Annotated in this window: 100 protein-coding genes and 1 tRNA gene (2 of these 101 running past the window's edge); 67 read left to right on the top strand and 34 right to left on the bottom strand. The window is 66.8% G+C overall.

Features of this window, described 5'->3' with window-relative positions; genetic code table 11:
- From ACEN8G_RS12075 to ACEN8G_RS12050, 6 genes are all read left to right on the top strand, one after another.
- A protein-coding gene (locus ACEN8G_RS12075; RefSeq protein WP_413415901.1) for a D-alanine--D-alanine ligase crosses the window boundary here: on the top strand, positions 1-605 show its 3' portion. It extends 322 nt beyond the left edge of the window; the window shows 605 of its 927 coding nt (coding positions 323-927); its start codon lies off the left edge, out of view; its stop codon occupies positions 603-605.
- Positions 602-1,495 (top strand): cell division protein FtsQ/DivIB, encoded by an 894-nt coding sequence (locus tag ACEN8G_RS12070; RefSeq protein WP_413415893.1) that lies wholly within the window; start codon positions 602-604, stop codon positions 1,493-1,495. Before ACEN8G_RS12075 ends, ACEN8G_RS12070 begins: the two co-directional genes overlap by 4 nt.
- Positions 1,496-1,577: 82 nt before the next feature.
- Positions 1,578-2,837: a cell division protein FtsA gene (gene ftsA, locus ACEN8G_RS12065; RefSeq protein ID WP_413415892.1), complete on the top strand. Its 1,260-nt coding sequence runs from the start codon at positions 1,578-1,580 to the stop codon at positions 2,835-2,837.
- Between the two features lie 114 nt (positions 2,838-2,951).
- Positions 2,952-4,484, top strand: a complete 1,533-nt coding sequence (gene ftsZ / locus ACEN8G_RS12060; protein WP_413415891.1) for a cell division protein FtsZ — start codon at positions 2,952-2,954, stop codon at positions 4,482-4,484.
- 90 nt (positions 4,485-4,574) lie between these two features.
- Positions 4,575-6,479, top strand: coding sequence for an SPOR domain-containing protein (locus ACEN8G_RS12055; RefSeq protein WP_413415890.1), 1,905 nt, complete (start codon positions 4,575-4,577; stop codon positions 6,477-6,479).
- 80 nt (positions 6,480-6,559) lie between these two features.
- Complete coding sequence (locus ACEN8G_RS12050) at positions 6,560-7,726, top strand: deoxyguanosinetriphosphate triphosphohydrolase (RefSeq protein ID WP_413415889.1); 1,167 nt, start codon at positions 6,560-6,562, stop codon at positions 7,724-7,726.
- Between the two features lie 64 nt (positions 7,727-7,790).
- Here the strand turns inward: ACEN8G_RS12050 and ACEN8G_RS12045 are convergent, their stop codons facing one another.
- A complete protein-coding gene (locus ACEN8G_RS12045) occupies positions 7,791-8,063 on the bottom strand; it encodes a hypothetical protein (protein WP_413415888.1) in 273 nt (90 codons plus the stop codon).
- 203 nt (positions 8,064-8,266) lie between these two features.
- On the opposite strand from ACEN8G_RS12045, the gene ACEN8G_RS12040 reads away from it, so the two are divergent.
- The 6 genes from ACEN8G_RS12040 (at position 8,267) to ACEN8G_RS12015 (ending at position 14,759) form a co-directional block, all read left to right on the top strand.
- Positions 8,267-9,793 (top strand): DUF1800 domain-containing protein, encoded by a 1,527-nt coding sequence (locus ACEN8G_RS12040; RefSeq protein WP_413415887.1) that lies wholly within the window; start codon positions 8,267-8,269, stop codon positions 9,791-9,793.
- A gap of 5 nt (positions 9,794-9,798) precedes the next feature.
- Entirely contained in the window at positions 9,799-10,956 is a 1,158-nt protein-coding gene (locus ACEN8G_RS12035) for a DUF1501 domain-containing protein (RefSeq protein WP_413415886.1), read from the top strand.
- Positions 10,957-11,070: 114 nt separating this feature from the next.
- Positions 11,071-11,802, top strand: a complete 732-nt coding sequence (locus ACEN8G_RS12030) for a GDSL-type esterase/lipase family protein (RefSeq protein WP_413415885.1) — start codon at positions 11,071-11,073, stop codon at positions 11,800-11,802.
- Between the two features lie 117 nt (positions 11,803-11,919).
- The gene (locus ACEN8G_RS12025) at positions 11,920-13,035 is read left to right on the top strand and encodes an acyltransferase family protein (protein ID WP_413415884.1); all 1,116 of its coding nucleotides are present in this window, start codon (positions 11,920-11,922) and stop codon (positions 13,033-13,035) included.
- A gap of 268 nt (positions 13,036-13,303) precedes the next feature.
- Positions 13,304-14,275 carry a hypothetical protein gene (locus ACEN8G_RS12020; protein ID WP_413415883.1) on the top strand — a complete coding sequence of 324 codons (972 nt, stop codon included), beginning with the start codon at positions 13,304-13,306 and terminating at the stop codon, positions 14,273-14,275.
- Between the two features lie 67 nt (positions 14,276-14,342).
- Entirely contained in the window at positions 14,343-14,759 is a 417-nt protein-coding gene (locus tag ACEN8G_RS12015; protein ID WP_413415882.1) for a hypothetical protein, read from the top strand.
- Positions 14,760-14,772: 13 nt separating this feature from the next.
- On the opposite strand, the gene ACEN8G_RS12010 is transcribed toward ACEN8G_RS12015, so the two are convergent.
- Complete coding sequence (locus ACEN8G_RS12010; protein WP_413415881.1) at positions 14,773-15,441, bottom strand: TetR/AcrR family transcriptional regulator; 669 nt, start codon at positions 15,439-15,441, stop codon at positions 14,773-14,775.
- Positions 15,442-15,603: 162 nt separating this feature from the next.
- On the opposite strand from ACEN8G_RS12010, the gene argS reads away from it, so the two are divergent.
- The 8 genes from argS (at position 15,604) to tatC (ending at position 22,288) form a co-directional block, all read left to right on the top strand.
- Positions 15,604-17,325: an arginine--tRNA ligase gene (gene argS / locus ACEN8G_RS12005; protein WP_413415880.1), complete on the top strand. Its 1,722-nt coding sequence runs from the start codon at positions 15,604-15,606 to the stop codon at positions 17,323-17,325.
- A gap of 9 nt (positions 17,326-17,334) precedes the next feature.
- Positions 17,335-18,054 (top strand): SPOR domain-containing protein, encoded by a 720-nt coding sequence (locus ACEN8G_RS12000; protein WP_307120600.1) that lies wholly within the window; start codon positions 17,335-17,337, stop codon positions 18,052-18,054.
- A 65-nt stretch (positions 18,055-18,119) separates the two neighbouring features.
- The gene (nagZ, locus tag ACEN8G_RS11995; protein WP_413415878.1) at positions 18,120-19,127 is read left to right on the top strand and encodes a beta-N-acetylhexosaminidase; all 1,008 of its coding nucleotides are present in this window, start codon (positions 18,120-18,122) and stop codon (positions 19,125-19,127) included.
- A 148-nt stretch (positions 19,128-19,275) separates the two neighbouring features.
- Positions 19,276-20,010: a segregation and condensation protein A gene (locus ACEN8G_RS11990; protein WP_413419224.1), complete on the top strand. Its 735-nt coding sequence runs from the start codon at positions 19,276-19,278 to the stop codon at positions 20,008-20,010.
- Complete coding sequence (gene scpB, locus ACEN8G_RS11985) at positions 20,007-20,612, top strand: SMC-Scp complex subunit ScpB (protein WP_413419226.1); 606 nt, start codon at positions 20,007-20,009, stop codon at positions 20,610-20,612. The genes ACEN8G_RS11990 and scpB overlap by 4 nt, the downstream gene beginning before the upstream one ends.
- 74 nt (positions 20,613-20,686) lie before the next feature.
- Positions 20,687-20,923, top strand: a complete 237-nt coding sequence (locus ACEN8G_RS11980; RefSeq protein WP_184000568.1) for a twin-arginine translocase TatA/TatE family subunit — start codon at positions 20,687-20,689, stop codon at positions 20,921-20,923.
- Positions 20,924-21,005: 82 nt separating this feature from the next.
- Positions 21,006-21,512, top strand: coding sequence for a Sec-independent protein translocase protein TatB (gene tatB / locus ACEN8G_RS11975; protein ID WP_413419228.1), 507 nt, complete (start codon positions 21,006-21,008; stop codon positions 21,510-21,512).
- Entirely contained in the window at positions 21,509-22,288 is a 780-nt protein-coding gene (tatC, locus tag ACEN8G_RS11970) for a twin-arginine translocase subunit TatC (protein ID WP_413419230.1), read from the top strand. The genes tatB and tatC overlap by 4 nt, the downstream gene beginning before the upstream one ends.
- A gap of 61 nt (positions 22,289-22,349) precedes the next feature.
- Here the strand turns inward: tatC and ACEN8G_RS11965 are convergent, their stop codons facing one another.
- From ACEN8G_RS11965 to ACEN8G_RS11955, 3 genes are all read right to left on the bottom strand, one after another.
- A complete protein-coding gene (locus ACEN8G_RS11965) occupies positions 22,350-22,484 on the bottom strand; it encodes an entericidin A/B family lipoprotein (RefSeq protein WP_184000565.1) in 135 nt (44 codons plus the stop codon).
- 287 nt (positions 22,485-22,771) lie between these two features.
- Positions 22,772-24,346, bottom strand: coding sequence for a sensor histidine kinase (locus ACEN8G_RS11960; protein ID WP_413415121.1), 1,575 nt, complete (start codon positions 24,344-24,346; stop codon positions 22,772-22,774).
- 10 nt (positions 24,347-24,356) lie between these two features.
- Entirely contained in the window at positions 24,357-24,503 is a 147-nt protein-coding gene (locus ACEN8G_RS11955; protein ID WP_307120608.1) for a NepR family anti-sigma factor, read from the bottom strand.
- Positions 24,504-24,806: 303 nt separating this feature from the next.
- Here ACEN8G_RS11955 and ACEN8G_RS11950 point away from each other — a divergent pair, with 303 nt between their 5' ends.
- The 3 genes from ACEN8G_RS11950 (at position 24,807) to ACEN8G_RS11940 (ending at position 26,569) form a co-directional block, all read left to right on the top strand.
- On the top strand, positions 24,807-25,604 hold the full coding sequence (locus tag ACEN8G_RS11950; RefSeq protein ID WP_413415120.1) for a response regulator: 798 nt from the start codon (positions 24,807-24,809) through the stop codon (positions 25,602-25,604).
- A gap of 72 nt (positions 25,605-25,676) precedes the next feature.
- Positions 25,677-25,814 (top strand): hypothetical protein, encoded by a 138-nt coding sequence (locus ACEN8G_RS11945; protein ID WP_307120610.1) that lies wholly within the window; start codon positions 25,677-25,679, stop codon positions 25,812-25,814.
- Positions 25,815-25,909: 95 nt separating this feature from the next.
- On the top strand, positions 25,910-26,569 hold the full coding sequence (locus ACEN8G_RS11940; protein ID WP_307120611.1) for a sigma-70 family RNA polymerase sigma factor: 660 nt from the start codon (positions 25,910-25,912) through the stop codon (positions 26,567-26,569).
- 75 nt (positions 26,570-26,644) lie between these two features.
- Here ACEN8G_RS11940 and ACEN8G_RS11935 read toward each other — a convergent pair whose 3' ends face one another.
- Positions 26,645-26,818: a hypothetical protein gene (locus ACEN8G_RS11935; RefSeq protein ID WP_413415119.1), complete on the bottom strand. Its 174-nt coding sequence runs from the start codon at positions 26,816-26,818 to the stop codon at positions 26,645-26,647.
- Positions 26,819-26,892: 74 nt separating this feature from the next.
- Here ACEN8G_RS11935 and ACEN8G_RS11930 point away from each other — a divergent pair, with 74 nt between their 5' ends.
- From ACEN8G_RS11930 to ACEN8G_RS11910, 5 genes are all read left to right on the top strand, one after another.
- The gene (locus ACEN8G_RS11930; RefSeq protein WP_413415117.1) at positions 26,893-29,580 is read left to right on the top strand and encodes a bifunctional [glutamine synthetase] adenylyltransferase/[glutamine synthetase]-adenylyl-L-tyrosine phosphorylase; all 2,688 of its coding nucleotides are present in this window, start codon (positions 26,893-26,895) and stop codon (positions 29,578-29,580) included.
- A gap of 10 nt (positions 29,581-29,590) precedes the next feature.
- A complete protein-coding gene (locus ACEN8G_RS11925) occupies positions 29,591-30,064 on the top strand; it encodes a peroxiredoxin (protein WP_413415116.1) in 474 nt (157 codons plus the stop codon).
- Positions 30,064-30,402: a hypothetical protein gene (locus tag ACEN8G_RS11920; RefSeq protein WP_413415115.1), complete on the top strand. Its 339-nt coding sequence runs from the start codon at positions 30,064-30,066 to the stop codon at positions 30,400-30,402. The genes ACEN8G_RS11925 and ACEN8G_RS11920 overlap by 1 nt, the downstream gene beginning before the upstream one ends.
- 1 nt (position 30,403) lies before the next feature.
- Positions 30,404-31,204: a ferritin-like domain-containing protein gene (locus ACEN8G_RS11915; RefSeq protein WP_413415114.1), complete on the top strand. Its 801-nt coding sequence runs from the start codon at positions 30,404-30,406 to the stop codon at positions 31,202-31,204.
- 123 nt (positions 31,205-31,327) lie between these two features.
- Positions 31,328-32,518: a M23 family metallopeptidase gene (locus ACEN8G_RS11910; protein ID WP_413415113.1), complete on the top strand. Its 1,191-nt coding sequence runs from the start codon at positions 31,328-31,330 to the stop codon at positions 32,516-32,518.
- Between the two features lie 78 nt (positions 32,519-32,596).
- Here ACEN8G_RS11910 and ACEN8G_RS11905 read toward each other — a convergent pair whose 3' ends face one another.
- Entirely contained in the window at positions 32,597-33,085 is a 489-nt protein-coding gene (locus ACEN8G_RS11905) for a hypothetical protein (RefSeq protein ID WP_413415112.1), read from the bottom strand.
- An 81-nt stretch (positions 33,086-33,166) separates the two neighbouring features.
- Here ACEN8G_RS11905 and ACEN8G_RS11900 point away from each other — a divergent pair, with 81 nt between their 5' ends.
- From ACEN8G_RS11900 to ACEN8G_RS11885, 4 genes are all read left to right on the top strand, one after another.
- Positions 33,167-34,456: an Hsp70 family protein gene (locus tag ACEN8G_RS11900; RefSeq protein ID WP_413415111.1), complete on the top strand. Its 1,290-nt coding sequence runs from the start codon at positions 33,167-33,169 to the stop codon at positions 34,454-34,456.
- Between the two features lie 194 nt (positions 34,457-34,650).
- On the top strand, positions 34,651-34,992 hold the full coding sequence (gene erpA, locus ACEN8G_RS11895; RefSeq protein WP_413415110.1) for an iron-sulfur cluster insertion protein ErpA: 342 nt from the start codon (positions 34,651-34,653) through the stop codon (positions 34,990-34,992).
- A 10-nt stretch (positions 34,993-35,002) separates the two neighbouring features.
- Positions 35,003-35,776 (top strand): exodeoxyribonuclease III, encoded by a 774-nt coding sequence (gene xth / locus ACEN8G_RS11890; RefSeq protein WP_413415109.1) that lies wholly within the window; start codon positions 35,003-35,005, stop codon positions 35,774-35,776.
- A gap of 344 nt (positions 35,777-36,120) precedes the next feature.
- Complete coding sequence (locus tag ACEN8G_RS11885; protein WP_413415108.1) at positions 36,121-36,393, top strand: hypothetical protein; 273 nt, start codon at positions 36,121-36,123, stop codon at positions 36,391-36,393.
- Between the two features lie 127 nt (positions 36,394-36,520).
- Here the strand turns inward: ACEN8G_RS11885 and ACEN8G_RS11880 are convergent, their stop codons facing one another.
- Positions 36,521-37,678, bottom strand: coding sequence for a GNAT family N-acetyltransferase (locus ACEN8G_RS11880; protein ID WP_413419311.1), 1,158 nt, complete (start codon positions 37,676-37,678; stop codon positions 36,521-36,523).
- Between the two features lie 154 nt (positions 37,679-37,832).
- On the opposite strand from ACEN8G_RS11880, the gene ACEN8G_RS11875 reads away from it, so the two are divergent.
- The gene (locus ACEN8G_RS11875; protein ID WP_307120624.1) at positions 37,833-38,936 is read left to right on the top strand and encodes a fatty acid desaturase family protein; all 1,104 of its coding nucleotides are present in this window, start codon (positions 37,833-37,835) and stop codon (positions 38,934-38,936) included.
- A gap of 204 nt (positions 38,937-39,140) precedes the next feature.
- On the opposite strand, the gene obgE is transcribed toward ACEN8G_RS11875, so the two are convergent.
- Positions 39,141-40,190 (bottom strand): GTPase ObgE, encoded by a 1,050-nt coding sequence (gene obgE, locus ACEN8G_RS11870; protein ID WP_413417738.1) that lies wholly within the window; start codon positions 40,188-40,190, stop codon positions 39,141-39,143.
- A gap of 104 nt (positions 40,191-40,294) precedes the next feature.
- Between obgE and ACEN8G_RS11865 the strand changes: the two genes are divergently transcribed.
- Positions 40,295-40,930, top strand: coding sequence for an SRPBCC family protein (locus tag ACEN8G_RS11865; RefSeq protein ID WP_413417736.1), 636 nt, complete (start codon positions 40,295-40,297; stop codon positions 40,928-40,930).
- A 26-nt stretch (positions 40,931-40,956) separates the two neighbouring features.
- Here the strand turns inward: ACEN8G_RS11865 and ACEN8G_RS11860 are convergent, their stop codons facing one another.
- The gene (locus tag ACEN8G_RS11860; protein ID WP_413417734.1) at positions 40,957-41,562 is read right to left on the bottom strand and encodes a hypothetical protein; all 606 of its coding nucleotides are present in this window, start codon (positions 41,560-41,562) and stop codon (positions 40,957-40,959) included.
- Positions 41,563-41,825: 263 nt separating this feature from the next.
- Here ACEN8G_RS11860 and lptF point away from each other — a divergent pair, with 263 nt between their 5' ends.
- From lptF to ACEN8G_RS11835, 5 genes are all read left to right on the top strand, one after another.
- Entirely contained in the window at positions 41,826-43,037 is a 1,212-nt protein-coding gene (gene lptF / locus ACEN8G_RS11855) for an LPS export ABC transporter permease LptF (protein ID WP_413417732.1), read from the top strand.
- Positions 43,034-44,128, top strand: a complete 1,095-nt coding sequence (lptG, locus tag ACEN8G_RS11850; RefSeq protein WP_307120628.1) for an LPS export ABC transporter permease LptG — start codon at positions 43,034-43,036, stop codon at positions 44,126-44,128. Before lptF ends, lptG begins: the two co-directional genes overlap by 4 nt.
- 68 nt (positions 44,129-44,196) lie before the next feature.
- Positions 44,197-45,303: a glutamate 5-kinase gene (proB, locus tag ACEN8G_RS11845; protein WP_413417729.1), complete on the top strand. Its 1,107-nt coding sequence runs from the start codon at positions 44,197-44,199 to the stop codon at positions 45,301-45,303.
- Entirely contained in the window at positions 45,300-46,205 is a 906-nt protein-coding gene (locus tag ACEN8G_RS11840) for an NAD-dependent epimerase/dehydratase family protein (protein ID WP_413417727.1), read from the top strand. Before proB ends, ACEN8G_RS11840 begins: the two co-directional genes overlap by 4 nt.
- Positions 46,206-46,238: 33 nt before the next feature.
- Positions 46,239-47,771, top strand: coding sequence for an HAD-IIIC family phosphatase (locus ACEN8G_RS11835; protein ID WP_413417725.1), 1,533 nt, complete (start codon positions 46,239-46,241; stop codon positions 47,769-47,771).
- A 110-nt stretch (positions 47,772-47,881) separates the two neighbouring features.
- On the opposite strand, the gene ACEN8G_RS11830 is transcribed toward ACEN8G_RS11835, so the two are convergent.
- Complete coding sequence (locus ACEN8G_RS11830; protein WP_413417723.1) at positions 47,882-48,370, bottom strand: Lrp/AsnC family transcriptional regulator; 489 nt, start codon at positions 48,368-48,370, stop codon at positions 47,882-47,884.
- A 93-nt stretch (positions 48,371-48,463) separates the two neighbouring features.
- Here ACEN8G_RS11830 and ACEN8G_RS11825 point away from each other — a divergent pair, with 93 nt between their 5' ends.
- Entirely contained in the window at positions 48,464-49,411 is a 948-nt protein-coding gene (locus tag ACEN8G_RS11825) for a DMT family transporter (protein WP_413417721.1), read from the top strand.
- On the opposite strand, the gene ACEN8G_RS11820 is transcribed toward ACEN8G_RS11825, so the two are convergent.
- The gene (locus ACEN8G_RS11820; protein ID WP_413417719.1) at positions 49,408-51,036 is read right to left on the bottom strand and encodes an NAD(P)/FAD-dependent oxidoreductase; all 1,629 of its coding nucleotides are present in this window, start codon (positions 51,034-51,036) and stop codon (positions 49,408-49,410) included. The genes ACEN8G_RS11825 and ACEN8G_RS11820 overlap by 4 nt on opposite strands.
- Positions 51,037-51,427: 391 nt before the next feature.
- Between ACEN8G_RS11820 and ACEN8G_RS11815 the strand changes: the two genes are divergently transcribed.
- From ACEN8G_RS11815 to ACEN8G_RS11805, 3 genes are all read left to right on the top strand, one after another.
- Positions 51,428-51,670: an acyl carrier protein gene (locus ACEN8G_RS11815; protein ID WP_116842527.1), complete on the top strand. Its 243-nt coding sequence runs from the start codon at positions 51,428-51,430 to the stop codon at positions 51,668-51,670.
- 78 nt (positions 51,671-51,748) lie between these two features.
- Positions 51,749-52,939, top strand: coding sequence for a serine palmitoyltransferase (gene spt / locus ACEN8G_RS11810; protein ID WP_413416233.1), 1,191 nt, complete (start codon positions 51,749-51,751; stop codon positions 52,937-52,939).
- 45 nt (positions 52,940-52,984) lie between these two features.
- On the top strand, positions 52,985-54,946 hold the full coding sequence (locus ACEN8G_RS11805; RefSeq protein ID WP_413416232.1) for an ATP-binding protein: 1,962 nt from the start codon (positions 52,985-52,987) through the stop codon (positions 54,944-54,946).
- Between the two features lie 351 nt (positions 54,947-55,297).
- Here the strand turns inward: ACEN8G_RS11805 and ACEN8G_RS11800 are convergent, their stop codons facing one another.
- From ACEN8G_RS11800 to ACEN8G_RS11790, 3 genes are all read right to left on the bottom strand, one after another.
- Positions 55,298-55,972, bottom strand: coding sequence for a hypothetical protein (locus ACEN8G_RS11800; protein ID WP_413416231.1), 675 nt, complete (start codon positions 55,970-55,972; stop codon positions 55,298-55,300).
- A gap of 288 nt (positions 55,973-56,260) precedes the next feature.
- A complete protein-coding gene (locus tag ACEN8G_RS11795) occupies positions 56,261-56,608 on the bottom strand; it encodes a hypothetical protein (protein WP_413416230.1) in 348 nt (115 codons plus the stop codon).
- Positions 56,609-56,613: 5 nt separating this feature from the next.
- The gene (locus ACEN8G_RS11790; RefSeq protein WP_307120637.1) at positions 56,614-57,228 is read right to left on the bottom strand and encodes a TetR/AcrR family transcriptional regulator; all 615 of its coding nucleotides are present in this window, start codon (positions 57,226-57,228) and stop codon (positions 56,614-56,616) included.
- Positions 57,229-57,338: 110 nt separating this feature from the next.
- On the opposite strand from ACEN8G_RS11790, the gene ACEN8G_RS11785 reads away from it, so the two are divergent.
- Positions 57,339-58,493 carry a hypothetical protein gene (locus ACEN8G_RS11785; protein WP_413416229.1) on the top strand — a complete coding sequence of 385 codons (1,155 nt, stop codon included), beginning with the start codon at positions 57,339-57,341 and terminating at the stop codon, positions 58,491-58,493.
- Between the two features lie 3 nt (positions 58,494-58,496).
- On the opposite strand, the gene ACEN8G_RS11780 is transcribed toward ACEN8G_RS11785, so the two are convergent.
- From ACEN8G_RS11780 to hspQ, 4 genes are all read right to left on the bottom strand, one after another.
- Positions 58,497-59,057, bottom strand: a complete 561-nt coding sequence (locus ACEN8G_RS11780; RefSeq protein WP_413416228.1) for a GNAT family N-acetyltransferase — start codon at positions 59,055-59,057, stop codon at positions 58,497-58,499.
- Between the two features lie 174 nt (positions 59,058-59,231).
- Positions 59,232-59,501: a 50S ribosomal protein L27 gene (gene rpmA, locus ACEN8G_RS11775; RefSeq protein WP_307120640.1), complete on the bottom strand. Its 270-nt coding sequence runs from the start codon at positions 59,499-59,501 to the stop codon at positions 59,232-59,234.
- A 24-nt stretch (positions 59,502-59,525) separates the two neighbouring features.
- Positions 59,526-59,906, bottom strand: coding sequence for a 50S ribosomal protein L21 (gene rplU / locus ACEN8G_RS11770; protein ID WP_413416227.1), 381 nt, complete (start codon positions 59,904-59,906; stop codon positions 59,526-59,528).
- A 119-nt stretch (positions 59,907-60,025) separates the two neighbouring features.
- Positions 60,026-60,409 carry a heat shock protein HspQ gene (hspQ, locus tag ACEN8G_RS11765; protein WP_413416226.1) on the bottom strand — a complete coding sequence of 128 codons (384 nt, stop codon included), beginning with the start codon at positions 60,407-60,409 and terminating at the stop codon, positions 60,026-60,028.
- Between the two features lie 122 nt (positions 60,410-60,531).
- Between hspQ and ACEN8G_RS11760 the strand changes: the two genes are divergently transcribed.
- Positions 60,532-60,621: transfer RNA gene (locus ACEN8G_RS11760), tRNA-Ser, on the top strand.
- Between the two features lie 339 nt (positions 60,622-60,960).
- Here ACEN8G_RS11760 and ACEN8G_RS11755 read toward each other — a convergent pair.
- Positions 60,961-61,701 (bottom strand): YdcF family protein, encoded by a 741-nt coding sequence (locus tag ACEN8G_RS11755; RefSeq protein ID WP_413416225.1) that lies wholly within the window; start codon positions 61,699-61,701, stop codon positions 60,961-60,963.
- Between the two features lie 299 nt (positions 61,702-62,000).
- On the opposite strand from ACEN8G_RS11755, the gene ACEN8G_RS11750 reads away from it, so the two are divergent.
- Both ACEN8G_RS11750 and ACEN8G_RS11745 read left to right on the top strand, forming a co-directional pair.
- Complete coding sequence (locus ACEN8G_RS11750; protein ID WP_413416224.1) at positions 62,001-64,469, top strand: serine/threonine protein kinase; 2,469 nt, start codon at positions 62,001-62,003, stop codon at positions 64,467-64,469.
- 49 nt (positions 64,470-64,518) lie between these two features.
- A complete protein-coding gene (locus ACEN8G_RS11745) occupies positions 64,519-66,408 on the top strand; it encodes a hypothetical protein (RefSeq protein WP_413416223.1) in 1,890 nt (629 codons plus the stop codon).
- Between the two features lie 159 nt (positions 66,409-66,567).
- Here ACEN8G_RS11745 and ACEN8G_RS11740 read toward each other — a convergent pair whose 3' ends face one another.
- Positions 66,568-67,113, bottom strand: a complete 546-nt coding sequence (locus tag ACEN8G_RS11740) for a hypothetical protein (protein ID WP_413416222.1) — start codon at positions 67,111-67,113, stop codon at positions 66,568-66,570.
- Between the two features lie 252 nt (positions 67,114-67,365).
- Here ACEN8G_RS11740 and ACEN8G_RS11735 point away from each other — a divergent pair, with 252 nt between their 5' ends.
- Positions 67,366-69,129, top strand: a complete 1,764-nt coding sequence (locus ACEN8G_RS11735; RefSeq protein ID WP_413416221.1) for a hypothetical protein — start codon at positions 67,366-67,368, stop codon at positions 69,127-69,129.
- A gap of 17 nt (positions 69,130-69,146) precedes the next feature.
- On the opposite strand, the gene ACEN8G_RS11730 is transcribed toward ACEN8G_RS11735, so the two are convergent.
- Both ACEN8G_RS11730 and ACEN8G_RS11725 read right to left on the bottom strand, forming a co-directional pair.
- A complete protein-coding gene (locus ACEN8G_RS11730; protein WP_413416220.1) occupies positions 69,147-70,517 on the bottom strand; it encodes a hypothetical protein in 1,371 nt (456 codons plus the stop codon).
- A gap of 7 nt (positions 70,518-70,524) precedes the next feature.
- Complete coding sequence (locus ACEN8G_RS11725; RefSeq protein WP_413416219.1) at positions 70,525-70,833, bottom strand: hypothetical protein; 309 nt, start codon at positions 70,831-70,833, stop codon at positions 70,525-70,527.
- A 482-nt stretch (positions 70,834-71,315) separates the two neighbouring features.
- On the opposite strand from ACEN8G_RS11725, the gene ACEN8G_RS11720 reads away from it, so the two are divergent.
- From ACEN8G_RS11720 to ACEN8G_RS11710, 3 genes are all read left to right on the top strand, one after another.
- Positions 71,316-73,382 carry a hypothetical protein gene (locus tag ACEN8G_RS11720; RefSeq protein ID WP_413416218.1) on the top strand — a complete coding sequence of 689 codons (2,067 nt, stop codon included), beginning with the start codon at positions 71,316-71,318 and terminating at the stop codon, positions 73,380-73,382.
- A gap of 353 nt (positions 73,383-73,735) precedes the next feature.
- Positions 73,736-74,221 carry an alpha/beta hydrolase gene (locus ACEN8G_RS11715; protein WP_413419440.1) on the top strand — a complete coding sequence of 162 codons (486 nt, stop codon included), beginning with the start codon at positions 73,736-73,738 and terminating at the stop codon, positions 74,219-74,221.
- A gap of 381 nt (positions 74,222-74,602) precedes the next feature.
- Entirely contained in the window at positions 74,603-76,840 is a 2,238-nt protein-coding gene (locus ACEN8G_RS11710) for a M20/M25/M40 family metallo-hydrolase (RefSeq protein WP_413418287.1), read from the top strand.
- Here the strand turns inward: ACEN8G_RS11710 and ACEN8G_RS11705 are convergent.
- The gene (locus tag ACEN8G_RS11705) at positions 76,803-77,027 is read right to left on the bottom strand and encodes a hypothetical protein (RefSeq protein ID WP_413740572.1); all 225 of its coding nucleotides are present in this window, start codon (positions 77,025-77,027) and stop codon (positions 76,803-76,805) included. The two genes, ACEN8G_RS11710 and ACEN8G_RS11705, sit on opposite strands and share 38 nt — an antisense overlap.
- Positions 77,028-77,203: 176 nt before the next feature.
- On the opposite strand from ACEN8G_RS11705, the gene ACEN8G_RS11700 reads away from it, so the two are divergent.
- Positions 77,204-77,758, top strand: coding sequence for a hypothetical protein (locus ACEN8G_RS11700; RefSeq protein WP_413418291.1), 555 nt, complete (start codon positions 77,204-77,206; stop codon positions 77,756-77,758).
- Positions 77,759-77,762: 4 nt separating this feature from the next.
- Here ACEN8G_RS11700 and ACEN8G_RS11695 read toward each other — a convergent pair whose 3' ends face one another.
- Positions 77,763-78,527, bottom strand: coding sequence for a LytR/AlgR family response regulator transcription factor (locus ACEN8G_RS11695; protein WP_413740571.1), 765 nt, complete (start codon positions 78,525-78,527; stop codon positions 77,763-77,765).
- Positions 78,524-79,630, bottom strand: a complete 1,107-nt coding sequence (locus ACEN8G_RS11690) for a sensor histidine kinase (RefSeq protein WP_413418295.1) — start codon at positions 79,628-79,630, stop codon at positions 78,524-78,526. Before ACEN8G_RS11690 ends, ACEN8G_RS11695 begins: the two co-directional genes overlap by 4 nt.
- Before the next feature lie 212 nt (positions 79,631-79,842).
- Between ACEN8G_RS11690 and ACEN8G_RS11685 the strand changes: the two genes are divergently transcribed.
- The 9 genes from ACEN8G_RS11685 to ACEN8G_RS11645 all read left to right on the top strand — a co-directional run bounded on the left by ACEN8G_RS11685 (position 79,843) and on the right by ACEN8G_RS11645 (position 94,404).
- A complete protein-coding gene (locus ACEN8G_RS11685; protein WP_413418297.1) occupies positions 79,843-82,101 on the top strand; it encodes an esterase/lipase family protein in 2,259 nt (752 codons plus the stop codon).
- Between the two features lie 261 nt (positions 82,102-82,362).
- Positions 82,363-85,404, top strand: coding sequence for a YdbH domain-containing protein (locus tag ACEN8G_RS11680; protein ID WP_413740793.1), 3,042 nt, complete (start codon positions 82,363-82,365; stop codon positions 85,402-85,404).
- Positions 85,405-85,429: 25 nt separating this feature from the next.
- Complete coding sequence (locus ACEN8G_RS11675) at positions 85,430-85,624, top strand: YnbE family lipoprotein (RefSeq protein WP_413416123.1); 195 nt, start codon at positions 85,430-85,432, stop codon at positions 85,622-85,624.
- Positions 85,624-86,001, top strand: coding sequence for a YdbL family protein (locus tag ACEN8G_RS11670; protein WP_413416124.1), 378 nt, complete (start codon positions 85,624-85,626; stop codon positions 85,999-86,001). Before ACEN8G_RS11675 ends, ACEN8G_RS11670 begins: the two co-directional genes overlap by 1 nt.
- A 166-nt stretch (positions 86,002-86,167) precedes the next feature.
- Positions 86,168-87,205 (top strand): N-acetyltransferase DgcN, encoded by a 1,038-nt coding sequence (dgcN, locus tag ACEN8G_RS11665; RefSeq protein WP_413416125.1) that lies wholly within the window; start codon positions 86,168-86,170, stop codon positions 87,203-87,205.
- Positions 87,163-88,152 (top strand): N-acetyl-D-Glu racemase DgcA, encoded by a 990-nt coding sequence (gene dgcA / locus ACEN8G_RS11660; protein ID WP_413416126.1) that lies wholly within the window; start codon positions 87,163-87,165, stop codon positions 88,150-88,152. Before dgcN ends, dgcA begins: the two co-directional genes overlap by 43 nt.
- Positions 88,153-88,185: 33 nt before the next feature.
- Complete coding sequence (locus ACEN8G_RS11655) at positions 88,186-89,826, top strand: N-acyl-D-amino-acid deacylase family protein (RefSeq protein ID WP_413416127.1); 1,641 nt, start codon at positions 88,186-88,188, stop codon at positions 89,824-89,826.
- A gap of 103 nt (positions 89,827-89,929) precedes the next feature.
- A complete protein-coding gene (locus ACEN8G_RS11650; protein WP_413416128.1) occupies positions 89,930-92,767 on the top strand; it encodes a TonB-dependent receptor plug domain-containing protein in 2,838 nt (945 codons plus the stop codon).
- A gap of 59 nt (positions 92,768-92,826) precedes the next feature.
- On the top strand, positions 92,827-94,404 hold the full coding sequence (locus ACEN8G_RS11645) for an N-acyl-D-amino-acid deacylase family protein (RefSeq protein ID WP_413416129.1): 1,578 nt from the start codon (positions 92,827-92,829) through the stop codon (positions 94,402-94,404).
- Positions 94,405-94,412: 8 nt separating this feature from the next.
- Here ACEN8G_RS11645 and ACEN8G_RS11640 read toward each other — a convergent pair whose 3' ends face one another.
- Together ACEN8G_RS11640 and ACEN8G_RS11635 are read right to left on the bottom strand one after the other, a co-directional pair.
- Positions 94,413-94,850: an Lrp/AsnC family transcriptional regulator gene (locus tag ACEN8G_RS11640; RefSeq protein ID WP_413416130.1), complete on the bottom strand. Its 438-nt coding sequence runs from the start codon at positions 94,848-94,850 to the stop codon at positions 94,413-94,415.
- Positions 94,847-95,839, bottom strand: a complete 993-nt coding sequence (locus tag ACEN8G_RS11635) for a cyanophycinase (RefSeq protein ID WP_413416131.1) — start codon at positions 95,837-95,839, stop codon at positions 94,847-94,849. The genes ACEN8G_RS11640 and ACEN8G_RS11635 overlap by 4 nt, the downstream gene beginning before the upstream one ends.
- Positions 95,840-95,951: 112 nt before the next feature.
- Here ACEN8G_RS11635 and ACEN8G_RS11630 point away from each other — a divergent pair, with 112 nt between their 5' ends.
- Both ACEN8G_RS11630 and ACEN8G_RS11625 read left to right on the top strand, forming a co-directional pair.
- Positions 95,952-98,759, top strand: a complete 2,808-nt coding sequence (locus ACEN8G_RS11630; protein WP_413416132.1) for a TonB-dependent receptor plug domain-containing protein — start codon at positions 95,952-95,954, stop codon at positions 98,757-98,759.
- Positions 98,759-100,069, top strand: a complete 1,311-nt coding sequence (locus tag ACEN8G_RS11625) for a M20/M25/M40 family metallo-hydrolase (RefSeq protein WP_413416133.1) — start codon at positions 98,759-98,761, stop codon at positions 100,067-100,069. Before ACEN8G_RS11630 ends, ACEN8G_RS11625 begins: the two co-directional genes overlap by 1 nt.
- A gap of 3 nt (positions 100,070-100,072) precedes the next feature.
- Here the strand turns inward: ACEN8G_RS11625 and ACEN8G_RS11620 are convergent, their stop codons facing one another.
- Positions 100,073-100,255: a hypothetical protein gene (locus ACEN8G_RS11620; RefSeq protein ID WP_413416134.1), complete on the bottom strand. Its 183-nt coding sequence runs from the start codon at positions 100,253-100,255 to the stop codon at positions 100,073-100,075.
- A 106-nt stretch (positions 100,256-100,361) separates the two neighbouring features.
- Entirely contained in the window at positions 100,362-101,588 is a 1,227-nt protein-coding gene (locus ACEN8G_RS11615) for an MFS transporter (RefSeq protein WP_413416135.1), read from the bottom strand.
- 75 nt (positions 101,589-101,663) lie between these two features.
- Between ACEN8G_RS11615 and ACEN8G_RS11610 the strand changes: the two genes are divergently transcribed.
- Positions 101,664-102,446 (top strand): AraC family transcriptional regulator, encoded by a 783-nt coding sequence (locus ACEN8G_RS11610; RefSeq protein ID WP_413416136.1) that lies wholly within the window; start codon positions 101,664-101,666, stop codon positions 102,444-102,446.
- A 61-nt stretch (positions 102,447-102,507) separates the two neighbouring features.
- Here the strand turns inward: ACEN8G_RS11610 and ACEN8G_RS11605 are convergent, their stop codons facing one another.
- Positions 102,508-105,495, bottom strand: a complete 2,988-nt coding sequence (locus tag ACEN8G_RS11605; RefSeq protein ID WP_413416137.1) for a TonB-dependent receptor plug domain-containing protein — start codon at positions 105,493-105,495, stop codon at positions 102,508-102,510.
- Positions 105,496-105,789: 294 nt separating this feature from the next.
- Positions 105,790-108,849, bottom strand: coding sequence for a glycosyl hydrolase family 28-related protein (locus tag ACEN8G_RS11600; protein ID WP_413740792.1), 3,060 nt, complete (start codon positions 108,847-108,849; stop codon positions 105,790-105,792).
- Between the two features lie 156 nt (positions 108,850-109,005).
- On the opposite strand from ACEN8G_RS11600, the gene ACEN8G_RS11595 reads away from it, so the two are divergent.
- Positions 109,006-109,533, top strand: coding sequence for a gluconokinase (locus ACEN8G_RS11595; RefSeq protein WP_413419399.1), 528 nt, complete (start codon positions 109,006-109,008; stop codon positions 109,531-109,533).
- A gap of 576 nt (positions 109,534-110,109) precedes the next feature.
- On the opposite strand, the gene ACEN8G_RS11590 is transcribed toward ACEN8G_RS11595, so the two are convergent.
- Together ACEN8G_RS11590 and ACEN8G_RS11585 are read right to left on the bottom strand one after the other, a co-directional pair.
- Entirely contained in the window at positions 110,110-110,787 is a 678-nt protein-coding gene (locus tag ACEN8G_RS11590; RefSeq protein WP_413417685.1) for a FadR/GntR family transcriptional regulator, read from the bottom strand.
- Between the two features lie 43 nt (positions 110,788-110,830).
- Positions 110,831-112,171, bottom strand: a complete 1,341-nt coding sequence (locus ACEN8G_RS11585) for a GntP family permease (protein WP_413417687.1) — start codon at positions 112,169-112,171, stop codon at positions 110,831-110,833.
- 318 nt (positions 112,172-112,489) lie between these two features.
- On the opposite strand from ACEN8G_RS11585, the gene ACEN8G_RS11580 reads away from it, so the two are divergent.
- Together ACEN8G_RS11580 and ACEN8G_RS11575 are read left to right on the top strand one after the other, a co-directional pair.
- The gene (locus tag ACEN8G_RS11580) at positions 112,490-112,720 is read left to right on the top strand and encodes a helix-turn-helix domain-containing protein (protein ID WP_184000650.1); all 231 of its coding nucleotides are present in this window, start codon (positions 112,490-112,492) and stop codon (positions 112,718-112,720) included.
- Positions 112,721-112,785: 65 nt separating this feature from the next.
- Positions 112,786-113,596, top strand: partial view of a glycosyl hydrolase family 28-related protein gene (locus ACEN8G_RS11575; protein WP_413417689.1) — the 5' portion only. It continues 2,180 nt past the right edge of the window; the window shows 811 of its 2,991 coding nt (coding positions 1-811); its start codon is at positions 112,786-112,788; its stop codon lies off the right edge, out of view.

Here is a 113,596-nt window from a genome sequence, read left to right as displayed (position 1 = left end):
CGATGCCCGGCGGGCGGATGGTGAAGACCGAGGAGCTGCACCAGGCCGATCCGCTGCCGCGCCCCTATGTGCTCAAGCCGGTGAACGAAGGCTCGTCGGTGGGCGTGGCGATCGTCACCAAGGAAGGCAATTACGGCAATCCGATCGCGCCGGAGGCAACCGGCCCGTGGCAGGAGTTCGACGAGCTGCTCGCAGAGCCGTTCATCCGCGGCCGCGAGCTGACCACTGCGGTGCTGGCGGGCGAGGCGCTGGGCGTGACCGAGCTGAAGCCGAAGAGCGGCTTCTACGATTACGACGCCAAATACACCGACGGCCTGACCGAGCATGTCTGCCCGGCCGAGATCCCCGACGAGATCGCCGATGCCTGCAAGCGCATCGCGCTGGAGTCGCACAGGCTGCTCGGTTGCAAGGGCACCTCGCGCTCGGACTTCCGCTGGGACGACAGCATGGGGCTCGACGGCCTGTTCCTGCTCGAGGTGAACACCCAGCCGGGCATGACGCCGCTCAGTCTCGTGCCCGAGCAGGCGCGCCATCTCGGCATTTCCTATCCCGAGCTGTGCCAGCGTATCGTCGACGAAGCGCTCCGCGAGGACGCCCAGGGATGAGCCGCGCGCCCTCCAGTCGGACGGCCACCCGACGCGGGGGCAAGCCGACGCCCAAGCGCAAGCAGGTCGCCCGCAAGAAGAAGCCCGGGCTGATGGACCAGGCGCTCGCCGCGCTGCCGTTCAGCGAGGCGACGCTCACCCGCATCGCGACCTGGGGCATTGTCGGCTTGTTCACGATCGGCCTGCTGACCGTCGCGACCTGGTTCGGCGTGCCGCAGATCATCGGCACCGGCGCTGCCCAGGCGGTGGGCGAGGCGGGGCTGCGCGTCGATACGATCCAGATCAACGGGCTCAAGCGGATGAACCGCATGACCGTGTACCAGCAGGTGCTCGACCAGAATTCGCGCGCCATGCCGCTCGTCAATCTGGGCGAGGTGCGTGCCAAGCTGCTCGCCTATCCCTGGATCCAGGATGCGCGCGTCTCGCGCCGGCTGCCCGACAAGCTGCTGATCGACATCGTCGAGCGCGAGCCGGCAGCGATCTGGCAGAACCACGGCCAGCTGATGCTGATCGATCCCACCGGCGTGCCGCTGGAGCCGGTCTCGCGTGAGGCGATGCCCGATCTGCCGCTGCTGATCGGCGACGGCGCCAATTCGCAGGAGCCCGCGCACCGCGAGCTGATGGACAGCGCGCCGGCGCTCAAGCCGCTGGTCCGCGCGGCCACCTGGGTCGGCAACCGGCGCTGGGACATCATCTTCGACACCGGCGAGAAGCTCCAGCTGCCCGAGGGCGAGAAGGAAGCGAAGGACGCGCTCAAGACCTTTGCCGAGAAGGACGGGGCATACCGCCTGCTCGGCCGCGGCAACCTAGGGTTCGACATGCGCGACCCCGATAACCTCGTCGTCCGCCGCCCGGCGGCGATCGGGGCGCCCGCCGCGACGGGATTATGAGTAACACCGTAGTTGCTATCGGGACAAAATCCTGATTCATAAGGTGAATACGGAATTAAGCTTTTTTCGAATTGAGGGGCAGATGGCGAAGGTAGCACCGGAAGGGCTGATCACGGCGTTGGACGTGGGTTCGTCCAAGGTCTCGGCGCTGATCGCGCAGAAGTCTGACGACGGCACGCTGGTGGTGCTGGGGACCGGCCAGCGCGAGAGCCGCGGCGTCAAGCGCGGCTATGTCGCCGACATGCACGCGACCGAGCTGGCGATCCGCGAAGCGGTCGAGCAGGCCGAGCGCATCGCCGGTCAGAACATCGAGGACGTCTGGGTGAGCTTCTCGGCCGGCGGGCTGATCTCGGACATCGTGCGGCTTGAATCCGATCTCGGCGGGCACCGCATCGAGCAGAACGACGTGGACGAGCTGCTCCGCGCCGGCAGCGCCGCGATCGATCCGCAGGGCAAGATGGTCCTCCACGCCCAGCCGACCCGCTACACCGTCGACGGCCTCGCGGGCGTCAAGCGTCCGCTTGGGCTGCACGCCGAGCGCCTGGGCGTCGACATCCACGTCGTCGCAACGGACGGCGCGCCGGTGCGCAATCTTGATCACTGCGTCCGCTCGGCGCATCTGGAGGTCCGCTCGATCATCGCCGCCCCGGTGGCGACGGGCCTGGCCTGCCTGACCGACGAGGAGCGCGAGCTCGGCGTCGCGCTGGTCGAGATCGGCGCAGGTGTCACCAACGTCTCGGTATTCTCGCAGGGTGTGCTCTCGGGCCTCGCCTCGATCCCGATGGGCTCGGCCGATATCACCGACGACATTGCCTCGTCCTTCGGCACCGCGCGTGCCTGGGCGGAGCGCACCAAGTGCTTCCACGGCTCGGCGAACCTGAGCCCGCGCGACAATCACGAGATGATCGACGTGGTGCCGGCCATCCCCGATGACGGCAGCGAAGGTCCGCGCATCACCAAGGCGCAACTCAACGCGATCATCCGCAAGCGGCTGGAGCGGCTGATGGGCGAGATCCAGAAGGAGCTGAAGAAGCTCAGCTTCGAGGATCCCGCGGGCCGCCAGATCGTCCTGACCGGCGGTGGCGCCGAGTTGAAGGGCGTCGCGGACTATGCCCAGCAGTTCCTCGGCAGCGCGGTGCGCGTCGGCCGGCCCAAGGGGCTGGTGGCGCTTCCCGAGGCCCATGCCGGCCCGGCTTTCGCCACGCTGGCGGGCCTGGCGCGCTTCGCCGCGGCCAATCCGATCGACCTGCGCGCGCTCGAGCCGACGCACCAGATGGTCACCCGGGCAAGCCCCGGGGCGCTCATCCAGCGGCTAATCGCGGCGTTCCGGGCTAATTATTAGAAGAAATGCGTTGGTAACTTCGCGTTCCCTCTAGAGTCGCCCTCTGCGTTCGTGCAGAACGGGAGATAGATTACGCGTCCGTGACAGCTGAATGGACGCAGGGAGACCAAGGCGATGAGTATCGATTTCCTTCCGCCCGATGTGGACGAGCTGACCCCCAAGATCACCGTAGTCGGTGTGGGCGGCGCGGGCGGCAACGCGATCGCGAACATGATCCGCGCGGACGTGCAGGGTGTCGACTTCATTGTGGCGAACACCGACGCGCAGGCGCTCAAGCAGTCGAGCGCGGGGCATCGCATCCAGCTCGGTGCCAAGATCACCCAGGGCCTGGGTGCCGGCAGCCGGCCCGAGATCGGTCGCGCGGCCGCCGAGGAAACCATCGACAGCGTCCAGAAGGCGCTCGAGGGCGCCCATATGGTGTTCATCGCGGCGGGCATGGGCGGCGGCACCGGCACCGGCGCCGCCCCGGTCATCGCCAAGGCGGCGCGTGACATGGGCATCCTGACGGTGGGCGTGGTCACCCGGCCTTTCGCCTTCGAGGGCAAGCGCCGTGCCGCTTCGGCCGAGGCGGGCATCGACGAGCTTCAGAAGTACGTCGATACCCTCATCGTCATCCCGAACCAGAACCTGTTCCTCATCGCCAACGCTAACACGACCTTCAAGGAAGCGTTCGAAATGGCGGACGAGGTGCTGCAGCAGGGCGTCCGCGGCATCACCGACCTGATGGTCATGCCGGGCCTCATCAACCTCGACTTCGCCGACGTCCGCTCGGTGATGCAGGAGATGGGCAAGGCGATGATGGGCACCGGCGAGGCCGAGGGCGATGACCGCGCGCTCATCGCCGCGCAGAAGGCGATCGCCAACCCGCTGCTGGACGGCGTGAGCATGAACGGCGCCAAGGGCGTGATCGTCTCGATCACCGGCGGCGAGGACATGCGCCTGCTCGAAGTCGACGAAGCCGCCAACCATATCCGCGAACTGGTCGATCCAGACGCGAACATCATCTGGGGTTCGGCCTTCAATCCGGAGCTCGAAGGCAAGATCCGCGTGTCGGTCGTTGCGACCGGCATCGATGCGGATGCCCAGGCCGTCGCCGCGCCGCGCGCTGCCGAGCAGCCGCGCGTCTTCTCCTTCTCGACTCCGCGCCGCACCACCGCCGCCGAGCCGGTCCCGGCTGCAGCACCCGAGCCGGAAGCTGCTCCGGTCGCCGAGGAAGCGCCGATCGCGCCGCCGGTGCCTCAGGCCTATGAGCCCGTGGCCGAGACGCCCGTGCCGCTCTCGCCGCCGGTTCCCGAGGCTTATGAGCCCGAGCCGCAGCCGGCAGCGCCGGTCCAGTCGAGCTGGGTCGATGAAGGCAAGGACGAGGACGAGCTGGTGCTCGGTGCCGACAGCCTGGTTCCCGAAGCACCCGTCGCGCCGATCGACGAGCCGGCCCCCGCGCCGACCACGCGCCGCCGCTGGCTGACCGGCGGCGACGACGAGGAAGCCGCACCTTCGATCCCGGCCGAGAAGCCGGCCAAGAAGAGCGGTGGCACGCTGTTCGAGCGCATGGCGATGGCCTCGCGCGGCGCCTCCAAGTCGGATGACGATGCGGACAAGGATCCGCTCGACATTCCGCGCTTCCTGCGCAGCCAGAACAACCAGTAAGCCATTCGTCGCCGGCCGGGCCCGCTTCGGCGAGCCTGGCCGGCACGGTCATTGGCGGTTCAGCGCAACAAGGCGCAGGCTGGCGGGGACATGAACCGGATACGCTTTATCGGTGCTGCGGTGCTCGCTCTGGCGACTGCCCAGGCGGTGCCCGCTTTCGCCCAGACCGAGGTCGTCGCCCAGCCCAATCCCGATGCGGACCAGCTGGCCAATGACATCCGCATGCTCGCCAGCGATCCGCGCGACCTGCGCACGCTGATCGACGCCGGCATGACCAGCGCGCGCCTGGGGGACACCTCCGCCGCGCTCGCCTTCTTCCAGCGTGCCGAGGTGATCGCGCCAGCCGATCCGCGCATCGCCGCCGGCCGTGCGATGGTGCTGGTCCGGCTCGAGCGGCCGGGCGAGGCGCTGCAGCTGTTCCAGACCGCCGAGGCGCGCGGGCTCAATCCGCGCGAATATGCCGCCGATCGCGGCTTCGCCTATGACCTGCTCGGCCAGCCGGTTCTCGCCCAGCGCGACTACAAGCTCGCCCTGTCGGGTGATCGCGACGACGAGGTGCTGCGCCGTTATGCCCTGTCGCTAGGCATCACTGGCGACAAGGACGAGGCGATGCGCACGCTCGATCCGCTGCTCCGCCGCAGCGACCGGGCTGCCTGGCGTGCGCGCGCCTTCATCCTGGCGATGAACGGCGACACGGCGGGGGCGGAGAAGATCGCCTCCAGCATGATGCCGGGATCGATGGGGCAGTCGCTCTCGCCCTTCTTCCGGCGCCTTGCCGGGCTGGCCCCCGCCGATCGCGCCTTTGCGGTGCATTTCGGCGAGCTGTCGCCCACCCAGGCGCGGCTGGCAGATGCCCGCCTGGCGCCGCAGCTGCCACGTTATGTGCCGGCGCCACGACCGGTGGAAGTCGCCGCCGCGCCGCCGGTGGCTGCGCCCGCGCCGGCTCCGGCGGGCAGGGATCGCCGCTCGCGCAGGGATCGCGATCGCGACCAGAAGCTTGCCGCCATCGCCGCTGCGAGACCGGCGCCTGCGCCCGTTCCGCAGCCTGCGCCCGACGAGAATCTCCCGCCGCCGCCGCGCTTCGTGCCGCCGCCCACGCCGATCGTGCAGCCGCTTCCGGCGCCGAAGCGTGAGGAGGAGCCGACCGAGGCCAGCGAGCGTCCGGCGCCCGCACGTCCTACGCCGACGCCAGTGCCGGGACGCCCAACGCCGACGCCCGCACCGGTGCGGGTTGCCGCGGCACTGCCCACGCCGGTTCGCGGCGAGCCTGCGCCCCAGCCGGCGCGCACCGAGGTACCTCCCGCGCCCGTAGCGGTTGCCCGGGCGGAGCCCGTGGTGCAGCCCATGCGTCCGGAACCCGCGCCGCCGGGGCCCGCCAAGGTGGGGCAGGAGGATTCAGTCCTTGCTTCGATCGTCGGTGGGATCACCATTCCGGCCGAGGAACTCGCCACCGTCACTGCTACGCCGACCGAGCCGGTTGTCGAACCGGCGCCTGAGCCGGTGCGCGTGGCGGAGGCCAGGCCGGCCGCCCCGCCGAAACCGAAGCCCGAACCCGTCGTGGCCAAGCCAAAGCCGGAACCGGCCAAGGTCGATCCGAAGAAGCCGGATCCCAAGGCGAAAGCCGATCCCAAGACAAAGCCGACGGTCGAGGACGCCAGGAAGGGTAAGCCCGACCCCAAGGCAAAGAAGCCTGACCCGAAGAAGCCCGATCCGGCCAAGGCCGATCCGAGCCGCATCTGGGTGCAGGTTGCGGGCGGCGCCAATGAGGATTCGCTCGCCAAGGCCTGGAAGGCGGTGGTCGCCAAGGCACCGTCGGTGCTGAAGGGCAAGGCCGCCTGGACGACGCCGCTGCGCGCGACCAACCGCGTGCTGACCGGCCCGTTCAAGACCAGCGCGGAGGCCCAGGCCTTCGTCAACACGCTGGGCAAGGCCGGCGTCTCCGGCTTCGTCTTCACCAGCGAGGCGGGGCAGAAGGTGACCAAGCTCGGGCTGTAGCGTTCTGCCGCGCACCGCAACCGTCATCTCCGCGAAAGGGTGGGATGACGGGGCAGAGTTAGGCTGATAGGAGCCGCCCGGTGAAAGCGATTTCCCCCTGGGCCTCCACGCCGGAAGCCAGCCGCGGCCGTCTCCATCCCGAGCCCGGCGGCACCGCCCGCGGCCCGCGCGACGCCTTTCAGCGCGACCGCGACCGGATCATCCATTCGATCAGCTTCCGCCGCCTGCGCCACAAGACCCAGGTGTTCATGGCGCCCGACGGTGACCATTTCCGGGTGCGGCTCACCCACAGCCTGGAGGTCGCCCAGATCGGCCGCGCCATCGCGCGTACCCTGGGTCTGAACGAAGACCTGACCGAGGCGCTCTGCCTCGCGCACGATATCGGCCATCCGCCCTTCGGCCATGCCGGGGAAAAGGCGCTGGGCGAAGCGCTGGCAGGGCAGGGCGGGTTCGACCACAATGGCAACACGCTGCGCACCCTCACCACCATCGAGCGGCCCTATCCGGCCTGGGATGGGCTCAACCTGACCTGGGACACGCTCGAAGGCCTTGCCAAGCACAATGGCCCGATCATCCATCCCGAATGGGCTCTGGCCGAGGCCGACCGGCAATTTCCGCTCGAGCTGGAGAGCTGGCCGTCGCTCGAGGCGCAGGTCGCGGCGATCGCCGACGACATCGCCTATGACAATCACGACATCGACGACGGGCTGCGCGCGGGCCTCCTCCAGCTCGACCAGTTGTTCGAGCTGCCGATGGTCGCCGATGGCTGGCGCCAGGTCGAGGTGCGCTTCCCTGGCTGCGAACGTCGCCGGCTGATCAGCGAGCTGATCCGCGCCCAGATCGGCGCGATGGTCAACGACCTGATCGATGCGACCGGCAAGCGCATCGCCGAAAGCGGCGTGGAGACGGTGGCGGACGTTCGCGCGGCCGGCCAGGTGCTCGCGCATTTCTCGGAAGGGATGCGCGAGGCCGAGCGCGAGCTGAAGCGCTTCATGTACGCCAATCTCTACCATCATCCGAGCCAGCTCGCCGCCGCCGACGCGGCGCATAAGGTGGTGGCCGGGCTGTTCGCTGCCTATCGCGCCGATCCCGCGCTGATGCCCGCGCAATGGACCGAGGCGCTGCCCGAGGCCGAACCCGCTCGCAGTCGGCACATCGCCGACTTCATCGCCGGCATGACCGACCGTTATGCGATCGCCCGCTACAAGGAACTGGTCGGCACGATCGACCTGCCCGAGGGGTTCTGAACGACGAAAAGGCCGGGGCGTCGCCACCCCGGCCTTTGTCAGTCCCTGGAAACGGGAGTGCGGCTCAGCGCGCGGCCAGCTGGCCGGCGCTCTTGTCCTTCGGCGCACGGAACGAGACGCGGGTGTCGTTCACATAGCCGTCGACCCAGCCATTCTTGACGTTGAGGCGGAACTCGCCGCCCTTGTTGGTGCGGCCCTCGAGGACCTGGACCTTGTCCTTGGTCGTCACGGTATAGGTGTAGACCACGCCTTCATGCGTGAAGCTGCGATCGGCAGCGAAGGCGGGGGCAGCGAAGGTCAGGGCAGCGGCGGCAGCCGCGAAAAGAAACTTCGACACGATCTTTCTCCTTGATGGTTCAAGAGCCAGATCGGCATCCAATTTGTTCTGTTCTTGCGCACACAATGTTGCGTCGCAGCAAAAGCGGCAATCGCAAAGGCCGCGCTGGGCGGTTGCAGAAAACGCAAGCCAATATGTGTCAGCCTGGCAAACTTCTGCGACACTCTATGCGTAGTCCGTCGCAAACGGACCAGGAGAGTCGGATGTCGGACGCCAGTATCGCGCTTAACCGCTTCGGGCTCGGCGCCAGGCCGGGCGAGGATGCGGGGAACGATCCCCGCAAATGGCTCGCCGGGCAGATTGCCGCCTTCGATCCACGACCCCAGGCGATTGCCTCGCAGGTGCCGAGCAGCCAGGTGGCGCGCGACCTTGCCGACTTCTACGAGCGCCAGCGCCTGCTCCGGCTCGAAAACCCCAGGCCGCGGGCACGCGCAGCCGCACCGGCCAAGCCCGCGTCCGCCCAGCCGGCGATGGCCGAAGGCGCCATGATGCAGGACATGCAGGCGATGCAACCGGCCTCGCCGATGCAGCCGGCCGCCAAGCCACTCTACCAGGGCGAGGATGCCGCGATGCTCGCCCGGCGCGAGGCGCGGCGCCAGCAGCAACAGGCCTATGTCGGCATGGTGTCGGCCCGCGCGCTCACCGCGATCACCTCGCCCACGCCCTTTGCCGAGCGGCTCGTCCATTTCTGGGCGAACCATTTCGCCGTCTCCGCCGACAAGCTTGAGCTGGTCGGGCTTTCGGGCACGATGGAGTTCGAGGCGATCCGCCCGCATGTGATGGGCAAGTTCGGCGACATGCTGAATGCGGTCGAGCGGCATCCGGCGATGCTGCTCTATCTCGACCAGGCGGTGTCGATCGGCCCCAACAGTCCGGCCGCCCAGCGTCAGCGGGGGCGTCGCAGCGGCCTCAACGAGAATCTCGCGCGCGAGATCATGGAGCTCCACACGCTCGGCGTGCGCAGCGTCTACACCCAGGCCGACGTCACCGAATTCGCCCGGGCGATGACCGGCTTCACCGTCGCCGGGATCGGCCGGGCGCGGGGAGCGAGGGATCTGGGCGGCGAGCCCGGCAGCTTCGTCTTCGCCGATCGGCTGCACGAGCCGGGCACGCGCACCATCCTCGGCAAGCAATGGGCCGGGCAGGGCGAGGAGCAGGCGGCGGCGGTGCTCGACCATCTCGCCACGCATCCCGCCACGGCGAAGCACATCGCCACCAAGCTCGCCCGGCATTTCGCCAGCGACGATCCGCCCGCGCGCCTCGTCGCGCGGCTCGAGAAAGCCTTCCTGTCGTCGAAGGGCGATCTGCCCACCGTCTATCGCGCGCTGATCGCCTCGCCTGAATGCTGGGCGCCGCGCCCGGCCAAGTTCAAGTCGCCCTGGGAATGGTCGATCTCCGCGATGCGCGCGCTCGGCACCCAGCAGCTGCAGCCGAACGCGGTCAACGGACTGATGGGCCAGCTCGGCCAGCCGGTGTGGAAGCCGGGCTCGCCGGCAGGCTGGGACGATGTCGCGGGCGCCTGGGCGGGGCCCGACGCGGTGATGCGCCGCGTCGAGGCGGCCGAGCGCATGGCACAGCGGACGAAGAACCTGATCGATGCACGCGAGCGTGCGGCGGAGCTCTTCCCCGATGCGCTGAGCCCCGCCACCGCCCAGTCGATCGCCCGTGCCGAGAGTCCGGGCCAGGGCCTCGCCCTGATGCTCGTCTCGCCCGAATTCATGCGGAGGTAAGCCCGATGACCGCTCTTTCCCGTCGCAATTTCGTCGCGCTGGGCGCCTCGGCCGTGTTTGCCAACAGCTTCGGCGCACGCATGGCCTTTGCCCGCGCCGCGACCAACCGCCGCTTCGTCTTCATCATCCAGCGCGGCGCCGCCGACGGCCTGCATACCGTCGCCCCGGTGGGTGACCCGGCCTATGCCGGCCAGCGCGGGGGCCTGGCCGAGGACTTCGCCACGGCACCGAAGCTCAACGACATGTTCGCGCTGCACCCGGCGATGAAGAACATCCATGCGCTCTATGGCGCCAAACAGGCGCTGTTTCTCCACGCCGTCGCCTCGCCTTATCGCGACCGCTCGCATTTCGACGGGCAGAATGTGCTCGAGACCGGCGGCACCTCCGCCTATCAGCTCAAGGATGGCTGGCTGAACCGGCTGCTCACCCTGCTGCCCGCCGACGACAAGGCGATCGCGCTGGCCGCGACGGTGCCCATGGCGCTGCGTGGGGCGGTGGAAGTGGCAAGCTATGCCCCTTCGGGCCTGCCCGATGCCTCGGACGACCTGCTCGCGCGGGTCAGCCAGATGTACCAGGGCGATGCCCAGCTCCACGGCATCTGGGAACAGGCGACCGCCACGCGGATGCTCACCAGCGACCTCGCCTCGGACAATGGCAGGAACGCCGCTGCCACCGGCGATCTCGCCGCCAAGATGCTCGCGGCCGAGAATGGCTCGCGCATCGCGATGATAGAGACCGGCGGCTGGGACACACATGCCGGGCAGAAGGGCCGCCTTGCCGGCCAGCTCAACGGTCTCGACCAGATGGTCGGCGCGCTGCAGAAGGGGCTGGGGCCTTTGTGGAACGACACGGTGGTGCTGGTCGCCACCGAGTTCGGCCGTACTGTGAAGGTCAATGGCACCCAGGGGACCGATCACGGCACCGCTTCCTGCGCGATGCTGATGGGCGGCGCGGTCAATGGGGGCAGGGTGGTGGCCGACTGGCCGGGCCTGTCGGATGCCGCGCTCTACGAGAGCCGCGATCTCAAGCCCACTTTGGGCCTGGATACGGTGATCGGCTCCACCCTGTCGGCGCATTTCGGGCTGATGCCGCAGACCGCGGCGCGCAAGCTCTTCCCCGAAGTGCAGATGGCACGGCCACTCCAGGATCTCGTCCGCGGCTGAAGCTCGGCGTCAAGCGCCCCGTGCGATCCTCCGTCTCACCTGGCGTGTGTGGGAACGCGGCTTTAACCCCCGATCTCTATCGTCCCGGGAATCGCGCAAGAGGATCATCGGGACGTGCAGCCTTCGGCCCAATCGAAACCCCTGATCATCGCGCTTGCCACCCTGGGCAAGTGCGCGCTCGCGCTTGCCGTGTTCACGACGATCTTCGGCGGCTGGCAATGGGTGATGGCGCGCCAGCCGCTACCCGGCGCGTCGCAGCGCGAGGGCGCCTGCGTTCTCTGGTTCGTCGGCAGCTCGACGATGAGCCGCTGGTCCTCGCTACAGGAGGATCTGCGCCCCTGGGTCGCGCAGAATCGCGGCATCGGCGGCGCGACCATGCAGGAGATCAATCTCCATATCGCGCATGACCAGGCCAGCAAGCCGCCCCAGGCGATCATCTATTATGCCGGGGAGAACGACCTCGCCTTCGGTCACAGCGTGGATCAGACGATCGCCGATCTGCGCGAGTTCCTGGCGATCAAGTCGCGCCTGTTCGGCAATACGCCGGTGTTCATCCTCTCGCTCAAGCCCAGTCCCACCCGCTGGGATCGGCTCGCGCAGCAGGGGCAGTATAATGCCACGGCAAAGGCGATCGCCGATCAACGGCCGGACGTCGACTATGTTGATATCGTGCCGGCGCTGCTCCAGGGTGGACGACCCGGGCCGTTCTTCATGGAGGACGGGCTGCACCTCAATGAAGAAGGCTATCGCCGCTGGAAGATCGCCGTGCACGAAGCGCTGGATGAAGTGATGCCGCGCAACGTGCTGCAGCGCTGTCATCCCGAAGCGCTGCTGGATCGTTCCTGATCTTCCCAAGTCGTGCCAAGGTTACGGCAAAGTTCACTTCGTTTCTCTTCAGTAAGGAACCGCCGGTTAAGTAATCCGGCGTAGGTCAATCCCGAGCGACTGCTTCCGCAGTTGCACATGGGGGCGAAGTTGCACCGCGAGCGGATTGCCGGTTTGGACAACTGGCGCGCGCTGCTGATGTTGGCGGGGATCTTTCTGCACGCGACAACCGTGCAGGAGGTCGACCGGCCCTTGTTCGTGCTCATCGCCAAGATGTCCTCCAATTTCCGCATGGGCGCCTTTTTCGCGGTCGCCGGGCTGCTCAGCCTGCTCGCGCTGCGCAAGCGGGGTGCCGAGCCCTGGCTGGCGCGGCGGAGCTTCCAGATCGGCGTGCCGATGCTGTTCGGCCTGTGCATCCTGGCCCCGCTGATGAGCGCGCTGTCCAGCTGGCACCGGCTGGGCGTGGCCATGCCCGCGCTGCCCGAACTGGGCTGGTGGCATTTCTGGTTTCTGGTTGACCTGCTGGTCTTCGCGCCGATCACCTTCTGGTTCTATCGCGCCGACCAGATGCACGGGCTGTTCGCCCGGATCGACAAATGGGTGGAGACCGGGCGCCCCTCGGTCACGCTGGCCATCTTGGCGGTGGGCGTGCTGTCGACTGCGAGCGTGCTGCTCGTCGCCCAGCTGGCGCGTGAGTCCGGCGCGTTGGCCGAGCCGGTATGGGCGGCGCATCAGGTGGTCGCCTATGCCCCGCTCTATGCCTTTGGCGTGCTGCTGGCCGGATCGCCGGCATTGTTCAGGCGGATCACCGCGCGCACCGGACCGCCCTTCATCGTGCTGGTGCTGGTCCTCGCTGTCTGCTGCGCCTCGCGGCTGCTGCCCGGGGGAGGGGCGGGCCTCTATGACACGCCGGCAAGCCTGTTCAACGTGATCACCGCGTGCATGTGCCCGCCCGCGGTCACCGTGCTGATCCTGCGCTCCGCGGTCGCGATGCGCGCAACGCCGCCGCTGTTCCGCCAGATCGCCGATGCCTCCTTCACCATCTACATGGTGCATTTCCCGATCATCCTGCTGCTCGACCTGTTGTTCGATCCGCTGCGGCTCGATCCCTATCTCGCCTATGTGCTGATGGTCGGACTGTCGGGCTGGCTCTCCTATCTGGTGCATCGGGTGATCGTTCGGCGCTCTGCCTTCGCCGCGATGCTGCTCAACGGCGTCAATCCGGCGAAGCGGCGCACGGTCGCTGTCGAGTAGCAGGCATCTTTGCCGCAATTTACATACGATCTTGATTGTAAGTTTATGTGCGCATAGTCTCAGGTCACCGGCGGAGACCGGAAGATCGGGGAGGACCATTCACGCATCGACCGTCCGGCGGGCGGCGACGCGGCCTGCGCAAAGACCAGCAGCTTTCCCGTTCGCCACTCCGCGCGGCCGAACCGCCTCGGCTTCGTGCCATTCGATTCCGGTGGGGGCGCCACCGATGCGGTTCGAGGGAGAAAACGACAAGCGCAAGGAGAGGCAGATGAAGAGACTATCCCGAGCGATATGTGCCAGCCTGGTTTCCGCCACCGCATTGGCTGCGGCGTTGCCGGCAGCCGCCCAGTCCGTTCCCAATGCGCCGACCGGGCCGGTCGAGACGCAATATTACGCCAATGGCAGCTATGCGACGACGACCACCCGCTCCACGGCGGCCTGCGATTCCAAGGGCAACCAGTGCGATGTCTTCTATCCGGCCAACATCGCCTCGCTGAACACGCGCCTGCCGCTGGTGGTGTGGGCAAACGGCACCGACTCGACCCCGGACAACTACACCAATTGGCTGAAGCACCTCGCGAGCTGGGGCTTCGTCGTCGTCGCGACGCGTGACAAGCAGACCGGCTATGGCAACACCGTCCTGGATTCGCTTGCCTATATGCAGGCGCAGGAAGCGAACCCCGCCAGTCCCTTCTATCACCGCATCGATTTCGCCCATGTCGGCGCCGCGGGCCATTCGCAGGGCGCTTCCGGCGCCGCCAATGCGATGCTCCATTCGAACGGCGCGATCCGCACCACGGTCACCTTCGAGCTGCCGAGCCAGACCTGGTGCAACCCGGCCGACAATTGCCTGTTGACGCCGACGCTCACCGGCGGATCGGGCTCGATCTTCTATGTCAGCGGCACCGCAGACAGCCTGATCGCGCCGGACACGCAGAGCGGCGGCACCCAGCTCAACTCGCAGACCGCCTATTACAACGCTACGCCGGCGGGGATGCTCAAGGCCAAGGGACTGCTGAAGGGCGCCAATCACAACGACATCACCGGCACCCCAGGCTGCGGCCTGCTCGGCTTCCTCAAGGCCTGCTCCAACGGCGTGTACGGCTATATGGGCTTCCCGACTGCCTGGCTGGCCTGGCAGCTCAAGGGCGATGCGACGGCGGGTGCCGCGTTCAAGAGCGGCACCGGCGAGTTCTTCACTGCTACTGCCTGGCAGGGCCGGGTCTCCAACATTCCGTGAGCAACTGGTCGCGCGCCGCCGTCCGTGCGGTGCGCGACCGTTTTTTGGAATAGGGGAGTGGAAGAACATGCCGGCACATCGCAAGATGCTCTTTGTTCTGGGGGCCGTCGCGGTGGCGGTGATCGCGGCGCTGATCGGCTGGCCGGCGACGCCTCCGGGTCCCGAAGCGGGTGCGGTTGTGGTTCGTCCAGCTGCTTCGCCGAGCCCGACGCCGGTGCCAGAGCCGTCCGCATCGGCACCGCCGCGCACGCCTGTGGAAACTGCGATCCTTGCCTCGATCGGGGATTCCCGCGCCGAGCTGCGGGATGTCGTCGTCCGCCGCGACGCGCCGCAGATCGCCTGTGGCGAAAAGCGCACCGCGCGCGATCCGGTATTCCGGCGCTTCGTCTGGCTCGGTCACCTGAAGATGCTCGCTACAGACGATGGCTCGCAGGATTTCGGCAACATCGCCGCGGTCTGCCGGGAAGGGCAGCCGGTTCCCTGAGCCCCGCTTCCCGTTACCCCTCCCGAGGCGAAATCGGCCGGCCCCGGGTGTCGATCGCGCCCGCGCGGATTGCGCCGTCGATCAGCAGCTTGAGGAAGTCGACCGAGCGCCGCATCTCCTCGGGGTTCGGTGCCAGCACCTGTGCGATCGACAGCCCGCGTGCCGCCCAGACGAACAGACGGATGCCCGCGAGCACCCCGGCATCGTCGCCGCTGCCGAACTGCTGCTTGATCGCCTCGAGCGACATCTGCTCCACGCGGGCCTGCATCGGCGTGACCAGCGCGGCCAGCTCGGCGTCGCTGCGCGAGGCCTGGAGAATCTCGAGCACCGCCAGCCCGGAAGGCCGGCTCAGCACCTCCCAGAGCATCTCCGGCCAGTCGGAGATATGCGCGCCGCGGCCGGTCTCGGCCGCGATCTCCTCATAGGCGAGCCGTTCCCGGTCGTAGACCGTGCCGATCACATCCGCCATCAGCTGCGCACGGGTGCCGAAATGATGGTGGAGCGCGCCGCGGGTCACCCCGGCCTCCTCGGCGATCGCTTCGGTCGAGGTGCCGCTATAGCCGTTGCGGTAAAGCAGCCGGATCGTGGCATCGAGCAGCGCCTCGCGCGTCTCCGCCGTGCGCTCCGCCTGTGTCCGCCGCTTCCTGCCCGAGGCTGTTATCGCCACGTTCTTCCAAACCATTTCCGGGGCGAGAGCCGCCGCCGCGATCCATTTGGCGGCTCGGAAGAAGGTCCGTCAACATGGGCGCGTGCAAACTTCCGTCGCGCACCCCATGTCACCGCAGTGGCGCCGCGCTCCCGCATCCGCTAAGAGCCCGCGCTTCCGCAACCACTGGAACCGTGAATGACGCTTTACGCACGCTTCGCCGCGCATCTCAATCTTGCCCTGGATGCGCTTGTCCTCGCCGGCGACCTGCCCGCGGGGCTGGAGCGACGCGCAATCACGGTGGAGCCGCCGCGTGACGCCTCGCACGGCGATCTCGCGACCAATGCCGCGATGGTCCTGGCCAAGCCGGCCGGCACCAATCCGCGCGCGCTCGCCGAGAAGATCGGTGCCGAGCTGGAGAAGCTGGACGAAGTCGCTTCGGTCTCGATCGCGGGCCCGGGCTTCATCAACCTGACGCTGACCGACGCCACCTGGCGCGGCGAGTTGATGGCGATCCTCGACGCGGGTGATGATTACGGCCGCTCGACGGTGGGCGCTGGCACTACGGTGAACGTCGAATATGTCTCGGCCAACCCGACTGGCCCGATGCACATGGGCCATTGCCGCGGCGCGGTGGTAGGCGACGCGCTCGCCGCCCTGCTCGAGTTCGCCGGGCACAAGGTGATCCGCGAATATTATGTCAACGATGCCGGCGGCCAGGTCGACGTGCTCGCCCGCTCCGCGCACCTTCGGTATCGGGAAGCGCTGGGCGAGACGATCGAGATCCCCGAAGGCCTCTATCCGGGCGAATATCTGAAGCCGGTCGGCGCGAAGCTCGCCGCCGAGTTCGGCGACAAATATGTCTCCGCGCCGGAGAGCGAGTGGCTGGTCCTGTTCCGCAAGACCGCCGTCGCCGCGATGATGGACATGATCCGCGCCGACCTGGCGCTGCTCGGCATCCATCACGACCTGTTCTCGTCGGAAGCCGAGCTGCAGGCGGCCGGCAAGCCGGAGCAGGCCGAGGCGTGGCTGCGCGAGCGCGGGTTCGTCTATGACGGCGTGCTCGAGGCCCCCAAGGGAGAGACGCCCGAGGATTGGGAGCCGGTCGAGCTGCCGCTGTTCCGCTCGACGCAGTTCGGTGACGACCAGGATCGCCCGATCAAGAAGTCGAACGGCGCCTGGACCTATTTCGGCGCCGATCTCGCCTATCACTTCCAGAAGGCGCAGTCGGCCGACGCGCTGATCGACATCTGGGGTGCCGATCACGCCGGTACGGTGAAGCGCATCGTCGCCGCGGTGCAGGCGCTGACCGGGGGCGAGACCAAGTTCGACGTCAAGCTGGTCCAGATGGTCCGGCTGCTGCGCGACGGCGAGCCGGTGAAGATGTCGAAGCGCGCCGGCAACTTCGTCACGCTGGCCGACGTGGTCAACGAAGTCGGCAAGGACGTGGTCCGCTTCACCATGCTGACCCGCAAGGCCGATGCCCAGATGGACTTCGATTTCGCCAAGGTGGTCGAGGCTTCGAAGGACAATCCGGTATTCTACGTGCAGTACGCGCACGCCCGTGTGGCGTCGCTCGGCCGCCGCACGGCGGAGGCGGGGATCGAGTGTGCAGATGTCGACCTGTCTCTGCTTGATACACAGGAGCTTGGGCTGGTGAAGGCGGCTGCGCAGTTCCCGCGCATCGTCGAAGCAGCTGCCTCGGCGCGCGAGCCGCATAGAATTGCCTTCTATCTCTATGACTTGGCGGCGGAACTCCATTCCTTGTGGAATCTTGGCAAGGAAGATCCCACCCGCCGCTTCCTGTTGCCGGACCAGGCGGCGCTGACGTGCGCACGGCTTTATCTGGCGCGTTCGATCGGGCAGATTGTCCGCAATGGCCTCCGCATCATGGGCGTCGAGGCCGTCCAGGAGATGTAAGGAATGAACATGCGTGGGGGGGAGGCCGGATTCGGCGACGATGACCGCCTTCCCTGGCTCGAGACGGTGGAGGAGGATTATCGCGAAGGCGTTTCCTTCGGCCGTATCCTGCTGCTCGTCCTTCTGCTCCTCGCCGTGCTCGGCGCGGGCGCGTTCGGCTATTACTGGTATCAGAAGCAGAAGAGCCTGGTTGGCAATGGCGAGCTGATCGCAGCGCCCGAGGGCGACTACAAGGTCAAGCCCGACGAGCCCGGCGGCATGAAGGTGGAGGGCGAGGGCGATACCGTCTTCGCTACCAGCCAGGGCAATAGCGGCAATTCGAGCATCGACGTGAGCGCGCTGCCCGAGGCGCCGGTCGATGGCAGGAAGGTCGTCGAGAAGGCGCCGTCGCTGACCGGTGAGAGGAACGCCAAGGTCGCGATCCCGTCGAGCGCCAGCACGGCGGATGCGCAGCCGAAGCGCGTGCCGGTGATTGCCCCGCAGGCGGGCGGCTCCGGCGCGCTGATCCAGCTCGGTGCCTTCCCGGACGAAGCCGGCGCCAACACCGCCTGGGCGCGTCTCTCGAAGCGCTTCTCGTACCTAGCGCCGCTCGGCAAATCGGTCGAGCGCGGCGAGAAGGACGGCAAGGCGTTGTTCCGCCTGCGCGTGAACGCCGGCTCGAACAGCCAGGCCAAGGAGCTGTGCGGCAAGCTCAAGGTGGCAGGCGAAAGCTGCTACGTGGCGAATTAACTGTCGCGGCCGGGGAGGACGGAATGGGGGTTAAACCCGGCCTTCCGCTTCGCTAAGACGGCGGCATGAAGCCAGTAATCTTCGGCGTATCCGGCCTGTCGCTCACGGCCGGGGAGCGCGATTTCTTTCGTGATGCCGATCCGCTCGGCTACATCCTGTTCAAGCGCAATTGCGAGAGCCGTGCCCAGATGCGTGCGCTCACCGAGGAATTGCGCGAGCTGAGCGGCCGCGCGGACCTGCCGATCCTGATCGACCAGGAAGGCGGCCGGGTCAGCCGGATGGTACCGCCCGAATGGCCGGCTTTCCCGGCGGGGGAGGCGTTCGGTCGCCTCTATGATGTCGCACCGATCTCGGCGATCGAGGCGGCGCGGGCCAATTATCACGCACTCGGGCTGATGCTGGCGGAGGTTGGCGTCACCGTCGATTGCGCGCCGCTGCTCGACGTCGTGACGCCGGAAGTGACCCAGGCGATCGGCGACCGTGCCTTCGGCAGTGAGCCGATGCGCGTCGCGGCGCTCGGCCAGGCCTGTGTCGAGGGGCTGCGCCGGGGCGGCGTGGTCGGCGTGGTCAAGCACATGCCGGGCCATGGCCGCGCCGTGGTCGACAGCCATCTCGAGCTGCCGCGCGTCAGGATCGACGCCGCGGCGCTGGAGCAGGACATCGCGCCTTTCCACGCGCTCAAGGGCGCGCCGATGGGCATGACCTGCCATGTCGTGTTCGAGGCCTGGGACGCCGAGCGTCCCGCTACGCTCTCGCCGACCGTGGTCCAGGAGATCATCCGCGGGCGCATCGGTTTCGACGGGCTGCTGATGACCGACGATATCGACATGAAGGCGCTTTCCGGCACGCCGGGCGAGAAGGCGACCCAGGCGCTGGCCGCGGGCTGCGACGTGGTGCTTGATTGCTGGGCGCGGATGGACGAGATGATCGAGATCATCGGCCTGCTCCCCGACGCGACGCCCGAATGCATCGAGCGCCTCGACCGCGCCATGGCCACCACCGGTGCCGACGAGCCGGATGCGGACTTTGTCGAGCTCATTGCCAGGCGGGACGAGTTGCTGGCGCTGGCGTGACTTCTCCCTCTCCCCGCTGGCGGGGAGAGGGCAGGGGAGAGGGGCGCATCGATAGCGTGCCGAAATCCCCCTCTCCCCGACCCTCTCCCCTTCAGGGGAGAGGGAGTAAGGGCATGACACCACCTCTCCGACCTGCTTAACTCCCCCCATGGACGCCGAGGCACAGGAAACCCTCAAGATCGATATCGACGGCTGGGAAGGGCCGCTCGACCTGCTGCTGGCGCTCGCCCGCACGCAGAAGGTGGACCTGCGGCAGATCTCGATCCTCCAGCTCGTCGAGCAATATCTCGGCTATGTGAACGAGGCGCGCGAGCTGAGGCTGGAGCTTGCCGCCGACTATCTCGTGATGGCCGCCTGGCTGGCGTACCTGAAGTCCGCGCTGCTGCTCCCGCGTAATCCGGAGGAGACGCCGAGCCCCGAGGAACTGGCGCTGCGCCTGCAGCTGCGCCTCGAGCGGCTCAACGCGATGCGCGATGCCGGCGCCCGGCTGATGGCCCGTGACCGCACCGGCCGTGACAATTTCTTCCGCGGCGCGCCCGAGGGCCTGCGCGTGCTGCGCAAGGCACGCTACGAGGCCGAAATCTACGACCTGATCGCCGCCTATGGCCGGATCAGCGCGCGCACCCGCCCGGTGATGCATGTCGTCCAGCAGCGCGACGTGATGACGCTGGAGGCAGCGATCGCGCGCGTATCCTCGCTGATCGGCTCGCGGATCGACTGGAGCACGCTCCAGTCTTTCCTGCCGGAGGGCGCGAGCGGTCCCTATGCCAAGTCGGCGCTTGCCTCGTCCTTCGTCGCCGCGCTCGAGCTGGCCAAGCAGGGCAGGGTCGAGCTTCGCCAGAAATCGGCCTTCGCGCCGCTCTATCTCAAGGCTGCAGGATGACTCCCGAAGACGCCGCCTCGCGTGCGGTGGAGGCCGTGCTGTTCGCCTCCGAGCATCCGATGAACCTCGACGAGATCCGCGCCCATGTCGGCCCCGAGATGGACGTGCGGGCGGCGCTCGCTGCCCTGGAGGCGCTCTATGCCGGGCGCGGTGTCGAGCTGGTCCGCCGCGGCGACCGCTGGCATTTCCAGACCGCCGCCGACCTCGCCCATCTGCTGCGCCGCAACCGCGAGGAGAGCCGCAAGCTCAGCCGGGCAGGCATCGAGACGCTGGCGATCATCGCCTATCATGAGCCCGTCACCCGCGCCGAGATCGAGGCGATCCGCGGCGTGCAGATCAGCAAGGGCACGATCGACGTGCTGATGGAGGCGGGCTGGGTGCGTCCCGCCGGTCGGCGCGAGGTGCCGGGCAGGCCGTTGATGTACGCCACCACCGGAGGTTTCCTCACCCATTTCGGCCTGTCCAGCCGCCGCGACCTGCCCGGAATCGACGATCTCAAGGCCGCCGGCCTGCTCGATCCGGTCGACCTCGCTTTCGAGGCGCTGGGGGAGAATGAAGGTGCCGAGGAGCCCGAAAGCGAAACTGTCACAGACGACGAATAGGGGCTCCCGGCGTCTCGGCCATTGCCGCAGGTGCCCGGCACGCCTAGATAAAGCCGGAATCGAGGAGATTTGTGATGGGTAGTTTCAGCCTGATGCACTGGCTGCTGTTGGGCGTGGTCGCGATCCTGCTGCTGGGCGGTGGTCGCTTCTCGAACATGATGGGTGATGTCGCCAAGGGCATCAAGCAGTTCAAGAAGGGCATGTCCGAGGATGACGAGGCCGAGAAGCCGGCGACCCGCATCGAGGGCAAGGCGGCTCCCGAGCCGACCGTGCAGCGCGAGGCCGAGCCGGCACGCGAAGAGAAGCTCTGAACTTCCGCGCCGTTCCCGGCTCAGGGCGCCGGGAGCCGCTTCTGGCGATTGATCGATGCTAGATTTCAACGCGCCCGAGTTCGTGGTCGTCGCCATCGTGGCGCTGATCGTGATCGGGCCAAAGGATTTGCCCAAGGCCATGCGCTTTGTGGGCAAGTGGTTCGGCAAGGCGCGCGCCGTCGCGCGCCAGTTCCGCTCCGGGTTCGACAACATGATCCGCGAGTCGGAGCTTGCCGAGCTCGAAAAGCAATGGGCGGAAGAGAATGCCCGCATCATGGCCCAGCATCCGCCGGCGGCGCTTCCCGCGCCCGGGGCGGAGGCCGAGGTGCATCATGTCGCCACCGAGGATAGCGCTCCAGTGATGGTCGAGCAGCCCGCCATCCATGACGAGACGCCTGGCGTCTCCGCGCCGGCACCGAAGCCGAAGCGCGCGCGCAAGGCTCCGGCAGCTGCTGCAGCGGAGCCTGTGGCCGAGCCGGCCGTCAAGCCCGCCCCCAAGCCGCGTGCCCGCAAGGCGGCCGCCGCACCGGTAGCAACCGCCAAACCCCGTGCGCGCAAGGCTGCGCCGCCTGCCGAGGCCGCCGAATGAGGGACATCGACGACACCCAGCAGCCGCTGCTCGAGCATCTGATCGAGCTGCGCCGCCGCCTGCTCTACTGCGTGGCCGCGCTGCTGGTGACTTTCTTCGCCTCCTTCTATTTCTCGAAGGAGATCTACGGCTTCCTCGTCCATCCGCTCGCCGCGGCGGGGCAGAACAAGATCATCTTCACCCAGATCTTCGGGGCGTTCTTCGTCCAGCTCAAGGTCGCGTTCTTCGCGGCGATGATGCTGTCCTTCCCGGTGATCGCAACGCAGCTCTGGCAGTTCGTGGCGCCTGGCCTTTATCGCCAGGAGAAGAAGGCGCTGCTGCCCTTCCTGCTGGCTACGCCGGTGCTGTTCATCGCCGGCGCCTCGCTCGCCTATTTCATCGCGATCCCCACCGCCCTTCATTTCCTGCTCGGCTATCAGGGGGATCTCGGCGGGGGCGTGCATCAGGAAGCGCTGCCCGAGGCCGAGAAATATCTCGATTTCGTCATGCAGTTCCTGTTCGCCTTCGGTATCACTTTCCTGCTGCCGGTGCTGCTGATGCTGCTCGAGCGCTCGGGTATCGTAACCTATGAGCAGCTCAAGAGCGCGTGGCGCTATGCCGTGGTCGCCGCCTTCGCGATCGCCGCGGTGCTGACGCCGCCCGACGTCGGCTCGCAGCTGCTGCTCGCCTTCCCGCTGATCGGCCTCTATTTCCTGTCGCTGGTCGGCATCTGGTTCACGCGACGGCGCCGCCGACCGGCGGAAGATGCCGAGAACGAGACGGCCGAGGCCGCCTGACACGAAAAACCCCTCCCGCGGCTATCGCGGGAGGGGTTTTCTCTTTCCTGCCGGTTCTGGCTTATTTGGCGTCGTCGGCGGTCTTGGCGACGGTGTCGCCCGCCGAGGAAACATCCTTGCCCACGCCTTCGACCGTGTTGCAGGCCGAGACCAGCATCGCGCCCGCAAGGGCGACACAGGCGATGATCTTACGCATCACATCTCTCCAAAATACCGGACCATAGGGGTCGGGAAGGAAATGCCCGGGCAGGCGCAAACGTTCCGTCTGCGCAGCAACTGCCTGAACCTGTTGGAGAAAATGGAAAGGCCCCGAAAAGTTTTAGGCCCGGAAGCGTCACCGGGGGGAGGGTTGACGCTTCCGGGCCCATGTCTTGGATAGCGAGAGCGGGGGGGCAAAAGGTCACTATCCGAAGTACAAAACGGACCACGCGGTCAGGGGTTCCATGCCCTTCGAACTTTTTTCGAACTTTTTATCCGGGCTGCTCAGGGGCGGCCGGTGATCGCGATCGCCGCTTCATAGGCGCCGGTCAGCGGATCGTGATGCAGCTTGGTCCGCAGCTGCCGGGCAAGCCCGCCGATCACGCGGCCATAGCGATTCTCGACCAGTTCCTCGAGCGCCTGGCTCTCCACCAGGGCAGGGGAGGTGATGCGCAGCAACGCACGGGTGTCGTCATCCTCGATCAGCTTGATCGAGATGCGGATCTGCGCCGCCGGATTGCAGCTCATCGCCAGCTCGACGATCTCGGTGAGCAGGAAGGCGATGGCGATCGCCACGTCCTGGTTGACCAGCACCGGGGTGAGCTCGAGCGTCACGCCCAGGCCCTGCGCGCGTTCGGGCGCGGTGGCGCGGATGTTCGCGGCGAGCTCGCCGATCACCGAGCGCAGGTCGAGCCCACGATTCTCCTCCAGCTCGGCATAATGGTGGCGATGCACCACGGCGAGCGCGTCGACCCGGCGCTGGATCGAGGCATAGGCCTCGGTCGCCTCCTCGCTCTTGGCGCTGCGGGCATGGAAGTTGATCAGGCTGGCGATCACCTGGAGGTTGTTCTTGACCCGGTGGTGCACCTCACGGGTGAGCTTGGTCTGGCGCACCAGTCCCTCGGCCAGGTCCGCCTCATGCTCCTTCACCGTGCGGCTGATCTCGCGGAACGTGTCGCCCAGCTCGCGGATCTCCGCGGCGGGCATCTCGCCGAAGCGCTTGATGTCGATCACCTCGCCCGGCTTGTAGGCACCGACGCTGGTGCGCAGCCGGCGCAGGGGGCGGATCAGCAGGATGTCGACCACGAACCAGCTGATTCCCGCGGCGGCGAGCCACATCAGCACCAGCACCACGGTGTTGATGATCATCGGCGAGGTGATCGGCGTGCCGAGCATCGACATCTGGAGCGTCACCCCATCGATGCCCAGGTCGTTGGGAATGGTCTCGCGCCGGTCGAGCGGCCCCGCACCCTCCAGCTTGCGCAGCACCAGCTTGTCGCCATGGCCGACCAGCGCTGCGCCATATTCGGGCACGAAGCCGCTTGGCTGCGCGATCGAGGCCAGCGTGGCGGCGGGGTAGAATGCCGTCGCCGTGCCGCCTTGGTTGCCGCCGATGCGCAGGGTCATGCCATCTTCGAGCAGCGTGGTGCGCACCTGGCGCGGCTGAAGCGTCGCCGTGCCGGCCAGTGCGAAATTCTGCCCGCATATCACGCGCCCGCTGGCGTTGGTGATTGCGAATCGTGCGCCTGTGGCGGTGGCAAAGGTGCCGGCGAGCCGGGTGCAGGCTGGGGCGTCGTGCGGATCCGCCTCCAGCGCATCGAGCGCGCCGGACAGCTGGCCGACATGGTTGACCAGCAGGTCGCGCAAGATGTCGGTGCTCTCGCTCGCGGCGACGCGCAGCCGCGCCCGCGCCTCGGTATCGGCGTTGCGGGTGCTCTGCAGCGTCGTGAACAGCGCGATCAGCGCCAGCGGCAGCAGGCAGACGATCAGGTAGAGGAAAACCTTGGCGCCTGTCGGCATAGCTCCCAGCGCCGCCGCGGGACGGACCTTGGCGCGCGGTTCTTCTTCCGGGATCTCCATCAGCTCCGGACTAGTCGAGCTTCTTCAGAAGGTCGAGCAGATCGTCGGGCACGGCTTCGCTCACGGCCTCGTCATAGGCCTGGCGCAGCGCTTCGCCCACATTGCGGCCGGGGCGACCGGTTTCCTTTCCGCCATCTGATTTGGGCGGCTTTTTCATTTTCTCATCCGCGGAACGCACCAATTCCCCCCTGCGCCATGGCGCCAGCCAAGGCTCGGACTAAAAGCGACCTGTTCCGGATGCAACTTCCGGAAGTGAACGAAAGCCACCGGTCGCATGGGGCCGGAGGCTGTGCGGCAACACTACGCAGCATGTTCGATGAAACCAATTCCCTAGTCGTTTGTTCCACAGCCGATGCAATATCCAGGGAGGGGCTCCTTCGGGTTGCACGATTGAGGATTGCAATAGCTCGGAACGGCGCCGAAACAAACCGTTCCGCACTCGTAGGAGAATAGTTCGACCATGTCGCTTGGACAGCAACTCGCGCCGCACCTTCCGCTTCTCCGTCGCTATGCGCGCGCGCTCACTGGCAGCCAGGCCGACGGCGACCGCTATGTGCGTGCGGCGCTGGAGGCGATCGTCGCGGCGCCGGACCAGTTCCCCCGCGACGTCGATCCGCGGCTCGGCCTGTATCGCACCTTCCAGGCGATCTGGCAGTCGACGCACCTCGAGGAAGAGGATGTCGTCGAGGATACCACCAACGAGAACGAGGCTATCGCCCGCAAGCGGCTCGCCCGTCTCACCCCGCTGTCGCGCCAGGCGCTGCTGCTCACCACCGTGGAGGGCTTCAGCATCGAGGACGCCGGCTATCTGATCGAAGAGGATGCAGGACAGGTGCAGAAGCTCGTTGGAGAGGCCGTGGCCGAGATCGAGCGCCAGACGCGCACCCGCGTGATGATCATCGAGGATGAGCCGCTGATCGCGATGGACCTTGAGCAGATTGTCCGCGACCTCGGTCATGAGGTGACCGGCGTCGCCGTGACCCGCGACGAGGCGGTGGCGCTGGCGATGGAGGATCGGCCGGGCCTGGTGCTCGCCGACATCCAGCTCGCCGACGACAGCTCGGGCATCGATGCGGTGAAGGACATCCTCGCCGAATATTCGGTGCCGGTGATCTTCATCACCGCCTTCCCCGAGCGGCTGCTCACCGGCGAGCGTCCGGAGCCGACCTTCCTGATCACCAAGCCGTTCCAGCGGGAAACCGTCAAGACGACGATCAGCCAGGCGCTGTTCTTCGACCAGGCGACCGTTCCGGCCTGACGATCCGCGAAAAAACCGGCGCGGGTTCCATCAGGTACGGACCCAAAACGGTTCTCGCGAGTTGTTGATGGCATGGCTGAGAATGACGAATCCATCCATATCGACAGCGAGCAGGCCCGCGCCGGCGCTACGCCGCACATGACGCGATATGTGCTGGGCTACGGCCTGGTACTGGTTATCGTCGCGTTCGCCGTGATCCTTCTGTTCTAAGCACGGGATCGGCGCGAAATATGCTGGCAATCGCAGACACCAAGCCTATTTCTGGAACCGGTCGCTTCGCGGCCAACGCAAACAAGCGGGAACGAATGAGTCAGTCCGAACAGCCCGAGGACAAGGGGACCGAGGCGCCGCAGGAGCATGTCTCGCTCTCCGATCCCGAGTTCAAGAAACAGCTCGCGCTCGTCATCCCGCATCTGCGCGCCTTTGGCCGCTCGCTTTCGGGCAGCCGGGATCTCGCCGACGATCTGGTGCAGGAGACGCTGCTCAAGGCCTGGGCCGCGCGGAAGCGCTTCCAGGCGGGCACCAACATGCGTGCCTGGACCTTCATCATCCTGCGCAACCTCTATCTGAGCCAGATGCGCCGCGCCCGTTTCAAGGGCGAGTGGGACGATCTGGTTGCCGACCGGCTGCTCGCCGCACCGGCCAGCCAGGACCGGCATGTCGAGCTTTCCGACATGCAGCGCGCGCTGCTCCATCTGCCCCAGCCCCAGCGCGAAGCGCTGATCCTGGTCGGCGCGGGCGGCTTCGCCTATGAAGAGGCGGCCGAGATCTGCCAGGTCGCCGTCGGCACGATCAAGAGCCGCGTGGCCCGCGGCCGCGTCGCGCTCGAGCATCTCCTGACCGAGGGCCAGCTGCCCTCGCGCCGCATCGAGCCGGGCACTGCCGAGGGCAAGACCGCGCTCGATACGATCATGGGCGAAGTGGACGATCTTAGCCGTGATCGCGGCGACCTGCCGGTAAAGTAAGTCCGGGCAGCACGAAAAATTCAGGCCGCGTTCCCCATCGGGAGCGCGGCCTTTTCGTGTGCCGAGGTGTGGATCTCAGCGCGGTCGGTTGAGCTGGCGCAGCATCGCCGCCATGTCGTCGGGCAGGCCGCTGTCGCGCACATAGGCGTCACGCAGCGCGAGGCCGATCGCATCGCTGGCGCGGGGCGCCTCGACCCGATATGCGGGCTGGCGGGCGTCGCTGGCCGAGGCTGAAGTCGTCTGGTTCATGTTGCTAGAACAATTCAGTTCTCTTTTTGTTGCTTGACATTTTGCAACGCATCGTTTCGCAGGTAGCCGATTCTGTGACTCAATCCTCTCCCTCCGCCGATCTCGCCGACGCAATTGCCCGGGCGAGCGCGCATGCGCCCTTCCTCGAAAACCTGCTCGCACGCGAAGTCGAGCTGGTCGCCGGCCTCGATGCTGCCCTTGCGGATCCACGCGCAGCGGCGCGTGCTTTCGCAGGCGATATGAGTGCGGGGGCGCGGCTGCGCATCGAGCGCCGCCGGCTCGCGCTCCTCGTCGCCCTGGGCGACCTGTCGGGCCGGTTCGATCTCACGACTGTCACGCATCTTCTCACCGATTTCGCCGACGATGCGTTGGACCGTGCGATCCGCGCGGCGATTCTCGAACGCACGCCCGATGCCGATCCGCGTGGTTTTGCGGCGATCGCGCTGGGCAAGCAGGGCAGCCGCGAGCTCAACTATTCGTCGGACATCGATCCGATCCTGATCTTCGATCCGCAGACCTTGCCCTGCCGCCCGCGCGAGGATGTGCAGGAAGCCGCGGTGCGCATCGGCCGCCGCGTGGTGGAGTTGCTCCAGCAGCGCGACGAGAATGGCTATGTGCTGCGCGTCGATCTGCGCCTGCGTCCCTCGCCGGAGGTCACGCCGATCGTGCTGCCGGTCGAGGCGGCGATCACCTATTATGAGAGCCAGGCGCTGCCCTGGGAGCGCGCAGCCTTCATCCGCGCCCGCGCCTGTGCCGGCGATCTGGCGCTGGGCGGCTATTTCCTCGATGCGATCCGCCCCTTCGTGTGGCGGCGCGCGCTCGACTTCGGCACGATCCGTGAGATCCGCGACATCAGCCGCCGCATTCGCGACCATTATTCCCAGGCCCAGGCCTTTGGTCCCGGCTATGACCTGAAGCGGGGCAGGGGCGGCATCCGCGAGGTCGAGTTCTTCGCCCAGATCCACCAGCTCATCCATGGCGGGCGCGAGCCGGCTCTGCGTGCGCCCGCGACCCGCGATGCGCTCGCCGCCCTGGCCGAGGCGGGGCGGATCGGCACGGACGAGGCGCACGACCTGACCAGCGCCTATGTCACGCTGCGCACGATCGAGCATCGCCTGCAGATGGTCGATGATCGCCAGACGCACGAGCTGCCCGAGAACCTCGCGGCCCTCGACAATGTCGCCCGGCTGCATGGCCTGGACGATGGCGCCGCGCTCACCGACCTGCTCAAGCCGCACGTCGTCCGCGTCGGCACGATCTATGACAGCCTGGCCGGCGAGGAGGAGCAGCGCCTGCCGAGCGAGAGTATCCCGCTTGAGGCGAAGCTCACCGCCGCCGGTTTCGAGCGCCCCGACGGTGCCGCGCGGATCGTCCAGGGCTGGCGCGGCGGCACCTATCCGGCACTTCGCACGCCGGCGGCGCGCGAAGCACTGGAATCGGTGCTGCCGGGCCTGATAGATGCCTTCTCCCGCGCGCCGGACACCGTGCACGCGATCACCCGCTTCGACGCGATGCTCTCGCGCCTGCCGAGCGCGATCAACTTCTTCCGCCTGCTCGAGGCGCAGCCCGGGCTCGCGCAGCTGCTCGGCCAGATCCTCGCGCTGGCGCCGACGCTCGCCGAGCAGCTGGGCCGCCGCGCCGAACTGCTCGACGGCTTGATCGACGCTACCGCGCTGGAGCCGGTACCCGATATCGAGACCCTCGCCGCGGGCATGCGTCGCTGGGAGCCGGGCTCCGACTATCAGTACCAGCTCGAATTCGTCCGCCGCTTCGTCAACGAGAAGCGCTTCGCCCTCGGCGCCCAGATCGTCGCGGGATCAGGAGACCCGCTCGAAGCCTCGGCCGGCTATGCACGCGTCGCCGAGGCGGCGATCGAGACGCTGGCGGCTGCGACGGTCGAGGAGTTCTCGCGCAATCACGGCGCGGTGCCGGACAGCGAGCTGGTGATCCTCGCGCTCGGCCGAATGGGCGGGCAGGCGCTCACCCACGCCTCGGACCTCGACCTCGTCTATCTCTTCACTGGCGACTATGCCGCGGAGAGCGACGGCGCCAAGCCGCTGGGCGCGGTGATGTACTACAACCGGCTCGGCCAGCGCGTCACTGCGGCGCTCTCGGTGCCGACGCCTGCCGGACCGCTCTACGAGGTCGATACCCGGTTGCGTCCCTCAGGCGCGCAGGGGCCGCTCGTCGTGTCGCTCGAGGGCTTCGAGAAATACCAGCGCGCGGATGCCTGGACCTGGGAGCATATGGCGCTGACCCGTGCCCGCCCGGTCTTCGGTTCGCCCCAGGCCCGCGCCAGGGTGCAGGCAATCATCGATGCAGTGCTGAAGGGCGCCCGGCCGGACCGCGACATTCCGGCCGAGGCCGCGAAGATGCGCGCCGACATGGCGTCGCACAAGCCGCCCAAGGGCCCGCTCGACGCCAAGCTGCTCGACGGCGGGCTGGTCGACCTCGAATTCGCAGTGCACACCGTCCAGCTCGTCCGTCGCACCGGCTTCGAGCCCCGCCTCGGCCCGGCGATCGACGATCTGGCCGGGCAGGAGCTGCTGCCGCCTACGATGCGCCCCGCGCACGACTTCCTCACCCGCCTGCTCGTGACCATGCGCCTCGTCGCGCCCGACGCGCAGGAACCGGGGCCGGCCACCCAGGCGCTGATCGCCCGCGCGCTCCGGCTCGGCAGCTGGGACGAGGTGGTTGCGCAGCTCGACCGGACCCGGCAGGAGGTCCGCGATTGCTGGGCGTCGGTGCGCGGCCCGGCCTGAGGAGAAGACAATGGCAATCGAGGAAGGCGACAAGATCCCCGCGGTCACGCTCGACGGGACCGAAGGCGAGGCGATCGCGCTGGCGGACAAGCTGGGCAAGCCCTTCGTCCTCTATTTCTATCCCAAGGACGATACGTCGGGCTGCACCCGCGAAGCGCAGGACTTCTCCGCGCTGATCCCCGAATTCACCGCGCTCGGCGCCGAGGTGCTGGGCGTGTCGAAGGACCCGCCGATCAAGCACCAGAAGTTCATCAACAAGTACGACCTCACCGTGCCGCTCGCCACCGACACTTCGGGCGCGGCGATGGAGGCATTCGGTGTCTGGGTCGAGAAGCAGCTCTACGGCAAGCGCTACATGGGTATCGACCGCTCGACCTTCCTGTTCGATGCGGAAGGCAAGCTGTTCCGCGCCTGGCGCCGCGTGCGGGTGCCCGGCCATGCCGTAGATGTGCTCGAATCGATCAAGGAAATGCAGGCGCACTGATGCTGCGGCGGCTCGCCCTGTTCGCTGCCTTGTCGTTCGCCGGGCCAGCGCAGGCGCAGGACCTGCCGCCCGTGCCGCGCGCGCTGCTCAATACCGCCGCGCTGGTCTGCGTGAAGATCGACCGCGAGGGCAGGGTGGATGCCTTCCTGCTCGATTCCAGGGGCGATGCGGCCCGCGACAAGGCAGTGCTGGACTGGGTTCGCGGGCTCAAATGGCCGGCCGCGCAACCGGGCGAGGAGGGTGGCCGCAACCGCTGGTTCCCGATGCCGGTGCAGTTCGGCGAGGTTCTCGCGCCAGCGATGCCTCAGGGCTGCGCGCCGGGATCGGACCGCACCTGACATGACCGCCCGCAGCGTCGCCCAGGCCTGCCACGCGGCGCTGACCGCGGCGGCGCCGATCGACAAGATCAAGGCGGCGCGTGCCGCTGCGCGCGACTGGCGGCTCGGCCGGCTGGCTTTCGAATTCGACGTCATGATGCCCGATCGTCCGGCGCGGCCGGACCAGCCCGAGCTGCTTCCGCCCAACCGCATGCCCAAGCGCGGCAAGGGCGGATCGGAGCGCGGCCGCATCGCGCTGATCCATGCGCTCGCCCATATCGAGTTCTCCGCGATCGACCTGGCGTTCGACGCGGCCGGCCGGTTCGGCGGCGAATATCCGCGCGGCTTCACCGATGACTGGATGGGCGTGGGCGCCGACGAGGCGATGCACTTCGCCCTGCTCGATCGCCGGCTCAGGAGCCTGGGCAGCTTCTATGGCGCCATGCCCGCGCATGACGGGCTGTGGGATGCCGCGGCCGAGACCGCGCATGATTCGCTTGCCCGCCTGGCGGTGGTGCCGATGGTGCTGGAGGCGCGCGGGCTTGACGTCACGCCGGCCACGATCGAGCGATTTTCCGCCGCGGATGATGCGGTTACCACCCGCATCCTCACACGGATCGTGAACGACGAAATCCGGCATGTTCGCGCCGGAACGGTGTGGTTCGAATCGCGTTGTCGCGACTTGAATCTTGTGCCGCATGCAACATGGCATGCGTTGGTTGCACGGCATTTCCGCGGAGCAATTAAGCCACCGTTCAACGACTCGGCGCGCGACTCAGCCGGTTTGTCCCGGGATTATTACCAACCTCTTGCGGTGAGCTGACTCCTCGGGTCACAAGCCACCGTCCAGAAGGCGGAGGGGCTGCTTCCTGCGACGGATGACAATAGAAGTAGGGCAACCGGGTCGCGTTTCGGTGCTTGCTTCCATGAAACTTGCCGGGGAATCATGGCTAAGGCGTCGAACTCTAAAACCGCTACCGCAGCTCAGCGGTTCCGTGCTTTCTTCACTACCCGCGATTTTATTTTTCATGACGGCCGCGACCTGAAGCGTTTCAGCATCGCCGGCCGCACCCAGGCGCTGCTCGCCGGCGTCGGCACCGTCACCGTGCTGTTCTCCGCTTATGGCGTGGCCCAGGCCGCCGTCGGCGCGATCGCGATCAGCGGAGTGACCGGCACGCCCGCCTCGCCCGAGGCACAGGTCGCCAAGATGCGCGAGCAGGTCGAGAAGATGCAGGCCGATGTCGCCGCCGCCAAGGAGGCCGCCCGCCTCCAGGCAGCGCGTGTCGAGCAGCACCAGGCGCTGATCAGCGCGACGCTCACCGGCAAGGGCGACCGCGCCGTGATCGAGCAGCCACTCCCCAACACTTCGGCCCGCACCAGCGCCGTTGCCAGCGAAGTCCTCGCGCCGCTCAAGCAGGTCGAGGCCCGCCAGGTCGCGATGGCCGGCAAGGCCCGCGCCGCCGGCGAAGCCCGCTACAACCAGACCGCCGGTGAGCTCCGCCGCCTTGGTCTCTCGCCCGAGCGCTATGTGAAGGTGCCGGCGATGGGCGGCCCCTATGAGCCGATCGACAACGACAATGCGAGCGGCAGCGATGCCTCGGCCGAAGCCGCCGACGCCCAGTTCCGCGCGCTGTTCGTCACTTGGAAGAAGCTCGACATGCTCGAGCAGACGGTGATCTCGATCCCGTCGATGCAGCCGGTCGACAAGCTGACCTTCACGTCGAACTTCGGCGTCCGCTCGGATCCGTTCCGTGGCACCGCCGCGATGCATGCCGGCGTCGACATTCCCGGCGCGCTCGGCACGCCGATCTATGCGACCGCCGACGGCGTCGTCAGCCATGCCGGCCGCCAGGGCGGCTATGGCAACCTCGTCCAGATCAACCATGGCCGCGGCATCGAGACGCGCTATGGTCACCTTTCGAAGATCATCGTCGCCGACAATGCCCGCGTGAAGCGCGGCCAGCTGATCGGCCTGATGGGCTCGACTGGCCGCTCGACCGGCAGCCACCTCCACTACGAGGTGCGCGTGGACGGCAAGGCCGTGAATCCGATCCCTTTCCTGCAGACCGGCGAGTATCTCGCCTCGGTGCAGGACCGCGTCCAGGGCGGCGTGGGCGGCCCGGCGAAGAACAAGTAACACCGACTTTCAGAGTCAGGAGAGGAGAGGGGCTGCCCGTGTAGGCGGCCCCCTTTCTTTTGTGGCCTCTCCGTTTCTCTAGGAGGCGCGTTGATCGCAGGCGCCGGGATCGGCCTTGCGATAGGCCAGTTCGACGCCGTTATTCGCCAGCATCGTGAACTGCTGCAGCCTGTCCTCGTCGAACTCGCCATAGCTGCGCCCGTTCTGCTCGTTGAAGAAGGGGAGGAACAGGCCGATCCCGCGGGAGCCGATCGAGTAAAGATAGCGCTTTCCCACCAGGTCGGCGCTGATCGGCGCTTCCGCGGTCAGCATGATGCCGGTCTTGCCGCGCTCAAGATGATAGCCGATCCGGATCGGATCCGACTGGAAGATCGCCATGCCCTCCCGGTCCAGACGGATCGCTGCCGTCGCCGGATTGGTATAGCAACCATAGGCCTTGCTGTTGGCGGGGGGCGGCGTGCCCGGCCGCAGGGCGGTATAGACGGCGAGGATCAGCATCGCGCCGAATGCCACATAGCCGGTCGCGCGCGCCGCACGTTCATAATCGGGGCCACCCACATAAGCCATGCGAGCAGGCTAGTGGCGTTCCGCCCGTCCGCAATGCCCGGGTGGGAAAATCCGGCGGCCCAATCTATGAGGCGCCGGATCATGGCTTCTTCATCCTCTCTCGGCTTCGATTTCGGCACCACCAACTCTGTCGCGGCGCGCGCGACAGGGGAGGTGTCCGATCTCGTCCTGCTCCAGGGGCCGGAAGACGACGACGCGGTCTTCCGCTCCGCCCTGTGCTTCTGGGAGGAAGGCAATGCCCGCGGCGCGCTCGAAGTCGCCGCCGGCCCCTGGGCGATCGCCGAATATCTCGATTCCCCCGAGACCAGCCGCTTCCTCCAGTCGTTCAAGTCGGTCGCCGCCAGCGCCAGCTTCGAGCATGCCATCGTCTTCGAGCGCCGCTACCGGTTCGAGGAGATGGGCCGGCTGTTCCTCCGGCTGATGCGCGAAAAGGCCAAGGGTGCGCTCGATGGGCAGGCGGGCCGCGTCATCGTCGGCCGTCCGGTCGAATATGCCGGCGCCCGGCCCGATGCGGCGCTCGCCCGCACCCGCTACGACATGATGTTCGAAGGCTTCGGCGCCGAAATCCACTATGTCTATGAGCCGCTCGGCGCCGCGTTCAGCTATGCCTCGCGCCTCGACGAGCCCGCCACCGTGCTGGTCGCCGATTTCGGCGGCGGCACCAGCGACTTCTCGGTGGTGCGCATTGCCGAGCGCGGGGCGCCGCGCCGCTGCACCCCGCTCGCCCATGCCGGCGTCGGCATCGCCGGCGACCGGTTCGACCAGCGCATCGTCGATCACCTGATCCTGCCGATGCTCGGCAAGGGCGGGAAATATCGCTCGTTCGACAAGATTCTCGACATCCCGGGCGGCTGGTTCACCGACTTCTCGGACTGGTCGCGCCTCGCGCTGATGCGCAACCGCAAGACGCTGGCCGAGCTCGACAAGCTGCGCCGCGCCGCGCTCGATCCCAAGGCGATCGAGCGGATGATCGCGATCGTTGAGGGGGAGATGGGCTATCAGCTCTACCACGCGGTCGGCGCGCTGAAGCGGGCGCTGTCGGCCGAGGAGCAGGCGCATTTCCATTTCGAGGGCCCGGACCTCCGTATCGAGGCGGCCGTCACCCGCGCCGCGTTCGAGGCGTGGATCGCGCCCGACATCGCGCGGATCGAAGGGGCGGTCGACCAGGCGCTGACCCAGGCCGGCGTCGAGCCCGCCGAGATCGACCGGGTCTTCCTCACCGGCGGCACCTCGCTCACCCCCCGCGTCCGCCGGCTGTTCACCGATCGCTTCGGCGCTGAGCGCATCGCCAGCGGCGGCGAGCTGACATCGATTGCCCACGGACTCGCCCTGATCGGCCAGCAGGACGACATCGCCGCCTGGGCGGCCTAGGCAGACGACGCGTCGTCGATTCCTGACCAGATCCCCGGCGAAGGCCGGGGCCCAGTCTCGGCGCGCTAGCGAAGGCGCCGGAGCCTCACGAAAGACATCGCAACTGGGTCCCGGCCTTCGCCGGGGAACAGAAGGAGGTTCGGGCACGGCCTAGATGCATTGCCTCCCAGCCCCCACGCCACTATCTCCACCCCATGGCAACGCTGACCCAGCCCGAGATCGCACTGACCCCGTCTGCCGCCGCGCGCGTCGCGGCGATCGCGGCGAAGCAGGGCAAGCCCGCGATCCTCCGCCTTTCGGTAGAGGGCGGCGGCTGCTCGGGTTTCCAGTACAAGTTCGGCTTCGCGGAGGACGTGGAAGGCGACGACACCGTCGCCGAGCTCGACGGCGTCCGGCTGGTCGTCGATTCGATCAGCCTCGACCTGGTCCGCGGCGCGGCTGTCGACTTCGTCGACAATCTCGGCGGCGCGCATTTCACCGTGACCAACCCCAACGCAGCCTCGGGCTGCGGTTGCGGCACCAGCTTCTCCGTCTGAAGAGCGCCCCTTGCCCAAGATCGTCAGCTACAATGTCAACGGCATCAAGGCGCGCATGGAGCGCCTGCTCGAGTATCTCGCCGAGCAGCAGCCGGACGTGGTCTGCCTCCAGGAGTTGAAGGGCGCCGACGAGACGCTGCCGGTCAAGGATATCGAGGCGGCGGGCTATGGTGCCGTCTGGCACGGGCAGAAGGGGTTCAACGGCGTCGCGGTGCTGGCGAAGGGCCAGCAGCCGGTCGAGCGCCAGCGTGGCCTGGCGGGCGATCCCGAGGATGCGCATAGCCGCTATATCGAGGCGGAGATCGGCGACCTGATCGTCGCCTCCATCTATCTGCCCAACGGCAATCCACAGCCCGGCCCCAAGTTCGACTACAAGCTCAAATGGATGGAGCGCCTCGCCGATCGCGCCCAGGCGCTGCTCGCCGAGGAGCGCCCGGTGGTGCTGGCGGGCGACTATAATGTCATCCCGAACGACGACGACACCTTCTCGGTCCGCGCCATGGCGACCGATGCGCTGATGCAGCCCGAAAGCCGCGAGCGCTATCGCACACTGCTGGCGCAGGGCTGGACCGACTCGCTGCGCACCCGCTTCCCGGGCGGCGGCGTCTGGACTTTCTGGGACTATCAGGCAGGCGCCTGGCAGCGCGACGCGGGCTTCCGCATCGATCACCTGCTGCTCAGCCCGATCGCTGCCGACCGTTATCTCGGCGCTGGCGTCGACAAGGAATATCGCGGCCGCGAAAAGGCCAGCGACCATGCCCCGACCTGGGTCTCGCTCCGCTAATTCGAAGCGGCGGGACAAGGTCCCAAGCCGAAAATCCAAATAGCCGTGCTCCTGCGAAAGCAGGAGCCCGGAATCGCGCAGGCTCTGTCCGCGATGCTTTCCCGGCGCGCGGACTGGAGAACTGGCCGCTTCCGAACAGCGCGGTGTCCGCTTTCGGACGCCTTGTTTCACGCCCGCACCAATATTTGGTGTGTATTGCCGTGTTATAGCACGTCATCACACCGTCATAATCAGATAAGTCATTGATATTACTAGTTTCTAGAAATTGGCACGCCGATTGCGAAGCATGAGGCACAGGCGGAAAGCAGCGCCTGTCCATGTCTGAGGTTCGAGGAGTAATGGATATGCACAGCAAGACCCTTTCCGCCGCCGCTGCCCTTTTCGCCAGCGTTGCCCTGGTTGCCGGCGCCGTTTCGCCCGCCGTTGCCGCAACCGCCAACGATCCGGCCGCCCCCAAGGCGCGGCAGGAGCAGACGGAAGCCAAGAACGACACCCGCAAATATTGCATCGACACCACGACGACCGGATCGCGCATCGAGAAGCGCGACTGCCGTACCCGCGCCGACTGGCTCGAGGTCGGCGTCGATCCGCTGAAGCTGATCAAGCAGGCCCGCTGAGACCCCTGGAGCGTCGCGCGGCGGATTCTGTGAGCGTTCGCCGCCGCCCGGTGCTCCCCCCGGTCATGCCCCGACCGGTGCCGGCCTGTTCCCCCAGGAACAGGCCGGCTGGTCGCGTCCAGTGCGCTCAGAGCGGCTTCTGGTAGATCACATATTCGCGGTTCACCCAGGAATCGATCGCCGAGGCGATTGCGTTCATGCCCTGGTTGTCGTCGAGCACCCAGCCGATCTCGCCGCGGCTGGCGCCGTAATTGGCCACTGCCGCACGGCGGATGTACTCGATCATCATGAAGGCCAGCTGGCTCGCCATGCGCGACGCCTGGAGCCGCTTGACCACGCCCATCAGCGGCACGCGCATCGTCCGCACCTTCGGCTTGCGCAGCCACCACAGCAGCTTGGCCCAGCCGAACGGGAACAGCGAGCCGCCCAGCGGCTTCACCGCCTCGTTGAGGTCGGGCAGGGTGACCATGAACGCCACCGGCTCGCCTTCGAGCTCGGCGATCATGATCAGGTCCTCGAACACCAGCGGCTTCAGCTTCTTGCCGACATCGTCGATCTCGGGCTGGGTGAGGGGGATGAAGCCCCAATTGTCCGACCATGCGTCGTTGAGGATCGCGAGGATGATCGCGGCTTCCTCGTCGAATTTCGACTTGTCGACCTTGCGGATGCGGATCTTGGGGTTCTTCTCGCCATTCTCGACGATGCGGTTGATCAGCGGCGGGAAGCGCTTGCTGACGTCGAGCTCATAGGTGAGCAGCGACTTGGCCGGCTTGTAGCCTGCCGCCTCGATCCAGCCCTGATATTTCGCCGGGTGATGGCCCATCAGCACGGTGGGGGAATGGTCGTGCCCCTTCACCAGCAGGCCGGGCTCCTCCCAGATCGACAGGCTGACCGGGCCGAGCGCGCGGGTCATGCCCTTGCCGCGCAGCCAGTCCTCGGCGGCGTTGATCAGTGCCCGGGCGGCATTCTGGTCCTCGGCCTCGAACATGCCCCAGAAGCCGGTGCCCGGGCCGAAGCCCTGCTCGGGCGGCATTTCCAGCGCCAGGAAATCGATATGCGCCGAGATGCGGCCCACCGCCTCGCCGTCGCGCTCGGCGAGGAAATATTGTGCCTCGGCATGGCTGAACCAGCCATTCTTCTTCGGGCTGATCGTCCCCGCCACCTCGTCGCGCAGCGGCGGCACCCAGGCCGGGTCGCCGCTGTTCAGGCGGTAGGCGACTTCGATGAACTGCTTGGTGTCGCGCTTGGAGGAGACGGGACGGATGCTGAGCGGGCCGCTGGCCAAGGGGAAAACCCTTCCTGAGGTTTGATTCAGCGCAATGCAGTCCTTCGCCAGCGGTTCAGTGTCAAGCGCGGCAATCATGGCGGGCCGGGGTGCCTCTCCCTGACCCCTGGAATGCCACCATAAAGCCACTATCTCCCGCCAAATGGCAGACATCATGACGAAATCGCTTGCCCTGAAGATCCATGATGCCGAGCCGGCGACGACCCCGGCCCCGGCGCGTATCAAGCTTTCCGGCGTCCCCGACGATCGCGCGATGCTGCGCGCCGCGGCCGAACTGACCCGCGACCTGCACACGCCCAATCCGCGCATCTACTGGACCGACATGTTCGTGTCGGCCGGGATCGGCTATGGCGCGCTTGCCGCGGCCATGCTGGTGCCGAGCGTGCCGCTGGCGCTGCTCGCCGGCGTGGTGGCGGTGCTCGCGCTCTACCGCGCCAGCCTGTTCATCCACGAGCTGACCCATCTCAAGCACGCGCTGCTGCCCAATTTCCGGCTCGGCTGGAACTTGCTGGTCGGCATCCCGCTGCTCGTGCCGAGCTTCACCTATGAGGGCGTCCACACGCTCCACCATGCCCGTACCCGCTATGGCACGGTCGAGGATCCCGAATATCTGCCGCTCGCGATGATGAAGCCGTGGACGCTGCCGGTGTTCCTGCTCGCCGCGGTGCTGCTGCCGGTCGCCATGCTGATCCGCTTCGCCGTGCTGGCGCCGCTCTCGGCGGTGATCCCCAGCCTGCGCCGCGTCGTCGTCGCCAAATATTCGGGCCTGAAGATCAACCCGGCCTTCGAGCGCCGTCCTCCGGAGGGCGAGCTCAAGAGCCAGTGGTTCTGGCAGGAGCTGGGCGCCAGCATCTATTCGATCGCGCTGCTCGCGCTGGTCGCGACGGGGATCATCCCGCTGCACGCCTTCGCCATCTATCTCGGGGTGATCGCGGGCGTGGCGGTCATCAACCAGGTCCGCACGCTGGTGGCGCATCTCTGGGAGAATGACGGCGAGCCGCTCACCGTCACCGCCCAGTATCTCGACAGCGTCAACGTGCCGACGCCGGGCTTCATGGCCTATCTCTGGGCGCCGATCGGCCTGCGCTACCACGCGCTGCACCATCTGCTGCCGAGCCTGCCCTATCACGCGCTGAACGAGGCGCACCGCCGCTTGTCGGACGCGCTCGAAGAGGCCTCGGCCTATCACAAGGCCAACTACCCCTCGCTGCGCGGGCTGATGCACCGCCTCGCCGCCAGCACGATGGGCGCCCGCTGAACCAGCGGAACGACTGAAACGGAAAAGGCCGGGCAGCGATGTCCGGCCTTTTTTGTTTTCATCCGCCCCACACTGACCCGTCACCCCGGCCTTGTGCCGGGGTCCACCGGGAGGCGAGGGAGGAGCAAGAGGCTCTTCTGGCAGTTCGGGAGGCGTAGTGGACCCCGGCACAAGGCCGGGGTGACGAAGGTTATTTGGCGAGCTTCAAATCGGCGACCACTCGATCGCGTCCTCGCCCTCGTCATCCTCGGCGACCTTGCCGTGATCGGTGCCGATCGCCTCGAGCAGCTGGTCGAGCACCCAGTCCACGCCGACGCCGCTCGCGCCCGAGATCGGGATCACCGGCCCGCCGCTCGCTTCCTCCAGCTCGGCGGAGAGCGCCGCGATCAGCTCGTCGTCGAGCATGTCGATCTTGTTGAGCGCCACCACTACCGGCTTGTCGACCAGTCCGGCGCCATAGGCCTCCAGCTCGCCGCGCACGATCCGGTAGCTCTCGGCGACATCGGGACCATTGGCGTCGACCAGGTGCAGCAGCACCCGGCAGCGCTCGATATGGCCCAGGAAACGGTCGCCGATGCCGGCGCCTTCCGCCGCGCCTTCGATCAGGCCCGGGATGTCGGCGACGACGAACTCGCGCTCCTTGTGCCGCACCACGCCCAGCTGGGGGCGGGTGGTGGTGAAGGCATAGGCGCCCACCTTGGCCTGGGCGTTGGTCACCTGGTTGATGAAGGTCGACTTGCCGGCGTTGGGCAGGCCCACCAGTCCCGCATCGGCGAGCAGCTTGAGCCGCAGCCACACATAGGCCTCGTCGCTCGGCCAGCCGGTGCCGTGCTGGCGCGGGGCGCGGTTGGTCGAGGTCTTGTAGCTGGCATTGCCGCGCCCGCCGTCGCCGCCGCGCAGGAAGACGACGCGCTGGCCTTCCTTGGTCATGTCGAGCAGCAAGGTGCGCTCCTCGTCATCGGCCAGCACCTGGGTGCCGATCGGCACCTGGATGACCAGGTCCTCGCCGCCCGCGCCGGTGCGGTTCGAGCCCGCGCCGCCGCTGCCGCGCGGCGCGCGGAAATGCTGGGTGTAGCGGAAGTCGATCAGCGTATTGAGGCCGGCGACCGCCTCGAAGATGATGTCGCCGCCCTTGCCGCCATTGCCGCCGTCGGGGCCGCCATATTCGATGAACTTCTCGCGCCGGAAGCTCACGGCGCCCGGGCCGCCCGCGCCGGAGCGGACGAAGATCTTTGCCTGGTCCAGGAAATGCATCGCAGGCCCATAGGCGAATGTCGCAAATCCGTCACCCCATGGTGACGGACTATTTACGGTGGCGCGCGACAATCGCGCCGAAATCAACGGCGGGGATTGGGGCGATGATCCGCGAGGCACTGATCGGATGCGCGCTGCTGGGCGGCGGCGGCTATTATGCGATGTCGAGCTACAGCAGCGCGGACGTGGTCCGCACGGTCAACGCGACGCCGCACGACACCTGGCGCGGCTTCGATCTGGTGCTGAACGGCGCCAAAGACGGCTGGAAGGGCGACGGACCCGGCCAGGGGCTCAGCTGGCCCAAGGTGACCAGCGTCGATTCGCGCTCGATCGACTATAGCGTCAGCAAGGACGGGGCCGAGGCGATCCGCCTGACCTTCCGCTTCGAGCCGCTCGACGGCGGCCGCAAGACGAAGCTCAGCTTCGACGCCGATTTCAAGGGCAGGGCGGCGATGGCCAACTACAACCCCAAGGTGCGCGAGGCGATGGCCAAGGTGCTCGACGAGTTCATCGTCCAGATCGAGAATGGCAAGGCGATCAGCTCAGCCGAGCGCTTCTTCGACATGGAGCGCCAGATGCGGGCCAGCCCGGGCTATGCCGAAGGGCAGCGCCAGGCCGAGCAATGGCGCCAGCAGCGCGCCCAGGCCGCGGCGGCCGCGCCGATGGTCGATCCGGACAGGGGCAAGCTCGACCCGAAAGGCGCCGATACGACGCCGCGGAATCCGTCGCTGCGTTACTGAGGGGGCTGGCGCGGATTCGCCTTGGTCTATCTTATCGGCGTTGCTGGCCGTACCTTCCAGATCTTGGCGGTTTCCATAATACGCACGCCCTTGGAGGTCATTATTATGGTTCGCTGGCTATCCTGTGCAATCGAGATGCCCATGATGCCAACTTTGCCATCGTCGTAGATGAAGCATTTTTGGTGGCATTCGTATTTGATTTTTTCCCGCAGGATCCTGTTCACTTCCCGACCGAGAAAGCCTCCCGCGAGAGAGGAAACAAGCACGCCCCCGATCAGCAGCAGCCCAATTACGATGGTGCGATCGACCGGGTCGCTCATGTTCTCCTTGATTCTCGGGCTCTGCAGCATGGTGTGCAGAAAGTGTAGCCTCGTGAAGGCGAGATATAAGAATGCGGCCAGTGCTAAGGTCACCACGACGGGCAGGGCGCCCGCGGCCAGCGTGTCCTGAATGGATAGAGGGGAAAGTGTTGGCTCGATTCCCAGATCGTTGAATTGGCTGCCTCTAAAGCTGTTTCCGCCAAAATAGAGCAGGGAGGCGACGGTTAGAATCGCGGAAGCTGCGAAGGAGGCATAGTCTGCTAATCGGGTGGATGCTTGGATCGGCGATGTGCCGCTTTCTGTCTCGGTCATCTTGGGATCGTATGGTTCGGCATGCCGGAGGCGCAACGATTTATTTGGTCGTCGGGATTGGCGATCGAACTAATGCTGCCCATCCGCCAATCGTCTCACCGCATTTGAGAGGTTGTGCAATCAGGCCGAAACCCTTGGCCAACGATCCGCTCGCGCAACTTTCCTGCTGGCGCTGTCCGGAACCGGGAGTATAGGCTTTCGGTTGACTAGGACGGCGCCCCGCGCGCCGGCGAGAATAAACCTAAGGCAACCGTCGCGCGCAGATGAACTCGATCGATCGGTACATGGCGCGGCTGATCGCGGTGCCCCTGATCTCGACATTGCTCATATCGGCAATGCTGCTGGTGCTCGACCGCATGCTGCGCCTGTTCGAGTTCGTCGCGACCGAGGGCGGGCCGGTCAGCGTCGTCTGGCGCATGCTCGCCAATCTGCTCCCCGAATATCTCGGCCTCGGCATCCCGATCGGCTTGATGCTGGGCTGCCTGCTCGCCTTTCGCCGCCTGGCGACCTCGTCGGAGCTCGACGTGCTGCGCGCGGTGGGCATGGGCTATACGCGCCTGCTCAAGGTGCCCTTCATGTATGCGATGGCGCTGGCGGCGCTCAACCTGGCGATCGTCGGCTTCGTCCAGCCCTGGTCGCGCTACAATTACGAGCAGCTTCGCTTCGAGCTGCGCTCGGGTGCGCTCGGCGCCTCGATCAAGGTAGGCGAGTTCACCAGCTTCGGCGCCAAGATGACGCTGCGCATCGAGGAGAGCAAGGACGAGGGCCGCAAGCTCTCGGGCATCTTCGTGCAGATGATGACCAAGGACGGCACGCCCGTGGCGGTCACCGCCCAGAGCGGCCAGTTCCTGCGCTCCGACGATCCCGACGTGATCATCTTCCGCCTGCAGAACGGCACGCTGGTCCATCAGGACCGCAACTCGCCGGTGCCGCGCGTGCTCACCTTCACCACGCACAATCTGCCGATCCCGCTGCCCAAATACGAGCAGTTCCGCACCCGCGGCGGCAAGAATATCGAGCGGACCCTGCCCGAGCTGGCGGTGATCGGCCGCAATCCCAATTCGAGCACCGAGGATCGCGAGACCAGTCGCGCGGCTTTCCACTTCCGCCTGGCGGAAGTCGCCTCGATGTTCCTGCTGCCCTTCCTCGCGGTGGCGCTGGGCGTGCCGCCCAAGCGCTCGACCTCGGCGCTGGGCGTGTTCCTCTCGATCGTGATGATCGTGACCTATCACAAGATCAACGAGTTCGGGCAGTCGTTCGGCAGCAGCGGCGCCGTCGATCCGATCATCGCGCTGTGGGGGCCATTCCTGGTCTTCGCCGGGCTGGTGATGTGGATGTACTATCAGATCGCCTATGTGCCGGGCGGCCAGCCGATCGCCGGGCTCGAAAAGGTCTTCTCCAAGCTCACCAAGTTCGTCCTGCGCTACATGCCCGGGCGCCGCCGCAGACTGCGCCGCGAGGAGGCTGCGGCATGATGAGCAGCTTTTTCCCGTCGCGGACCATGTCCGCCTACATGGCGCGCATGTTCCTCACGCGCACCTTCGCCATCCTGGGCGCGCTGGTGCTCATCCTCCAGTCGCTCGACCTGCTGACCGAGAGCGGCACGATCCTGGCCCATGCCGGCAATGGCGATGCCGAGATCTGGCGCTATGTCAGCCTGCGCGTGCCGCAGATCGCGGCGACCTTCCTGCCCTATTCGGTGCTGCTCGGCTCGATCCTGACCCTGAGCCAGCTCAACCAGAACAGCGAAGTGATCGCGATGAAGGCCTCGGGCCTGTCCGCGCACCAGGTGCTGGCGCCGCTGCTGCTCACCGGCATGGTGGTGGCGGTCATCTCCTTCGGCTTCAACGATCGCATCGTCACCCGCGCCACCTCCACGCTCGAGCAGTGGAAGAAGGTCAACTACGCCCCGTTGCCGATCGATCGCGGCGACCGCAGCAATGTCTGGGTGAAGGGCGACAACAATCTGATCCAGGTGCAGCAGGTCCGCGGGCGCGGCGATGCGGCGCAGCTCTACGGCATCACCGTCTATGAGCGGCAGGACCGCTCGCTGGTCAGCATACTCACCGCGCCGCACGGCGTGCGCGACGGCAAGGGCTGGCGCGTCGACAATGCCGAGCGCTTCACCGTCGCCAGCGGGCAGAAGACCAAGGTCGGCACCACCATCGTCGGCCATGACCTCCGCCCGGACCAGTTCACCCTCGCGCATGTCGATGCCGATTCGATGGGCTTCTTCGCGCTCAACGAGGCGATCGGGGACCTCAAGGTCGCCGGCCGCCAGACCGATGCGCTCGAAGGCGCGCTGTGGCACAAGCTGGCCGGGCCGCTCTCGGCGATCCTGATGCCGCTGCTCGGTGCCGTCTCGGCCTTCGGCATCGCCCGCTCGGGCAAGCTGTTCGTCCGTGCCGTGATCGGCATGGCGCTCGGCTTCCTCTATTTCGTCGCGGACAATTTCGCGCTCGCGATGGGCAATCTCGGCGCCTATCCGCCGTTCCTCGCCGCCTGGGCGCCGTTCCTGCTGTTCCTGATGATCGGCGAGGCCGTTCTCCTCCGCACCGAGGAATAGCCGCTCTCACGGGTCTCCCAAGCCTTCCTGTCTGGCGGGATGGGGCGGGGGACCATATAGCGGCGGCCATGTCGCTCTTCCCGCCTGCTTCCTGCCCGCGCATCGTCGTCAAGATCGGTTCGGCCCTGCTGGTCGATCCGGATGGCAGCGTGCGCCGCGCCTGGCTGGAGGGGATCGCCGCCGATATCGCCGGGCGGGTGAAGGCGGGGCAGCAGGTCGCGGTGGTCTCCTCGGGTGCGATCGCGCTCGGCGCCCGGCGGCTCAAGCTCGCCAGGGGCGGCCGCGCCAGCCTCGAGGATGCGCAGGCTGCCGCCGCCACCGGCCAGATCGAGCTGAGCCGCGTCTGGGCCGATGTGCTGGGCGCCAATGGCCTCACCGCCGCGCAGATGCTGGTCACGCTCGGCGACCTGGAGGATCGCCGCCGCTATCTCAACGCAGCCGCCACGCTCGACCGGCTGCTCGGCCTGGGCGTGGTGCCCGTGCTCAACGAGAATGACAGCGTCGCCACCGAGGAGATCCGCTTCGGCGACAATGACCGCCTCGCCGCGCGCGTCGCCCAGGCGGCGGGGGCAGGGGGCGTGGTGCTGCTCTCCGATGTCGACGGGCTTTACGACCGCAACCCGGCGCTGCCCGGCGCGGTCCATATCCCCCGTGTCGAGCGGATCGACGGCGGGATCGAGAACATGGCCGACAGGGGTTCGGCCTCGGGCATGGGATCGGGCGGCATGGTCTCGAAGATCGCCGCGGCGCGCATCGCCAACGCCGCCGGCGCACATCTCGCCATCGCCTCGGGCCGGATCGCGCATCCGCTGGGGAGCGAGGCGAAGCACACGCTGTTCGTCGCGGAAAAGGCGGCCCCGGCCCGCAAGGCCTGGCTGGCCGGCGGGATCACCGCGCGCGGCACGGTTCATGTCGACGAAGGCGCGGTAAAGGCGCTGAAACAGGGCAAAAGCCTGCTCGCCGCGGGCGCAAACCGTATCGAGGGGGTCTTCGCCCGCGGCGATCTGGTGGTGATCGCCGGCCCCGACGGCAGGCCGCTCGCCCGCGGCCTGGCCGAATATCCGAGCGAAGACGCCACCCGCATCCTCGGCCGCCGCAACGAGGAACAGGCCGAGCTGCTCGGCTACGCCCCGCGCTCGACACTCGTCCACCGCAGCCATATGGCGCTGCTGTGACCACCATCGCCCTTACCGGCGGCACCGGCTTTGTCGGCACCCGCCTGATCGCCCTTGCCCTCGAAGCCGGCCATCACGTCCGTGCTCTCACCCGCCGCCAGCAGGCCGAGCGCGCGGGCATCACCTGGGTGCAGGGCGACCTGAACAACATCGCCGCCCTTGCCGAGCTGTGCCAAGGCGCCGACGCGGTCATCCATGTGGCCGGCGTGGTCAACGCCCCCGACAAGGCGGGCTTCGCCGCCGGCAATATCGACGGCACCCGCAACATGCTCGACGCGGCGAAGGCCAAGGGTGTCGGCCGCTTCGTCCATGTCTCCTCGCTTGCCGCGCGCGAGCCCGATCTCTCCGCCTATGGCTGGTCCAAGGCGGAAGGCGACAAGCTGGTCATGGCCTCGGGCCTGGATTGGGCGATCGTCCGCCCGCCGGCGATCTACGGCCCCGGCGACCTCGAGATGCTCGAGCTGTTCCGGCTGGCGAAGAAGGGCCTCGCGCTCATGCCGCGCGGCGGTCGCATCTCGCTGATCGAGGTCGGTGACCTCGGCCGCCTGCTGCTCGCGCTCGCCACCACCGATGGCTGCAACCAGATCCTCGACGCCGATGACGGCACCGAGAGCGGCTGGAGCCACAAGCAGTTCGCCCAGGCGATCGGCACCGCGCTCGGCAAGCGTGTTGCGTCCTTCGCGCTCCCGCGCATGCTGCTGATGGCCGGCGCGCATATGGACCGGCTGGTCCGCGGCAAGAACGCCAAGCTCACGCCCGACCGCGTCGCCTATTTCTGCCACGAGGACTGGGTGATCGACGCTGCTCGCCGTCCGCCCTCCAACCTGTGGAAGCCCCAGGTCGAAGCCGAGTCCGGCCTCGCCGCCACCGCCGCCTGGTATCGCCAGCAGGGACTGCTCTGACCCGCTGAGCCGCGAAGCATCCTAAAATGAAGGATGCTCAAGCTCATCATCTGGGATCTCGACGACACGCTCTGGTCCGGCACGCTCGCGGACGGTGACGCCGTGCAGCTCCACCGCCACCGTGCCGAGCTGGTCCGCGCCTTCAATGCGCGCGGTGTCGTCTCCTCGATCTGCTCGAAGAACGACCATGCCACCGGCGAGGCGAAGCTGCGTGAGCTGGGGCTGTGGGACGAATTCGTCTTCCCGCACATCGCCTTCACCCCGAAGCCCGAGGCGATCCGCGCGATCATCGCCGACATGCAGCTCCGTCCCGCCGACGTCCTGTTCGTCGACGACAATCCGGTGAACCTGCGCGAGGTCGCGCACGCGATTCCCGAGATCCAGCTGCTCGAGATCACCCTGTCCGACGCCGATGATCACCTCGCCGGCCTGCTCGCGCTCACGCCCCCGGGCAAGAGCCGGGTCGAGCGCTACCGGATGATGGAGCGCCGCAAGGCCGATCGCGCTGCCGTGCCCGCACTCTCGAACCACGCATTCCTGCGCACCTGCGGCATCCGCGCCAGTGCGCCCTATCTGATGGACAATCTCGATTTTGCCCCGCGCATCGCCGACCTGATCAACCGCTCGAACCAGCTCAACTACACCGGCTCGCGCGTCGAACAGGCCCGGCTCGAGGCCGACATCATCGACGTCGTCCGCTTCGACAGCTGGTCGATCTTCGCCTGGGACGATTATGGCCGCCACGGCCTGGTCGGCTTCGTCATGGTCGATCGCGAGACCAGGGCCTTTATCCACTTCACATTCTCCTGCCGGATCATGCACATGGGCGTCGAGGCTTACGCCCTGTCCAAGGTCCGCGAGAAATGGCCGGACATCGAAACCGGCGGCTGGGATTTCGACCGTACCGAGCCGGACTGGATCGCTGATGCCGATTTCCACGATCCCGAGGTCCGCAGCGCGATCCTCGCCGAGCAGGCGCCCCAGCTGATGGCCGAGCCGGCGGTGCGGATCATGTTCGATTGCCAGTCCGGCGGCATCGCCCATTACAGCCGCTTCCGCCCGGCGATCGAGTTCGATCACCACCCCCGCTTGTTCGCGATGCGGATGATGGACGATGGCAGCTGGCGCGATCAGGATTTCCCGCCCTTCCTGGTCTATGGCGCTGCGGTCGATTATCTGGACGGGCGCTGGGGCGAGCGCTGGCCGCTGGTCGATATCGGCCTGTACCAGACCTGCGTTGTCCGCACGCTGATCATGCTGATCGAGCAGGAGCGCCGCATGCTGGTCGTCCTGCCGCCCGAGGACGCGCCCGACGACAAGTATCGCGCGGCGCACAACCTCACCCCCGATCGCTGCCGCCGCCTCAACGCGATCTGGCGCAAGGCCGCGCGCGAGAATCCCGACCATGTCTGGGTGCTCGACGTGGCGGACATCGCCGGACCGGACGAGATGTCCGACGTCACCCATCTCCACGCCGGCCTGCTCCGGAAGATCGCCGGCCAGGTCGATTGTTGGATCGAGGCGGTCGCGCTGGGCGGCGAGGAGAAATCGCGCGACGCTGCCTGACTCCACCCGTCATCCCCGCGAAGGCGGGGATCCAGGGTAACAGAGTGCTGTCCTAGGTGACTCTGGATCCCCGCCTTCGCGGGGATGACGGGTGAGAGGGGTAATGCGCCTCACGGAATAATAATGCTCGTGTCCGCCTTCACCCGGTCGAGCGCGATCAGCGAGCGATAGCTGGCGATAAACGGCTTTTCGGCGAACAGCCGCTTGGTCAGCGCCGAATAGGCGCGCATGTCCGAGGTTACGATCACCAGCATGAAGCTCACTCCGCCGGTGACGTAATAGCATTGCTGGACCTCGGGCGTGTCGAGGAACATCCGCCGCGCCAGCTCCACTGTCGGCGCATGCTCGTTGATCAGCTGCACCTCGACGATCGAAGTGATGGTGAGCGGCACTGCGTCAGGATCGACGATCGCGACGTTGCGGGCGATCACGCCCGCGGCCTCCATCGCCGCGATCCGCCGCTGCACCGCCGCCGCCGACAGGTTCACCGCCTCGCCGATCCTGCGTTGCGGCATCTTGTTGTCCGCCTGCACGAGTCGAAGGATCGCCCGGTCGAAGCTGTCGAGCGTACGCGAAGATTTGTCCTGCGGATCGGCCATGGAGCGAGTTTTTGTTGCATCCAGGCAGCAAATCAAGAGCGCTCAGCCCGCATCGACGATGATATTCCCCGCCCTAGGCAGTGGAGGAAGGTGATGGCGGATCGTCGGTCGATGGTGCTGGGGGTGCTCTGCGGCGCGGCCGCGGGTGCGCTCTGGGGCCTGGTCTTCCTCGCGCCCGAACTTGCCCGCGCCTTTGGCCCGCTCGAGCTGACCATCGGCCGCTATCTCGCTTATGGCCTGATCTCCGCCGCGCTGGTCGCGCCGCGCTGGCGCAGCCTGGCCGCGCAGCTGGGCGGGAGCGAGTGGCGCGCGCTCGCCTGGCTCGCGCTGCTCGGCAACACGCTCTATTATGTCCTCCTCGCCAGCGCGGTACAGCTTGGCGGCGCCGCGATCACCGCGCTGGTGATCGGCTTCCTGCCTGTCCTTGTCACCATCGTCGGCAGCCGCGCCAAGGATGCCGTGCCGCTCGCCCGGCTCGCCCCGTCGCTGCTGCTTTGCGCCGCCGGCGCGGTCTGCATCGGCTGGCAGGCCTTGTTCCAGCCCTCTAGCCGCCCCGCGGCGGCGCAGCTCGCCGGACTGGCCTGCGCGACCGGCGCGCTCGCCTCCTGGGGTGCCTATGCGGTGTACAACAACCATCTGCTCGCCCGGCTGAAGAGTGTCTCCTCGCACGACTGGAGCCTGTTGATCGGCATCGCCACTGGCGCGCAGAGCGTGGTGCTGATCCCGCTCGCGCTGCTGCTCGGCACGCGCAGCCATGGGGCGGGGGACTGGATGCTGTTCGTCGCGGTCTCCGCCGGCGTGGCGGTGTTCGCCTCGATCGTCGGTAACGCGCTGTGGAACCGGATGAGCCGGCTGCTGCCGCTCACGCTGGCGGGGCAGATGATCACCTTCGAGACGCTGTTCGCCTTGCTCTACGCCTTCGCCTGGGAACATCGCGGGCCGAGCGCGCTCGAAGCGCTGGCCTTCGTGCTGGTGGTGGCAAGCGTGGTGACCTGCCTGGCGGCGCATCGCAAGCCCGCTGCGCAGCCCGCGCTAGCCTAGGCCGGCGTCCCCATCATGCTCTTCGCCACCGCCTCGGCGGTCTTGATCCCGTCGATCGCGGCGGAAAGGATCCCGCCCGCATAGCCCGCACCTTCGCCCGCGGGGAACAGCTGCGCGACGTTGAGGCTCTGGAAGTCCTTGCCCCGGGTGATCCGCACAGGCGAGGAAGTGCGCGTCTCCACACCGGTCATGATCGCATCGGGATGGTCGTAATTGGCGATCTGGCGCCCGAACACCGGCAGCGCCTCGCGGAACGCCTCGATCACGAAGCCCGGCAGGCATTCGGACAGGTCGGTCATCTTCACCCCCGGCTTGTACGAGGGGATGACTTCGCCAAGCTCGGTCGAGGCGCGGCCGGCGAGCAGGTCGCCCACCTTCTGCCCCGGCGCATGATAGTTGGAGCCGCCGGCGATAAACGCCAAATCCTCCCAGTGCCGCTGCAGCTCGATGCCCGCCAGCGGCCCGCCCGGAAAGTCCTTGGCCGGATCGATCGCGACGACGAGGCCCGAGTTCGCATTGAACTCGGCGCGCGAATATTGGCTCATCCCGTTGGTGACGACGCGGCCTTCTTCGCTGGTCGCCGCCACCACGCGCCCGCCCGGGCACATGCAGAAGCTGTAGACGCTGCGCCCGTTCGAAGCGTGATGCACCAGGCTGTACGCCGCCGCGCCCAGGTCGGGATGCCCGGCGCAATTGCCGAAGCGCGCCCGGTCGATCCAGCTCTGCGGATGCTCGATCCGTACCCCAATGGCGAAGGGCTTGGCCTCGATATGCACCCCGCGCCGGTGGAGCATCTCGAAGGTCGGCCGGGCGCTATGGCCCACCGCCAGCACGACATGGTCGGCTTCCAGGAAGCTGCCGTCATGCAAATGGAGCCCGCGCATCTTCTGGCTGCCGTCGGGCAGGCGTTCCAGCTCGAGATCGTCGACCCGGGTCTCCCAGCGATATTCGCCGCCCAGCGCCTCGATCGTGCGGCGCATGCTCTCCACCATCGTGACCAGGCGGAAGGTGCCGATATGCGGATGCGCTTCCCACAGGATGTCGTCGGGCGCGCCGGCCTTGACGAACTCCTCCAGCACCTTGCGGCCGAGGAAGCGCGGGTCCTTCACCCGGCAATAGAGCTTGCCGTCGGAAAAGGTGCCGGCGCCGCCTTCGCCGAACTGCACGTTCGAGTCCGGATCGAGCTTGCCCTGGCGCCACAGGCCCCAGGTGTCCTTGGTCCGCTGGCGCACCACCTTGCCGCGGTCGAGGATGATCGGGCGGAAGCCCATCTGGGCAAGGATCAGCCCGGCGAACAGCCCGCACGGCCCCGCGCCGATGACGACGGGGCGCAACCCGCTCCAGCCGTTCGGGGCCATCACCGGGAAATTGTAGGTCATGTCCGGCGTCGGGCGCAGGTCCTTGTCGTCGGGGAAGCGCGCCAGAACGGCGGCTTCGTCGGTCAGCGCGACATCCACCGTATAGACCAGCTGGATCGCATTGCGCCGCCGCGCGTCGTTGCCGCGGCGATAGACGCTATGGCTCTTCAGCTCGGCGGGCTCGATGCCCAGCCGTTTGACGATCGCCTCAGGCAGGGCCTCGGGCGAATGGTCGAGCGGCAGATAGAGTCCGGAAAGGCGAAGCATCGCGAGCCTCTAGCGGGGAATGGGCCGTGCGCCAAATCCAGACCTGCCATCTGCGCCCTACCATCGTCATCCCCGCGAAGGCGGGGATCCAGAGTCACAAGGTACATCGCTCTGCCACCCTGGATCCCCGCCTTCGCGGGGATGACGGAAGGGACGAGATGCGCTGGCGGCCTTGCAATGTAGGATTTCCTCTGGTTCCCTCCTCCCCATGACCGGCTCCCGGCCCCGCCACTGGCGAAAGCGCGCTTCCGCGCCACCCCGGATCGCCCCAATTCAAAGTGGAATGATTTCCCGCGACTCCCTTCACTTTGCCGTCGCGCCTTGCCCCGGCTCCGGCCCGTTGTTGCCGCAATCGCTTGGCACTGGGTAACGATACCACTAGAGGGACCCCATGACCGACCGCGCTTCCGTCTTCGAGACCGTCACCGCCCAGATCGAGCCCTTCAACAAGAAGGGCGTCGCGCTGACCGACAGCACCACCTTCGCCGGGGACCTGGAGTGGGACAGCCTGACCGTGATGGACTTCGTCGCGGCGATCGAGGACGAGTTCGACATCATCATCACGATGAACATGCAGGCCGAGATCGAGAATATCGGCCAGCTGGTCGACGCGGTGCAGAAGCTCAAGGGCTGATTTGACGTGACCGACAGCCTGAACACCGCCGACGCGCTCCCCGCCCACCCGGCCGCAGTCGCGCCCGAAACCGACCTGATGTCGAAGTTCGACGCGCTCATCAACGAGCGCGAGCGCCTGCTCGCCAGCGGCGTCACCGATCCCTATGCGGTGGTGATGGAGCAGGTGAAGTCGCCGACCGAGGCGGTGATCAAGGGCAAGGACACGATCCTGCTCGGCACCTATAATTACATGGGCATGACCTTCGACCCGGACGTGATCCAGGCGGGCAAGGACGCGCTGGAGAAGTTCGGCTCGGGCACCAATGGCAGCCGCATGCTCAACGGCACCTTCCAGGATCACATGGAAGTCGAGCAGGCACTGCGCGACTTCTACGGCGTCTCGGGCGCGATCGTCTTCTCGACCGGCTACATGGCCAATCTCGGCATGATCTCCACGCTCGTCGGCAAGGGCGAGTATGTCATCCTCGACGCCGACAGCCACGCCTCGATCTATGACGGCTGCAAGCAGGGCAATGCCGAGATCGTCCGCTTCCGCCACAACAGCGTCGAGGACCTCGACAAGCGCCTCGGCCGCCTGCCCAAGGAAGCCGGCAAGCTGGTCGTGCTCGAGGGCGTCTATTCGATGCTCGGCGACATCGCCCCCCTCAAGGAAATGGTCGAGGTCGCCAAGAAGCACGGCGCGATGGTGCTGTCGGACGAAGCGCACTCGATGGGCTTTTTCGGCCCGAACGGCCGCGGCGTCTACGAAGAGCAGGGCCTCGAAGGCCAGGTCGACTTCGTCGTCGGCACCTTCTCCAAGTCGGTCGGCACCGTCGGCGGCTTCTGCGTGTCGAACCACCCGAAGTTCGAGGCGATCCGCCTGGCCTGCCGCCCCTACATCTTCACCGCCTCGCTGCCGCCCAGCGTGGTGGCGACCGCGGCGATGTCGATCCGCAAGCTGATGCACGCGCACGACAAGCGCGCGCATCTGTGGGAGAACGCTCGCACGCTGCATGGCGGCCTCAAGGAAATGGGCTTCAAGCTCGGCACCGAGAACCCGGATTCGGCGATCATCGCGGTGATCCTCGAGGATCAGGTCCAGGGCGCGATGATGTGGCAGGCGCTGCTCGAGGGCGGCCTCTACGTGAACCTCGCCCGTCCGCCGGCGACCCCGGCCGGCACCTTCCTGCTGCGCTGCTCGCTCTGCGCCGAGCATACGCCTGAACAGATCCAGCGCGTGCTGGGCATGTTCAAGGCGGCGGGCCAGGCCGTGGGCGTTATCGGCTGAGGACTCTTTCCTGTGCGCCCGGGCTCGACTAAAAACGATCCCGTAATGAGTGAGAGTAACACCGCTCTGGAACGTGCCATTCGGGCGACCAACTGGCGGTTCCTGATGCTCGGCGGGCTTGCCCTGCTGGGGATCGCCGTGCTCGTCGCGGTGGCGCTCCTCCAGCAGCGCACCGATGCCGAGCGTGACCGGGCGATCGCGCGCCAGCAGCACACGTTCGACGTGATCATGCGTGCCAACCAGCTCTCCGGTGCGATCGCCGGGGCGGAGGCCGCGCTCGGCCGCTATGTGGTCAGCGCCGACAAGAATCTCGGCCAGCAATATGGCGACCAGTGGGGCCGCGCCGGCGAGCAGCTGGCGCGGCTGAAGCAGATCACCGCCGACAATCCCGCCCAGCAGGCCCGCATCGTCCGGCTGAAACAGGCCTTCGACGCCCGCGGCAAGGAGCTCGCCACCACCGCCCTCTACTCGACCTACAAGCGGCACAGCGACGCCTGGGGCAGCTATTACCAGGTCCGGCTGAGCCCGGCCCGCGCCCAGCTCGAGCAGGTGCTCAACGAAGTGGTCGATTCCGAACGGATCATCCTGCACGACCGCACCAAGGCGGCGGCGGACCTGCTCGCCAATTCGGGCTTCGCGTCACGGGTGCTCACCGGATTCGGCGTCCTGATCGTGCTCGGCGCGGTGCTGCTCGGCTGGATGGCGATCGAGGCGCAGGGTGACCGGGCCGTTGCCGACGCCAATGCCGAGACCGAACGCGAGCGCTCGGTCGAGCTGCAGCGCGCCGTCGCCGATGCGACCGAGCAGCTGCGCGCCGAGGCGACCGAGCGCGAGGCGGCGCAGGAGCAGCTGCGCCAGGCGCAGAAGATGGAGGCGGTCGGCCAGCTTACCGGCGGCATCGCCCATGATTTCAACAATATGCTGGCCGTTGTGCTGGGCGGGCTGGAGCTCGCCAAGCGCCATCTCCACACCGGCGGCCCCGATGCGCAGCGCCATATCGAGAATGCGATGGAGGGCGCCAATCGCGCCGCCGCGCTCACTCGCCGCCTGCTCGCCTTTTCCCGCGCCGAGCCGCTGCTGCCCGAGGCCGTGGAAGCCGGCGCGCTGATCGACGGCATGGCCGACCTGCTCGACCGTACCCTGGGCGACGGCATCGCGGTGGCGACGTCGGACGAGGGCATCGGCTGGCGGATCTGGGTCGATCGCCACCAGCTCGAGAATGCGCTGCTCAACCTCGCGGTGAACGCGCGCGACGCGATGGAGGGGAAGGGGACACTCAGCTTCGTCACCGGCGGCACCAGTCTGGCCGAGAACCAGGTCGGCGAGTGCGTCGCGGGCGATTACGTCACCATCGAGGTGGGCGACACCGGCATGGGGATGACGCCCGAGGTGCTGGCGCGCGTGTTCGAGCCCTTCTTCACCACCAAGCCGGTGGGCAAGGGCACCGGGCTGGGGCTCAGCCAGATCTTCGGCTTCGTCCGCCAGTCGGGCGGCGAGATCGGCATCGACACCGCGCCGGGCAAGGGCACCCGGGTGACGCTCTACATGCCTCGCCATCTCGGCGAGTCGATGGCCGAGGCAGCGCCCGCGTCCGAGGGCGTTCCCGTGTATAGCTGCCGGCCGCTCGAAATCCTGGTGGTGGAGGACGACCCGCGCGTGCTCACCGCGACGCTGGGGGCGCTCAAGGAGCTCGGCCACCAGGCCATGGGCTGCGACGATCCCCATGCCGCGCCCGGCGCGATCGCGACGCTGCGGTCGCTCGACCTGATCGTCTCCGACGTGCTGATGCCCGGCCAGACCGGCCCCGAGATGATCGCCGGCCTGGGCGACCGGATCGACGGCGTCGCGGTGCTGTTCGTCACCGGCTTCGCGGGCGAGGCGGACGCGGCGATGTTCGGCGGCCGCACCGTGCTGCGCAAGCCCTTCACCATCGCGGGCCTGGCGGCGGCGGTGGAAGAGGCGATGGCGCAGGAAGCACGCCGCTCGGGCCGGGTGGCGGCGGCGTAGGGGCAGGCTGCTCCGGCTTTACTTTCCCGACTTCCTTACTTTCCCAGGCGAAGGCCGGGGCCCAGACTTGAAAGTCACGCGCCCTGGCGCGTCTCCGACGCGTACGCTTAGTCTGGGGCCCCGCCTTCGCCGGGAAAAGGAAGGCAGATTCCGGACTAGGCCGTGAACTCATAAACGGCCGCTTTCGACAGGGAGGGCCGAGCGTCCGGGTATGGGTGGGAAGCGGTCCGTCCGCTTGCGAGAGTGTGATGACGGTTGGCTCCGCGTAACGCGTTAGCTGTCGTGGCTACCATGGCCTATTATCGACGAAGAAATCGACCATCAGGCCCACGGCCTCCCCGTTCCGATTGGTCAGCTTGAATACGGGATAATCTCCTCTTCCATAGCCGCCATGGAAAATGATGGCCGCGCCCGAGCCGTCATCGCTCTCAACCTTCGCCGACTGAGATTCAGCGCGCTTCCTTCCGCTGATTTTGGATGCAACAACTCGCCCATCCTTAGCGTCCAGCGGCCCGCATGATGCCCGGCAATCTGCTGAAAAACTTCAGCGCTCGCAAATGCGACTGCATAGGCAACTACGCCAAGTTCTGTGCCATGTTCATCTTCCAGTGGCTCGATCGACACCACCTTCTTCTCGCCTCGCAGTAGAGCAAACGCGTGCGAGACATGCTCTTCATAATCGTAGGTATCTTCCGCCCCGCTGTGCGCGAGGACGAGAGTCACCTCATACTCTCCCGGAGCAACCGGGACTGTGATGCCGGTCTCGAACACGTCAGCCTTCGTGATCGTCAGCAGTCCGTCGCTAATCGATATCGTCCCAGCCGGTTCCCTCCGGCTTCTGGCAAGCGTTCCGTTCCAGGCCTGGTCCAGTCGCTCGGTCCAGTCAGCGTCAGGACGAACCCGATATTGGACTTCCGGGTTCAACGGATCCTCAACAAGTGACGGAAGTCCTGCACGTTCGATCTCCGCTACCTTCTTCGGAGACAAGCCGATCCGTGCGGCAAGAGATCTGAATTCTGACCACATGTCCAAAGTAATAGTGCCTGTGGCTTTTCAAGGGAATAGGAAAGCATGCAAACGCCGCTGAACGGGCTCGTGCCCTGGTAATTTGGCAACTGGGCGTTCAGCTGCCGTTGCGTCGACCAATAAAAAGGCTTCCGCTTTCGTCTTGGTGCTTCCCGAGAATGGGATTTTCACGAAGATCGCTGACGACGCCGCGGTCGAAGTGGCTTCAATCGGGCCGATATACTTATCAGCTATGGTGCCTGTAAGCGTTCGGCTTAAGCCGAAAGGCCGCTTTTATGAGTCTGCGGCCTAGTCCGCTTTAACGGCTACCGGCTTGTAGCTCACCACGCACCAGTCCGGCGCGCAATTGGCCGAGGTCTCGATGATCGCGGCATAGCGCTCGATCACCGCGCAGTCCGTGCCGGCGGCATAGAGGATGATCGGCCGGCGCGGGGTCTCGCGGCCGGCGCCGCTGGCGAAGTCCTCCAGCGAAGTGTCGCTGGCCGGCAGGATTCCCCAGAGCGCCTGTCCGCCCTGGTCGCGCACCGCATGCGCGTTGGCGCTCTTCTTCGGCAGCCTGTCGCCCCATTGGGCGGAGAGATTGCAGGTCTTGTCCGGTACGCTCAGCGACAGCAACGCGATCGGGAACAGGATCATTGCGGTTACTCCTCGCGGATATGCTGGTGCCCGTGATGCTCGCCCATGGTGCGCGACAGCTGCGCCGCGGCGATCTCGCGGGCCTTGTTGCGCGGCAGGCCGAGCGCACGGGCCATCGGCGCGCCGAGCAGCGCATCGCCCACTGCCATCAGCACCAGCTGCAGCGTTTCCTCATGGAGCGAATGCGTCTTGTCGTCATGCCCTTCGGCCAGCTCGTCGACCAGCCGGTGGATCGCCTCCAGGATCGGATCGAGCGCGTCCTGGTTGCCGGTCAGGATCATCCAGCTCGCCAGCGCGCCGGCGCCGCCCTTGTCGAACGCGTCGAAGGTCAGGTTGACGACTTCGTGGTCGTCATGGTCACCGGCGCGGGCGCGCATCACCGCGGCGCCGATCTTCCCGGTCACGCTGCCGGCGATATTGGCTGCCAGCGCCTTTTGCAGGCCTGCCGCCGAGCCGAAATGGTGAAGCAGATTGGCGTGCGTCCGCCCGATCTTCGCCGCCACCGCCTTCAGCGTCACCGCACCCGGCCCGGCCTCGAGCAACAGTTCGCGCGCGGCCTCGAGCGCGGCGTCGCGGGATTCTTCGGGAGAAAGGCGTTTACGGGGTGCAGTGGCGGTCAATTTGGGGGATGGCTCCTGTTGTCCCAGCTTAGTGACCCAAAGGCGCCGTAAAGCAAAGTCCTATCATCTTTCGGTAATCGGCTCGGATCAGGCTGGCGTGGGAGGATTGCATGCGACAGCGGCTCTGGTGGATCCTGATGGCAGGGCTTCTCGGCTGGGCTCCGGCCGCGCATGCCGAATATGGCGTCGAGATCGTCTGCAGCCGCACTGCCAATATCGCACTGGTGCGGTTCGGCTGGAGCGAAGCGGGCTCGCCGGTCGCCTATCGTGCGCTGCCGATGCGGATCGATGGTGGCCTGTCCCATGGCCGTTCGCAGCGTCGGAGCGAGTGCCGATTGCCCAATGGCTGGAAACTGCGGATCCGCGACGGCGAGATGCAGGGGTTCGCCCATGGCATGGGCGGGGCCGATCCGCCCGCCTTCTTCAGCCTGTGGGTCAACCGGCGACGGGTGCTCTCGCGCGTGGAATGGAAGCCGGGCTATGGCGACAGCGGCTCCGAAAAGCCGTGGCTGGTCGGGCTGGTGATCCAGCCGGATCGCATGAGCCGCTGCGAAGCCGGGCCGGGAGCCGGGGAAACCGAGCCTGGCACCGGACCGATTGCGTGTCGAGGCGAGCGCCTCCGGCTTGCCGATCATCGGATCGATCGCATCGAATATCCGCTGAACGGCCGCAAGTGGAAGGAGGGCAGTTGGTTCGCCGATCCGGTTGCCGCCGATCGGGGCTTCTGCGCGCGTTACCTCCGTACGATGCTGAAACCGATGTTCGGCCGCCCGGCGATATATTCCGCGCTGCAGGGGGACGAGCGCGCGCCGCTCGCCGCCGGCTTGCCGAAGCGCAAGCTGCCGGGGGCACTACGAGCCGAACTCGTCGATACCGAGATCGCGCCGGGCGTTCGGCGGCGCCTGGTGCTGCGGGGCGGGTCGGACCATTTCTTCGATGGCGATCTGGTTCTCGTGCTGCCGCCCGGCACCGATGTGGCGCCGTTGCTGCCCAGCTTCGATTTCGATCCGAAAGAAGCAGGGGACGCGCTGATGCTGGCGCCGCGGCGGGAATGGACGCTGCTCGCCGGCGGGCAGGGCGGCATCTATCCCGGCGTTAGCCCGCGCTACGCCCACTTCGTGCCCCAGCGCATCGACGGGCGGCTCCATTTCCTTGCCAGCCCCGCCAATCAGGAGATCCAGCCGACCGCGCTGCTGCTCGGGCTGAAGCCCGAAGGCGGTGTCCGCCGGATGTGCGTCATCCGGCGGATCGAACCGCATTTCTAGGGCTCACGCCGCCATTCGGTGGTCCTCGTCGCCGCCGCCGCTGCAGTCGCCCTCGGACAGGTCGATCTCGTAGCGTGCGGTCGTCGCCTCGCAGCCGCGGCCGCGCGAGTAGATGGTGGCGAGCTTGCCGGTCGGGCGGAAGCCGAGCTTGCGCAGCACCCGGCCCGAGGCGGGGTTGTCGATGAAGTGGCCGGCGGTCACCCGGCGGATGCCGAGCGCCCGGGCGGCATGCAGCACCGCACGCCCGGCCTCGGTCGCGAAGCCGCGGCCCCAGGCATCGGGGGTGTACCAATAGCCGAGCTCGTTGGGCTCGTCCTTCCACTCGCTCAGGCCCGTGCCGCCGATCAGGCGCGTTGCGCCGTCCCGGTGCTCGAACACCAGGAACTTGGTATCGACGGGGCTGTCGAAGCTCGAAAGGAAAGTCTCGGCCGCTTCCACGGGGTAGGGCCATGGCGCGCGCGACAGATTGCGCACCACCTTTTCATGGCCGATCGCCTGCATCAGGGCAGTAGCGTCCTCGGGCCAGCCGGGCCGCAATGTCAGTCTCTGCGTTCGCACGAACATGACCGTCTCCTTGGTCCTGCGACGCCCCACGCCACTTTAGTGTGACGAGCTTGTTGCGCCGTGGTGTCAGGGAGGAAATAAAAAAGGGAGCCGGGGCGACCCGTCTCCCTTTTCAGCTGGTTCGTTCGTCGAACCCGGGTCACCCTGGTGGGCAACCCGGTCGGTTACCCGATGTTATTCGGCAGCTTCCGCAATCATGTCTACCGAGCAGAACTTGCGGCCGAGCTTGCCTTCCTTGAACGACACGCGGCCGTCGACGAGCGCGAAAAGGGTATGGTCCTTGCCCATGCCCACGTTCACGCCCGGATAGATCTTGGTGCCGCGCTGACGCACGAGGATGTTGCCGGCGACGACTGCTTCGCTGCCGAACTTCTTCACGCCAAGACGACGACCGGCCGAATCACGACCGTTACGCGAAGAACCGCCTGCCTTCTTATGTGCCATGGTCTATACTCCTCGTATCTTCGCTTACGCTTCAGCAGCCGGGGCTTCGGCCTCGGCAGGAGCGGCGGCCTTCTTCGCCTTCGGCGCGGCCTTCTTCTTCTCTTCCTGGGCACCGATCGCGGTGATCTTCAGGATGGTGTGGTTCTGGCGGTGGCCGTTCTTGCGACGATAGTTGTGGCGACGGCGCTTCTTGAAGACGATGACCTTCTCGCCCTTCGCCTGCGCAATGATCTCGGCCGAGACGGTCAGGCCGTCGGTCGACTTCAGTTCACCACCTTCGCCGGCGAGCAGAACGTCGCCGAGCGTGACCGTCGAACCGGCCTCGCCGTCGAGCTTCTCGACAACGATCTTGTCTCCCGCGGCAACGCGATACTGCTTGCCGCCCGTGCGCACGATAGCGAACATCGGATCTCTTCTCTGGTTCAAATGCTTGTGCCCGCCAAGGTTGCACCCCGGCAGGAGGAAGGGCGCAGCTAAGGGAGAGAGTCGCCGAAGTCAACCGATAACTACCCATAAAGGGCAGTTTAGTGACGGTGCGTGCGCTTCAAAGTGTAGCGGCCCGCGGCATAGCCGTCGAAAAGCCCGCTGATCGCGGGATGGTCGACCGGTTCCTCGCTTTCGTCGGCCACCAGGTTCTGCTGGCTGACATAGGCGACATAGCTCGATTCGTCGTTCTCGGCGAGCAGGTGGTAGAAGGGCTGGTCCTTGCGGGGGCGGACGTCCTCGGGAATCGCCTCGTACCATTCCTCGCTGTTGGCGAAGACGGGATCGACGTCGAAGATCACGCCGCGGAACTCGAACTGGCGGTGGCGCACCACGTCACCGATCGCGAAGCGTGCGGTGGCGACCGGGGGCATCGGGGCTCCGGGATCAAAGGGGGCAGGAGAGGCGCCGGGCGTCTGAGTCATGCTCTTAATCTAATATCTCTGTGATTTGGTACAAGGATGCGCTTGCAGTATCCGAAACGCTGCGCTAGGGGCCGCCCCTCACAGCGACCGACGCGGATTTGTTCCGCGCACAATCGCCTCGCGGAGAGGTGGCAGAGTGGTCGAATGCGCCGCACTCGAAATGCGGTTTACGGGTAACCGTAACGAGGGTTCGAATCCCTCCCTCTCCGCCACTTACACTTTCCAACAGTGTAGCAGGCCGGCTCGGCGTCTCTGGAAATTTTAGCGTTTTCAATTGCTTGCGAGAAGGACGTTGGGGCGGCAAGCCTTTGCCGCGCTCATGATGCTTGGCTTTCGAAGGAGATCTGGCCGCCAAGCAGCGACCGCGAGACGAGGAACGCGCGCTGCGAATTGGCTGCGAAGATCAAGGAGTGGCTTGAAGCGCGCGTTCTGTGGCTCAGGGTCTGGAGGAAGCATTCGAGGAATGGGAGCGAGCAGGCCGGTTGGCCTGCGGGCGAACGTTGTCCCGCCTGCGATGTGTCCTGAAGACTGTCGGCTCAATTTCGCTCCGACTATACGGATTTCGGCGCGTTCCACCCGAGCGCGTTGTAGAGGTGGTACCGCGCGATGCCCACTTGTTCGTGGAGCAGCGCGTCCATCAGGAACAGGTTCATGCTCTGTGGAACCGGCGAGAGCTCGACCGCGAGCTGGTCGCTCGGGAGCGGTTGGATGCCCGACCGGAAATGGGAGAAATACAGCGCCGCGCGCTTCAGCTGGAACCCCGAGGTCACGAGCACGAAGCTTCTGCCTTGGGGGACGAGCGCGGTGGCGTTCTGGGCGTTCTGCCAGGTGTTGTTGCTACGGTCCTCAAGGACCAGGTCGGTCCGGGGAATGCTGAGGGATTGCAGCTCGTCCGCATAGACCGCCGCCTCTGTCCGCCCATGCTTTTGCGGATCGCCGCCGCTGACGATGACCTTGCAGTCGCCGCTCCGGGCCCGGCAGGAGAGATAGGCACGCGCCGCAGTCTCCACGCGGCTGTAGCCGAAGAACGGCACGCGGGGACCATGCTGACCTTGCGCCACCAGCGTGCCGGCTCCGAGCAGGACGATGGAATTATGCGCACCCCATTGCAGCGAGGCCAAAGGCTTGTCCGTCTGCTGCGTGCGCAGCAATAGCAACGGCAGCAGGCCGGTGCCGACGAGATAGAGGATCACCAGGGCGCAAAGCGAAAGGCGCAGGGCCCATTTCGTCCGGCCGCGCCAGAGAAGAAGCACCCCGGCGGCGAGCAAGAGGAAACAGATGATGGCGGTCATGGTCCGGGTCCCGGCTGCAAAGAAGTAGCGCTCGTTTTCCTAGGCGAACCGATCCCACGCGCAAGACCGGCTTGATGGAATGGCGCCGCTTGTCTGCCGATGCCTTGCGGGTCGGACCTGCGCGCGCCGTGCAGATGGATCGGGTCCGGACCCATTGCCGGCTTTGCACTTGCACGGTCCCATGGCCCGTGCATTCTCCGGTGGCGATTTGCCTTGGCTCCAGCTCTGTTCAAGAATCCGCCAGAGCTTAATCGCCTGTCCGCGTCTCCCGTCCTGATCTCTCCAAATCCGAGGAAGCGATGCCAGAGCGTGACGATCGCGTGCCCCTGCCTGTGGGCGCCAGGGCGAGCCGATTCGAGATTCTGGGCGAGCCTCGATACGGCTCGTTCGGTCTGACCTATCCCGCGAAGGACGTGGACGGCAAACGGGTGGCGCTCAAAGAGTATTTCCCGAGGGCCAAGGCCCACCGGTTGGCCAATGGGGATGTCCTGATCGAATCGGCGCAGTTCGACCTCGATGGCCGCTCGTTCCTGAAAGAGGTCGGCGCGCTGGGGCTCGCGCCCCCACACGACGCGATTGCGGCCCTCATCGCGGCCGATGTCGATCATGGGACGGGCTATATCGCCCAGCAATGGATCGACGGCGAGCCTTTGAGCCGCGTCTCCTGCCCGGACGACCGGACGGTCACAAGCTGGTTTCTTCAACTGCTTGATGCCGTGCTGACGCTATCCGCGGCCAATCTCGTCCATCACGACATCAAGCCGGAAAACATCATGGTCCGTCCGGACGGATCGGTGGCGCTTGTCGATCTCGGTGCCGCCCACTTCCTCACCGAGACCGGCTATTTCGACTTGCGCTGGAGCGGAGCATCTCCGGCATTCTCGCCGCCGGAATTTTTTGAGAGCGGCTATGAAGCGGGCCTGTGGACCGACATTTTCGGCCTTTGCGCAAGCTTCTACGCGTTGGTGGGAAATCGGCCTCCCGTCCGATTTGACCTGCGGGGTCGCTTCGACGGCCTCGAGCCGCGCCTGGTCGACCGGATGCTTCGGCAGGATCCGGGCCTGCCGGCCTTGAGCCTGACGCTGCTCGACGCGATCGACCTTGGCCTGTCGGCGGACCCACTTCTGCGCCCCCGAAGCGCGGGGCCGTTCCTCGAACGGCTGAGGCGCAAGCCGGAGGACCTTGCCGAACTGCTTCCCCCCGGCTTTGGCTTCGGGCATCTCGCGGACTCTTTCGAGCGTCCGGCATCGCTCGCATCGACGCCATTTCGAGCCAAACGTGAGGAGAAGCCGGGAACGATGCCCGAGCGTTTTCAGACTGCGATCATTCAATCCCTCGATTCCGCGCGCTTCCAGAAGTCTGCCTTCAGGACGAGCGGCGGCCTCGAACTAGATAACAGCCAGGACCAGAAAATTGCCCTGGCGCGCACGGAAGTCTTCCTGAACCTGATGTTCGGCAGGGAGATCGTTCTGCCCGCTGGCCATCTCGCCGACAGCTTTGCGGTCGTGTCCATCGTCGGCGAGATTCTCGACATCTACCAGCGTGAATTTCAGCAACGGATCGATCTGGCCTGTGCACGCAACGGCCTTCCTGCCTGGCGCCCGTTCCGCCTCGCTATCGAGGACCGGGGAAACCAGGACGGCTATCGGGGCTTCGTCGCCCGGTATCGTTATACCGGGGCGACGCTCCCGGTCCTGATGGCGGCCGGGCGCCGCGAGGAGATGGATTCGGAGGAGGGTAAGCGGGCGCAGCTGGAATTCGTCCGCCACGCCTTTCTCGAGCGCCGCTTCGACGATCTCGAGCGCAAGGTCCAGCCCGGCTATGGTGCCTATGCAGCGCGCTGTGACAGCTATTTCCGCGACGACACCAGTGTCTTCCCCATCGATGATCGGCCGTTCGAATCGCTGGCTGGCTATGCCGGCGTGTTCCGGCGGCGCATCGGACACGAGGGCGTTGCCGGGGCGGGGGTAGGATGCGCTCGGGACTCGCTCAGCGTCGTCGATGAGATCGAGGCCAAGCTGAAGAAGCTCCAGGAAATCGGCGAGGACGGTGCCACGGGATTCCGCGGGAATTGGTATCTCTTTTCCGATCAGTTCAAGGATGTCTGGCCGCTCGCGCGCGGCTATCTTGATGCAAAGCTCTTCGTCGAAATGGCTGCCAAATATGGTATCGACCACCCGGTACTCGTCAGCCAGGCCTATGAATATGGCCAGTTCGACCATTCGCTCGTGCTCGGGCCGGGGTTCGGCGCGGGAGTCACCGGAGATCCGGAGCTCGAACACGGGTTGACCGAGCTCACTGCCGCGCTGTCCGCAGACATGCCGTGGCGTTCCCTGCTCGAGCTGTTCACGGAGGATGCGTTCCTCGAAAGCATCAAGCGGCTGAACCTCGGATATCGGCAAGGTGGGGGGCTGGCCTATCGGCAAGCGGTCGCCGCGCATGGTGAAATGGTGGCCGACAAGATAAAGCCGATCCAGCTGGAGGTGCGGACGGGCCGCCTGACGATTTCCGCCGGGACGGACGGCGATGCCAGCCTCACGATCGACAGCTATGATGCCATGCTGCAAGTCGCCGATAATGAAGAGAAAATGCGCCAATCGGCAGAGAGCGTCTTCTCTGGCTTGGGCAGCAGCAACTTCGATGCTGCAGGAATAAACCTATTGCCGCTGCGCTCGACCCTTCGGTCTTCCGATGGCGCGCCATCCTCGATTGTGCATTATTTCGTGAAGCCTGTCCGGCTTCGTTATGCGCTGCCGGGGAGCACTTGATACAGTCTTGTTGGGGGCCGGACACGGAATAGACGCGCAAGGGGGAGCGATGGCGAAGCAGCAGGATGGGAACGACGCCGAGCACAGGCTCCTTTCGGCCTGGGAAGCAGGCGAGCCTTTCGATGCGGCGGCGTCGGGAGAACGCGAGATTCAGGCCAGCGTCCTGCGTGGCCTGATCATCGGGACGCGCAAGGATTTCACCGCTGCCCCGGGCAGGCTGGTGTTGCGCAACGCCACAATCGTCGGCGAGCTCGATCTGTCCTACCTGCTGGCCGGGTCCATGCCCTCGGGGGCATTGCCGGCCCTGCGCTTCGAGCATTGTGAATTTGAGAAGGGGGTACTCTTCAACAAGAGCACTATCCTCAGCCTGACGCTCTCGCGCTGCACCGTGCCGCAGCTGAGCCTGATGAACAGCCATATCGACGGCGATCTCGATCTGAGCGGCTCCACGCTGGGAGCGGAATCGGACAGCGGCAAGACTGCGCTCCGGGGTGAGGGGCTTACGGTCGGCGGCCGGGTCGCGTTCACCAAGATCCATGGTGGCAACCGTTTCATCTCCCATGGGCCGATCCGTCTTGTCGGCGCGCGCATCGGAGGGAATTTCGAAGCGGTCGGTGCGACGCTTTCCAGTGGTGCTCCCAACAAGAGCTGCCTCGTCCTGGATGGCGCGGAGATCGAGGGGAGCGTGTTTCTGCAGGCGTCGCGAACCGCTTGCTTCGAGGCGCTTGGTTCGGTGAGCCTGCGTGGCGCCACGATCAAGCGCGATCTCTGCATGTTTGGGGCCGTGCTTGATGGGGACGGCCGCTCCGCGCTCTTCTGCCACCGCGCCGTCGTCCAGGGGGCGATCAGGCTGAGCGAAGATGGTCCGGGGGGCCGTCCGTTCAAGGCGAGGGGCGCCCTCAACCTTTCCGATGTCAGTGCCGACACGCTCGAAATCACCGGGGCTCGCCTCGCGCCTGCGGAGGAGTCAAGGCGGTCCGATACGGCCGTTTCGCGGACCGGATCGAATTCCGACACAGGCTCGGCCGGTATCGTCCTTGATCTGAGGCGAGCCTCGATCGTGGGGGCGCTCCGCCTGCATGATCTTCAACGGCTCGATCCATCGCCGCCCGCCATCCCGGACGGCAATTCGGAGGCACTTCATCCGCCCCACGGGAGTGTCGATGGCAGATTTGATCTGTCCGATGCCTCGGTGGGCGTCCTGGAGGACGATCCCGCGACCTCCTGGCCCGGACGCGGCAAGCTCGTGATGGACGGCTTCGTCTACGGCCGAATCGCGTTCGCGGGCGGGGAGGTGGACAAGGCAGGCTCGCGGCTTGGATGGCTCGACCTGCAATATTCCGAACCTCCGGGGCCGGACAAGTTCAAGCCGCAGCCGTTCGAGCAGCTGGCCAAGGTCCTGCGCGAGCATGGATACACACAGGACGCCGATAGGGTCGCGATGCAGAAGCGCGACTGGGCGATCCGCTGCAAGGCCGAAAAGGGCATAAACTCGGTCCTGGCCAGGGCCATGCAGGTCACCGCCGGCCATGGATATAGCCGCTTCGCCGCGATCTGCTGGACGATTGGCTGGTGGTTCGCCGGCCTCGCGCTGATCTACGCCGGCGAGCGGACAGGGGTCATCAAGTTCCAGCAGTCCGATGAAGCCTTGGCGAAGGGAGCGACGATCGTGCTCGATCGTGCGGACAAGGCAGGCCGGCATGCAGAGCTGGTATTCAATCGCGAATCCGACACATGCGACAATCTCTTCGTGCCGTTATACGCTCTTGAGCTGATGGTTCCGATCGTTGAGCTCGGCCAGATTTCCGAATGCGAGATGAAGGCGGTAGGGCGCTTCTACTGGATTACGGTAACGGCGCGGGCCCTGTTCCAGATCATCGGCGCGATGCTGATCACCGTGCTAGGCGTAACCTTAACCGGCCTGTTGCGGCGCGACTAGGAAGCCCGGCGGTAGCTCGCGATGAAGCCGCATGGATATCGCCGTGCTCCGCCTGCGTCGTGCATCCGGTTGGGTTCAGTCCATCGTCCATAGTGGCGATCCGAGCGCCTGCTTGCGCTGGTGCTGTGAGGCGCGGGTGCTCGTACGCATGTTTCCATGCTAGCGGGGATCGGTCTCGGGGCCGGTATCGAGCCCGAGCCGGCCGGTATCCGAACACCCCATCATTTCCCAGAAGGTGATCGCATCGAAGCTCCGTGCTGCCTTGCCGAGCGGTGAGGTCAGGAAGCGCGCCATGCGCACCCAGCCCGCCGGGTTCCAGCTTTCGACGATGTCGCTTAGCTGGCGCTTCCAGGCGTTCTCGTTCTGGGTCGAGACAATCCTGACGCTCTTCTCGAAGCAGCGTTCCACGAGCCGCGCTTCTTCGAGCGAGCGGAGGATCAGAGCGCGCAGGGCGATGATATCGAGCAGGGTCTGGGCTGAAAAATAGCGATGATTGCCACGCAGGTCCGGCTCCAGCTTGGCCTCGGCCGCTTCGAGGTGATTGATCGCGGACCACAGGACATTGCGCTTGTCCGCTGCGTGATCGGCGTCCTGAAGCGCTCCGGAGGCCGCACGCAGGTCATAGGAGGCCAGCAGGTCGGCCAGGTCATGTTCGACGAATCGGCGGAGTTGACCGGCTCCCCGCACAACTCCGATCAGATCCATGCATCCTCCGTCCCGGAATCGCCACATGAGAAGGGGTAAGCGGCTAACCCGTTGACCAAACATCAAAAAGCTAATCGGCGATTGCGACGCAAGAAGACGATTATTTGGTTATCTAAAGCAAAACCAGACTTCGTTTCGCCGATGTCATGATAACCTGCTCGCCGCACGTCACCCAGGAAAGATTTCGAACCACCTCAAGGTCGGAGAGAAGCCATGCCCGCGACAGCAGCTCGTCCCGCGCCCTTGCCCTCAATGGCTCCGTTGGCAGGCGGGCTGATCGTCTTGGCGCTCGTCGCCTCGGCGTTCGCGTTCGTCCAGACCCTGCGCCATTACAGCGCCGCGACAAGGGAATATCCCTGGCTGCATTGGGCCGAGGACCGCCTGACGGTTGCCGATCGGTTCCGCTTCGCCTTTTCCAGCTCGGCGGATATCGCGACGGCGCTGGCGCCGGCCGCGGTCGCCGGCATCGATGCGCTGCCACTTAGGTTTACGGCGGAAAGCACGCCTTCCGACGGGGTCAAGCTGATCAATTCGCTCAATAATATCAATGATGCCTGTGCGATGAGCACGGTGACCCTTGCTCCGTGTGGGGAAGGCGCCGTCGCGCGGCGCCATGCGCGGCTTGAACAGTCTCTAGCCTCCGTGCCGCTCAAGGAGGATTACTGGATCGAGCGCAAGGGAACGGCGCTCTCCTTCCTGCGGTTGCTCCAGACCTCGGTGAAACTCTGTGGCCTGACCCCCTATCGAACCGAGACCGCACTCCTCGTTCGCCCCGTCGACGGCTATGGCGGCAACGGAGTCACCGGGTGGAAGAGCCTGGCGCCCGGCGATTGCGAGGAGGTCAGTTTCGGCAAATATCGCCATGCTCCGAAAATCTATGCGCATAGCCGGGCCGCCGACAGCGATGCCATTTCGTTGCTGCGCGAGGACGCGCACTACGCGGCGACCTGGGAGGGACGCGGTGTCGCCTGGGGCGGCTCGGGCCCCGATAGCGAACGCAGCTGTGCCGGCACCGGTGGTGATCAGCTCCAGGCAGCGCGATGTGGCGTGTTCGACGAGCCCCTCGGCTTTCGGGCCGTGGATACCAGCACGAGCCCGGGAATGGCGCAGGGCACTTGGCTGATCGCCGACCCGGGCCTATGCGCACCGAACTGCGCCTGGAACCAGACAAAGGAGGGCCTGCCGATCGCTGGCCTGCAGCGAGGCGCTGCCAGCCTCGCGAGCCTGTTGGCGATGCGCAAGGCCTATCGCGCGCAATACGGAACCGTTCAGCCCTATGTGAATGGCATCGAAGTCGTCGATGACAACGGGCAATATCGTGAGGGCGTCCGCGTCACCGCGGCAGCTGCGCAGACTCCCTTTGGCGTCGAGAGCCCGTTTGAGGTGGGCGACGTCATCACCGAGCTGGCAGGAATTCCGATATTTAGCGGCGAGGACCTGAAACTGGCCCTGGCCCGGTTCATTACGACTACCGGGGCCGACAAGACCTATCGCTATCAATATTGGCGCTATGATCCGACACGGGGCGAAGCGGTCAAATACGAGGCGACCGGCACGGCATATTTCGATCCCGACTACTGGCTCGATCATGGCTATTCCGGGTCGGAGGTCCGAGCCATGGTGGAAGGTGCCCTCAACGCGCTCTCATTTGGATGGTATCGATGGTTCGGATGCGCGGTGAAGCGTGTCTTCCAGGTCGTGCCGTCCTTCACTGCCTGCAACGTCGCGGCGGCGAATGAATGGATGCTGATGCGGCAGCTCTTCCCGGATTATTATTCCTGGGGCGGTGTGCCGTCGATGTTGATCTCGCCGATCCGGATCATCCTATCGGTCGCCAATATCGCCGTCTCCGCGACCGCCGGGCTCGTCATCGAACTGCTCGAATCAGGCATGTCTGTCGCAGCCGAGATGGCGCCCGGCCAGGGGATCGAGGTCACGGCGCAGCAGTTCGCCGCTTCGGTGGTCCAGGGACGCCTTGCCGCCTTCGGCACGGCGCTGGTCAAGCCTGGCCTCTGACCGGGGGCGCGCCTGGTTCAGAGTTCGACCAGGCGCATCGCGACGAAACCAACCTTTGGCAGCGTTTGCGACAAGCTGCGCCATCCGTCGCGGAGCTCGCCTTGTTCAAGCGGCGCGCAATCTTCCTCGAGCAATTTGGGGAGCTGTGGATCGAGGAAATCCGCCGCGCCGCGGATCCGGGCGCACGCGCCGAACAAATTTGCCTCGAGCCTGTCGCCGAGCCGGCCCATTTCGGCGAGGGTGGTCGGCAGGCCGATCGCGGGGCGGTCCCTGACATAGGTGTGGAAGGCGACTCGCCGGTAGATCGCCCTGATCATCGACTTCTGATATTCGAGCCGCTCGGGATCTTCGCTGAAGCGAAGCTTGATGGCCTCTGCTTGCTCGCTCACCGCCTTGATCTGTTCCTCATCCATCGCTTCGACCTGCTGGGCCGAGAGCGGGGCATAAAGAGCCCGCAATTCCTGTCGCATCTGCGCCTTCACCATGCGCTCCCGGACCAGGCTGTCGATCGCGCCGAAGGCAAAGCTGCAATGCAGGATGCGGACCACGTCGAGGCACAGGAAATGCGCATGGCTCTCCGTGGCACCCGTCTGCAGCAACAGCCGTTCGAAGCCATAGATGTCGCAGAAGCATTCCTGGAGCAGGTCGATCGTCCCGAATGCAGCCCGGAGCGGCTCGAGCCGGCGCATGCGCTGCGTCATGCTCCAGATGTCCGCTTTCCGGATGAGCTCACGCTGGATCGAATAGGTATCGCCCGGAAACTCGGTGAAGAGGTAGCGATTGAGATATTGCTCGACCGAGACGAAGAGCGCGTCTTCTTCCTCCACGGAGAGGTCGAGATCCTCCATCTTATAGTCCAGCGCGGCAGCGAATATCTTGCCGATCTCGGCGACGCTGCGCCGGACCATCGTCAGCAGGTTGCTGTCGATCCGGGACGCCGCGGCGAAAGCGAGATGGCCGAGCTCATGACCCAGGATCAGGCGCTCGACGAGTCTATTCTGCTTGTCGGTGTCGACCGGATCGACGTCCTTAAGCGGCCCGAGACCGGTGCGACTCTCGGCGATGAAGCGGTTAAAGATATCCGCTTCGCCGCCGAGACCGGCCATGTTGAGCTTGAGGATGAAATATTGCTCAAGAATGTAGAGTGGCCATCGGCCGCCCCAATCCATGGCGGTCGACAAAGCCGTGACCCAGTGCGTCTGGGTCGAGTCCAGGACGATGACGTTCGCCCCCGCGATCTTCAGTTCCTGGCTATACCCCTCGATCGAGGTAACGGCGCAGGCATAGGCCTCCTCGGCATGGAGCAGCGCATCAATTCCGGTGATCGGCCATATCGTGATTTGGCCGGTGAGCAAGGTCCGGCTATTCTCCAGCGCCAGCTGGATCATGCGTTGCTTACGGCTTGAGATCATCTTTGACCGTCTCCAGCGCCTTCAGGATCGTTGCTTCCGAGACGCCTTCTATGGTCATGCCTTTGTAGCGGAGCTTGGTCGTCTGGCCGGCCTTGACGCGGGCGACGAGCACATTGCCGATCATCTTGATGAGCGGCAGGGAAAGCGCGACGAACAGGACCGAGCTCGCATCGAGCCCCCCGAAGCCGGAGCCGCTTGTCTCGACGGCATCTTCCGACAGTCCGACGAGCTCTTCCCCCAGTTCGGCCAGATGCGAGGGGAATATTATTTCGAGCGCTTGTGCACTGGTCATCGAATCGCTCCTCCCGATCAGGCTCGAAGCCTAGCAATGCCGGGTTGGCGCCGCACCTGTTGTCCGCATGCCGGGCCGCATTCGCCCGGAGCCGGGACAGTCCCCGGCGGGTCGCCGCCAAAATCAATCAATCGTCACCGTCGGATGTCGCAGGGCGGGGCCTTTAGCGGCTTCGACGGAACGAGCCTGAGAAGTCCAGGCCCTTTCTCGACAGTCTCTACGGCGATCGCATGAATCCTGTAGTTGCCCGGCTCAACGAGAGAACCGGCAAGAACTGGGTGCCTGTTGGTCCGGATCCCAAGGATGTCGATTGCGCCGCCTGACGCAGCTGACAGGGGCGGGAGAAACCGATCCAATACGGGCCGAGTATATTTTGCGTTAACCAAGTAACATGGCACGTTCAAGCGACGCGCGCGGGGGCTTGCGCGCCGATTCGATCGCTAATTCACCTTGGTGACGCGCGATTTTTGGGGGGAAATATCGTGATCATTTACCGATCAGGCGCGCTGGCGCCAATTTTTCATGGTCTCAGGCGCGGCGCCTGGACGGTGCCCGGCGCAGCAGTTGCGCTTGCGCTGGCCGGCTGTACCCATCTTTCCGTCGTCCCGGACCGATCGGTGAGCCGCGATCCCGCCATGGCGCTTTCCGGAGCGCCCTATGCGCTGCCGATGCTGCAATATGAGGTCGCGGTGACGCGGACGCTGACGGCCTGTCCCGAGCCGGTATCGATCGATGGCGATCCCGCTGACGGCAGATACTGGCGCGGCGCGGTGGCGGTCGAGCTCAGCGCAACGGCGACGCCGACGCAGATCGCCGGCGAACGCTATCTGATCGACTATTCGAAACTGGACGGCGCGCTCAAGACCACCAATTTCGCGATTGAGTATCAGCCCGGCACCGAAATCCTCAAGGGCATCAATGTCAGCGTGGAAGATCATAGCGGCGAAGTTGCCGGCAACGTCGTCAAGACCGGGCTGGCCGTGGTCGCGATCGCCACCGGTCCGGCCGGCGCCGCCGCGATCGGCACTGGAGTGATCACGCAGGTGGCCGGCAGTAGCGTGAACAAAGGCAACTACAGCAAGCTGTTTTCGCAGCCGCTAGTGGAACGGCTCGACATGCTGATCGCCCAGCAATCGTTGGAAGATCCCCAAAAGGCGTTCCGGGAGGCGCTCAAGCAGGCGCAGAGCGAACAGGAAGCGATGCGCAAGCGATTGGTCGCGATCGTGGACGCGAGCGCCAGGCCGAAGACCATCATGGCCTGCACCGTAGCGGCTGCCACCGATGTCGCGGCACGCGCAAAGCAAGCCGAGACGCTCGAGGATGACACGAAGTCGCTCAAGGTCGCGAACACCGCGCTCGAGACCCTTACCAAGATCTCTGCCGTGCGCGGCCTGACCCCCGACGGCCGCAAGAAGTTCGGCGAGGTGATCGATCAGGCGCTGGCCTTGGAAAAGAAGGTCGACGACGGGCAGGCCGCGCTGGCCGCCATCGACAAGCGCCTTGGATTGGCCGGCAACGGCGCCTGGCCGGGGAGCTTTGCCGAGCGCAAGACCAAGGCTCTCGTTCCGTTGAGCGACAACGAGAAGGACAAGCTGGCCGGATTGCTGGCGCCGGCGCCGGTCAGCGTCCTTGTGATCGATGCCGAAACGCTGGCCGCGAAGCTTGCAGCAGTGCCGAAGGCCGAGCTCGAAGGATATCGGACGCTCGCGAAGGATTTTATCGCCTCCTATGTGAACGACGATGGGACAGCCAAGCGGTTTGCCAAGGCAATGGCGCTTGCCGGTTGCTCGAGCGATGTCGCGGTTCCGCTCGACGCGAAGACCTGTATGACGAGCATGACCACGCTCGGTGCCGCGCTCGAGCCGGTGAAAACGGACTTCCTGCCCGATTGCCCGATCGGAAAGCCCGAGTGCCGTTCGACGCTCGCCAACACGGACAGTATCGAGAAGAAGGATTTTCCGAGGCAGGTTGCCGGCCGCTCTTCCGCTCCTCAAAGCGGTCTGTTCGTGCGTCCGCCGGTCCGGGCGCAGTTGACGATTTGCCGTATCGCGGCGGCCGGCGAGACCCCGACCGCGCTCGGCTGCGCGGATTCTGCGAGGAATCTGGTCAAGGACGACAAGGTGCTCGCGGCCCAGCTTGGCCAGTTGCGCTACTTCCGACTGGTCAACCAGATGTTCAGCAACAACGGGATGTCGCTGAGCCTGACCAAGGAAGGCGGAATCGAGAAATTCCAATATGCGTCGAGCAAGTCGATCGCCCAGGGCATTTCCGCTGCCGCGGCGGATGCGGCGATGCAGGGGGCGGCCTTCGACAAGCAACGGCGCGAGGAGTATCTCAAGAACACCGACCAGACCACGCTGATCCAGAAGCAGATTGCGCTCAAGGAGGCGATGGACAAGCTGGAGGGGCTTTACGCCGATCCCTCGCCAGACCCGGCAAAGGCAGTCGCGCTTGCCAAGGCGCAGGCCGAGGTCGAGCTGTTACGGTCGCAGATCGTTTATTTGAATGCGCAGACCACCGCGCTGATGGCCGCTGCGGTCGCGCCTTGACGCGGGAATTGAACAGCCCGTGGTTGTACGCCCGATCATGCCGCAGAGGGCCGCATCTGATTGAATGTCAGATGTGTCCAATTCGCCGGCTCGACGGACAGCTCGAAGGGCGATGCGGCCCGATGAGATCCGCCATGACCGGAATTCCTATCCTTGGGCCCGGCTGCTGCGCCCGCGGGGCTTTTCCGGTCGATTGCGCCGCGCGGCCGAAGGAAATGGTGCCGCCGCGTCCTCGAGGAATTCGCCAGGGAAGCAGGCGGCGGCGTGCTCGTCATCGGCATCGGCTACCCGCACGACCAGGTCTATGACCTTCCCGCGCGCACCAACGACCTGACCCTGCTCTGGACCGCCAAATGGCCGGCCGGCCAGCCCGCGGCGAGGACCGGCGGCAACGAGCTGTTCGCTCGCTTCCTGCTCGACCAGCTCCGCCCCGAGATCGCGCGCCGCTACCCGGTCGATGCCAGCGCCAGTCGCTGTTCGGTCATTCGCTCGGCGGGTTGTTCGCGCTGCACATGCTCTACACGCGCCCCGACGCCTTCGAGGCGATCATTGCCGCCAGCCCATCGATCTGGTGGAGCGACAAGGCGATCCTGGCCGAGGAGAAGGCCTTCACCGATCGCCTGGCCTCCGCCAAGTCGGCCGGTCCGGTCAGCCGCCTGATGTTCTTCGTCGGCGAGAAGGACCCGATGATGATTCCCGCCGATACCGAGGCGCTGAACACCCGCCTCACGGCGCTCGGCCTGTCGTCGCGCTTCGAGAATTTCGCGGGCGAGACCCACATCACCGTACCTTATCGCGCGATCACCCCCACCTTCCGCTTCGTCACCGAGAAGCGCTGAGGCGGCATCCTTCAAATCCTCCCCCGGAGGGGGAGGGGGAGGGGACCAGCGAAGCTGGTGGAGGGGGCCTGCCACGAGCGATGTCGCTTGGGGCGGCCCCTCTCCACCACCGCCTTCGCCGGGAACTGAAACGCCAACACATCACCGTCATCCCCGCGAAGGCGGGGATCCAGGGTAGCTCGGGATAAGCGCGGAAATCTGGGGCGTGCTTGCCGGAGATGGCGAGGTGAGCAGCTTGGCCATTGCTCTTTGGCCCTGGATCCCCGCCTTCGCGGGGATGACGATGAAGCGCATTGGCCTCCGCCCACTACCTTACCCACCTCCACGCTTGTCCCCTCGCCAATCCCCTGAAATGATCCCCACAAAAGGGGGGAGGCAAACATGGGGTTCTCGCGGTTCAAGAGCGGTTGGCGGCTGGCTGCCCTATGCCTGGCACTGCTGCTGGTCTGGACGCTCCGCCCGATCGGCGCCGAAGCACCCCGCAGCACCGGCGAATTCAACGCCCAGCGCGCCCTTGGCCGCCTCGCCACGATCCTCGGCGACCAGCGCCCCCATCCGGCCGGCACGCCTGCCAACGAAGCGGTCCTCCAGCGGCTGATCCAGCAGGTCCGCGCACTCGGCTTCACCCCCGAGATCGACGAGCGCTTCCACTGCAACATGTTCCGCAAGGGCGCCGCGATCTGCGCCCGCCCGCGCAACCTGCGCTTCTGGGTCACCGCGCCGGGCGACGACGCGGTGATGCTCGCCGCCCATTATGACTCGGTCCCCGCCGGCCCCGGCGCCTCGGACGACGGCATCGGCGTCGCCACGGTGCTCGAAGTAGCGCACCTGCTCAAGGCCAGCCTGCCAAAACGCCCGGTGCTGGTGGTGATCACCGATGCCGAGGAAGCCGGGCTGGTCGGCGGCGCTGCCTTCGCGGCCGCGGACCCGCTCGCGAAGCGCGTCGGCGCGGTGGTCAATTTCGAGGCGCGGGGCACCACCGGTCCCGCCAACATGTTCCAGACCAGCACCCCCAATGGCCGCGACGTGCAGTCGCTGGTCGCCGGCGGCTATGTGCCCGCCGCCGATTCACTCGCCAGCGATCTCTATTCGATCCTGCCCAACGATACCGACCTGACGATGCTGCTCCCGCTCGGCATCGACGCCGCCAATTTCGCGATCATCGGTGGCGGCAAGCGCTATCACACCCCGCTCGATTCGCTTGCCAATCTCGATCGCGCCTCGCTCCAGCAGATGGGCGACAGTGCGCTCTCGGCGGTCCGCGGCTTCGGGGTCACGCCGAAGCAGGGCGCCGAGGGTTCGAAGCTGTTCGTCGATCTGAACGGCTGGTGGTTCCTCGTCCTCGCCAAGGGCGTCGCGCTCGTGCTGACCCTGATCGGCTTCGGCGCCGCGATCCTGCTCTTCGCCCGCGAGCGCGCCGGCGCCTCGGTCCGCACCGCCTTCGCGCCGCTCGCGGCAGTAGTTGCGGGCACCGGCCTGGCGATCGGCGCGACCGCGCTCATAGCGCTGCTGCGTGCCGAAGCCGATTATGCCACCGCCTGGCCCGCCGCGATCCGGCTGGTGCAGGGCGCGGCGGCGCTGGCCGGGGCCACGCTGGCGCTGCGCATCCTCCGCGTGCCGGCAGGCGTCCAGCTCGCCGCAGCCGCCTGGTGCTGGTTCGCGGCGATCGTGCTGGCGCTGTTCGCCTTCGTCCCCGGCCTGTCGGTGCTGGCGGTATGGCCACTATTGCTAGTCATTATCGCCGCCGCGACCCGGCTCGTCCCGCGCCTCCGCCCCGCCACGCCCTGGCTGATGGGCCTGGCCGGAGTGTTCTTCGGCCTGCTCGTCCTGCCGGTGATCACCGGCTTCCAGGAAGGCCTCTTCCCCGAGCATGCCGCGCCGATCGCGCTGATGCTCGTCTTCCTGCTGCTGTTCCTCACCGTCTTCCGCGAGGCAACGGCCTGGACCGCCACCGCGGCCAATGCCGGGGTGCTGGCGATCGCCGCGGTAACGGCTTTGTCCGTACCCGCCTTCAGCGCCAGCGAGCCGCGCCACCTGACGATCGTCCACGCACAGGTCGAGGGCAGGTCCTTCTTCGCGATCGCCGACAACGGCCCGCTGCCCAATGCGATGCGCCAGGCCGCGCGTTTCGCCGACACTCCGGCCGAGTCCGGCGACCCGGCGGACCGGGGCAAGTCGTGGCAGGCCCCTGCGCCGGCACTGGCCGAGGACGGCGCGCTGACAATCCTGTCCGACACGACCGATGCGAAGGGCCGCACGCTTGTCTTGCGCGCCGCCGCGCCGCTGGCCGACCGGCAGGAACTCTTCGCGCAGAAGGGGGAGGGCGTGCGCGGCATTACCGTGCAGGGCGCCCCGCAGAAGCTGGAAGGGCCGCTGCGCTATATCGGCTGTGCCGGCCAGAGCTGCCGCATGCTCGACGTAACGCTGCTGCTCGATCCCAAGGCGCCGCTGCCCGAACTGAGCTGGCGCCGGACCCGCTACGGCGCGGGCCCGGCTGCTGCCGCGCTGGTGGCGGCCCGACCCGCCACCGCACAGCCCGTCCATGTCGGCGACCGTCAGGTCATCGTCCGCAAGGTCGACCTTACGCCGCCTGCTGCTGCGCCGGCCGGCGCCCGCTGACCAGGCCGAACAGGTCGCGCGGATCGCCCGGCTCGACGATCAGGTGGAGCCGGCGCAGGTCCTCGCGGCCCTCGATCAGTGCGTGGAGATAGGAGAGGGCGGAGAAGTCCTCGATCCCGAAGCCGACCGAGTCGAAGATGGTGATCTCGTCCGCCGTGCTGCGCCCGGCCTCCTCGCAGGCAAGCACTATTGCTTAGCATTAGCAATTGAAGCGCGGCCCGCCCAGGCGACGAATCCCGGCCCAGCATCGACGAAACCCGCCATCCCGCCAACGGAGCGCGCGATGGGCGGCATTGGGCGCATTCCCGCTGCATGCCGGGCAAGGGCGCGCCACGCAGCTGCGCCCCTGTAGGAGATACCCCGATGCTCAGAGTTGCTGGCTTTGCCCTGGCCGTGGCAGCCGCCTGGTCCGGCGCCCCTGGTCCCACGCCCGGCCTCGCCGAAATTGCCGGCCAATGGTCGCAGTCCAGCCAGGGCAAGGAGCTTGTCCTCATTCCCCGCATCAAGCTCCAGCCCAATGTCGGGGTCGGCCCCGGCACCAGCCTGGGCGGCACGACGGGCTATGGCTCGATGACCCGCACCGCGATCGTCACCGAGCCCGTGCCGATGGATTTGGCGCGTTCGATGACGCTTGCGATCGGGCAGGACGGGCGCTTCGACTGGACGATCACGCGCCGCCATGCCGAGGACGGGCGATGCACGCGCACCACGACCCAGACCAAGCGCGGCATCGCACGCGTCGAAGGCGGCCAGTTGGTCTTCGCCATCGCCGGCGGGACCGAGAGCTGGCGCTCGTCATGCGGCAAGCAGGGCAGCGGCGCCATCGTTGCCGCCAGCGAGCGCTATGCGATGACTCTGCAGGGCGGGGCGCTGCACCTCGCCGGCGGGCCAATCCGCTGGACCTTCGCGCGGCGCTAGCGGCTCAGTCGGGCTCGCGCGCCAGCCCCCGGCGCGCGAGCACCGCCTTCACATAGCTGGGGCCCACCTGCACCACCGCGCCGTCACGCATCTCGAGCGCAATCAGGCCCTTGCCGAGCCGCTGGACTCCCGTCACCAGCCCGAGCCGGATGAAGGCGGACCGGTGCACCCGCGTCAGCCCCTCGGGATCGAGCAGCTGTTCGAGCGCAGTCATCGAGATGCGATGGATGTAACTGCGCGTGGCGGTGTGCAGCATCACATAGTCCTTCGCCGCCTCGATCCATTCGATATGCTCGATCGGCAGGCGGATGCGTCCGCGCGAGACCTGTACCCAGATCGCTTCCTCGCGCGCCGGGGCATCGGGCTGCGGCATCGCCGCCAGCCTGTCGGCGGCATCGCGCATCGCCCTGCGCCGCCTTGCGCGCTCCACGGCCTGGCGCAGCCGGTCGAAGCGCACCGGCTTGAGCAGGTAATCCGCCGCCTCCACTTCGAACGCGTCGGGCGCATATTGCTCGAACGCCGTGACGAACACGATCTCCGGCCGCTCCTCGCCGGCGAGGTCCGCCGCGACGCGCAGGCCGCTCTTCTGCGGCATCGAGATGTCGAGCATCACCAGGTCCGGGCCGAGCGCGGCGATCTGCGCCTCGGCCTCGCGGCCCGTGGCGGCGGTACCGACGATATCGACATCGTCGATGTCCGCGAACAGGGTCGAGAGCCGGCGCAGCGCCAGCGGTTCGTCGTCGACGAGCAGCACGCGCAGCCGGTTCATGCGGCTTGCTCCGGCAGCTGGGCAGGGCGGCGGTTCAGCGGCATGCGCAGGATCGAGACGAAGCCGCGCTCTCGCCTCGCCGTCTCGAGCGTGCCTTCGCTTCCGTAGAGCGTCTGCAATCGTTGGCGCACATTGGGTATCCCTACTCCCGTTCCCGGCTTGGCGGGGCTCTCCCCACCCGTGCCGTCATCCTCGACGAAGATGACGAGCGACGCCCCGTGGCTGGCGGCCTCCACCTTCACCACCACCGGTTCGGCGGAGGGCGCCACGGCATATTTGATCGCATTCTCGACCAGCGGCTGGAGCACGAAGCTCGGCACCAGCGCGTCGTTCAGCTCGAGCGGGCAGACGAAGACGACTTCGAGTCGCTCCTCGAACCGCGCGCTCTCGATCTCTAGATAATGCTGGAGCGTGGCCAGCTCGTCCTCCAGCGCGATCAGCGCGTCGGGGTCGGCGGATAGGGTGGCGCGGAGGAATTCGGAAAGCTTGCCGAGCATCGCGTCAGCCGGGCCATATTCGCGCGTTACGATCAGCGAAGAGATGGCGTTCAGCGTGTTGAACAGGAAATGCGGGTTCAACTGATAGCGTAGCGCCGCAAGCCGCGCGGCGCTCGCCGCAGCCTCGGCCTGGGTCGCCTTCTCGCGCGCCAGCGCCAGCTCGCGCTCCCGGTCGCGGGCGAGATTGTTGGCATCGAGCAGCGAGAAGGCCGTCCCCAGCAGCGCGAATTCCCAGACCAGCGCGGCAAAGGCGTTGGTCGCGCGATAGGCGAAGGGCGCCGGCCGCGCCGCCTTGGGAAAATAGGCGTCCAGAACCTCCGAGATCAGCGCCTCCGATATCGAGAGCAGCGCGGCGGCTGCCACCACTGCGGCACCCACCACCACGAACCGCATCAGCCGGCTGCGCTGCCGGGCGGCGCGCACCGCGAAATAGACCCCGAGCGACAGCGTCGAGCCGACGATGCACAGGTGCAGCAGCGAGATGACGAGGTTCAGCCCCACCCCGCCCCGGAAGAGGTGGAAAGGGATCGTCAGGAAGATCGACGTCAGGATCCAGGTCGCCGCGATCAGGATGGCGGCCTGACGAAAATCGGGTCTCGAGTTCATACCGCCTCATACTGCGTTCCGAAGCGCTTCGCGTCCACCTTGGGCGCAGGAATGGACGGCTTGGTCGATGAGGCGGCCCCTCTGCCGACCGGTTTCGTCGCGCGGCGGGCCTGCTTGGCAGAGCCCCGCTTCGGAAGCCGCGCGGCTTGCAGGAAAGGGCAGGCTGAACGCCGGTGCCTGCACCCGGCCCCATCGAACCCATGAGGACCCGAATGACCGTCTTGCGGACCCTGCCGACGCTCGCGATCGGATTGATGCTGTCGAGCGCCACCCTGCCGGTCGCCGCCGGGATGCCGTCAGCCGCTGCCGGAAAGTGCACGGGCGGCTGGGCGGGATCGGTCCGTTATTCGCGGACCTTTGCCAACTCCAGTTCCAAGACCGTGCAGCGGGTTTCCGGCACGGGGAGCGAGACGTCCAACTGGTCGATGAACTCGACCTACACGGCGCAGGTCTCGGTCCGCGCGACGCCCGATCCGGATATCAGCCTGGCCAGGGCGAACATCAGCATGAGCTCGGTCTCGAAGGAGACCAAGAGCTCGAACGACCGGCGGATATGCCCCCACGAGAAGACTATGCGCGCGATGTCGGGCAGCTTCGTCGACCAGAGCCAGGTCCGGGCGACCGGCAATGGCGAGGAGGCGGAGGTCAGCGTCGGGCTGGATGACGAAGGCACCTACCGGGTCGGCATCTCGCTGCCTTCGGTGGAGGGGATCAGCTCGGGATCCTCCTCGTCCAGCTATAGCGGCCAGTGCACCGCGCGCGAGGGCAGGAACCTCAGCGTGCCGGATACGCCCACCACGGTCGACGGCGTGCGCTTCTCGAGCAGCGGCACCGACCGCGTCTCGCCCTCCGCGCCCGACCAGCTGTCCGGCAGCCATTCGGTCTCGCTGCTGGGCGTGACCGAGACGATGAGCTGGAACCTGCGGCGCTGCGGTGGCGCGCTGCGCCTGGTCGATCTCAAGTTCGAGGACATGAAGTTCCCCACCTGGAACGCCTGGAAGGAGATCACCGAGCAGGTCGGCACGATCGACGGCAACCTTGTCCGGGTCACCGCGACCGTCGCCAATGACGGCGCGGAAGAGAAGGCGGCGACGGTCAAGTTCAAGGACACCTACAAGGGCGACAAATGGGACGGCGCCAAGCCCGATGGGCTGCTTGAGGAAAGCTCGGTCATGGTGCCCGCCGGCGAGGAGCGCGAGGTGACCTTCACCTGGGATAGCTCCGGCTATGCCTGGTTCGATGACGGGCGCCCCCGGCTGATGCAGCGCATCAAGGCGGAGCTGGAGGACAAGGGCAAGAAGATCGACGAGCAGACGCGCAACCTGAAAGTCGCGCCCAAGCCGATGATGCTGGTGCACGGCCTGTGGTCGACCTGGGAAACCTGGGAAAGCTGGCAGAATGTGCTGACTTCCACCCATTCCTATGACTGGAAGGCGTTCCCGGTGGGACAGAAGCCCGAGCATGGCCGGATGAACACCGGCTTCGAGGTGGGGTATACGGGGCCGACCTACTCGATCGACCAGAATGCCGAGCAGCTCAAAAACTACATCGACTATGCCCAGAAGGAGCGCAACGCGTGGCATGTCGATATCGTCGCGCACTCGATGGGCGGGCTGATCAGCCGGCGCTACATCCACGCGTCGATGCCGATCTATGAGGACGAGAAGCCGCAGGTTTCGAATCTGGTGATGCTCGGCACGCCTAATATGGGCAGCCGCTGCGCGAATATCCTCAGCGTGCCGCTGGAAACCGCCGGCCGATCGATGGAGGCGCTGCGCGAATTGCGGCCGAGCACGATGGAGCGGTTCAACGCGATCTATGTCGCGCGCAAGGGCGTGAAATTCTCCGTCCTTGCCGGAAACCCGCTGCCGACCTTCTGCTACATGTTCGAAGCGAATGACGGTGTCGTCACCGTGTCCTCGGCAACCTGGAAGATCGCGGACAATGAGCAGAAGAGCATCCTGCACACCAACATGACTACCCCGTCGGAGACCTTCTCCGCGTTCGTGAAATCGCGGGTCGCCCTTGGCCCGAAGAAGCAGGCACCGGCCGGCACGCTCGCCGCGCTGATGCCGCAGTCGAGGGGAATGCCGTCGGGGCTCGACCTCGCCTTTGCCTGCCTCGAGCTGCTCGGGATACATAGGCCGGCTGATCCGGATCAGGCTGTTCCCGATTTCTCGAAGATCGTGAAGCTCGATCCGGGGCAGGCGGTGGAGATCGCGATCCCCGTCAAGGAGGCGCGGAATTTCGGGCTGACCTTTGCCGCCGCGAACACCGTGTCGGCGACGCTGATCGACGACAAGGGCGCGGTTGCCGGCGCCAACCTGGCCGGCAAGCCCGAGGCCAGCCAGATCTTCCGCTCGATTTTCGTCAACCGTCCGGTTGCCCAGGGGAACTGGAAGCTGAGGCTGCAGAATGACGGCGCGGCCGAGCGGGAGGTCATCCTCTCGACCTGGTCCAATGCCAGCTGAGCAGCGCCCGCCTTGCAGGGACGTTCGGACGATCATCGCATTTCGCGGGCGGCCCGGCGCTGCTCGCCTTCAATTCGGAACTTTGATACGGCGAAATAGCTCTGGGTAATTGCGGCCCCGCAACGATATGGGCGCAGGCGAGTTGGAGCGGGTGTGAACCGTAGCGAAGAAGACCGGAGCGCTGGGGAGGACGCAGTGGCGGTGCCGCGCGCGCTTCGGCGCTTGCGGCGGCCCGCGCTTGGCCTGCTTGTCCTCGTCGCTATGATCGCGACGGCGGCGTGGCTCCAGCGACGTACCATCGCGCGGAGCTTCGTCGATCGGGAGCTGGCCCGGCTCGGCGTTCCCGCCCGCTACGAGATCGAGCAATTGTCGCCCTGGCAGCAGCGGCTGACCAATGTGTCGATCGGCGATCCGCGCAACCCGGACCTGACCGCGGACTGGATCGAGCTGCGCACCTCGCTCTCTCCCTGGCGCGCCGAAGTGCTGGTGGTGAAGACCGGAACGGTCCGGATGCGCGGGCGGATCGTCGACGGCGCGCTGTCGCTGGGCACGATCGACCGGCTGATGCCGGCACCCTCCGGCAAGCCGTTCGCGCTGCCGCGCCTGATCGTCGATGTCCGAGACGCGCAGCTCCGGCTCGACAGCGATGCTGGCCAGGTCGAACTCGGCCTGAGTGGCAAGGGCATGCTGAGCGACGGGTTCGCCGGTGTGCTGCGCGCTCGGTCCGCACGCCTGCAGGCTTCCGGCTGTGTTCTCGAAGGGCTCGCCTCGCAGATTCGTGTGCGGATCCGCAGCGGCGCCCCAGCCATGGAAGGCCCCGCCCAGGCCGCGCAACTCGCCTGTGGCGATACGCGCGTTGCGCAACCGCGCATTGACCTGCGGGCATCGCTGGACGCGTCGCTCGCGCGCTGGAACGGGCAGGCAGGTGTTGGCGCGGCGACCGTGGAAGCGGCGCCGGGACGGCTGTACGGGCTGAGCGGCAGCATCGATTTCGCCGGCGACGGGCGCCGCACGCAGGGGAACCTCTCGCTGCGCTCGGGCGAGATCGCCGCCACCGAGGCAAAGGCGACCGCGGCGACGATATCCGGTCGCTACACCCTGGGTGACGAGGTCGCGTTTCAAGGCAAGGCCGCAGTGGAGGGCGGGGCCTTGCCGCCGGCTTCGCTCGGCCGGATCGCCGGCTATGCGAACAGCGGTGCGGGTACGCCCGTCGCGCCGCTGGCCCGGCAACTGGCGCATGCCCTGCGCGAGGCGGGGCGCAGCTTCGATGGTTCCACCGACATCGACCTGGCCATGCGGAACGGCCGGACCGATCTGCACCTGACCAACCTGGATCTCGCGGCGCTCTCGGGTGCGCGGCTGCGCTTCGGGCAGGGGGCGGGGGTCGCGCTTGGTTTGCCGGGTGGCGGCATATCGCTGGAAGGCCAGCTCTCGCTGGGCGGTGGTGGGCTGCCGGACGCGATGCTGCGGCTGTCGCGCCGCGCCGGCAGCCCGGAGCTGCGCGGCACCGGCTTCGTCCGACCCTATGCGGCGGGCGGTGCCCGGCTTGAGCTGGCGCGGCTTGATTTCAGCATGCGCGGCACCGCCGGCTCGGTCCGCACCGTCGCGACGCTGTCGGGGCCGGTCAGCGGCGGGCGGGTGGAGGGGCTGTCGATGCCGCTCCAGGCGCGCTGGTATGCCCGCGCCGTCGAGGTGAACCCCGGCTGCACCCCGGTCAGCTTCGCGCGCATCGCCCTGTCCAGCCTCGTCGTGAACGGCGATCGCCTCGAGCTATGCCCGGTAGGACCCGCGATGCTGCGCTGGAACGCCGGGGCGCTTTCCGGCGGCATCCGTACGTCGAAGCCCGCGCTGGAGGGCAGGATCGGCGACAGCCCGCTGCATTTCTCAGCGGACATGGCGCAGCTTGAGCTCGCCGCGAGCCAGTTCGCCCTCACCAATGCCGCGATACGGCTGGGCACCGATACACCGACCCGTCTCGACATCGGCGCGCTGACCGGCAGCTACCGCTCCAATCTGGGCGGCAACTTCGAGGGGCTTGGCGGCCGGATCGGCGCGGTGCCGCTGCTCCTGTCGGAGGGCAAGGGCGCATGGAGCTTCGAACATGGCGACCTGTCTTTGAAGGGCGGCTTCACCCTCGCCGATACCGAGACGCCGGCCCGCTTTGAGCCGTTGGCGAGCCGAGACGCGACCCTGTCCCTCCACGACGGCAAGATCACCGCGCGAGCCGGTCTCGTCGCGCCCAAGCAGCAACTGCCGGTGGGTACGGTGGACGTCTCCCATGATCTGGAGAGCGGCACCGGGCAGGCGCTGCTCGACATCCCGGGCATCGCCTTCCACACCGACGGGCTCCAGCCCAGCGACCTCACCCGGCTCACCTATGGCGTGATCGCCGATGTCGACGGGCTCGTCGCCGGCTCGGGCCGCTTCGCCTGGAACAGCGCGGGCGTCACCAGCACCGGCCGCTTCACCGCGACCGATATCGACCTCGCCGCCGCGTTCGGCCCGGTGCAGGGGCTCACCACCCGGCTCGACTTCACCGACCTGCTGGGCCTGCGCACCGCGCCCGGCCAGACGGCGAGCGTCCGCGTGGTCAATCCCGGCGTTCCGGTCCGCGACGGCCTGGTCCGCTACGAACTGCTCGACGCCACCCGGGTGCGCGTCGAGGCGGGGCGCTGGCCCTTTGCCGGCGGCGAGCTGGTCCTCGACCCCACCGTCCTCGACTTCGGCGAGAAGGGCGAGCGCCGGCTGACCTTCCATGTGAAGGGCGTCGATGCCGCGCTGTTCCTCAAGGAGATGGCGTTTGACAATCTCGACGCCACCGGCGTGTTCGACGGCACGCTGCCGATGATCTTCGACGCCAATGGCGGGCGGATCGAGGGCGGCGAGCTCCACGCCCGGGCCGGCGGGCACATCGCCTATGTCGGCGAGGTCACCCGCAACGATGTCGGCCTGTGGGGAAACATGGCGTTCCAGGCGCTGAAGTCCCTGAACTACAGGAACCTCGCCATCCGGATGAACGGCCCGCTGGCCGGCGAGATGATCACCGACATCAGCTTCTCCGGCATCAGCCAGGGCAAGGGCACCCGATCCAACTTCCTGATCCGCCGGCTGGCGAAGCTGCCCTTCGTGTTCAACGTGCGGATCAGCGCGCCCTTCCGCCAGCTGCTCGACTCCGCCCAGTCCTGGTACGATCCCAGCCGGCTGATCGAGCGCAACCTGCCTGCATTGATCGAGGAGCAGAATCGTGCAGAGGAAGCAGCCAAACAGACCGTTCAGCCGCGCGAAAGCGCTCCTGTTCCATGAAAGGTACGCTATGCAGCTTGGAAGCATGACACAGGCAATGCCGCGCTGGCTTGGGCGCCTCGGGGTGATGCCCGCGGTGCTCGCCGGCGGCTGCATCAACGTGACCGCGCCCGACAAGCCGATCGTCATCAACCTCAATATTTCGATCACCCAGGAAGTGGTCTATCGTCTCGACAACAAGGCGAAGGCTCTCATCCAGGAAAATCCGGGAATTTTCTGATGCGCAACTTGCTCTCCACCTCCGGCCTGGCGGCGCTTCTCTCGGTCGCCCTGATCGTCCCCGCTTCGGCCCAGCGCGATCCCGCCTATCAGGCGGCGCGCCAGGCAGGGCTCGTCGGCGAGCAGCCCGACGGCTATCTCGGCATCGTCGGCACGGCGACGCCCGATCTCCAGGCGATCGTCAACAACATCAACATCCAGCGGAAGCGCCAGTACACCCAGCAGGCCGCGTCGGGCTCCACCGTGGAGCAGATGGCCTTCGTCACCGGCTGCAACCTGATCTCGCGCACCGTGGCGGGGGAGAAGTATCGCGCGCCCGACGGCCGCTGGCTCACTCGCGGCAGCGATGCGCCGGTGCGGGATCCGCGCTGCCTCTGAGGATCAAGGGAAGGGCGGCGGGATGCTGCCCTTCCGCTTTCCTGCGCTGATCGGGCAGCTGCAGGCTTCTCCATAACCATAGGCTATGCTGCAGCGCAGCCTTCGACGCTATCAAGCCCGGCATATTTGGCAATCATGTGACTCGCAGCGGCAGGCGGAGTTTCCAATGATTGCCAGTCCCTATCTCCTCTATCTCGGCCATTCGAACGACGAGGTCGGCATCAAGACCTCGCGCGGGCTGGCCGTGTTCCGCCCGGACGAATGCGTCGGCGAGTTCCGCCATGACGATTGCCCGCTGACCCTCGGCCTGCCGCGCATGGGCTTTGCCGAGGCGGTTGCTGCCGGCGCGAAGACCCTGGTCCTCGGCATCGCCAATGCCGGGGGGCGGATGGGTGCCGACCTGGTCGCCGATGCGATCGCCGGGATCGAGGCGGGGCTCGACGTCGCCTCGGGCCTGCACCACCGGCTGCGCGAGGAGCCGGTGATCGTCGCGGCGGCGGCGAAGCATGGCCGCAAGCTCCACGACGTCCGCGATCCCAAGGCCGGCATTCCGGTCGGCAACGGCAAGCGCCGGGCAGGCAAACGGCTGCTCACCGTCGGCACCGATTGCTCGGTCGGCAAGATGTACGCGACGCTCTGCCTGGAGCAGGGCATGCGCGCCCGCGGCATGACCGCCGATTTCCGCGCTACCGGCCAGACTGGCATCCTGATCGCCGGCAGCGGCGTCCCGCTCGACGCAGTGATTGCCGACTTCATCTCGGGCGCGATCGAAGAAATCTCCCCGGCGCGCGACGATGATGGCTGGGACCTGATCGAGGGCCAGGGCTCGCTGTTCCACCCGAGCTTCGCCGGCGTCTCGACCGGCCTGCTGCACGGCGCCCAGCCGGCGGCTTTGGTGCTCTGCCACGATCCGATGCGCGCCCATATGCGCGGCCTGCCGCACTATCCGGTGCCGGGGCTCGGGGAGACGCTGGAGGCCAATCTAGCCGTCGCGCGGCTGACCAGCCCGGACGTGCAGGCGGTCGGCATCGCGCTCAACACGTCCAAGCTCGCGCGAGCGGAAGCGGAACGGCTTTGCGCCGAGACCGCCGACGCGCTCGGGCTGCCCTGCACCGACCCGTTCGCCATGGGCGTGGACCCCATCATCGACAGGATCGACCAATGCTTCGAACCCTCGCCGCGCGTAGCGACGCTTTCAAACTAAGCACCCCGTTCCGCATCTCGCGGGGGGTGAAGACTGTCGCCGAGGTGGTGACCGTCTCGATCTCGGCCGGGGGGGTGACCGGCCAGGGCGAAGGCGTGCCCTATCCGCGCTACGGGGAGTCGATCGAAGGTGCGCTGGCCGAGATCGAGGCGGCCCGCACGGCGATCGAAGGCGGAGCCTCCCGCGAGGAACTGCTCGCGCTGCTGCCGGCGGGGGCAGCCCTGAACGCAGTCGATTGCGCGCTTTGGGACCTGGAGGCGAAGCTGGCCGGGCGGAGCGTTACGGAACTACTCGGCCTTCCACCACTGGAGGCGACGCCGACGGCGATGACTGTCAGCCTCGACACGCCCGACGCGATGGCTGTGGCTGCGGGCAAGCTCGCGGACGTGCCGCTCATCAAGATCAAGGTCGATCGCAGCGATCCCGAGGCGCAGATTCGTCGGGTGCGCGAAATGGCGCCGAAGCCGCGGGTGATCGTCGATCCGAACGAGAGCTGGACGATCGCCGAGATCGAGCGGCTCCAGCCGATGCTCGCCGAGCTGCGCATCGACCTGCTCGAGCAGCCGCTGCCTGCGGGTGAGGACCAGGCACTCGAAGGCTTCAAGCCGTTGATCCCGATCGCTGCCGACGAATCCGCCCACATCGCCGGCGATGTCGCGGCGCTGGCGAGCAAATACCAGGTGATCAACATCAAGCTCGACAAGACCGGCGGCCTCACCGGCGCGCTGGCGCTCGCCGATGCGGCGGCCGCGGCGGGGCTGGGGGTGATGACCGGCAGCATGATCTCGACCTCGCTGTCGATCGCGCCCGCGCTGGTGATCGCCGCGCGCTCGAGCTTCGTTGATCTCGATGGCCCGCTCTGGCTGGCGGAAGACCGGCCGGGCGGCGTGCGCGGGGAGGGCGGCGTGCTGTCGCCGCCGGCGCCGGGCTTCTGGGGAGCGCCATAACCGAAAGTAATAACCAAAAGAGGGAGTCGCGACATGGTTCAGGGTCGGAAGTGGAAGATCGGCGTGGCGGCGGGCGCCGCGCTGGTGGCCGTAGCGGGCGTCGCGCTGGCACGCGGCGCCGACCAGGAACCTCCCGCCGACCTGATCCTGCGCGGCGGCACCGTCTATCCGGGCAACGCCGCCCCCTTCAAAGGCGATGTCGTGGTCCGCGGCGATCGCATCGTCTATGTCGGCCCCAAGGCGCCGGGCACGGCGAAGAAGATCATCGACGCGACCGGCATGATCGTCGCGCCCGGCTTCATCGACACGCATAGCCATGTGAACAACGCGCTGGCCTCGGGCGATCCGGCGGCGCGGCTGGTGCTGCCCTTCCTCACCCAGGGCGTGACCACCGCCTTCATCGGCGTGGACGGTGGCGGCGATCCCGAGGTCGCCCGCACCTTCGGCCGCGACAGCAGCGCCAAGGGCGGCGAGGGCGAGGCCGCGCTGGGCCAGTCGAGCCGCGACTATGGCATCAACTTCGCCACCTATGTCGGCCTGGGGGCCGTCCGGCTGAAGGTGATCGGCCCGGACGACCGGGCACCCACGCCCGAAGAGCTGACCAGGATGCAGGGGCTGGTCTCGACCGCGATGTGCCAGGGCGCGCTCGGTCTATCGACCGGCCTGTTCTACGCGCCGCAGAGCTTCGCCAGGCTGGACGAAGTGGTCGCGCTGGCCAGGGCGGCGGCGGAGAAGGGCGGCATCTATGACAGCCACCTGCGCGACGAATCCTCCTACACGATCGGCCTGAAGGGTGCGGTGGCCGAGGCGATCGAGATCGGCCGCGAGGCCGGCATCCCGGTCCATATCGCGCATATCAAGGCGCTCGGCGTCGATGTGCAGGGGCAGGCGCAGGCGATCATCGCCCAGATCGAGGCGGCGCAGAAGGCCGGGCAGATCGTCCATGCCGATCAATATCCCTGGTCCGCCTCCGGCACCGGGCTCTCTGCGGCGCTGATGCCGCGCTGGGCGCAGGATGGCGGACGTGCGGCGATGCTCAAGCGCTTCGAGGATCCGGCCGCGATGGCGAAGATGCGGCCCGAGATCGCCGACAATCTGCGTCGCCGCGGTGGGCCGGTCTCGCTGCTCATCACCTCCGGCCCGGCCGATGCCGAGGGCAAGACGCTCGAGCAGATCGCCAAGGCCAGCGGTGTCGATCCTATCGATGCGGCGATCGCGATCCTCAAGCGGCGCGAGGCCGGCGTCGCCTCGTTCAACCAGAGCGAGACGGACATTGCCGCCTTCATGCAGCGGTCCTGGGTGGTGACCAGCTCGGACGCCTCGCAGGGGCATCCGCGCTACTATGCCTCCTTCGCCCGCAAATATGCGACCTATGTGAAGGACAAGCAGGTGATCGACCTGCGCGCCTTCATCGATCGCAGCACCGCCGTCACCGCGGCGATGTTCGGGCTGGAAGGCCGCGGGCAGCTCAAGGCCGGCGCCTTTGCCGACGTGATCATGTTCGATCCGGCCCGCTTCGCGCCGCGCGCCGACTACATCCATCCCGCGTTGTTCTCCACCGGCATGCGCACGGTGGTCGTGAACGGCGTGGTTGCGATCGAGAATGGCGAGCCGACCGGTGCTGCCGGCGGCCGTCCGCTACCCCGCCAGCCGAAACCGGGGAGCTGTCGATAGGAGGCCAATAAGGAACCGCAGGACGGGGCCGATGCGGTGCAGCCGGGACAACCGGCGCACGGAAGGCATCATCGCTCCACACCACCGATGAAGGGGAAGAAATATGACAAGGTCACTGAGAGCCGCCTCTCTGCCCGCGCTAGCGGTCGCGCTGCTGTGGAACGCCGCGGCGTTCGCGCAGGACACCCAGACCCCGCCGGCTCCGGCGCCCGAGCCCGAAGCCCAATCGGCCGAGATCACTGTCACCGGCACGCGCATCCAGCGCGATGGCTATCAGGCCCCGACGCCGCTCACCGTGATCAATTCGGAAGACATCGCCGCGACCGCGCCGGCCAATGTCGCCGATTACGTCAATGAGATTCCCTCGCTCGTCGGCAGCGTCACGCCCGCCAATTCCAACCTCAACATCTCGGCGGGCACCGCAGGCGTCAACGCGCTCAACCTGCGCTCGCTTGGCACCGCACGCACGCTGGTGCTGCTCGACGGCCAGCGCTCGGTCGGCTCGACGGTCACCGGCCTGGTCGACGTCAACACGTTTCCGCAGGGCCTGATCAAGAGCGTCGAGATCGTCACCGGCGGCGCCTCTGCGGCCTATGGCTCGGACGCCGTGTCGGGCGTCGTCAACTTCATCCTCGACAAGGAATATTCGGGCCTGAAGGGATCGGTCGAGTACGGCATCTCGACCTATGGCGACGCGCCCAACTACCGCGCGACGCTGACCGCGGGCACCGGCTTCGCCGGTGGGCGCGGCCATATCCTTCTCAACGGCGAGATCGCGGTGAAGGAGGGGCTGCACGGCGTCCCGCGCGACTGGAACAACAAGGGCTGGTACCTGATCAACAACCCGGCCTATGTCGTAACCCAGGGCGTGGGCAATGGTCAGCCCGAGCGCCTGGTGGTGTCCGGTGCGGGCCTCAGCCAGGCGACGCGCGGCGGCATCATCCTCAATACCGCGCTGCGCGGCACCCAGTTCGGCGTGGGCGGCGCGGTCAGCCAGTATAATTTCGGCACCAACCGCGATCCCTGGCAGATCGGCGGCGACTGGCAGGCGACCCAGGTCAACGGTTTCCAGTCGCTCGACCCGGAAGAGAACCGCAAGAGCCTGTTCGGACGGGTGAGCTTCGAGGTCGCCGACTGGCTGAATGTCTTCGGCCAGGCCTCCTATGCCAAGTCGGAGAATCTCGGCTGGCTCGGCGTCCAGCTCAACCAGAACAACGTCACGATCCAGGCGGACAATGCCTATATCCCCGCCTCGGTCCGCGCCCAGCTGGGGGGCATCACGCAGTTCACCCTCGGCACCAGCAATGCCGACCTGCCGATCCGCAAGAACGACACCGAGCGCGAGCTGCAGCGCTATGTCGTCGGCGCCAATGGCAGCTTCCCGCTGTTCGCCGGCACCGCGCGCTGGGACGTCTATTACCAGAAGGGCATCAGCCGCACGCGTGAGATGGCGCGGGACATCACCAACACCGCTCGGCTCGCGCTGGCGCAGGATGCGGTGTTCGCGCCGGCCGGCAATGCGATCGGCGTGCCCGCCGGCACGATCGTCTGCCGCTCGACGCTGACCGCGCCGACCAATGGCTGTGTGCCGCTCAATCGCCTCGGCATCGGCGTCGCGAGCCCCCAGGCGCTCGCCTATGTCCTCGGCAATCCGTATCGTAGGCAAAAGTTCGAAGAGGACGTGGTCGCCGCCAACCTTGCGTTCGATGCGTTCGATCTGCCCGCCGGTGCGGTGTCGGTCTCGGTCGGCGGCGAGCATCGCCGCGAGAAGGTCAGCGGCTCGGTGCCCACCGAGTTCCAGAGCGGCTGGTTCGTCGGCAACTTCCTGCCCAGCTTCGGCAGCTACAGCGTCACCGAAGGCTATGTCGAGTTGGTGGTGCCCGTGATCAAGGGCCTCGACCTCAACGGCGCGGTGCGCGGTACCGACTATTCGACCTCGGGCTATGTCACCACCTGGAAGGCCGGCCTGACCTTCGAGCCGATCCCCGACATCCGCTTCCGCGCCACCCGCTCGCGCGACATCCGCGCGCCCAATCTGGGTGAGCTGTTCACCGCCGGATCGACCCGCATCAACGTGCTGCTCGATTCCTCGCAGAACAATGCCTCGGTCACCTTCGCCGGCACCACCCGTGGCAACCCGCTGCTCCAGCCGGAAAGGGCCGATCAATGGGGCGTCGGCGTGGTCCTCCAGCCGACCTTCCTGCGCGGTTTCGCGATGTCGGTTGATTACTACAACATCAAGATCAACGGCGCGATCGGGTCGGTGGCCGCCCAGACGATCGTCGATCGCTGCAACCAGGGCGTGCAGGCTTTCTGCACGGCGGTGGTTCGCGGGCCCAATGCGTTCGGCAACAATCTCCAGGTGTTCGAAAGCCCCTTCAACTTCGCGGTTCAGAAAGCGCAGGGCGTAGATATCGAAGCCTCGTACCGGACGCGGATCGGCACCGGCAACTTCACCCTGCGCGGCATGGCGACGCGCTACATCAAGAATTATTTCGACAACGGCATCGACGCGCCGACCGACACGGTCGGGATGAACGCCCCGGGCGGCACCCCGAAATGGCTGTACCGTGCCCAGGCCAGCTATGACGTGGACGACTTCAACGTCACGCTGATCGGGCGCGGGGTCAGCGACGGCGTCTATGACACCAGCTTCATCGAGTGCACCAGCGGCTGCCCGACCTCCACCGTCACCAACCGCACGATCAACGACAACCGGATCAAGGGCGCCTTCTACATCGACACTTCGATCACCCAGGGCTTCAAACTGGGTGGCAAGGAGATGCAGCTGTTCTTCGCCGTCTCCAATCTGCTCGACAAGGATCCGCCGGTGGTGGCGCCGGGGCCCGCCGGCAGCGCCTATGCGACGCCGGCGACCAACCAGTCGATCTATGACCTGCTCGGGCGGACCTTCCGCATCGGCGCCCGGTTCAAGATGTAAGGAAGAGGAGCATGATGAAATCTCCAGCCTCCGTGATCGGCACAACAAAATCCTCCCGCTTGCGGGGGAGGATTTTCCTGGCAGTCATCGCACTCCTGGCCACAACCTCCCCCGCACTCGCCCAGCACTATGACGTGCTGATCCGCGGCGGTACGGTCTATGATGGCAGCGGCACGCCCGGCAGGAGCGCCGACGTCGCGATCCAGGGCGACAGGATCGTCGCGTTGGGGACTATCCCCGCCACGGCGACCGCGAAGACCCTGGTCGATGCCCGCGGCAAGATCGTCGCCCCGGGCTTCATCGATCCCCATTCGCACGCGGCGCCGAACATCCAGACGCCCGAGCTCGCACCCGCGCTGCCGATGCTCTATCAGGGCATCACCACGCTGTTCGCCAACCCGGACGGCGGCGGCCCGGCCGACCTCGCCCCGCAGATCCGCGACCTGCGCACCAACACCCCCGGCGTGAACGTCGCGCTGATGATCGGCCACAATGCCGTGCGCGCCGCGGTGATGGGCAATGTCGATCGGCTCGCCACGCCCGAAGAGCAGGTCAGGATGGAAGGGCTGGTCACCGCCGCGATGAAGCTCGGCGCGTTCGGCCTGTCCGACGGGCCCTTCTACATCCCGGCCAAATATTCGAACACCGCCGAGATCGTCGGGCTGGCCAAGGCGGCGAGCGCCTTCCCCCACGCCTTCTACGAGAGCCATATCCGCGACGAGGGCAATTACGACATCGGCGTGGTCGCGGCGGTGGAGGAAGTGATCACCGTCGCGCGCGAGGCCAGGATCCCCGGCGTCGTCACCCATATCAAGGTGCTCGGCCCTCAGGTCTGGGGCAAGTCGGCCGAAGTGATCGCGCATATCGACAAGGCGCGTGCGGCCGGCGTGCAGGTCTGGGCCGATCAATATCCCTATACCGCCTCCGGCTCGAGCCTGATGGCCTCGCTCGTCCCCGGCTGGGCGCAGGAGGGCGGGGCGGATGCGCTGGCCAGGAGGCTGGAGGATCCAGCGACGCGCGCCCGCATCCGCGCCGAGATGGTCCCCAATCTCGCGCGCCGCGCCGGCCCGCACGCGATCCAGATCCGTGCCTACAAGGCCGATCCGTCGCTCGACGGTAAGCGGCTCGACGAAGTCGGCGCGATCATGAAGCTCGATCCGCTCGATGCCGCGATCGAGATGCTCAAACAGGGCGGGGCGCCCACCGTGTCGTTCAACATGAGCGACAAGGACGTCGAGGCGTTCATGCAGCAACGGTGGACGATGACCTCGACCGATGGCGGGCTGCCGCCCTTCGGCAAGACCGCCGAGCATCCGCGTGCCTATGGCGCCTTCCCGCGCAAGCTGCGCAACTATGTGCTCGACAAGCCGGTGATCGGCATGGCTCAGGCGATCCATGCCGCCACCGGGCTGCCCGCCAGGGTGTTCGACGTGGTCGATCGCGGAGCGCTGCGAAAGGGCGCGTTCGCCGACGTCATCGTCTTTGATCCGAAGACGGTGCGCGACACCGCGACCTATGAGAAGCCGCATGCCTATGCCCAGGGCATGGACTATGTCTTCGTCAACGGCCGTGCCGCGCTGGCGAACGGCAAGCCGGTGGCGGAGCGGTTCGGGCGGGTGCTGCTGCGTACGCCCTGACGGGCAGCTCAGCGCTGGAGCTTGGTCGCCAGGATCACGGAGGAGGTGGTGCGCTCCACCCCTTCCATGGCGCCGATCGAGTCGAGCAGGTCGTTCAGCCGGTTGACGTGCGGCGCCTCGAGCATCGCGATCAGGTCGTACTCGCCCGAGATCGCATAGAGCCCGGCGACCTCGGGCATCGTCACCAGCTGGTCCTGGGTTGCCTGGGTGGCCTTGGGGTAGAGCTTGATCATCACATGGGCGCGGATCAGGCTGCGGTCGTAATCCTCGCCCAGCCGCACCGTATAGCCGGTGATCGTGCCCTGGCGCTCGAGCCGCTCGATGCTGCTGTAGATCGTGGTGCGCGAGACACCCAGGGCGGTGGCGAGCTCGGAGACGTTGCGCCGGGCATCCGCGCGCAGCAGCGCGAGGAGCTGGGGGTCGATCTCCTCCGGCCGCAGCGTCATTTCGGTCCCGGCGCCCCGATCAGCTTGCCGCCTGTCACCCGTGCGACGCCTCTGAAGGCGGGGCGGGTGACGTGCAGTGTGTTGAGGTCCAGCACACCCTCCGGGCCGATGCCGGTGATCTTCACGCCGGTCCAGTCGAGCGGCCTGCCGGCACGGATAGGCGCGGGGGCCGCCGGCTGGACGAGCCAGGCATGGCCGCCGGGAGGGGTATGGAGCTTCGCCTTGCCATCGGCTTCGACGCAGAGCGCCGCCCCCTCATCCACGCCGAGGCCGACCGCACGCGGGTCGTGCAGTCGCGCCTTGGCTACGAAGGCGATGAGCCGGCCCAGCCGGTCGCGTTTTGCGAAGTGCGTGTCGGTGACGATGTGCGCCATGCGGGGCATGTGGAGGAAATCGGTGACGAGGGTCACCGCCGGGCCGCCCGGATCGGCGAGCGCGGCAGGGCTGTCGATGCTGCCGCCGTCCATCGCGCCATAGCCGGTGCCGCCCAATATCGCGAGGCCGGCGCTGGTGCCGCCGATCGGCCGGCCGGCGCGGAGATGCGCGTTCAGCGCGCGGGCGACGGGGGTGCCCTTCCAATAGCGGACGTAGTTGGCCTGGTCGCCGCCGGCGAGGAAGATGCCGTCAGCCTTGGCTATGATGGCGAGCACGCGCGGGTCCGTCGATGCGGCGCGGCTGTGGAACACGATCGTCCGGACCGAGGCGACGCCGCCGACCTGGTTGTATATCTCCTCACCGGCTTGGCCTTCGCCCGAGGCGCGCAGCACGACGATATGGCCGTGGCCGGCCCGTTCGGCGAACCAGCGGAAGGCGCTGTAGTCCCAGTCGCCACCGCCCACGAGCATCAGGGCAGGGGCCGTGGGGCCGCTCCGCTTCGCGGCAAGGTCGCCGATCTCGTAATAGCTATAGGCCGGGTCAGGCCGCGCCGAGGCAGCGGGCGGTGCGAAGAGGACAAGCGCGGCCAGTACGAGGCGCAAGAGTGTCTTCAAGGCCATAGTCCTTTGCAATTCGTTCGTTCCCTATGCCCAGAATGCATTTTTATTGTTTCATTCTGATCCCGGTCGATATCAATATGTCACAAACGTATCAGGGGGTCGATATATGCGCCACACGAAGTTCACCGCTCTGGCTCTGGCAGGTGCCAGCCTGATCGCACTGCCGGTCGCGGCGATGGCGCAGACGACCGACCAGAATGTCCCGGCGGCGGGCCAGGAAGCGGGCGAGGGCGAAGGGCAGATCGTCGTGCTCGGCTCGCGCATTCCGCGCATCCAGGCGGAAGGCCCCGCGCCGGTGACCACGATCACCGCCGACGACATCCTGCGCAACGGCTATCAGAGCGTGCCCGACGTGCTGAAGGCGATCACCCAGAATGGCGGCGAGACGCAGAGCCAGCAGAGCTTCTCGGGCGCCGACTTCACCCCCGGCGCGCAGCAGGTCGATTTGCGCGGGCTCGGCCCCAACCACACGCTGGTTCTGGTCAATGGCCGCCGCATCGCCGATTTCCCGCTGCCCTTTGGCGGCAACAGCAACTTCACCGACATCTCGAATATCCCGGTCGGCCTGATCGAGCGGGTCGAGGTGCTGAGCGGCAGCGCTTCGGCGATCTACGGCTCGGATGCGATCTCGGGCGTGGTCAATTTCCAGCTCAAGTCGAAGCCGGACGGCACCCGCATCGATTACCGCGCCGGCTTCACCGAGCATGGCGGCGGCAATTCGCAGCGCCTGTCGCTGACCACGGGCTGGGATACCGGCGGCTTCCACGGCGTGGTCGGCATCGAGCTGCTCGATCAGCGCCCGCTCTGGGCTTATCAGCGCAAGCTCCAGGATTCGAGCCTGGACAGCCCGTCGCCTTCCACCGCGATCGCGCGCCGCAACTTCCTGCGCACCGACGAGGACAATGACTATCTCGATCCGGGCGCCTCGGTCTGCGCCTCGCTGTCGAAGCTCAACGGCGGCACCACCTACTACGCCACCCGGCCGGAGTATGGCTACGACATCGTCAACGACGAATATATCGACGGCCATTATTGCGGCAGCAACGAAGCGATCGGCTATGGCACGACGATCAGCCGGCGCCGCGCGATCAGCGGCTATGGCGCGATCGGCTATGACTTGAGCGACAAGGCGCAGCTCTTCCTCGACGTGCAAGCCAGCTATTCGGACCTCAAGCTGTTCCGCGACGTGCTCGACTGGTTCTACGTCGCGCCGGACGGCAATGAGGAAGGCACCTTCTTCAATCCCAACATGCCGACCAGCCTGACCTATAGTGGCGCGCAGCTCGACAACTGGTACCGCCTGTTCACCCCCGAGGAGATGGGCGGCCTGAACGTCGGCATGACGCGCAACCGCTCGGTCAGCTACAACATCACGCCGGGCATCAAGGGGCAGCTCGGCGCGAAGTGGAACTACGAGTTCAGCGTCAACCACGCCGAATACAGCTCGAAGGTCGGCTTCCCCCAAGTCGTGATCGACAAGTCGAACGCCTTGTTCCTGGGCCAGCAGCAGGGGATCGATCCCGCCAGCGGCTATGCGATCTTCAACGCCGACATCAACCGGCTCTATAAGCCGCTGACCCCGGCCGAATATGCGTCGATCACCGCGATCTCGACCTATCGGCCGAAGACCTGGGTCAACAATGTCTCGGCGACGATCAACACCACCAGCCTGTTCCAGCTTCCCGCCGGGCCGGTCGGCTTCGCCGCGGTCGCCGAAGTCGGCAACCAGGGCTATGAGATCAATCCGGATCCGCTGGCGCTCAGCCAATATTATGTCGGGCTGATCGATTCCGACGGGCATGGCACCCGCCAGCACTGGGGCGTGGGCGGCGAGCTTCGCGTGCCGGCCTTCACCTTCCTGGAGCTGAGCGGCGCGGGCCGCTACGATCACTACAGCTTCGCCGGCAACGGCTTCGGCAAGTTCACCTATAATCTCGGCGCCGAGCTGCGTCCGATGAAGAGTCTGCTGATCCGCGGCGCCTATGGCACCGGCTTCCGGGCGCCCGATCTCCACTATATCTTCAAGGGGCCGGGCAATACGCACACCGGCGGCACCGATTATTATCTCTGCGAGCAGGGCGGCGAGGATATCGGCAATTGCCAGTATGACGATGTCGACTTCATCGCCCGCCACAACGGCAACCGCCGTCTGCGGCCCGAGACCTCGACCTCGCTGAACGGCGGCTTCTTCTTCCAGCCGAGCCGGAACTTCGACTTCTCGGCGGACTATTTCCGCGTGAAGATGAAGAACCAGGTGCTCAACATGAACATCGACACGGTGCTGCGCGACGAAGCGGAGTGCCGCGCGACCAACGGCACGACGCCGACCTGCCTCGACGCCATCGCCCGCGTGCAGCGCTATGCCAGCGGTGAGCTGGCCGGCGAGATCCAGTCGGTCTCGATCAATCCGATCAACATCGCCGAGGAGACCACCGACGGCGTCGACATCGCCGCGCACCTGCGCGTGCCGACTGCCGGGATCGGCCGCTTCTCGCTGGCGGCGAGCTACACCCATGTGTTCAACCACACGGTCCGCCAGTATCCGGGCGATCCGATCGTCGACAAGCTGGCCTTCGACAGCGGCTATTACATCCCGCGCGACAAGGGCACGGCGAGCCTGACCTGGGATCTCGGCAAGTTCTCGACCACGCTGACCGGCCAGCGCCTCAGCCGCCTGCCCAACTATGCCGAGGACGGCTATATCAAGGCGAGCTACCTGTTCAATCTCTCGGCCCAGTACAGCATCACCGAGCGGGTGCGCCTGTCGGGCACGATCAACAATCTGTTCGACCAGAACCCGATCAAGGACCGCACCTACAGCTCCTATCCCTATTACGACATCTCCTGGTTCGACGGGGTGGGCCGCAGCTTCTATGTCCAGCTGACCTACAAGATGGGCGGAGCGAAACTCTGATGCGCATGACGATGGCCGCGCTGGCGACACTGGCCTTCACCGCGGCACCTGCTGCGGCGCAGGGACTGTCGAAGGCGGAGAAGGTGATCGACCGCACGGTCGATGCCGAGTACGAGCGTTCGGTGGCTTTGCTCGCCCGGCTGGTCGACCAGAATAGCGGCACGCTCAACCTCGACGGCGTCACCAGGGTCGGCGAGATGATGCGCGCCGAGCTCGAGCCGCTCGGCTTCGCGATCAGCTGGAAACCGATGGGCGAAGTCCAGCGCGCGGGCCATTTGATCGCAGTTCACAAGGGCAAGCCGGGCGGAAAGCGTATCCTGCTGATCGGCCACCTCGACACCGTGTTCGAGCTGAGCTCGCCCTTCCAGAAGTTCGTCCGCACCGGCGACAAGGCGGAAGGGCCGGGGGCAGGCGACGACAAGGGTGGCATGGTGGTGATCGTCTCGGCCCTGCGAGCGATGCAGGCGGCGGGCACGCTCAGGGACGCCAATATCGAGATCGTGCTGACCGGCGACGAGGAGGATGCCGGCAGCCCGCTCAGCATCTCGCGCGCGGACTTGATCGCCGCGGGCAAGCGCGCCGATGTCGCGCTCGATTTCGAGGGGCTGGTGATCGACGGCGGCAAGGACATGGGTTCGATCGCCCGCCGCTCGGTGACCGACTGGCGGATCACCGCGAGCGGCAAGACCGGCCATAGCTCGCTGATCTTCACTTCCCAGTTCGGCGACGGTGCGATCAACGAGCTGGCGCGCATCCTGGCGGCGTTCCGCAAGGAGCTGCCCGAGCCGAACCTGACCTTCAACGCGGGCGTGATCGCCGGCGGTGCCCGCGCCGAGATCGACGAGAGCGGCAATGCCAAGGCAGGCGGCAAGACCAACATCATCGCCGCCACCGCGGTCGCCACCGGCGACTTCCGTACGCTGAGCGTCGAGCAGACCGAGCGCGTCCGGGCGAAGATGGAGGCGATCGTCGCCGCGCATGCGCCGGGCACCGATGCGAAGATCGAATTCGGCGAAGGCTATCCGGCGATGGCGCCGACCGAGGGCAACAAGGCGCTGCTCGCCGCGCTCAACGGCGTGAACCGCGACCTGGGCCTTGAGGAGATGGCGCCGCTCGATCCGCTCAAGCGCGGGGCGGGCGATGTCTCGTTCGTCGCGCATGACGTGGACAGCCTGGCCGGGCTCGGCACCTACAGCACCGGCGATCACGCGCCAGGCGAGACGGTGGACCTCGCCAGCATCCGCCGCCAGGCCAAGCGCGCGGCGATCCTGATCAGCCGCCTCGGCGCCGGCCGCACCGCGCGGCGCTAGCCGTCAGTCCTTCCGGCCGCGGACCGGCGGCAGGTTCGAGAGCTTGGTCAGCAGCAGTGGCAGGTCGCCACTGATATAGGTGTCGGTCGGCACCGCCCAGCATTCGTCCAATGCGGCAAGCGCCGTCGCCGCGCGCCCACGCCGCGGCTGGGTGCCGGGCGCCTTTCCTGTGCTATTGATCGGCATTCCGCTCTCGAAAACAAAACGGACCAGGCCCGCCGGCAAAGACCGGCGGGCGCTGGCCCTGGAACCCTAGAACGTCGTCCCGCCGGATCGGGTTCCCGGGCGATCCTTATTCCGTCGCGCCCCGCTCGACATTGGGCAGCAGCGCGGTGAGCAGCCCGATCGCCGGCAGGAACGCACAGACCTGATAGACCGTCTCGACGCTGGTCGCGTCCGCCAGCCAGCCGAGCACCGCGGCGCCGAGCCCGCCCATGCCGAACGAGAAGCCGAAGAACAGGCCCGAGATCATGCCGACCTTGCCGGGCACCAGCTCCTGCGCGAACACCACGATCGCCGGGAAGGCGGAGGCGAGGATCAGGCCGATCGGGATCACCAGCACCCCGGTCCAGAACAGGTCGACATGCGGCAGCAGCAGCGTGAAGGGCAGCGCGCCGAGGATCGAGAACCAGATCACGTACTTCCGCCCGAACCGGTCGCCCAGCGGTCCGCCCGCGATCGTCCCCAGCGCGACTGCGGCGAGGAAGGCGAAGAGGTAGAGCTGGGCGCTCTGCACCGAGACGTGGAAGCGGTGGATCAGGTAGAAGGTGAAGTAGCTCGTCAGGCTGGCGAGATAGACATATTTGGAGAATATCAGCGCGAGCAGGATCGCGATCCCGCGCAGCGCATGTCCGCGCGGCAGTTCTGCGGCCAGCGAGGTGCGGCGGCCGGCCTGCAGCCGGGCCAGCCCGTGGTGGCGATACCAGGCGGCAACGTTCCATAGCACCGCACCCGAGAGCAGGGCGAGCAGCGCGAAGAAGGCCAGGCTCGACTGGCCCCAGCGCACCACCACCAGCGCGGCGGCGAGCGGCCCCAGCGCCTGTCCGGCATTGCCGCCGACCTGGAACAGCGACTGGGCCAGGCCATGGCGCCCGCCCGCCGCCATGCGGGCGACTCGCGAGGATTCCGGATGGAAGACCGAAGAGCCGATGCCGAGCAGCGCCGCGCCCGCCAGCACCAGCCCATAGCTGTGCGCGATCGACAGGATCGCCAGGCCCGCCAGTGAGAAGAGCGTGCCGCCCGGCAGCGCCAGCGGAGTGGGGCGCCTGTCGGCATAGAGGCCGATCAGCGGCTGGAGGATCGATGCGGTGATCTGATAGGCGAGGGTGACCAGCCCGATCTGCCCGAAGCTGAGCCCGAGATCGGCCTTGAGATTGGGATAGATCGCCGGAAGCAGCGATTGCATCATGTCGTTGAGCAGGTGGCAGAAGCTGATCGCCACGATCACCCCGAACGCCGTGCCGCCCATATCCGCCTGCGCCCGTGGCGCTTCCATCGTCATCGCTTGCGTATCACGCATCACCAGCTCCTTACTGGCCCGGCACCTAGCGGCTCAGAGGGTGTCCTGCTTCGTCATATGGGCTAAAGAGTTTTGATGATGGGACATGGGCTGCACCTGCATCGCGAACCGGACGACTATGAGGACGTGCCGCGTCCGGTCGTCGGGATCGGCAACGATTATCCGCCTTCGTTTGAGCTGGCCGAGCACCAGCATCGCCGCGCCCAGTTTCTCTATGCGGCGAGCGGCGTGGTCGCGGTCAGCACGCCGCAGGGCGCCTGGGTGGCGCCGCCCGAGCGGGCGGTGTGGATCCCGGCGGGGACGCCGCATGCGGTGCGGATGGTAGGCGCGGTCCAGACCCGCAGCGTCCTGATCGAGGCGGAGGCCTGCCCCGCTCTCGGGCGCGCCTGCCGGGTTGTCGCGGTCTCGCCGCTGCTGCGCCAGCTTCTGGTCTCCGCGGCGGAGGTGCCAGCCGAATATGACGAGGCAGGGCGTGACGGGCTGGTTATGCGGCTGCTGGTGGCAGAGATCGACCGGGCACCGATCGTCCCGATCCTCGTCCCGTTTCCCCGCCACCCTGCACTGGCGGCGCATTGCCATGCCTTTCTCGAGAGCCCGAGGGCGAGTGCCACGATCGACCAATGGGCGGATGCGCTGGCGATGAACCGCCGGCGCTTCACTCGGCTCTTCCGCCGCGAGACCGGGATGAGCTTCGCCGAATGGCGCCAGCAGGCCTGCGTCTCGGCCGCGCTGCCCCGGCTGGCGGCAGGCGAGCCCGTCACGGCGATCGCGCTCGATCTCGGCTATGACGGGCCGGCCAATTTCTCGACGATGTTCAAGCGTTTGCTCGGCGTTTCTCCAAGCCATTACCGGCGATGAAAACAAAACAGGTTGGCGATGCATGGCACCGCCAACCCGAGGGGACATCGCTTGGGGGCAATCAGAATTTCAGGCGGACACCCACACGATAGGTGCGGCCGAGCGTGTCGTAGAGCGCCGGATTGACGTCGAGGCCGGTATTGGTCTGCGGCGACGGCTCCGGATCGTGGTCGAAGAGGTTATCGACCTTGAAGAACGAAGTGATGTTGTCGTTGATGTCGAGCGTGCCGCCGACATCGACATAGAAGGCGCCCTTCATCTTGTTGTAGTCGATCGTCGGATGGTTGCCGGTCGAGGCCGGGCAGCCGGTGGTGCAGACGACATATTGGTTGCCGATCACGCCGTCGCTGAACCAGCGCTCCGTCACGCTCAGGCTGAACCGGTCATTGGCGTAGGTCTGCACCGCCAGCCACTTCCAGTCCGGCGTGTTGCCGCTGTTGGCGCCCGCCTGGTCGACCGTGTCGACCCCGGCGATGCCGGCGCGGACGAGGAATTCCTGCACATGGGTGCCCAGCGCGCGCAGGGTGAAGCTGCCCGGCAGGCCCAGCGGCCGCTGCCACTGGTAGCTCGCCTCGATGTCGAACCCGCTGGTCTTCCACGAGGCGAGGTTGAACGGCTGGACGTTGATGAAATTGCCGCCCTGCACCGGGCTGTTGAGCACGAAGCCGCCGCAGAAGGCCTGGTTGCCGTCGAAGCAGAACTGGACGATCTGCTGTGCCGACAGGCTGGAGATCACCCCGCTCAGCTTGATCGTGTAATAGTCGACCGAGATGTTCAGCCCGGGCAGCCAGGACGGCCGCGACAGGACGATGCCGACCTCGGTGTTGCGGGCGATTTCCGGCTTCAGATTGGGATTGCCGATCGTGTTCTGGAACGCCTGCACGGCGCCGGCGGGCGGGAACGGGTTGTTGAAGCTCGGCAGCGTCGTCACGGTCGGCGCCGCGAACAGTTCCGAGAGGTTCGGCGCGCGGACGTCGCGCGAGGTCACTGCGCGCAGGCGGATGCCGTCGAGCGGCGTCTCCCAGGTGCCGCCGATCTTCCACGCCCAGACGGTGCCCGAGGTGCTGTAGTGCGTCACGCGGCCTGCGCCGTTCAGGTTGGCGCTGCCGATGCCATCGCCCTTGAACAGCGGCAGGTTGAGCTCGAGGAAGCCCTCGTACACGTCATACTTGCCGCCGCCATTCTTGTAGTTGCCGGCCGCCCAGTTGCTGCCCAGGGTGGAGTTGAGCAGCGGATCCGCCGGATAGTCGGCGTTGTTCGGGCTGATCGACGAGACGCCGGCGCCATAGGCATCGGCGTTCACCCGGTAATATTCCTTGCGATATTCGCCGCCGAACGCGACCGAGAGCGGCCCGGCCCACAGGTCGAACGGCTCGCCGGAGAAGTTGATGCTCGCCACGTCCTGGGTCAGCTTGGTGTGCTGGAACGGCCCGTTCTCCGGCGTGACATAGGCGAGCGCGGAGGCGGTCGGGGCCACGTTGCCGAAGATGTTGATCGGCTGGCATCCCGCCGCGCGTGCCGCGGCATCGGCGCAGACGATCGCGCCGTTCAGCGTGATCGCGTTGGTCGCGGCGACATAGCGATTCTGCAGCACGATATCGTTGACATTGATGTCGGAGATGGTGGTGCCATGCTCGTAATAGGCGTCGTAGCGCCAGCTGCCGCCCAGCTCGCCCTTGGCGCCTACGACGAAGCGATATTGCCGCCGGTCGGTGAACACCTTGGGATCGGGGAAGTTTGCGTTGGCCGAGCCGAAGCCGAACGAGGTGATGCCGGCCTGGGTGCAGCGGTCCTTCACCAGCTGCGGCACATAGGGATTGGCGCACTGCACCGTCAGGCTCGCCCGGTTGTAGCCCGGGCTCGGCTGGTTGCTGGTCTTCACCTGCGCGATGTTGGCGGTGAAGTAGAGCTCGTTGTTCGGGGCGAAGTCGAAGCCGATCCGGCCGAAGCCGTTGATGCGCTCCAGCGCCGACTTGAGCGAGGCGCCGCTGCCCGGCGCACCCGACAGGTCGCCGCCGACGCAGAAGGCATTGCCGGAGAAGCAGCCGGTGACGCCGCCGGCGCCGTTCGGCACGCCGCCCGAGCCATAGGCGAAGTTATAGGGCTGGCCGGCCGCGTCGAACGCGATGCCCTGGAGCGGGCCGTTGTTGATCAGGCCGTAGCGGGCATATTGATAGGGCTGCGCATAGTCGCGGTAGCGGAACTGCGGCAGGCCGTTGTTGGTCTGGCCGGTGTTGACCAGCGTGGTGGCGCGATACCAGTCGCGGCTGCCGGCAAGGTCGGTGCCGAAATCGCCCGGGCCGACGCCGTCCTCATGATCATATTCGCCGCTGACGATCAGGTGGAGGCGATCGTCGAACAGCGAGCCGCCCCAGGCGGCCTGGGCCATGATCTGCTTGTCGTCACCATAGCGGGTGATGCCGCCCTGGACATTGGCCTTGAAGCCCTTGAACCGGGTGTCGGTGATGAAGTTGACCACGCCGCCGACTGCGTCCGAGCCATAGGAGGCCGAGGCGCCGCCATTGACCACGTCGACGCGCTTGACCAGCAGCTGCGGGAACATGCTGATGTCGGGCACGCCGGTGACGTTCGCACCGACGACGCGCTGGCCGTCGAGCAGGGTGAGGGTGCGGATCGCGCCCAGGCCGCGCAGCGAGAAGGAGCTCAGGCCCTGCTGGCCGCTCGAAGTGCTGAACGTGCCGGTGGCGGCACCGGTCGAGCCCTGCAGCGAGGGCAGCTGGATCACGGTGTTGAAGATGTTGGGCGAGGCGGTCCGCTCGATATCCTCGCCGCCGATCACCGTGGTCGGGGTCGGCGCGGTGAAGCCGCTCGTCAGGATGCGCGTGCCGGTGACGATGATCTGGCCGCCGGCATCGGGCTCGGTCTGCTCGGCGGGGGCGGGAGCCTCCTGGCTCTCTGCTGCCGGTGCCGGCGCCGTCTGGGCGGCGGCGGGCGTGGCTGCCAGCGCCATGGCGAGCACCGCGAGGCTGGTAGCGGTACCAGAAAGCGCGGTCAGCCTGCGGCGATCAACGGTAAATGCGATCATCATCCATCCCCTTGTGCTCTGAGCGCCGCCTTTCGAGAGGCAGTTCGCCATTGTCTTGGCGCTTTAGCCCATCACGGGGTGCCCAACATCTACGACCATGGTCGTAGATGTTGGGCGGGAGGGCGATCAGGGGTGCTGACGTTCAAAATCCTCCCCCCGCCAGGGGGAAGTGGCGCGCGCAGCGCGACGGAGGGGGGAGGTATGCGAACCGATAGTTGGCTGCTTACCTCCCCCTCCGTCAGCCTTTGGCTGACACCTCCCCCTCGCGGGGAAGGATTGGTGGGAACGAGTGGTGATCTAAGGCCGCGCGGCGTAGAGCGCGTGGTGGGTGAGGATGAACAGGGTGCGCCCGTCGGGGCCGCCGAAGAGCAGCTGGAGCGGACGCTCGGGCACGTCGATCCGGCCCGCCTCGCGGCCATCGGCGTCGTAGACGAAGACCTGGCCGTTCGCGACATAGACCCGGCCGTCCGGCCCTGCGGCGACGCTCTCGCCGCCGCGGGCGGCAAAGGGCGTGAGATCGGTCACCGCGCCGCCTTCGCCGAGCAGCCCGCTATAGGTGCGGTCCTCCGAGCCATTGGCGATGTAGACCCGCTCGCCGACCTTGCCGGTGACCCAGCCATAGGTGTCGAGCGTATCCGAGAAGCGCCAGCCGAGATGGTTGCTCGGCCCCTGCTGCCAGACCCTGAACGCGGGCAGCACCAGCGAACCGTCGGGCGAGACATATTCGCGGGCCTTGGGCGCCGCCATGTCGCGGGCGAACATATCGGCGAGCGTGGTGAAATGATCGGTCGCCGCGTTATACTGGTCGCGGAACTCGCCATTGTTCCAGAAGCTGCCGGGCAGGGCGACGCGGGCTCTGGCGCGGTCCTTCGCCGCCGTTGGCGCGATCAGCTTCACGTCCTGCGGCTCGCCCGGCTTGATGCTGTAGACCGTTGCCTCCGGCCCATCGGACGACAGCACCAGCAGATTGCCCGAGCCGTCGACCGCCAGGTTGATCGGATCCAGCGGCGCATCGGCGACCACCGACAGGCCTTCCTTCGCCGACCAGCTATGGATCCGGTGGAACTGGCGATCGACGAAATAGAGCTTGCCTGACGCGTCGACCGCGCCGCCGCCCAGCGCGTAGAAGCCCTGGGCAAGCTGCTCGACCGGCACCAGCGAGGGCGTGGCGGCGGGGGCGGGCGTGTCGGTCACGTCGAGCACGGCGAACTCGCGCTCGCGCACCTCCAGGCCGCGCGTCACGTCCTGGATCGCGTTGGCATAGGGGTATTTGCTCGCGCGCAGATAGGTGCCGCAGCCATTGGCGTCGCAGGTCGAGAAGCCGCTCTCGGCATTCACATGGACGTTGCGGAAGCGGATGTCCTTCGACCCATAGAGCTTCACCGCGGCGGGCGCCGGCTGGAGCGAGCGGGTGACGCGGTAGCCGTGGAAATTGGCGAACAGGATGTCGCTCGAATTGCGCACCTCCAGCGCGATCGTGTTGCGGCTCTCGCCGGCCTCTTCCTCGGTCTGCGGCGCGAGGAACTCCCAGCCCTTCACCCGGTCGAGGACGATCTCGGCGCGCAAATGATGCTCGGCGGACATCTGGTAGACGATCCCCGGCGTGCTGGTGTCCGACACGTACAGCCCGGCCTGGGCATAGGTGTTGGGGGTCCACAGCCCGTTGAAGGTGCCGCCGCCGCCATCGGTGACCCACAGGCTGGCATATTGGCCGTCCCAGCGCTTCTTCGGATCGACATCGGCGGTGTGGTTGGCGTTGTACGGATCGAAGCGGCCGCCATCGGCGAGGTTGGTGCCGTGACCGCCCTGGAACTTGATGTCGTCGACCAGCGACTTCTCGCCGGCGCGCCACAGCAGGCCGGTCGCACGCGGGTTCACCCCGCCGGTGAACAGGCCGAGGCCGGAGACGATCGCGTCGCCGCCCTTGGCGCTCTCGACCAGCGCCTTGGCCGGGCCGACGCCGCGATAGGCCGGGGTATCGTCGGCGAGGACGATCTGGGTCAGGCTGGGGTGCAGGCCGATCAGTACGCTGTCCGGCTGCAGCCGCAGCGTGTCGCTGACCTTGTAGAAACCGGTGGGGAAATAGACGACGCGGTTGGTGTCGATCGCCTTCTGGATCGCGGCGGTGTCGTCGGTCTTGTCGTCTCCCTTGGCGCCCAGGTCGCGGACATTGGTCCAGGTGGAGACCCCGGGGAAAGCGCGGATCGCAGCGTCGCGGCGGCGGGGCAGGGCGCTGACCGGCACGGCGTCCATGCGGGTCGCGAAGCTGCCCGGCTGGCCAAGACCTGCGAGCGTCAGGCCATAGGTGAACTCCTTCACCCGGTAGCGCGGGGCAGGGCCGGCGACGGTCTTGCCGCTGTCGCGGAAGCGGGCGAACACCGGCGTGCCGGTCGCCACCGCATTGTCGAAGCCGATCTGCGTATAGGCATTGCCCTCATTGCTGATGATCACCCCGGCTTTCGAGACATTCTCGAAGCCGACGTCCTTGCCCCAAAGCCAGTCGCCATAGCCCTTGTCGATCTCGATCCCGACAGGGGTGTCGCGGAACACCGTGTTGACCAGCGTGAGGCCCGCCTCATGTTCGCGGATCGCCGCGTCGCGCTGCCCCTCGAAGGTGGAATCGAGCAAGGTGTACTGCCAGGCGGGCGAGGTCTTCTCGGCCAGGATGCCGTAGCGCCCGCCGAAGAAGCGCAGGTTCATGCCGAGATTGCCGACCTGGTAGATGCCGGCCAGGCCCGAGCCCAGATGGAAGTCGATATGGGCGAGATAGGCGTGCTGGGCAGCGTGGAAGCGGACGCCGGTCGCCGCCGGATTGCCCGCGCCGATCTCGAAATCGACATTCGCCATCGAGGAATAGAAGGTCCCCGAATTGGCATCGGCTATATCGGGGTTGAACGGCACGCTGGTCGGCGGCGGCACCGGCACGCGGCCGCGCAGCGGCGCGCCGCCGGGCCCGGGCGCCGCGCCGTTCGGCTGGTTGCCGGTGAAGAATATCATGCTGCCCACGCCCCGCTGGAAGCCCGGCGTGTTGGCGCCCAGGACGAAGACCGGCCGGGTCTTGCCCACCCCGAACAGCCGGACCCCCGGCCACATGTAGATCGTCCGGGTGATGCGGTGCCGGCCTGCGGGCAGGAAGACAATCCCGCCGCCGGGCCTGGCCGCCGCCGCGTCGATCGCCGCCTGGATCGCGGCGCTGTCGTCGGCCACGCCGTCGCCCTTCGCCTTGACCGTGACGGCGGCGGGGTCGGCCGGGGCGGTGGCGAAGACCGAGACGGAGCGGGCAGTCTGGGCCTCGGCACTCGCGACCTGCATCGCCGCGACCACCACCAACCCCGCGATCCGCATCCTGCCGTCCATGCCCTGTCCCCTTTTTATACTCACACGATAGCACGCGGATACGCATGCGGGGGCACCCGCGCGACCGCGACAAAGGTCGCAATGGTCAAAGCCGCCGCCTGCGAACATTAGCTTGCCCAACCGAAGTCGGGGAAGTTTGTGGAAGCGCAGCGAAAAATGACCGGAGTGCCGTCCTTTGCCATCGTCGTGATGGGCGTCAGCGGCTGCGGCAAGTCGACGCTGGTCGCGCATCTCGCCGCGCATCTCGCCGCGCCCGCGTTCGAGGGCGACGATTTCCATGCGCCCGAGAGCGTCGCCAAGATGCGCAGTGGCAAGCCCCTCGACGATGCGGACCGCTGGCCCTGGCTCGACAGGCTGGGCGCGGCGATCGGCGCGGCGGTGCGCGCACAGGGCATCGCGGTCGCCGCCTGCTCGGCGCTCAAGCGCAGCTATCGTGAGCGGCTGGAGGCGGCCGCGGGCGTGCCGATCGCCTTCGTCCTGCTCGACGGCGAGCGCGAGGAGATCGCGCCGCGCCTGGCTGTCCGCGCGGGCCACTACATGGCGCCCAGTCTGCTCGACAGCCAGTTCGCCACACTCGAGCGCCCCGGCGCCGACGAGCGCGCGATCGCGCTGCACTGCTATCGGCCGGTGGAGGAGCTTTGCGGCGAGGTGCTCGCCTGGGCTGGGGTGGAAGCGGGCGTTTAATCCGTCATCCCGGCGCATCCATTTGCCGTCATCCGGATGCGCTTATGGCCCGGCGTGCCTTTGGCACCCGGGGCTGGGCAGAAGGAAAGGACCGGCGCGTTCTTCTTCTCGTGACGCTCGGGCTCGACGACGCTTTGGCATTGGTGTTCGTAGATATGTGTGTCGTGTCGAGACTTGTTATCCGCGGCGTGCCTCCCCCTGTATTGCAGCCTGAAGAGAAGCCAGGGGTTTTTTTAAGGCGAGGGGCTCTACGGTCATCTGGCGAAGCTTCGACTTACGCTGCCGAACGATTCCGCCACCGGTCCTCCGACGCTGCCACGTGCAATCGCCGGCCTTCTGTCCTTCGTGCTGGCCTGGTACGAAGGATGGTGAGGCTTATAACCTATTTGGTTCATATTGTCAAGCGGAATCTACCAATGGCCGTCATCCCGGCGAAAGCCGGGATCTCGTGCGGCTCCGTCCCGCGCCATCGCCTGAGATCCCGGCTTTCGCCGGGATGACGGATTGGGGTCGGCGTGGCGGGGCGACGGTTTGGGGCGGGGATGACGGTAAGGGTCTCGGGATGGTGGTAAGGACCTAAGGCATCAGCCGCTTGCGCCCCTGCGACAGATGCCAGCGCATCGCCAGCGCGGCGCCATCGCCGTCCTGCGCCCGGATCGCATCGACGATCGCGTCATGCTCGTCCATCATCGATCCGATCACTTCGGGCGGGCGCGAGCGCGAGATGTCGACGCCGGCGCGCAATATCCCCATCACGTCATGCTGGAGATGGTCGAAGGTAGAGATGAACGCGCTGTTGCCCGTCGCCTCGGCGATCGCGCGGTGAAGCCGCCAGTCCTCGTCATGCGCCGGCGCCGAGGAGAGCAGGGCAGTGCGCAGCGCCTCCAGCGCGGCGTCGATCTCCTCCATCTGCTCCTGCGAGCGGCGCTGCGCCGCCAGCCGCGCCGCCTCAGCCTCGAGCACGAAGCGCACCTCATAGGTGCCGAGCGTCGTCGCCAGCCCGTCCAGCGGCACGTGCGAGCCGAGCCGGGCGGAGGGGCGGCGCTTCACATAGGAGCCCGCACCGCGCCGCGCCTCGGTGATCCCGTCGGCGGCGAGCCGCACCAGCGCCTCGCGCACGATCGTCCGCGACATGCCGAACAGCTCGGCCAGCCGCGCCTCGGACGGCAGCCGGTCGCCGGCCACCAGATCGTCCTCGTTGATGATCCCGACGATCGCCGTATAGGCGCGATCGGCGAGCCTGCCCTCCTGCACGGCGCCTCTCTTCTTCGCGCCTCGATTTTCTCCGGGGCGCGTCTCAGACAAGGTAGCTGAGGCCCAGCACCATGGCCAGACCGGCCACCGAGATCACCGTCTCGAGCAGCGACCAGGTGCGGAACGTGTCCGCCGTCGTCGTGCCCATATAGCCCTTGACCAGCCAGAAGCCGGGATCGTTGACATGGCTGAAGAACACCGATCCCGCGCCGATCGCCAGCACCACCAGCTCGGGCGAGGCGCCCGAGGCGGCGACCACGCCCGGCATGATGCCGACCGCGGTGATCGTCGCCACCGTCGCCGAACCGGCTGCCAGACGGATACCCACCGCAACCAGCCAGCCAAGCAGCAAGGGCGAGATCGAGTACATCATCACCAGCCGCGCCAGCAGGTCCGAAAGCCCGGCGGTGACCAGCACCTGCTTGAGCGCGCCGCCCGCGCCGATGGCGAGCAGGATCGCGCCCGCCGCGCCCATCGTCTCGAACCAGATCGCGTCCTGGATGGCTTCCTCGCTCAGCCGCCGGCCAAACAGCAGGGGCAAGGCGAGGAGGTTGGTGATGAGCAGCGCCAGCACCGGATTGGCGGCGGCCGCAAGCAGGGGCGAGTTGGCCAGCGCGGGCACCAGCTTGGCGAGCTCGCCGGTGGCGATCAGCACGATCGGTAGCAGCACGATGAATAGCGAGACCGCGCGGTGCGGCGGCTGCAGGTCATGCACCGGATCGCTCAGCACCGGCTCGGTCAGCTTGACGCCGGGGGTGACGAACTTCGCGAGCACCGGCCCGGCGAGGATCGCGATGGGGATGGCGATGATCACGCCGTAGAGCATGGTCAGGCCCAGGCTGGCATTGAGCGCCTCGACTGCGAGCAGCGGGCCCGGATGCGGCGGCACCAAAGCATGGACCACACCAAGGCCGGCCAGCGCGGGCATGATCAGCCGCAGCTTGGTGCCGTCGGGATCGCCATTGTCGGGCATCGCCTTGGCGGCGGCGACGACGATGGGGAGCAGCAGCACCAGCCCGGTCTCGAAGAACAGCGGCAGGCCGATGACGATGGCGATGCCGAGCGTCGCCCAGGGCGCGGCCTTGGGCCCGGTCAGCCGCAGCGCGCCGGTGGCGAGCGAGGCCGCGGCGCCGGAGAGGTGGAGCATCGCGCCGAGCGACAGGCCCAGCGCCACCACCAGGCCGGTGCCGCCGACGATGTCGCCCACGCCCTTCTGCACCGCCTTGGCGGTGTCGCTGAGCGGCAGGCCGGCGAACAGGCCGACGGCGAAGGCGCCGACGAGCAGGCCGATGAAGGGATGGAGTCGCCAGCGGACGATCAGCAGGATCGCAAGCACGATGCCGGCGATGGCGGCGATGACCAGCCGAATGTCCTCGCCGCTCATTCGGCGATCCCCTGGGCGCAGTCGAACGCGAATCCTGACATCGTTGTCCTCCCCGGAAGTCCTCGGCTTTTTCTTGCAAGCACGTTGAACGGACCGAGTTGTACGACAGATTTTTCCAATTCGGCAACGAAAAAGGCTTGCTACCGCTACCAAATGCGGAACATATTAAAACCTGTCCAACCGATTCCGGCAAAACGGAACGGGGACGGGATCGGTCGGAAGCGCCGGTCCGCGAGCATGACACCATGCGCCTCGGGGAGAGGATCGATGAAGGTGACCGTTCAGGAAGCGAGCCAGAAAGCGGCAGTCTCCGCCGCCATGCCCCATCTCATGGATGGCGCGGGCAGGCCCGTGCATCTCACGCCGACTCAGCTCAAGGTGATGCAGGGCGTGCATTCGGGGCAGCTCAACAAGCAGATTGCCTATGAGCTCGGCATCGCCGAGGCGACGGTGAAGGCGCACATGACCGCGCTGATGCGCAAGCTCAACGTGCGCAACCGCACCCAGGTCGCGATCGCGGCCCAGAGCCTGGCGCTCCGCCAGGCCTGATTTCCCGGCCCGGCATCGCCCGGGCCTTCCGACGTTCTCGTCCAGTCCATTTCCGGAGAGCCATGATGACGGCCTTTCGCCTGCTTTGCGCGGCCCTGTTGCTGTGCCCGCTTCCCGCCTTTGCCGGATCGACTTCGGTCTATCTGACCCAGCCCAACGATCCGCGCGCGATCACCGTCAAGGGCGTCGGCGACGGCCGCGCCGACGACAGCGAGGCGATCCAGCAGGCTATCGATGCTGCGGCCAAGGGCGGGCAGGGCGGCCTGGTCTTCCTGCCCTCGGGCCGCTACCGGATCAGCCGCACGATCTTCGTGCGCTCGGCGGTGCGCGTGTTCGGCGTCGGCGCGACGCGGCCGGTGATCGTGCTGGGCGACGACACGCCGGGCTATGGCGCCGGCGTCGCGGCGATGGTCTCCTTCACCGGCGAGGACCAGTACCGGGTCGGCAAGGTGCCGGTGCCGCCGCCCACCAGCGTGCCGGCCAATCCGAACATCTATGATGCGACCTCGAGCACCTTCTATTCGGCGATGGCCAATGTCGATTTCGAGATCGGCAAGGGCAATTCGGGCGCCGTCGCGGTGCGCTTCCGCGTCGCCCAGCACGGCTTCCTGCGCCACATGGACTTCCATCTCGGCTCGGGGCTGGCGGGGATCTACCAGGCCGGCAACGAGTGCGAGGATCTGCGCTTCTATGGCGGGCGCTACGGCATCCTGACCGAGAAGACCTCGCCCGCCTGGCAGTTCACGCTGATCGACAGCGAGTTCAGCGGCCAGCGCGACGCGGCGATCCGCGAGCATGAGGTGGACCTGACCCTGGTCAATGTCGCGATCCGCGACGTGCCGGTGGGGATCGAGATCGACAAGGGCTATTCGGACT

Origin of the sequence: Sphingomonas sp. Sphisp66, assembly GCF_047324325.1 — a bacterium.
In the GTDB taxonomy this organism is placed as follows: domain Bacteria; phylum Pseudomonadota; class Alphaproteobacteria; order Sphingomonadales; family Sphingomonadaceae; genus Sphingomonas.
This window is presented reverse-complemented; position numbering and strand designations above follow the sequence as displayed.

Coding starts and splice junctions, on each gene's coding strand:
- ACEN8G_RS12070 (WP_413415893.1), top strand. CDS start 602: ATGAGCCGCGCGCCCTCCAGTCGGACGGCCACCCGACGCGGGGGCAAG.
- ftsA (WP_413415892.1), top strand. CDS start 1,578: ATGGCGAAGGTAGCACCGGAAGGGCTGATCACGGCGTTGGACGTGGGT.
- ftsZ (WP_413415891.1), top strand. CDS start 2,952: ATGAGTATCGATTTCCTTCCGCCCGATGTGGACGAGCTGACCCCCAAG.
- ACEN8G_RS12055 (WP_413415890.1), top strand. CDS start 4,575: ATGAACCGGATACGCTTTATCGGTGCTGCGGTGCTCGCTCTGGCGACT.
- ACEN8G_RS12040 (WP_413415887.1), top strand. CDS start 8,267: ATGTCGGACGCCAGTATCGCGCTTAACCGCTTCGGGCTCGGCGCCAGG.
- ACEN8G_RS12035 (WP_413415886.1), top strand. CDS start 9,799: ATGACCGCTCTTTCCCGTCGCAATTTCGTCGCGCTGGGCGCCTCGGCC.
- ACEN8G_RS12025 (WP_413415884.1), top strand. CDS start 11,920: ATGGGGGCGAAGTTGCACCGCGAGCGGATTGCCGGTTTGGACAACTGG.
- ACEN8G_RS12020 (WP_413415883.1), top strand. CDS start 13,304: ATGAAGAGACTATCCCGAGCGATATGTGCCAGCCTGGTTTCCGCCACC.
- ACEN8G_RS12015 (WP_413415882.1), top strand. CDS start 14,343: ATGCCGGCACATCGCAAGATGCTCTTTGTTCTGGGGGCCGTCGCGGTG.
- ACEN8G_RS12010 (WP_413415881.1), bottom strand. CDS start 15,441: ATGGTTTGGAAGAACGTGGCGATAACAGCCTCGGGCAGGAAGCGGCGG.
- argS (WP_413415880.1), top strand. CDS start 15,604: ATGACGCTTTACGCACGCTTCGCCGCGCATCTCAATCTTGCCCTGGAT.
- ACEN8G_RS12000 (WP_307120600.1), top strand. CDS start 17,335: ATGCGTGGGGGGGAGGCCGGATTCGGCGACGATGACCGCCTTCCCTGG.
- nagZ (WP_413415878.1), top strand. CDS start 18,120: ATGAAGCCAGTAATCTTCGGCGTATCCGGCCTGTCGCTCACGGCCGGG.
- ACEN8G_RS11990 (WP_413419224.1), top strand. CDS start 19,276: ATGGACGCCGAGGCACAGGAAACCCTCAAGATCGATATCGACGGCTGG.
- scpB (WP_413419226.1), top strand. CDS start 20,007: ATGACTCCCGAAGACGCCGCCTCGCGTGCGGTGGAGGCCGTGCTGTTC.
- ACEN8G_RS11980 (WP_184000568.1), top strand. CDS start 20,687: ATGGGTAGTTTCAGCCTGATGCACTGGCTGCTGTTGGGCGTGGTCGCG.
- tatC (WP_413419230.1), top strand. CDS start 21,509: ATGAGGGACATCGACGACACCCAGCAGCCGCTGCTCGAGCATCTGATC.
- ACEN8G_RS11965 (WP_184000565.1), bottom strand. CDS start 22,484: ATGCGTAAGATCATCGCCTGTGTCGCCCTTGCGGGCGCGATGCTGGTC.
- ACEN8G_RS11960 (WP_413415121.1), bottom strand. CDS start 24,346: ATGGAGATCCCGGAAGAAGAACCGCGCGCCAAGGTCCGTCCCGCGGCG.
- ACEN8G_RS11955 (WP_307120608.1), bottom strand. CDS start 24,503: ATGAAAAAGCCGCCCAAATCAGATGGCGGAAAGGAAACCGGTCGCCCC.
- ACEN8G_RS11950 (WP_413415120.1), top strand. CDS start 24,807: ATGTCGCTTGGACAGCAACTCGCGCCGCACCTTCCGCTTCTCCGTCGC.
- ACEN8G_RS11945 (WP_307120610.1), top strand. CDS start 25,677: ATGGCTGAGAATGACGAATCCATCCATATCGACAGCGAGCAGGCCCGC.
- ACEN8G_RS11940 (WP_307120611.1), top strand. CDS start 25,910: ATGAGTCAGTCCGAACAGCCCGAGGACAAGGGGACCGAGGCGCCGCAG.
- ACEN8G_RS11935 (WP_413415119.1), bottom strand. CDS start 26,818: ATGAACCAGACGACTTCAGCCTCGGCCAGCGACGCCCGCCAGCCCGCA.
- ACEN8G_RS11925 (WP_413415116.1), top strand. CDS start 29,591: ATGGCAATCGAGGAAGGCGACAAGATCCCCGCGGTCACGCTCGACGGG.
- ACEN8G_RS11920 (WP_413415115.1), top strand. CDS start 30,064: ATGCTGCGGCGGCTCGCCCTGTTCGCTGCCTTGTCGTTCGCCGGGCCA.
- ACEN8G_RS11915 (WP_413415114.1), top strand. CDS start 30,404: ATGACCGCCCGCAGCGTCGCCCAGGCCTGCCACGCGGCGCTGACCGCG.
- ACEN8G_RS11910 (WP_413415113.1), top strand. CDS start 31,328: ATGGCTAAGGCGTCGAACTCTAAAACCGCTACCGCAGCTCAGCGGTTC.
- ACEN8G_RS11905 (WP_413415112.1), bottom strand. CDS start 33,085: ATGGCTTATGTGGGTGGCCCCGATTATGAACGTGCGGCGCGCGCGACC.
- ACEN8G_RS11900 (WP_413415111.1), top strand. CDS start 33,167: ATGGCTTCTTCATCCTCTCTCGGCTTCGATTTCGGCACCACCAACTCT.
- erpA (WP_413415110.1), top strand. CDS start 34,651: ATGGCAACGCTGACCCAGCCCGAGATCGCACTGACCCCGTCTGCCGCC.
- ACEN8G_RS11885 (WP_413415108.1), top strand. CDS start 36,121: ATGCACAGCAAGACCCTTTCCGCCGCCGCTGCCCTTTTCGCCAGCGTT.
- ACEN8G_RS11875 (WP_307120624.1), top strand. CDS start 37,833: ATGACGAAATCGCTTGCCCTGAAGATCCATGATGCCGAGCCGGCGACG.
- obgE (WP_413417738.1), bottom strand. CDS start 40,190: ATGCATTTCCTGGACCAGGCAAAGATCTTCGTCCGCTCCGGCGCGGGC.
- ACEN8G_RS11865 (WP_413417736.1), top strand. CDS start 40,295: ATGATCCGCGAGGCACTGATCGGATGCGCGCTGCTGGGCGGCGGCGGC.
- ACEN8G_RS11860 (WP_413417734.1), bottom strand. CDS start 41,562: ATGACCGAGACAGAAAGCGGCACATCGCCGATCCAAGCATCCACCCGA.
- lptF (WP_413417732.1), top strand. CDS start 41,826: ATGAACTCGATCGATCGGTACATGGCGCGGCTGATCGCGGTGCCCCTG.
- lptG (WP_307120628.1), top strand. CDS start 43,034: ATGATGAGCAGCTTTTTCCCGTCGCGGACCATGTCCGCCTACATGGCG.
- proB (WP_413417729.1), top strand. CDS start 44,197: ATGTCGCTCTTCCCGCCTGCTTCCTGCCCGCGCATCGTCGTCAAGATC.
- ACEN8G_RS11835 (WP_413417725.1), top strand. CDS start 46,239: ATGCTCAAGCTCATCATCTGGGATCTCGACGACACGCTCTGGTCCGGC.
- ACEN8G_RS11830 (WP_413417723.1), bottom strand. CDS start 48,370: ATGGCCGATCCGCAGGACAAATCTTCGCGTACGCTCGACAGCTTCGAC.
- ACEN8G_RS11825 (WP_413417721.1), top strand. CDS start 48,464: ATGGCGGATCGTCGGTCGATGGTGCTGGGGGTGCTCTGCGGCGCGGCC.
- ACEN8G_RS11820 (WP_413417719.1), bottom strand. CDS start 51,036: ATGCTTCGCCTTTCCGGACTCTATCTGCCGCTCGACCATTCGCCCGAG.
- ACEN8G_RS11815 (WP_116842527.1), top strand. CDS start 51,428: ATGACCGACCGCGCTTCCGTCTTCGAGACCGTCACCGCCCAGATCGAG.
- spt (WP_413416233.1), top strand. CDS start 51,749: ATGTCGAAGTTCGACGCGCTCATCAACGAGCGCGAGCGCCTGCTCGCC.
- ACEN8G_RS11805 (WP_413416232.1), top strand. CDS start 52,985: ATGAGTGAGAGTAACACCGCTCTGGAACGTGCCATTCGGGCGACCAAC.
- ACEN8G_RS11800 (WP_413416231.1), bottom strand. CDS start 55,972: ATGTGGTCAGAATTCAGATCTCTTGCCGCACGGATCGGCTTGTCTCCG.
- ACEN8G_RS11795 (WP_413416230.1), bottom strand. CDS start 56,608: ATGATCCTGTTCCCGATCGCGTTGCTGTCGCTGAGCGTACCGGACAAG.
- ACEN8G_RS11785 (WP_413416229.1), top strand. CDS start 57,339: ATGCGACAGCGGCTCTGGTGGATCCTGATGGCAGGGCTTCTCGGCTGG.
- ACEN8G_RS11780 (WP_413416228.1), bottom strand. CDS start 59,057: ATGTTCGTGCGAACGCAGAGACTGACATTGCGGCCCGGCTGGCCCGAG.
- rpmA (WP_307120640.1), bottom strand. CDS start 59,501: ATGGCACATAAGAAGGCAGGCGGTTCTTCGCGTAACGGTCGTGATTCG.
- rplU (WP_413416227.1), bottom strand. CDS start 59,906: ATGTTCGCTATCGTGCGCACGGGCGGCAAGCAGTATCGCGTTGCCGCG.
- hspQ (WP_413416226.1), bottom strand. CDS start 60,409: ATGACTCAGACGCCCGGCGCCTCTCCTGCCCCCTTTGATCCCGGAGCC.
- ACEN8G_RS11755 (WP_413416225.1), bottom strand. CDS start 61,701: ATGACCGCCATCATCTGTTTCCTCTTGCTCGCCGCCGGGGTGCTTCTT.
- ACEN8G_RS11750 (WP_413416224.1), top strand. CDS start 62,001: ATGCCAGAGCGTGACGATCGCGTGCCCCTGCCTGTGGGCGCCAGGGCG.
- ACEN8G_RS11745 (WP_413416223.1), top strand. CDS start 64,519: ATGGCGAAGCAGCAGGATGGGAACGACGCCGAGCACAGGCTCCTTTCG.
- ACEN8G_RS11740 (WP_413416222.1), bottom strand. CDS start 67,113: ATGGATCTGATCGGAGTTGTGCGGGGAGCCGGTCAACTCCGCCGATTC.
- ACEN8G_RS11735 (WP_413416221.1), top strand. CDS start 67,366: ATGGCTCCGTTGGCAGGCGGGCTGATCGTCTTGGCGCTCGTCGCCTCG.
- ACEN8G_RS11730 (WP_413416220.1), bottom strand. CDS start 70,517: ATGATCCAGCTGGCGCTGGAGAATAGCCGGACCTTGCTCACCGGCCAA.
- ACEN8G_RS11725 (WP_413416219.1), bottom strand. CDS start 70,833: ATGACCAGTGCACAAGCGCTCGAAATAATATTCCCCTCGCATCTGGCC.
- ACEN8G_RS11715 (WP_413419440.1), top strand. CDS start 73,736: ATGGCCGGCCGGCCAGCCCGCGGCGAGGACCGGCGGCAACGAGCTGTT.
- ACEN8G_RS11710 (WP_413418287.1), top strand. CDS start 74,603: ATGGGGTTCTCGCGGTTCAAGAGCGGTTGGCGGCTGGCTGCCCTATGC.
- ACEN8G_RS11700 (WP_413418291.1), top strand. CDS start 77,204: ATGCTCAGAGTTGCTGGCTTTGCCCTGGCCGTGGCAGCCGCCTGGTCC.
- ACEN8G_RS11695 (WP_413740571.1), bottom strand. CDS start 78,527: ATGAACCGGCTGCGCGTGCTGCTCGTCGACGACGAACCGCTGGCGCTG.
- ACEN8G_RS11690 (WP_413418295.1), bottom strand. CDS start 79,630: ATGAACTCGAGACCCGATTTTCGTCAGGCCGCCATCCTGATCGCGGCG.
- ACEN8G_RS11685 (WP_413418297.1), top strand. CDS start 79,843: ATGACCGTCTTGCGGACCCTGCCGACGCTCGCGATCGGATTGATGCTG.
- ACEN8G_RS11680 (WP_413740793.1), top strand. CDS start 82,363: ATGATCGCGACGGCGGCGTGGCTCCAGCGACGTACCATCGCGCGGAGC.
- ACEN8G_RS11675 (WP_413416123.1), top strand. CDS start 85,430: ATGACACAGGCAATGCCGCGCTGGCTTGGGCGCCTCGGGGTGATGCCC.
- ACEN8G_RS11670 (WP_413416124.1), top strand. CDS start 85,624: ATGCGCAACTTGCTCTCCACCTCCGGCCTGGCGGCGCTTCTCTCGGTC.
- dgcN (WP_413416125.1), top strand. CDS start 86,168: ATGATTGCCAGTCCCTATCTCCTCTATCTCGGCCATTCGAACGACGAG.
- dgcA (WP_413416126.1), top strand. CDS start 87,163: ATGCTTCGAACCCTCGCCGCGCGTAGCGACGCTTTCAAACTAAGCACC.
- ACEN8G_RS11655 (WP_413416127.1), top strand. CDS start 88,186: ATGGTTCAGGGTCGGAAGTGGAAGATCGGCGTGGCGGCGGGCGCCGCG.
- ACEN8G_RS11650 (WP_413416128.1), top strand. CDS start 89,930: ATGACAAGGTCACTGAGAGCCGCCTCTCTGCCCGCGCTAGCGGTCGCG.
- ACEN8G_RS11640 (WP_413416130.1), bottom strand. CDS start 94,850: ATGACGCTGCGGCCGGAGGAGATCGACCCCCAGCTCCTCGCGCTGCTG.
- ACEN8G_RS11630 (WP_413416132.1), top strand. CDS start 95,952: ATGCGCCACACGAAGTTCACCGCTCTGGCTCTGGCAGGTGCCAGCCTG.
- ACEN8G_RS11625 (WP_413416133.1), top strand. CDS start 98,759: ATGCGCATGACGATGGCCGCGCTGGCGACACTGGCCTTCACCGCGGCA.
- ACEN8G_RS11620 (WP_413416134.1), bottom strand. CDS start 100,255: ATGCCGATCAATAGCACAGGAAAGGCGCCCGGCACCCAGCCGCGGCGT.
- ACEN8G_RS11615 (WP_413416135.1), bottom strand. CDS start 101,588: ATGCGTGATACGCAAGCGATGACGATGGAAGCGCCACGGGCGCAGGCG.
- ACEN8G_RS11610 (WP_413416136.1), top strand. CDS start 101,664: ATGATGGGACATGGGCTGCACCTGCATCGCGAACCGGACGACTATGAG.
- ACEN8G_RS11605 (WP_413416137.1), bottom strand. CDS start 105,495: ATGATGATCGCATTTACCGTTGATCGCCGCAGGCTGACCGCGCTTTCT.
- ACEN8G_RS11600 (WP_413740792.1), bottom strand. CDS start 108,849: ATGGACGGCAGGATGCGGATCGCGGGGTTGGTGGTGGTCGCGGCGATG.
- ACEN8G_RS11595 (WP_413419399.1), top strand. CDS start 109,006: ATGACCGGAGTGCCGTCCTTTGCCATCGTCGTGATGGGCGTCAGCGGC.
- ACEN8G_RS11585 (WP_413417687.1), bottom strand. CDS start 112,171: ATGAGCGGCGAGGACATTCGGCTGGTCATCGCCGCCATCGCCGGCATC.
- ACEN8G_RS11580 (WP_184000650.1), top strand. CDS start 112,490: ATGCCCCATCTCATGGATGGCGCGGGCAGGCCCGTGCATCTCACGCCG.